This is a genomic window from Luteimonas sp. 9C (genome assembly GCF_902506295.1).
In the GTDB taxonomy this organism is placed as follows: Bacteria; Pseudomonadota; Gammaproteobacteria; order Xanthomonadales; family Xanthomonadaceae; genus Luteimonas.
Genome location: NZ_LR733312.1, coordinates 2,390,759 through 2,503,206, shown reverse-complemented (window position 1 = coordinate 2,503,206; position 112,448 = coordinate 2,390,759). Strand labels below are relative to the sequence as shown.

Genomic DNA, 112,448 nt, shown 5'->3' with positions numbered 1-112,448 from the left:
CATGGGCAAGCAGAAATCGCCCGATGCCGCGTGCGGCGTATTCCGGCGAACGAGCGATCGGCGTGGGTCTCCGGCGGGGCTGTCCGGCGTCGCGTGCATGCACCGACCGTGGTCCGACGGGGCGCACGCGCGCGTGAATCCGGCCGCGGCGCACAGCGCGCGGATTGACGCGTATTGCACGGCGCCGGTGCAAGCCTCCGGCTCTCATGCGGCCGGCCGCCCCGCGCCTGCCCAACGGAGATCGTCATGGCACGTCCCATCTGGTCCGGCTCGTTGTCCTTTGGCTTGCTCAACATTCCGGTGTCGCTGATGTCGGGTGAGCGCCGGACCGACATCAGCTTCCGCATGCTCGATTCGCGCGACAAGAAACCCATCCGCTTCGAACGCGTCAACGCCGACACCGGCGAAGAAGTGCCGTGGAAGGACATCGTCAAGGCCTTCGAGTACGACAAGGGCAGCTACGTCGTCATCGAGAAGGAAGACATCGCCTCGGCCGCGCCGGAATCGCACGAGTCCGTCGACGTGGAAGCCTTCGTCGACGCCGGCACCATCGGCACGCGCTTCTATGAAAAACCCTACATCCTCGTGCCGGGCAAGAAGGCCGAGAAGGGCTATGTGCTGCTGCGCGAGACGCTGAAGAAGACCGGCAAGATCGGCATCGCACGCGTGGTGATCCGCACCCGCGAGTATCTGTGCGCGGTGATGCCCGAAGACGATGCGCTGGTGCTGATGCTGCTGCGCTATCCACAGGAACTGGTGGACCCGGCCGATTACAAGCTGCCGACCGGCAAGACATCGAGCTACCGCATCGCCGACAAGGAACTGCAGATGGCGACCCAGCTGATCGAGTCGATGTCGGCGGACTGGGCGCCGGACGCGTATCACGACGAGTTCCGCGAACGCCTGTCGGACATCATCAAGAAGCGCATCAAGGCCAAGGGTGCGAAGACGAAGGTCGTCGACGAGATTCCGCACCGCGAGGACGCTTCGACCAATGTGGTCGACTTCGTCGCGCTGCTGCAGAAGAGCCTCAAGGACAACACCCGCACGCCCGCGGGCGGCGGCGAGAAGGTGCCGGCGAAGAAAACCGCGCCGCGGAAAACCGCGAAGAAGGCGACGAAGAAGACCGCCAAGTCGAGCAAGGCGACGAAGAAGACCACGCGCAAGGCCTCGTGACGTGTCGCTGACCGAGTACCGGCGCAAGCGCAAGTTCGATGCGACCCGCGAACCGGAACCGGGCAAGCCGGCGCCGCGCGGCCGCCGTGCGATTTTCGTCGTGCAGTTGCATCACGCGAGTCGTCGGCACTACGACTTCCGCCTGCAGGTCGGCGATGCGCTCAAGAGCTGGGCGGTGCCGAAAGGTCCGAGCTACGACCCCGATGTGAAGCGCATGGCGGTCGAGGTCGAGGATCATCCGCTGGACTACGCCGACTTCGAGGGCGACATCCCCAAGGGCCAGTACGGCGGTGGCCATGTCGCGCAGTTCGATACCGGCGCCTGGGCCGCGGATGGCGACCCTGAAGCCGCGCTGGCCAAGGGCCATCTGCGGTTCGAGTTGTTCGGTCGCAAGCTCAAGGGGCGCTGGCATCTGGTGCGCTCCGGCAAGCCCGCGAAGCAGCCGCAGTGGCTGCTGTTCAAGGACCGCGACGATTACGCCGGCACGCTGGAAGCCGACGACCTGCTCGCCGACGTGCCTGCGCCACCGGCCGAGGATGCGAAGCGCGCAGGTACCGGCAAGCTACGCAAACGCAAGAAGACCGAGGTCGAAGCGCCGACACAGCGCGCCCACGACTGGGCGGCCGCGGCGCGCAAGCTGCCGGGGGCCCAGCGCGGACCGGCGCCGACGGACGCGTTCACGCCGCAGCTCGCGAAGCTCGGCGACGCCGCACCGGGCGGCGAGGCCTGGCTGCACGAACTCAAGTGGGACGGCTACCGGCTGCTGGCCACGGTCGCGCGCGGCCAGGTGCAGCTGTGGTCGCGCAATGCGCTGGAATGGACCGGCAAGGTGCCGGAGATCACCGAGGCGGTCTCGCGGCTCGGCTTGAAGTCGGCGGCGCTCGACGGCGAACTGATCGCGGGCCGCGGCAGCCGCGAGGACTTCAACCTGCTGCAGGGCACGCTGTCGGGCGAGCGCCAGGGCGCACTCGCGCTGGTGCTGTTCGATCTGCTGCACGTCGATGGCGTCGACGTCAGCGCGGCGCCGCTGCTCGCGCGCAAGGCGCTGCTGCAGCGCATCCTCGGCGACGCGCCACCGGCGCATCTGGCCTTCAGCACCCACATCGAAGGCCACGCCGACGCCGCGATCGAACTGGCATCGGAGTCCGGCTTCGAAGGCATCATTTCCAAGCGCAGCGATCGCGGCTATCGGCCCGGACGTGGCGATGACTGGCGCAAGACCAAGGAACTGGCCAGCGACGAATACGCGGTCGTCGGCTACACCCCGCCCAAGGGCAGCCGCAGCGGCTTCGGCGCGCTGCTGCTCGCGCGGCCCGATGCCGAACACGGCTGGCGCTATGCCGGCCGAGTGGGCTCGGGGTTCAGCGATGCGCTGCTCGATGAACTGACGACGCACATCGGCCGCGCCGGACGGAGCGAGCCCACCGTGTACGTGCCGCCGAACGACACCGACCTGCGCGCGGCGAAGTGGTTCGCGCCGCGTTTCGTCGTCGAGGTGTTCTCGCGCGGCACTGGCGGGCATGGTCTGCTGCGGCAGCCCTCGCTCAAGGCTGTGCGGCCCGACAAGGCGGTGGACGACCTGCACGACAGCGATCGCGACGGAGCGGACGACATAGCCAAGCGAAGCGGACGTTCGGCGAGCGCCGGGGCGCCGGTGAAGAAGAAGGCCGCCAGGCAGGCCAAACAGGCCGCTTCCAAGGTCGCCGCAAACGCGCGTTCGAAGACGCGTCAGAAGCGCGGCGCCGACAGCGAACGCGTACCGCCCGCGTTGTCGAGCCCGGACAAGGTGCTGTTTCCCGGCGACGCGCTGACCAAGCGCGACGTCGCCGACTACTACACTGCCGCCATGCCGTGGCTGCTGCCCGAAATTGCCCGGCGACCGCTGTCGGTGATCCGATGCCCGGGCGGTATCGACGGCCCCTGTTTCTTCCAGAAGCACCACACCGCCGGCATGTCGCTGGTCGAGACGGTGCGGCTCGAGGACGAAGCAGGCGCCAGCGATTATCTGGTCGCGAGCGACGCGGCGGCGGTCATGGAGCTGGTGCAGTTCAATGCACTGGAATTCCATCCCTGGGGCGCGCACGCCGACGACCCGGAGACCGCGGACCGGATCGTGTTCGATCTCGACCCGGGCGACGGCGTGCGCTGGCCGGAGGTCGTCGCCGCCGCGCGCCAGGTGCGCGATCTGCTCAAGCAGGTGGGCCTCGAATCCTTCGTCCGCACGACCGGCGGCAAGGGCCTGCACGTCGTGGTACCGCTGGAGCCGGGCACCGGCTGGGACGTGGTGAAGCCATTCGCGCACGCGTTCGCGCAGGGCATGACGGAACTCGATCCGCTCAAGTACGTGGCGACCGCGACCAAGAAATTCCGCAAGCAGAAGATCTTCGTGGATTACCTGCGCAACGGACGCGGCGCGACCGCGGTCGCGTCGTTCTCGCTGCGCGCGCGCGCCGGCGCACCGGTCTCGATGCCGCTGCGCTGGGAGGACCTGGGCAAGCTGAAATCCGGCGATGCCTGGACGCTGCGCAACGCACCGGCCCGGCTCAAGCGGCTCAAGGCGCATCCCTGGGGCGACTTCATGGCGTTGCGGCAGTCGCTGGCGGACATCGTCGACTGAACCTGCGGGCCGCCCGTACCATGGCCCACGCGACACAGCGAGGACCGCGCACCGATGGACACACGATGAGCACCCCGCACGATCCGTACGCGCCGCCCACGACCCGCGTGCGTGACACGCCGTCCGGGGCCGACCGCGACGCGCCGTTCCACGTGGTCGCGCCGGTGAAGTTCGTCGTGCTCTACATCGCGACGCTTGGCCTCTACCAGCTGTTCTGGTTCTACATGCACTGGTCGCGCTGGCGGATGGGCCGGGGTGAGACGATCTGGCCGATCCCGCGCGCGCTGTTCGGCCTGTTCTATGCGCATGCGCTAGTGCGACGCATCGACGGCTCGCTGCGCGCACGCGGCATCGCACGCCGCTGGTGGCCGATGACCCTCGCCACCGTGTTCGTCGTCATGGAAGTGCTCAACTACGGCAGTGCGATCGCGTGGCCCTGGCTGGTCTTCCATGTCACGGATGCGTGGCTCTGGCTCGAATGGCTGGGCGTGATCGTGATGCCGGTCAATTGCGTGTGCCTGCTGCGCATGCAGCAGGCGGCGAACGCGGCGTGCGGCGATCCGGATGGGCGTGGCAATCGCCGCTTCACGATCTACAACGCGGCCTGGATCCTGGTGGGTGTCAGCGCGACTGCATGGACGGTCTGGGACGGACTGCGTACCGGCACGTTGTGAGCAGGCTCAACGCCGCGCCGCGAGGCGCAATCCGCGCGGCGTGAGGACCCGCTCGGCGAGTTCGAACACGCCCTGCACCGCCAGCGCGAGCACCGCCGCCGGCACCGCCCCTTCGAGGATCAGGCCGATGTCGTCGAGGCGGATGCCGGTCAGGATCGGCTGGCCGTAACCGCCGGCGCCAATCAGCGCGCCCAGCGTCGCGGTGCCGACGTTGATCACCGCCGCGGTCTTGATGCCGGCGAGGATCGTGCGCAGCGCCAGCGGCAGTTCGATGCGCCATAACCGCGTGGCAGCCGGCAGGCCGATCGCCGCGGCGGTCTCGCGCAGTTCGCGCGGTATGCCGGTCAGACCCGCATACGTATTGCGGACGATCGGCAGCAGGCTGTAGAGGAACAGCGCCGCGATCGCCGGGCCGGCGCCGATGCCGAACAGCGGAATCATGAAGACGAAGACCGCCAGCGACGGCAGCGTCTGCAGCACTCCCGTGAGCGCGAGCACGGCCTGTCCGAGGCGCGGCCGACGCGCAGCGAGGATGCCCAGCGGCAACGCGACCAGCAGCGCGGCGCCGAGCGAGATGCCGACCAGCGCAAGGTGTTCGCGGGTGCGCTGCCAGATGCGCGCGGTGCGGCTGTCGCTGTCGGGTGCCTCCAGTCCCAGCCAGTCGGCCGCAACCGCGGATTCCGCTTCGCGGTCGAGCTTCACGCGTGCGTTGAGGCGCTGCATCGTCGCCGCATCGATGCGCCCTTCGAGACCGTGCAGTGCGTCGCGCAACACCGGCGCGCGCTGCGCCAGGTCGCGGCGGTAGAGATAGACCGCGGCGTAGGACGGGAAGTACGCGCGGTCGTCGCGCAGCACGACGAGGTCGTAATACGGAATCTCGGCATCGGTGCCGTAGAGATCGGTCGCGTCGATCGCGCCGTTGGCGAGTGCGCGGTAGGCCAGGTCGTGGTCGAGGCCCGTGGCCGTCTGCGGCAGCCCATAGGCGTTCCGCAGACCGGGCCAGCCGTCGGCACGCGACATGAACTCGTTGCTCAGGCCCAGCCGCAGCGCCGGGTGCGCGCGCAGGTCCGACAGCGTGCGGATGCCGAGTTCCGCCGCGTGTGCGCGGCGCATGCCCAGCGCGTAACTGTTGTCGAAACCGAGCGGCGCGGTCATCGCCAGGCCGTCGCGCGCGAGCGCCGCCTGCATCGCCGCGACATCGGCGCCCGGCATCTGCAGCAGCTCGTCGGCCAGCGTGCCGGTGTACTCGGCGTAGGCATCGATGCTGCCGTCCTGCAGCGCGCGCCACAGGATGCGGGTGCCGCCGAGCTGGCGCTGGTGGCGCACGTCGGCGCCGGCGTCGCGGCCGGCCTGTGTCGCGATCTCACCGAGCAGCACGCCTTCGGTGAAGTTCTTCGAGCCGACGACGACCGGCGCGGCGAAGATGCTCCCGCACGCGAGCATCAGCCAGCACGCGAGCGCGCCGCACAGGCCACGCCTCATGCCGCGTCCTCGACGCTGCGCTGCGCGGTCATGAAAGCGCGCACGAAGGGTTCGACGGGCGCATCGAGCAGGCTGCGCGGCGCGCCCTGCTGGACGATGTGCCCATCGCGCAGCAGCACGATGGTGTCGGCGAACCACGCGGCCTCGGCGACGTCGTGGGTCACCAGCACGACGGTCTTGCCGAGCCGTTCGAACAGGGCGCGCATCTCGGCCTGCAGCTCGAAGCGCACGATCGGATCCAGCGCGCCCAGCGGCTCGTCGAGCAGCAGCACGTCCGGGTCCAGCATCAACGCACGGATCAGGCCCACGCGCTGGCGCTGGCCACCCGACAGCTCGGCCGGATACCGTCGCAGCGCATCGGCGGGCAGCCGGCACAGGCCCGCGAGTTCGGACGCGCGCGCTTCGATGCGTGCCGTCGACCAGCCCAGCGTACGCGCCAGCAGCCCCACGTTGCCGATCGCATCGAGATGCGGAAACAGTCCGCCTTCCTGGATCACGTAGCCAATGCGCCGCCGGTGCGCGAGCAGCGCATCGCGGCGCAGCGGCACGTTCTCGAAGCACACCTTGCCGGCATCCGGCCATTCGAGACCGATCAGCAGCCGCAGCAGCGTCGACTTGCCGGCCCCGCTCGGCCCGATCAGCGCGGTCGTCGCGCCGGGCGCGATGCGCAGATCGATGCCGTCGAGACCGACGGTTGCGCCGAAGCGGCGATGCACCTGGTGGAGTTCGAACATGGGGCGACAGTAGCGCAGCCTCTGTCGACGCGATCGCGCGCCGAGCTGCATGCTACCGTCGCGATCCCGCACCGGAGCCGCCCATGTCACGTCCCGTCCTGACCGTTGCCTGCGCGGTGTTGCTGGTCGCCTGCGGTGGGCGCGACAGCGACGCCGCGGTGCAGGCGCAGACCGCGCCGGGGGCGCCGATGCCGCCTGCGGCCGAGGTGGTCAACGAGACGCCGGCCGGACAACGGATCGAGGCCGATGTGCGCGTACTGGCGGACGATGCGATGGCCGGACGCGAGACCGGTACGCCGGGATTCGACAGCGCCGCCGAACACGTCGCGCGCCGCTTCGCCGAGAGCGGGCTGGCGCCCGCGGGCGACGACGGCGGCTGGTTCCAGCGCGTACCGCTGGTCCGCGCCGTGGCCGACCCGGCCGCGGCGATGCTGTCGGTCACGCGCAACGGACGCACGATCGCGCTGCGGGCGGGCGACCAGTTCCTGCCGATGCCGGATTTCAATGCGACCGAAGGCGAGATCACCGCGCCGGCGGTGTTCGTCGGCCAGGCGATCCACGCGCCGGAACTGCGTCATGACGATTTCGCCGGTGTCGAGCTGCAGGGCCGCATCGCGATCGTGTTCGGCGGCGCGCCGCGCAGCTTCGCGCCGAATCCGCAGGCGTATTACGCCAGCCTGCGCACCAAGATCGAGGCCGTGGTCGCGCGCGGCGCGGTGGGCCTGGTGCTGGTCAATACCGTCGACGACGAGGCCGGCATGCCGTGGGCACGCAGCGTGGCGCAGGCGGGCAGGCCGGCCATGCGTCTGCGCGATGCCGACGACCGTCCCGTCGATGCCCCCGCGCAGCTGCGTGCGAGCGCACGTGTCGCCGCGACCGCGGCCGACCTCGTCTTCGCCGATGGGCCGCAGACGGCCTCGCAGCTTTTCGACGCCGCGCGCGCCGGCACACTGAAACCGTTCCCGCTACCGGGCACACTGACGCTGCAGACGCGCACCCGTATCGACACGCTGGAATCGCGCAACGTGCTCGGCGTGCTGCCGGGTCGCGACGCGGCGCGCGCGGGGCAGGCGCTCGTGCACACCGCGCATCTCGACCACATCGGCACCGGCACGCCGGTCGACGGTGACGCGATCTACAACGGCGCGCTCGACAACGCGCTGGGCGTCGCGATCCTGACCGAAACCGCGCGCACCCTGGCCGACGGCGATGCTGCGCCGGCGCGCAGCACGCTGTTCGCCGCGCTCACCGCCGAGGAACAGGGCCTGCTCGGCGCCGAATGGCTGGCGCGGCATCCGCCGGTCGTGGCCGGCAGGCTCGTCGCCAACTTCAACATCGACATGCCGATCCTGACCGCGCCCACGCGCGACATCGTCGCGATCGGCAGCGAGCACTCCACGCTCTCGGCCGCGATCACGCAGGCGGCCGGCGAAGTCGGCGTCGAGGTGTCGCCGGATCCGTTCCCCGAAGAAGTCGCGTTCGTGCGCAGCGACCAGTACGCCTTCGTGCGCGCCGGCATTCCCGCGCTGTATCTCGATGCCGGCGTCGCGCCTGCCAACGACAGCCAGAAGCCGAAGATCGCGGCGACCTGGTTCCTGCGCAACTGCTACCACCAGCCCTGCGACCAGGCGGATCTGCCGATCCAGTACGGCGACGCCGCGCGGATGGCGGAGGTCGCGGCGGCGCTCACGCGGATCGTCGGCGACGCCGAAGCGCCGCCCCGCTGGAACGACGGTGATTTCTTCGGCACGCGCTTCGGCACACGCGCCGCGCGCTGAGCCGTCGCGACGCTTCAGCCGCCGACAGGCGAGGCGCGGGTATCCTCGGCGCCAGTCCAGAACCGGCGTCCTCCGCATGCGTCTCCGCACCCCGTTCCGCCAGGCGCGTATCGCGCTGCTCGCCTGCGGCCTGCTCGTGCTCGCGGCGTGTGGTCGCGACGACGTGCGGCCGGCGCCGCCGGCCGCCGTGCAGCCGACGTCCCCTGCAGCCGTCGCGCCACGTCCGCAGCCGGTGCGCATCGGTCTCGCGCTCGGCGGGGGCGCGGCGAAAGGCTTCGCCCACATCGGCGTGATCAAGATGCTCGAAGCCAACGGCATCAAGGCCGACGTCGTCGCAGGCACCAGCGCCGGCAGCGTGGTCGGCGCGCTGTACGCCAGCGGCATGGATCCTTTCCAAATGCAGGAACGCGCCGTCGCGCTCGACGAGTCGAGCATCCGCGACGTGCGCCTGTTCTCCGGTGGTCTGGTGCAGGGCGTCGCGCTGCAGAACTACGTCAACCAGGAAGTCGGCAACCGCACGCTCGACCACATGCGCATTCCGTTCGCCGCGGTCGCGACGCGCCTGGAAACCGGCGATCGCATCGTCTTCGTGCGTGGCAACACCGGACAGGCGGTGCGCGCCTCGAGCAGCGTGCCGGGTGTGTTCGAGCCTGTGAAGATCGGTGACCGGCATTACGTCGATGGCGGCGTGGTGAGTCCGGTGCCGGTGGACGCGGCCAGGCAGCTCGGCGCCGATCTCGTGATCGCGGTCGACATCTCCAGCAAGGCCAGCGGCACGATGCCCGGCAGCATGCTCGGCATCGTCAACCAGTCGATCGCGATCATGGGCCAGAACCTCGGCCGCCAGGAACTCGCACGCGCGGAGGTGGTGATCCGGCCGCAGGTCAACGACATCGGCCCGGCGAGCTTCGAACAGCGCAATGCGGCGATCCTGCAGGGCGAACGTGCGGCGCTCGCGGCGATGCCGCAGATCCGCGCGAAGATCGCCGAGCTCGAGCGGGCACGCGCCGCAGCGCGCACGCCGGTCAAGCCGGTGGAACCCGCGCCGGTCGACATCGACTGCGGCGACAACTGGGTGCGACGTCTCAATCCGTTCGCCAAGGAACGTGCCTGTTGAGCGACCCGCGACGGCACTGACGAATGCGCGCGCGATCGCAGGCCATGTCGCATCGATGCGCATGAATGCGCAGATCGATCGTTCGGATTCACCGTAAGCGCACACCCGCAGCGGCCACACTGTGCGCGGCACGGACTCCTGCATCCGCCGCACGCCGGCGATGCCTCGCACCAGACGGACCACTTCCACGCAGTGTGTGGTGACCCGACGCTCGTTCCGTGCCGATCCGCCATCGGCCGCGCGTTACGCGTCGTCGTCCAACCATCGACTCGGTGCGGCCCGGCCGCATCCCTGCGAGGAACGACTCCATGCATCCAAACTCCCTTGCCCGGCAACTCGAAATGAGCCTGGGTACCTATCTGCCATCCGTCCTCGGCGCAGTGCTCGTCCTGATCGTCGGCCTGATCGTCGCGCTGTTCGTGCGCGGGCTGATCCGCAGCGGTCTCGGTCGCCTGCGCGTCAACGAGCGCGTCAATACGCAGACCGCGTCCCACCTCGACATCGTCAAGGTCGCGGCGTCCATCGGCTTCTGGTTCATCATCATCGTGACCCTGGTCGGCGTGTTCAGCGTGCTGCGTTTCGACGGGCTCTACGGGCCGTTCTCCGCGCTGGTGACCGAGGTGATGTTGTATCTGCCGCGGATCATCCTGGCCGGTGCGCTGGCGCTGGTGGCATGGGTGCTGGCCACGGTGCTGCGCGCCGGTATCAACCGGGTGATGGCGGCCGGGCGCTGGGACGAGAAGCTGTCCGAATCGGCGGGCGTGAAGCCGATCTCGGCCGTGCTTGGCGATGTCGTCTACTGGCTGGTGCTGCTGCTGTTCCTGCCGGCGATCGTCGGTGCGCTGCGCATCGAGGGCCTGATGGAACCGCTGACCGGCATGACCGCGCAGGTCACGCTGATGCTGCCGAACATCTTCGCCGCCGTCGTCATCGGCCTGGTCGGCTGGCTGGTCGCCAAGGTGCTGCGCGGTCTGGTGACGAACCTGCTCGCCGCGTCGGGTGTCGACCGCTTCAGCCAGCGCGAACATCTGACCGAAGGCGTGAAGCTGTCGCAGCTGGGCGGCACGCTGGCCTTCATCCTGGTCATCGTGCCGACGCTGATCGCTGCGCTCGATGCCCTGGCGATCCGGGCGATCTCCGAGCCGGCGAGCGACATGCTCGGCCTGTTCCTGGTCGCGATTCCGAACATCCTCGCCGCTGCGGTGATCCTGATCGCCGCCTGGTATCTGGGTCGCTTCGTGGCCGGGCTGCTGACCCGACTGCTGGAGAACCTGGGCTTCGATGGCCTGCCGGCACGTCTGGGTCTGGGCCATCTCTTTGCGCCTGCGCCGGTGACGTCCACGACGCAGGCGCCGGTCGATGCCGCGCTGGCGACGGCCGATCCAGTGGCTGCCGCCGGCACGCCCGAGCCGGGTCTGCCGATCGGCACGACGCATACGCCGCCGATCGACGACACGCGCCGTCCCGCCGGTCTGTCTGCCTTCGTCGGCCGCGTGGCGCTGTTCTTCATCATGCTGTTCGCCACCGTCGAAGCGGCGCACCGACTCGGCTTCACCGGTGTGCGCGATCTGCTGGCCACCTTCATCGCGTTCGGCGGCGACATCCTGCTGGGTGCGGTGATCCTGGTCGTCGGCTACTGGCTGGCGGATCTGGCGGCGCGTGCGATCGAACGCGCGAATCCGGATCGCAGCGCCGGCCTGTCGCGGATCGCGCGCGTCGCGATCCTCGGCCTGGTGATCGCGATGGGTCTGCGTGCGATGGGTATTGCCGACGACATCGTCAACCTGGCCTTCGGTCTGGTGCTGGGGGCGGTGGCTGTGGCCACGGCGCTGGCTTTCGGCCTCGGTGGCCGCGAAGCGGCCGGTCGGGTCGCGGATCGCTGGGCGAAGGGGTATCTCGAGCGTCGTCGCGACGACGAACGCCTGCCCTGACGGGGCGTCTGGTCTGATGCAATCGGAAGGCCCGCCTTGATGGCGGGCCTTTTTTTTCCACGTGGGGATGCCTGCGCCGCGTCTGCGCGCGTAACGGGATCGCCGGCGCACGCTGTGTCGCGACTGCACCGACGCGGCGGATGAGGATGTCTCAAGGGGGCATGTCGTCGCGGATGCGCAGGAACCGGGCGAAGCGCGGCAATCCCGTCGACGTCAGGCCGTTGTAGCGATAGGTGACCCAGCTGCCGAGCGGCGGCGGATCGGCGCGTTGCGCATCGGTGAAGCCGGTCCCGATGCGGAACCGGCGACCGTCGTGATGTTCGACCACCAGGGCGCCGAGCATGCCGGTGTATTTGCCCTTGCCGGGCGCGTGCGCGAGCACGCGTGCTTCGGCATCGTCGTGCGGTTTCAGCTTGAGCAGGGCGTTGCTGCGGCCGATGCCGTAGCGCGCGTCGGCGTGATGCAGCATCAGCCCTTCGCCGCCAGCCGCGACCACCTGCGCGAGGCGCGCATCGAGCGCGGCGCGTGACGCGAGGCGTGTCTGCTCGACCATGCGCAGCCGCGGATGCGCGGCCCGGTCCACCAGCGTCCGCATCGCGGCGACGCGCGCGGCGAACGTGCCCGTGTGCGCGGGGAGGTCGAAGACCATGAAACGCACGGCCCGCCAGTCCGCCGGATCGGGCCGGCTGCTCCGTGCGATACCGCTGACGACATCGAAGCGGCCGCGCGCGATCCACAGTTCGCCGTCCATCGGTGTCGACGGCCAACCCTGCACGAACGCGGGCGGCGTCGCGATGCGATGGCCGCCGCGCGTCCACAGCGCGCGTCCATCCCAGCGTGCGCGCACGCCATCGAGTTTTTCGCTGACGAAGTACGCCGGCACGTCGATCGGCGCGGTGCCGAGATCGCGGGCGAGCATCAGCGCCGGCGGCGCCGGCGTGGTGGCCTGCAGCGCGCCGGACACTGCGCACAGCAGCAGGAACAGCAGCGCGGTGACCGGGCTGCGGGGTGTGGCGTGGATGGGCATCGCCGGACTCCGGCCAGGGAGGGCGACCAGCGTGCGATGCAGCCGGCATCAGCAGGATTGCGGAAGCACGCGACGGGCCGTCGGCGGGGCGGCCAATGGGCTGTCGGAAGCGGGGAGGTCGCTGCTGGGACGGCGCCTGCGCGACTCATCGCGACCCAGCACGTCTCCCGTTGCGAGCGCGCCTACCCCGGGGACCGGATCCGGGCGCGTTGTGCGAAGCGCGTCGGGCGAGGGTGTGCGCTTGAGCGACGGACGCCGTTGTCTACACGTGCTCGAACGCAGTGGTTCCGCGAGGGGCCCACCCGCACCCCACCATCGGCGTCCGCCGATGGTCCCCCCCTCTCCCGCTGGGGGAGAGGGGCATTGGAATCTTCCGCCGTGGGCGGAAGACGACTTTTAGAAGGGCAGCGCCAGATCGGGATCGATCACCAGCAACTGCGCGCGGAAGGTCTGCTGGATGCGCACCAGTGCGTCGCGGGTGTCGGCGTCGAAGCGCAGCACCAGCACCGGCGTGGTGTTCGACGCGCGCACCAGCCCCCAGCCGTCCGGCCAGTCGGCGCGCACGCCATCGATCGTCGACAGGCGCGCGCCGTCGAATGCGGACTCGGCCTGCACACGGGCGACGAAGCTGTGCGGATCGTCGCTGGGCGCCGGCACCTTGATCTCGGGCGTGGAGATGCCGTTGGGCAGCGCGGTGAGCACCGCCGACGGGTCGTCGTCGAGCGCCAGGATCTCGAGCAGGCGCGCGGCGGCATAGATGCCGTCGTCGAAGCCGTACCAGCGCTCGGCGAAGAAGAAGTGGCCGCTCATCTCGCCGGCCAGTTCGGCGCCGGTCTCGCGCATCTTGGCCTTGATCAGCGAATGCCCGGTCTTCCACATCAGCGGACTGCCGCCGTGGCGCAGCACGTGGCCGGGCAGGCGACCGGTGCACTTCACGTCGAAGACGATCATCGCGCCCGGGTTGCGTTCCAGCACGTCGGCGGCGAACAGCATCAGCAGGCGGTCGGCGAAGATATGCTCGCCGTCCTTGGTGACCAAGCCGAGGCGGTCGCCGTCGCCGTCGAACGCGATGCCCAGGTCCGCGTCGAAGCGCTGCACCGTGCGCACCAGATCCTGCAGATTCTCCGGCTCGCTCGGGTCGGGATGGTGGTTGGGGAACGTGCCGTCGATGTCGCAGTACAGCGGCACCACTTCCGCGCCGATCGCTTCCAGCACGCGCGGACCGAGCTCACCGGCCGCACCGTTGCCTGCGTCGACGACGATCTTCAGCGGCCGCGCGATCTGGATGTCGTCGGCGATGCGCCGCACGTAGTCCTCGCTGATGTCGCGCTCCGACACCGCGCCCGGCTGCGGCGCCGTGTGCAGGCGATCGTCGGCGACGCGCGTGTGCAGGTCGGTGATCGCCTCGCCCGACAGCGTCTCGCCGCCGACGACGATCTTGAAACCGTTGTAGTCGGGCGGGTTGTGGCTGCCGGTCACCGAGATGCAGCAGCCGGTGCGCAGGTGATACGCGCCGAAGTAGATCAGCGGTGTCGGCGCCAGGCCGATGTCGATGACGTTGCGGCCGGCCTTGCGCAGACCGGCGATCAGGCCGGCGACGAGGTCCGGACCCGACAGGCGGCCGTCACGGCCGACGACGATGTCGGCCAGATCCTGCTCGCGCATCAGTGAGCCGACCGCCTGGCCGATCAGTTCGGCGACGCCCGCATCGAGCGTCGTGCCGACCACGCCGCGGATGTCGTAGGCGCGGAAGATCGACGGATTCAGCACCACCGAAGACGGCGTGGCCTTCTTCTTCGGCGCGTCGCTGCGCACCGGCACCGGTGGCGGCGCGGCGCCGTCTTCGCCTTCGGCGGCCTCTGCCGGCGCGCGCAGCGCCTCGGCGAACGTCGGCGTGGTGTCCTCGGCCCGGATCACAGACCCGGCGCCGCGCGGCAGGCGGAATACGACCACCGCCAGCAGCAGGCACAGGCCCGCACCGGCGAGCAGCGGGATCGCGGCCAGGCCGAACAGCGGCGCGTCGACGCGCGGTACCGCGGCGGCGATGCGCAGCGGCGTGCCGGCAATCGGCTGGGCCATCCGCGCGGCCACGTTGGACAGGCTTTCGTCGCCGCGTGCCAGCAACGTGTGGTTGCCCTGGCGCAGCGCGAGATAGGTCGCGCCGTCCAGCGGCGCGGCCTCGAGGCCGGCGGTCGCCAGCGCCAGCGGCAGCTGGGCGAGCGCCACACCCGCCAGGCGCGTACCGGCACGCGCGGGCGCGGCGATCAGCACGCGCGGCGCGCCGTCGATCTGGGCGATGGTGAGCACCGCCCGGTCTTCGACCACCGCCGCTTCGAGCGCGGACAGGCGGCCGAAGCCGCCGGTCTCGACGCCCGCGTAGGCGTCCTTGAGGTCGGCCGGCACGATCACGGCGGCCTCGAGCTGCGGCCAGTCGGCGGCGAGCGCCCGGCCGGCGGCATCGAGATCGCCTGCGCCCAGCGCGCGCTGCACGGCGGCGTCGGCGAGACGCGTGTCCATGCGCGCGAGTTCGGCGCCGAGCGATTGCCGCGTCGCCGCGACCGCGGCATCGCGCCCCTGTTCGGCGGCCGTCGTGCGTTGTCCGCCGCGCAGCTGTTGCCAGCCGCTCCAGGCGAACCACAGCGCCAGCACCACCAGCAGCACGGCCAGCAATGGCGCGGCCTGGCGCAGCTGCGCCAGCACTGCACCCGCCTGTCGCGGTTCCTTCTCGCTCATCTGCACTCCCCGTCAGCGCACGCCGGAATGGCCGAACCCCCCGGCCCCGCGCGTGCTCTCGACGAAAGTATCCACCACATTCAGGGTCGCCCGCACGACCGGAAGCATGACCAGCTGCGCAATCCGGTCGCCCGGTTCGATCGTGAAGGCGTCCTTGCCCCGGTGCCAGACGCTGATCATCAACGGCCCCTGGTAGTCGGCATCGATCAGACCGGTGCCGTTGCCGAGCACGATGCCGTGCTTGTGGCCCAGGCCCGAGCGCGGCAACACCATGGCGCACAGGCCGGGATCGCCGATGTGGATCGACAGCCCCGACGGCACCAGCGACACATCGCCGGGCAGCAAGGTCAGCGGTTCGTCTAGCGCGGCGCGCAGATCGAGGCCCGCGCTGCCGTCGGTGGCGTAGGCCGGCAGCGGCCATTGCTGGCCGAAGCGCGCGTCGAGGATGCGGATGTCGAGGATGTGGTGGGACATGGCGTGACTCATCTTGGATCCGGGTGGAGGCGGGCGGCGACCAGCGCGACCAGACGGTCGGCGACGTCGGTCTTGGGCGCGGGTCCCAGCTGGACGTGGCCGGCAGCGTCGTGGACCAGCAGCGTGTTCGCGTCGCTCTCGAAACCGCTGCCGGGGATGCCGACGCGGTTGGCGGCGATCAGGTCGACGCGCTTGGCGGCGAGCTTGGCGCGGGCGTGGGTCTCGACGTCGTCGGTCTCCGCCGCGAAGCCGACGACCAGCCGGGGGCGCGGGTGGGCTCGGGCGACGTCGGCCAGGATGTCGCGCGTGCGCACCAGATGCAGGTCCAGGCCGTCTTCGCCGGGCCGCTTCTTGATCTTCGAAGGCGCGACCTGCGCCGGGGTGAAGTCCGCGACCGCGGCGGCGCCGATGTAGACATCGGCCGGCAGGGCCTCGAACACCGCGGCATGCAGCTGCGCGGCCGAGCGCACGTCGATGCGCTGCACGCCGTCGGGGGTTGGCAGATGCACCGGCCCGGCGATCAGCACCACCTCCGCGCCGGCGCGCTGCGCGGCCGCGGCGATCGCGAAGCCCATCTTGCCGCTGCTGCGGTTGCCGAGAAACCGCACCGGATCGAGATCCTCGAACGTCGGACCGGCGGTGACCAGCACCCGGCAGCCGGCGAGCGCGTCGCTCATGCCGGCAACGCGGCGACGATCGCCTGCGGCTCGGCGAGACGGCCGGGACCGGATTCGCCTTCGGCCAGTGGTCCGTCCACGGGCCCGATCACCTGTACGCCGCGCGCGCCCAGCAGCGCCATGTTCGCCTGCGTCGCCGGATGCAGCCACATGCGGTGGTTCATCGCGGGGCACACGGTCAGCGGCGCGGTCGTCGCCAGGCACAACGTGGTCACGAGGTTGTCGGCAAAGCCATTCGCGAGTTTGGCCAGCGTGTTCGCCGTCGCCGGTGCCACGACCACGCGGGTCGCCCAGCGCGCGAGTTCGATGTGCCCCATCGCCGCTTCCGCGCCCGGGTCCCACAAGGTGGTCCGCACGGCGTTGTGCGAGACGGCCTGGAACGTCGTGGCGGAGACGAACTGCTGCGCGCTGTCGGTCATCGCCACGCGGACTTCCGCGCCGGCGTCGCGCAGGCGGCGGACGAGGTCGGCGGCCTTGTAGGCGGCGATGCCGCCGCAGACGCACAGCAGGATGCGCTGCCCGTGCAGCGGGGTCGATACGGCGCCCATCGTCGGCGAAGTCCTACCGGAAAACCGGCCGACAGCTTACCCGATGCCATGTGCGCAGCCGCTGCCGGCGCGGCCCTGGACGCGCTGCAATGGCCGCCTCGCCGATGCGGACGCGGCGCGCATCCTTCCCCTGGGACGCGACGCGCCCCATCGGCGTTCTGCCCGGAGCGCACATGCACATCCGCGAATGGCCGGCCGGCGAACGGCCGCGCGAGAAACTGCTGGGCCAGGGCGCCACGGCGCTGTCGGATGCCGAACTGCTGGCGATCTTCCTCGGGTCGGGGCTGCGCGGGCAGGATGCGGTGGCGACCGCGCGGCACTTGCTCACCACGCATGGTCCGCTGCGCACACTGATCGAACGCGGCGCGGCCGGACTCGCCGCCTTGCCCGGCCTCGGCCCCGCACGCGCCTGCGCGCTGACGGCCGCGCTCGAACTCGGCAACCGCGTGCTCGCCGCCGATCTCGCCCGCGGCGAGGCCATGACCGACCCGGCGGCCGCGGGTCGCTATTTCTCGCAGCGTCTGCGCGGTTTCGCCCACGAGGTGTTCGCGGTGCTGTTCCTCGACACGCGCCACCGCGCACTCGCGTTCGAGGAGCTGTTCCGCGGCACCATCGACGGCGCCGAAGTGCATCCGCGCGAAGTCGTGCGGCGCGCGCTGGCGCACAACGCGGCGGCGGTGATCGTGGGCCACAACCACCCCAGCGGCAGCCGCGAATCCAGCGCCGCCGACCGCGCCGTCACCGCGCAGCTCAAGCAGGCGCTGTCGCTGGTGGACGTGCGACTGCTCGATCATTTCGTCGTCGGCGACGGCGCCGCGGTGTCGCTCGCGGCCCGCGGCTGGGTCTGACCGGGAACGGCGCAACGCGGCCCGCACGCGCGCTGCCGCGCTTCCGACCACGCGCTGCTGCACGGCCGTTCCAGCTTGGCGGCATCCGGTCGCCGCCGCACACTGGCGCCATGTCGACCCTCCCGATCGAATCCACCGCGCCCTGTCCCTGCGGCCGCGCCCGCCCCTACGCCGACTGCTGCAAGCCGCTGCACGACGGCGCGGCCGCGCCGGACGCCGAAGCGCTGATGCGTTCGCGTTACGTCGCCTATGTGCAGCGCGACGCGGATTACCTGCGCGCGAGCTGGCACGCGTCAACACGTCCGGACAATCTCGGCTTCGACGATCCGCAACCGGTGTGGCTCGGCCTCGATATCAAGGCGCACGACGTCCTCGATGCCGACCACGCGGAAGTCGCGTTCGTCGCGAAGTACCGCATGGGCGGCGGCAGCGTGGTGCGCATGCGCGAGCGCAGCCGCTTCGTGCGCGAGGCCGGACGCTGGGTCTACGTCGACGGCGACGTCGGCTGAGCGCACCGTGAAACCGGCGCCGCGTCGGAGATGCGCCGGCCACACCGGCTCGTGCACAGTGGGCGCCCCGCACGTGCAGGCCGCCCGTATGTCCCGTCTCCCGACGCACCGTGTTTCCAAGCCCGCGCGTCTCGCGCTGACCGGTCTGCTGCTCTGCGCAGGCACGGCGGCCGCGCAGACCGCCACGACCCCCGCGCCTGCGGCGGCCCCGGCCTACGACGCCGCCGCGTTCGCGCGCTGCATCACCGGCATCCGCAGCGACGCGGCCAAGGCCGGTATTCCGCAGGCGGCGTTCGACGCGCTTGCCGACGTGACGCCGGACATGACCGTGCTGCCGCTGCTCGATTCGCAGCCCGAATTCACCACGCCGCTGTGGGATTACCTCGCCGGCCTGGTCGACGACGAACGCGTGGCAGATGGCCGCGCGCGCCTGGTCGAGCACCGCGCGCTGCTCGATCGCGTCGCCGCGCAGTACGGGGTCGATGCCGAAACCGTGGTCGCGATCTGGGGCGTGGAGAGCGATTACGGCCGCATCGCCGGCAAGCGGCCGCTGCGCGTGTCGCTGGCGACATTGGCCTGCAACGGGCGCCGCCAGCCGTTCTTCCGCAGCGAGTTCGTCGCCCTGCTCAAGCTGATGCACGACGGCGACCTGCGCAACCGCGACACCACCGGCTCCTGGGCCGGCGCGTTCGGGCATACGCAGTTCATGCCCAGCACCTATGCGCGCATCGCGGTCGATTTCGACGGCGACGGCCGCCGCGATCTGGTCGACAGCATTCCCGATGCGCTGGCGTCGACGGCGAACTACCTCAAGCGTTCGCGCGCGGGCTGGAAGTCGGGCCAGCCCTGGGGGTACGAGGTCACACTGCCGGCCGGCTTCGACGCCGCGCAGGCCGGCCGCACCAGTCGCCGGACCGTCGCCGACTGGACCGCGCGCGGCATCACGCGTGTCGACGGCGGCGCACTGCCGGCCGGCAGCACGCCGGCCGCGATCCTCGTGCCGACCGGGGTCAAAGGCCCGGCCTTCATGGTCTTCAGCAACTACGACGCGATCTACAGCTACAACGCCGCCGAGAGCTACGCGCTGGCGATCGCGACGCTGGCCGATCGCCTACGTGGCGGCAGCGGCCTGCAGACGCCATGGCCGACCGACGATCCGGGCCTGTCGCGTGCGCAGCGTCGTGAACTGCAGACGCTGCTGCTCGCGCGTGGCCATGCGATCGGCGAGGTCGACGGCATGATCGGCACGGCGACGCGACGTGCGATCCAGGCCGAGCAGCGGCGCATCGGCCTGACGCCCGACGACGGCCGCGCCGGCGTGCGCATTCTCGATGCGTTGAAGACGGGGCGCTGAGCGCCTGGGAGCGGCCTCGAACCGTGATGCACGTCGCGGTCCCATCTCCTGACCTCGGGTTCCCACCAGCTGGCGCGGCGGCGGTGCACGCCTAGAGTCGGGGTGACTCGAACCGATCGACGGAGCACCCCATGAGCGATGGCAGCGACGGCGCAGGCGGCGTCGGCAATGGTGGACGCAGCAGTGGCGCGGATACAGCCGCTTCGGCCAGCGATGCACTCGGCGCGGCCGCCGATGCACTCGGCAGCGCGGTCGATGTCGCGGTCGATTCGCTGAGTGCCGCAATCGGCACCGCGCTCGGAACTGCGACCGACGCGCTCGGACTCGACAACGCGCTCGACGGCCTGGCGAACGCGCTGGGCATCGATGCGAAAGATCTGCAGGGCATCGTCGGTGCTGCGGTCGTCGGCATGCTCACCGGCGGCCTGCCGGGCGCGGTCATGGGCGTGGTCAACGGTCTCGTCGGCGGCAGCCTGACCGAAGCCGCGCGCGGCGCGATCGCCGCCAACCTGCCGGCCGGCATGCAGCCCTTGGCGAACCTGGCGCTCGACCAGTTCGCGGGTCGCATTCCCGGTGCGAACGTGTCGGTGCAGGACGCGCTCGCCGGGCTCGCCAGCGGCGCACTGACCAACGGTCGCGCGCCGGACGTCGGCGACATCGGCGCGATCGCGCGATCGCTGACCGATGTGCAGTCGGCCGCGCGCGGGCTGTTCGATGGCGTCACGCGCGGGGACTTCTCGAGCGCTGCCGAGGCGGCGTCGACGATCGACCGTGCGCTCGGCGGCCAGCTCGGGCAGGCGCGCGACATCGCCGGCGGCATCGCCGACACGTTGTCGAGCGGTCGCGCCGCCTACGCCGATGGCGGCCATGGCGATTTCGGCAACGCCGTCGAGCAACTCGCCATGGACGTCACCCGCCTCGTCGCCAGCCGCCGCTGAAGCGCGTTTGCGACGCGGTCGGTGATCTGCGACGGTCGACGCTCCATCGGGACGGAGAGACACATGCGTATTCCGCTCATCGCCGGCGCGGCGCTGCTGCTTGGCGGCTGCGGGTCCTACGCATACCGCGACAACACCGCCGCGGTCGACGCCAATCCGCTGTGCATGAGCCGCCCGGACCGACCGGGCGAACCGGTCTCGCGCGATTGCGAGCGCGAGGCCAGCGGCCGCTGGAGCAGCGAACGCGATGGCCAGCCGGTGGATTTCAGGCGCACGCGCGACGATCGCTGATCGACCTCCTTCGCGGATGCATGGCCCGGAACACAGAACGCCCGGCGCGAAGCCGGGCGTTCTGGTGTGCGCAGCGGACGGCGCGGATCAGCCGCAGCGGAAGCCGGTGATCTTGCCGTTTGCGTCGAGATCGATGTTCAACCGGTCGGGACGGAAATCCATCGTCGCCATGTCGTTCGGGCCCAGCGCGCGGTGCGACTTCGCACCGGAATCCTGCACGGCCTTGGCATAGACCGTCTCGCTGCCCTGGGTACCGATCAGGCTCTGCACCGCCTCGGTGTCGCAGGGTGTCTCGCCCGGCATGTCGGCCGGCGGCGCGGCGGCATCGGGCGTGTCGCCGATCTCGGCCTGCGCGGTTTCGGTTTCGATCGCAGTGCCGGCACCGGTATCGGCATCGGCCGCGGTCGCAGCGGGCGCTTCTTCTTCGAAGCCTTCTTCAGGCGCGGGCGAGCAGGCCGCCAGGGCCAGCAGCGGCACGAGCGCGACGCCCAGCAGAGACGGCGGCGCATGGCGGAAACGACGGATCATGGAGTGCTCCTGGAGGGGGGAACCGGCGGTCACTGTAGCCAATCGGCGGCGCCCTCGGCCACTTGCGGCATCATGGCCGACACCTCGTTCACGGATCCGCCGATGTCCCGATCGCCTCGCCTGACTGCCCTCGCCTGCGCCCTGCTGCTCGCCGCGTGCACCTCGGCGCCGCCCGCTGCCGCCGCGTCCGACACGGCGCCCGTGGGCACCGGCATCCCCGGCGGCGGTATCCAGGCCGACCACCTCGCCCGGCACCTGTCGGTGCTGGCCTCGGATGCATTCGAGGGCCGAGCGCCGACCACCGAAGGCGAGCGCAAGACGGTCGACTACATCAGCGCGCAGTTCGTGGAAGCCGGCCTGGAACCGGGCGGCGACGCCGGCGGCTGGACCCAGGCGGTCACGCTGGAGCGCAGCGTCATCGAGGGTCCGGTGACCGCGCAGCTGCACGTCGGCGGTGCCACGCGCGCGCTGGCCAATGGCGACGACATCGCGGTCGAAACCCTGCGTCCGGGCACGGGCGTCGATCTGTCGGGCACGCCGCTGGTGTTCGCCGGCTACGGCATCACCGCGCCGGAACTCGACTGGGACGACTACGCGGGTCTCGACGTCGCCGGCAAGGTGGTCGTGGTGCTGATCAACGATCCGGATTTCGAACGCGACACGCCCGGCAAGTTCGGCGGTCGCGCGCTGACCTGGTACGGCCGCTGGACCTACAAGTACGAGGAAGCGGCGAAGCGCGGCGCCGCCGGCGTGCTGATCGTGCACGAGACCGAACCGGCCTCGTATCCGTGGGCGACGGTGCGCAACGGCCGCGCCGGCCCGCAGTACGACATCGTTCGCGACAACGCCGAGACGCATCACCTGCCGATGCGCGGCTGGATGACGCGTGAGGTCGCGCAGCAGCTGTTCACCGATGCCGGCCTCGACTTCGATGCCGAGAAGCGTCGTGCGCAGATCCAGGGCTTCAAGGGCGGCGCTCTCGGCGATGCCACGCTCGACATCGCGTTCAAGGTCAAGCGCGACCGCGTGACCAGCCACAACGTCGTCGGCGTGCTGCCCGGCGCGTCGCGGCCCGACGAGACGGTGATCCTGTCCGGACACTGGGACAGCTTCGGCGTCGGCGCACCCGACGACAGCGGCGACGCGATCATCAACGGCGCGGTCGACAACGCCACCGCGATCGCCTCGATGATCGAACTCGCCCGCGTCTTCGCCGCCGGTCCGCGCCCCGCGCGCACGCTGCAGTTCATCGCGCTGACTGCGGAGGAGAACGGCCTGCTCGGCGCCACCTATTACGCCGCCAACCCGCTGCGCCCGCTGGAGACCACGGCGGCGGTGCTCAACATGGAAATGTGGAGTCCGGACGGCGAGACGCGCGACATCTCGTCCTGGGGCAAGGGCCGCGTGTCGCTGGAAGGCGATCTCGCCACGGCCGCTGCGGTCGATGGCCGCGGCTGGTCGCCGGATCCGAATCTCGAAGCCGGCCTGTTCTACCGCGCCGACCATTTCGCATTCGCCCAGGCCGGCGTGCCGGCGATCACGATCGGCCCCGGCATGGACCAGCTCGACGGCGGCGTCGCCGGCGGCACCGCCGCACGCGCCGACTATTTCGCCGAGCGCTACCACCAGCCCGGCGACGCGTTCGACGACAGCTGGGACATGGCCGGCCCGACCGCCGACACCCGCACGGTCTATCGCCTCGCGTACACGCTGGCCAATGGCGAGGATTGGCCGGCATGGGATTCGGACAGCGAGTTCAGCGCGCGTCGGGTGACGAGTGATGCGGCGCGGGCGACGCCGGCGAAGTGACGCTTGAAGCCCTCCCCCGTTTACGGGGGAGGGTTGGGTGGGGGCAAGGCGTCAGGTTGCGGCGAGACAGGGCGCGCAGATGCGGCAGGTCGTCCGCGCTCCGTCAATTACCTTGGTACGTCGAGCTTGCCCCCATCCCAACCTTCCCCCGCACGCGGGGGAAGGAGTGGATTGCGGCGTGTCCAGAATCAGCTGAGACACGACACTAATCGCGCCGCATGCGCGGAGGAGCAGAGCTCAGCCTGCGACGAGTCTGACGCGCGCGAAATTGCGCTTGCCGACCTGCAGCACGCCTTCGAAGCCCGGCTTGAATTCCAGAGCGGCGTCCTCGATCACCGCGCCGTCGACCTTGACCGCGCGCTCTTTCAGCTTGCGGCTCGCTTCCGAATTGCTCGGCGTGATTCCGGCGGCCGTCAACAGCGCGCCGATACGCAGGCCCTCGGCCGGCACGGTCACGTCCTGCAGCGGCAGCAGCGACACATCGCCTTCGCCGGAGATCGCAACCTGCCAGCCGCGGATCGCGAGCTCGGCCGCGTCGGCGTCGTGGAAGCGCGTGGCGAGTTCGCGCGCCAGGCGCAGTTTCACATCGCGCGGATTCAGCGTGCCGGCCTCGACCTCGGCCTTCAGCGCTTTCGCCTCGTCGATGCCGATCTCGAAACTCAGCAGCTCGATCCAGTCCCACATCAGCGCATCGCCGATCTTCATGGTCTTGTTGACCATGTCGATCGCCGGCTCGGTCACGCCGATGTAGTTGCCGAGCGACTTGCCCATCTTGTTGACGCCGTCGAGCCCGACCAGCAGCGGCATCGTCAGCACGATCTGCGGCGCCTGGCCATGGCTTTCCTGCAGGCCGCGGCCCATCAGCAGGTTGAACTTCTGGTCGGTGCCGCCGCATTCGACGTCGGCCTGCAGCGCCACCGAGTCGTAACCCTGGACCAGCGGGTAGAGGAACTCGTGGATCGCGATCGGCTGCTGGCCGGCGTAGCGCTTGGCGAAATCGTCGCGCTCGAGCATCCGCGCCACGGTGTGCGAGGACGCCAGACGGATCATGTCGGCCGCGCCCATCGCGCCGAACCACTCGGAATTGAAGCGGACCTCGGTCTTCGCCTCGTCCAGCACCTTGAACACCTGCGCCTTGTAGGTCTCGGCGTTGGCCAGCACGTCCTCGCGCGACAGCGACTTGCGGGTCGCGCTCTTGCCGGAGGGGTCGCCGATCATCCCGGTGAAGTCGCCGATCAGGAAGATCACTTGGTGGCCGAGGTCCTGGAACTGGCGCAGCTTGTTCAGCAGCACCGTGTGGCCCAGGTGCAGGTCCGGCGCCGTGGGATCGAAGCCGGCCTTGATCCGCAGCGGGCGGCCCAGTTTCAGGCGCGCTTCGAGGTCGTCGCGCTTGAGGATCTCGTCCGTGCCGCGGGCGATCAGGTCGAGGGGGGCGGTGGCGGGCTGCAGGGACATCGGCGCGGGAATCTCCTGGAAGCTGGAAAGTGAATGCGGACACGCCCGGTTAAGGCTTCGTTATCCGGGCGGTCAGGCAAAAATCCGAGTCCGGTCAGGCATTTGACGCATGGACCTCACGTCTCTATGTTACCCCGCTGACACGCCGTTCACGCCATCCGGACCCGCCTACGATGACGACTTCCGTCCCGCCGCCCCAGGCCGACGCGCACCACCAGCAGGTGCTCCACGACAACCTGCAGGCTGCGGCCCGGAACCGGCAACAGGAACAGGCCTCGCGCCTGCGGCTGTATCCCGGGCGCTGGACGCGCCGCGACTGGGGCCATGCCAGCCTCTTCGCCACGCTCGGTGTGCTGGTGGTGGCGCTGGTGCCCGGCGTCTCCCAGGCGATGCGCGGCGATGCCGAGCCGCAGCATGACCTGGTGACGATGTCGCTGGCGCTGCCGCCGCTCACCGCCGCCCAGCGCACCGCGCAGCAGACCCACGACAACTGGCAGCTGGTCACCGTCGAACGCGGCCAGACGCTGGGCTCGATCTTCTCCGACCTCGACCTGCCGGCCTCGACGATGCACCGCATCCTCGAACTGCCCGATGCCAAGGCCAAGCTGACGCGCATGCGTCCGGGCACCGAGCTGGGCTTCGACCTCGGCGCCGACGGCACGCTCAACAAGCTGCGCTACGACCGCAGCGATACCGAACGCGTCGAACTGAGCCTGGCCGGCGACACCGTCCGCGAAGAGGTCGTCGAACGCCCGGTCGAGATCCGCAACGTGGTCATCAGCGGCGAAGTGGGCCGCTCGCTGTTCCACTCGGCGCGCAAGCTGGGCCTGTCGGGCGCCAACATCAACACGCTGACCGACGAAGTCTTCAAGTACGACATCGACTTCAACACCGACGTCACCCAGAACGACCGCTTCAGCGTCGTCGTCGAGCAGGTCTGGCGCGAAGGCGAGCTGATCCGCAGCGGCCCGGTGCAGGCGGCCGTCTTCACCGCCAAGGGCAAGCCCTTCAGCGCGTTCCGCTACGAGCAGGACGGCAAGGCCGAGTACTACAACGCCGAAGGCCGTCCGCTGAAGAAGAGCTTCATCCGCATGCCGATCCAGTACGCGCGCCTGAGCTCGCGGTTCGGCAGCCGGCGCCATCCGGTGCTCGGCACCTCGCGTATGCACAAGGGCGTCGACTATGCCGCGCCGACCGGCACGCCGATCATGGCCGCCGGCGATGCGCGCGTGCAGTTCCGCGGCGTGCAGGGCGGTTACGGCAATACCGTGGTGCTCGACCACGGCCGCGGCCACACCACGCTGTACGCGCACATGTCGCGCTTCGGCAACATCCGCCAAGGCCAGCGCGTCGCCCAGGGCACCGTGATCGGCTACGTCGGCACCACCGGCCTGTCGACCGGCCCGCATCTGCATTACGAATTCCGCGTCAACGGTGCGCATCGCAACCCGCTGCAGCACACCATGCCCGAGCCGGATCCGCTGCGCGGCACCGCGCTGGCGCAGTTCCGCCAGCAGACCGGTCCGGCGCTCGCACGCATCCGCGAGGTCGAAGACGTGATCTACGCACAGGTGCCTGCCAAGCCGGATCCCGACCGGCAGGTCGCCAACGCCGCACGGCCCGGTCACGGCCGCGGCTGATCCCCGACAACGCCCGGCTCCGGCCGGGCGTTTCGTTTGGCCTCCCTTTCCCGTCCGACGCTGACGCCATGTCCGACCTGTTCCTCGGCCTGATCTCGGGCACCAGCGCCGACGGCATCGATGCCGCCATCGTCCGCTTCGACGACCGCCCCGACGGCACGCTCGATGCCGCGCTGCGCTTCGGGGCGACCTATCCTTGGGATCCCGCACTGCGCGCGCGGCTCGTCGCGCTCGGCCAGCAGGCGGCGACGCTGACCCTCGACGATGTCGGCGAACTCGATGTGCTGATCGCCGATGCGTTCGCCGATGCCGCGCTGGCGGCGATCGCCGATGCCGGACTCACCGCCGCGGAGATCACCGCGCTCGGGTCGCATGGCCAGACGCTGCGGCATCGCCCCTACGGACGCGATGGCGACGGCCGTGCGCCGTTCACCCTGCAGCTCGGCGACGGCGCGCGCATCGCCGAACGCACCGGCGTGGCCACGGTCGCCGACTTCCGTCGCCGCGACGTCGCCGCCGGCGGACACGGCGCGCCCTTGTTGCCGGCGCTGCACGCGGCGCTGCTGTCGCGGGCCGGCGAGCCTCGCGCGGTGCTCAACCTCGGCGGGATCGCCAACCTGACCCTGCTGCCCGGCGACGGCGGCCCGGTCCGCGGTTTCGACACGGGCCCGGCCAACGGACTGATGGATGCGTGGTGTCTGCGCCACACCGGCGAGGCCTTCGACCGCGATGGCGCGATGGCAGCGCGTGGCCGCGTCGATCGTGCGCTGCTCGCGCGGCTGCGGGCGGACCCGTGGTTCGCCGCGCCGCCGCCCAAATCCACCGGGCGCGACCAGTTCCATCTCGACTGGGTCGAGGCCGCGCTGACTGGCGGCGAGTCGGTCGCCGATATCCAGGCGACGCTGCTCGCGCTCAGCGTGGCGACCATCGTCGACGCCCTGCAGGCGACCCAGCCGGGTACCGCGCGGGTCATCGCCTGCGGCGGGGGTGTGCACAACGGCGCCCTGATGCGCGCGCTGGGCGCGGCGCTGCCGGGTGTAGTCGTGGAATCGAGCGCCGCGCACGGGCTCGATCCGGATCACGTCGAGGCGATGGGCTTCGCGTGGCTGGCGCGGCAGGCCGTGCTCGGGCGCCCCGGCAATCTGCCATCGGTCACCGGCGCGGCGGGACCGCGCGTGCTCGGGGTCGTGCATCCGGCCTGAGCCGTCCGGCGGGACATCGCGCCGATGATTCTGCAGGAGCGCGATTGCGCGCCAGGCGCTTTCCCGCAATGACGGCACCGCGCGCACGCGCGCGCCTGCAGGGCGGCTGGCGCGTCAGCTGGCGCTGGGCTGACCGGCGCCACGCCCGATCAGCGCGAAGGTGTCGTCGGGAATCTGTTCCAGCGCGCCGATCGCCGCGGCCAGCACGCCGTCTTCGGCCGGATCGAAGGTCGAGCGCTCGTCGCCGATGCTCGCGCGCAACCCCTGCTCGAGCAGGAACCGCAGCGTGCGCGCCTGGCCCCAGCCCTGCGTGTCGGCGTAGGCGTTGATGCGCTCGAGCAGCGCGGGGTCGAGATCCCTGAGTACGACTTCGGTCATGACGCGACATTCCCGGCAGCCGCGTCCTGCGGCGAAGCCTCCTTGATAAACCGCCAGAGCCACGCGAGCAAGAGCAGGGTCGGCACCACGGTCAGGGCGCTGAAGATGAAGAACGTGCTGTAGGAGGTGGCCTGCACCACATAACCCGAGACACCGCCGGCGAATTTGCCGGGCAGGTTGGCCAGCGACACCAGCAACGCGAACTGCGTCGCGGTGAAGTTGCGGTCGGTCAGCGACGACATGAACGCGATCAGCACCACGCCGGCGAAGCCCTGGAACAGGTTGTCGGCGCTGATCGCCGCATAGAACGCCCAGATCTGGCCCGGGTGCTGCGCCATCAGCAGGAAGGCCAGATTCGACAGCGCGACGCCGATCGACGCCACCAGCAGCATGCGACGGAACCCGAACGCCGCGACCGCGAAACCGCCGGCGAACGCACCGGCGATGCCCATCCACACACCGAAGAGTTTCGACACCGTGGCGATGTCGGCCTTGGTGTAGCCCGAGTCGAGATAGAACGGCCCCGACATCACCCCGATCACCTGGTCGGGGAACTTGAACAGGCCGACGAACAGCAGCAGTCCCAGGCCCAGCGCCACACCGTTGCCGGTGAAGAAACTCGAGAACGGCTGCCAGAACGCGCCGATGAAATCGATCCGCCGCACGACCGTCGATTCCGGCGCCACAGGCTCCCGGCACAGCAGCGTCGTCGCGATCGGCAGCACCATCAGCGACGCCATCGCCAGATAGGCCCAGATCCAGTCGCGGTATTCGGCGAGGTACAGCGCCCCGGCGCCGGCCAGGATCAGGCCGAAGCGGTAGCCCAGCGTGTAGGTCGCCGCGAGCGCCGCCTGCGCGTTCGCCGGTGCCACTTCGATACGGTAGGCGTCGACGACGGAATCCTGGGTCGCGCCTGCGAACGAGGCCAGCAGCACCCAGCCGACCAGCGGGCCGACGCCGAGATCCGGCCGGGTGAAGGCCAGCGCCACGAGTGCCAGCATCACCACGAGCTGCGACGCCAGCAGCCAGGAGCGGCGGCGGCCGAGGAACGCGGTCAGCGGAAACGCGTAGCGGTCGATCAGCGGCGCCCACAGGAACTTCAGCAGGTAGAAGAAGCTCGCCAGACTGATCAGGCCGATGCTGCCCAGATCCAGCCCCACGTCGCGCAGGCGCGTCGACAGGGTCTGCGAGGCGATCAGCAGGAACGGCAGGCCGCTGCCGAGGCCGAGGAACAGCATCGTCATCGCCGACGGCGTGGCGAATGCGCGCCGGATGCCGCGCCAGCCCTTGTAGGACACCGGCGCCTGGGCGCCGTCGCCTGCCGGCGTGCTCACGCGCGGTAATCCACGACGAGCGGCGCGTGGTCGGAGAAGCGCGGCTCGGGATGCACATCGACCGCGCGCACGCGGTCGCGCAGCGACGGCGTGATGAACTGGTAGTCGATCCGCCACCCGACGTTGTTGGCGCGCGCGGCGCCGCGGTTGCTCCACCAGGTGTATTCGGGCGCGTCGGGCCGCAGCACGCGCAGCGCATCGAGCCAGCCGGTTGCGGGCGGCTCGACCAGGCCGTCGCCGCTGGCGTCGCCGATCATGCCGTTGAGCCAGGCGCGCTCGGGCGGCGTGCAGCCGGAATTCTTCTGGTTGCTGGTCCAGTTCTTGATGTCGTGACGCGCGCGCACGATGTTCCAGTCGCCGCACAGCACGTAGTCGCGGCCGCTGGCCAGCCAGTCGTCGAGGATGGGTTTGAGCCAGTCCATGACCTCGAACTTGAAGCCCTGGCGCAGATCGCCCGAGGAGCCGGACGGGATGTAGAACGACACCACGCTGAGGTTGCCGAAGCGCGCCTCGATGTAGCGGCCTTCCTCGTCGAACGGCGCCCAGCCGAGCGACGTGCGGATCTCGTCGGGCTCGCGCCGCGCGTAGATCGCCACGCCGCTGTAGCCCTTCTTGGTCGTCGCGTCGCGGAACCAGGCCTTGTAGCCCTCGGGCAGGAAGTCCGCGTGCAGACCCGATTCGCCGGCCAGCTGGTGTTCCTGCGCCTTGGTTTCCTGCATGCACAGCACGTCGGCGTCCTGGGCGACGAACCAGTCGAAGAAGCCCTTTTTCGCGGCGGAGCGCACGCCATTGGCGTTGAAGCTGACGATTTTCATGCAGACCCGGAGCACGTGGACCGGCGCCAAGCCTACCGGATTCGTGCCGCGTGTCCGGCCCCCTGCAGGGCGTATGCTCCGCGCATGTCGTCGGGTCTGCTGCCTTGCGTGGTATTGGCGTCGACCGCACAGGCCGAGGCCGCGCGCCGTCTTGTGCTCACCGCGACCCAGGCCGTCTACGCCGGCGACATCGCCTTCAACGTCGACAACGCGATGGCGGCGCCCGACAGCGACGCGATGGTGGTGGTGCTGGGCGACACCGTCATCGGTTTCTACCGTCTCGACTATCCGACTGCGACCTTCGGCAGGCAGAGCGTCGACCGGCGCACCGCCACGCTGCGGGCGTTCGCGCTGGACGTGGCCTGGCAGGGCCGCGGCCTCGGGCTGCCGACGCTCGCGGCGTGCTGCGCGGACCTGGCCTTGCGACATCCCGAACGCGTGCTGCTGGCGCTGAACGTGCATGCGGCCAACACCAGCGCGCTGCAGCTCTACCGGCGCGCCGGCTTCGTCGACAGCGGCGAGATCATGCGCGGCGGTCGCGGCGGCCCGCAGCACCTGATGCTGCGCGCACTCGGCGTGGGACAATGGGCGCCATGACCGACCATCGCACCCGTTTCCTGCAGCTCGCCCTCGAGGCCGACGCGCTGCGCTTCGGCGAGTTCACGCTGAAGTCCGGCCGCGTCAGTCCGTACTTCTTCAACGCCGGGCGCTTCGATTCCGGCGTCGCCATCGCCACGCTGGCCGGCTGTTACGCCGATGCGCTGGACGCGGCCGGGGTCGAGTTCGACCTGCTGTTCGGCCCGGCCTACAAGGGCATTCCGCTGGCGACCGCGCTGGCCTGCGAATACGCGCGCCGCGGCCGCGACCTGCCGGTCGCGTTCAACCGCAAGGAAGCCAAGGCGCACGGCGAAGGCGGCCTGCTGATCGGCGCGCCGCTGGCCGGACGCCGCGTGCTGATCGTCGACGACGTGATCACCGCCGGTACCGCGATCCGTGAAGCCCTGGGCCAGATCGCCGACGGCGGCGGCACCGTGGCGGGCATCGTCATCGCCCTCGACCGCCAGGAACGCGTGGCCGAGGACAATGGGGAGTCGGCCGCGCAGCGCGTCGCGCGCGAGCAGAACGTGCCCGTGGTGGCGATCGCCGGACTGTCCGATCTGCTTGCATTTGTCGGGCAGAGCGCGACACTGGCCGCGGAACGCGACCGCCTGCTCGCCTACCGGGCTCGACATGGCAGCGATACCGCACGTTGATTCAACGCTTGGGGCCGTCAGGGGGACGGACGACATGCACCTTTCCAACCGACTGATGGGCGGCCTGCTGCTGGCCTGCCTGGCAACCGGCGCCCCGGCGCAGAAGCCCACGGACGACCGCAAGGTCTACTGCTGGAACGAAGGCGGCCGCCGCGTCTGCGGCGATGCCCTGCCGGCATCGGCGGTCGATGCCGAGCGCACCGAGATCAGCGCCCGCAGCGGCATGGCCACCGCGCACGTGAGCCGTGCGCTGACCGCCGACGAACGCAGCGCGGCCGCAGCCGCCGCGCAGCAGGCCAAGCGCGACGCCGACGCGGCCGCCCTGCGGCAGCGGCAGGAACTGGCGATGGTCGAGTCCTATGCCACCGAAGCCGACCTGCGCCGCGCCTACGGTGAGCGCATCGTGCTGGTGGACGAAGCGCTCAAGACCTCGCGCATGGGCGTGGACAACCTGCGCAACAGCCTGCTGTCGCTGCTGCGCCAGGCCGGCGAGCGGGAACTGGCGGGGCAGGCCGTCGCCACGCCGCTGGTCGACAGCATCCGCAGCCAGCACACCGACCTGCAGCGGCAGCTGGCGATCCTCGACCAGCAGCTGGTCGAACAGGCCGCGCTGGGCGGCGATCTGCAGGCCGCGCTGGCGCGTTACCGCGAACTCAAGCAGTCGGCGGCCACCGCCCGCGACTGACCGCGGCGGCGGCGCGGGTTCGCGCCGGCATCCCCGACCGGTATCCTCGCGGGCTTGCCCCCGCTTCGTGTATTTGCCGTGTCCGATCCGATCTCCGCCCTGCTTCTCGGCATCATCGAGGGGCTCACCGAATTCCTGCCCGTCTCCAGCACCGGCCACCTGCTGATCGCCCAGCACTGGCTGGGCGCGCGCTCGGACTTCTTCAACATCGTCATCCAGGCCGGCGCCATCGTCGCGACCCTGCTGGTGTTCCGCCAGCGCGTCTGGCAACTGACGACGGGACTGGGCAACCGCGAACACCGCGATTACTCGATGAAGATCGCGGTCGCGTTCCTGGTCACCGCGCTGGTCGGCCTGCCGGTGCGCATGGCCGGCTGGGAGCTGCCCGAGACCGTCACGCCGGTCGCCTGGGCGCTGATCATCGGCGGCATCTGGATGCTGGTGGCCGAATACTTTGCCGAGAAGCGCGGCGACAACGCCCACGTGACCTGGACGGTCGCGGTCGCGGTCGGCCTGGCGCAGGTGGTCGCGGGCGTGTTCCCCGGCACCTCGCGCTCGGCGACGACGATCTTCCTCGCGATGCTGCTGGGCCTGAGCCGACGCTCGGCCGCGGCCGAGTTCGCGTTCCTGGTCGGCATTCCGACGATGTTCGCCGCCAGCGCGTACGCGTTCCTGGAACTGTGGATGGACCAGGGTCTGGGCGAGGAAGCCTGGGGCGATGTCGCGATCGCGTTCGTCGCGGCGATGGTCACCGGCTTCATTGTCGTGAAGTGGCTGCTCGGCTATATCAAGCGCCACCGATTCACGGGCTTCGCGATCTATCGCATCGCGCTGGGTGCAGGACTGCTGCTGTTGATGCCGTCCGGGTTCTGATCCGGCGCTTTACGGCAAACGGAAAAACGCAGCGGCTGTCGCCGTCGTCGCGTCGGCGGTGACCGCGACATCCTCGCCGCGATCACGTGCGAGTTCTTCGGCGATGTGCGGCAGGAACGCCGGCTCGTTGCGACGGTCCCTCGGCAGCGGCTTGAGCGTGCGCGGCAGCAGGTACGGCGCATCCGTTTCGACCATCAGACGGTTGGCCGGGATGTTGGGCACCAGCTCGCGCAGATGCTGGCCGCGGCGCTCGTCGCACAGCCAGCCGGTGATGCCGATGTGCCAGTCATGGTCGAGGCATTCGAACAGCTCGCGCTGGCCGGCGGTGAAGCAGTGCACGACCGCCGGGCCGATCCGGCCCTCGAACTCGCGCATGATCGCGACGAAATCGTCATGCGCATCGCGCTGGTGCAGGAACAGCGGCTTGCCGGTGTCGACGGCGATCTGCAGTTGCCGCTCGAAGGCCTTGCGCTGCGCCGGCCGTGGCGAGAAATCACGGAAGTAGTCCAGTCCGCATTCGCCGACCGCGACGACTTCCGGATGCGCCAGCAGCGCGCGCATCTCCGCATCGCACTCGGCCGTGTATTCCACCGCGTGATGCGGGTGCACGCCTGCCGTCGCGTACAGGAACCCCGGATGCGCCTGCGCGAGTTCGAGCGCCTTCGGCGAATGCTCGCGGCTCGCGCCGGTGATCACCATGCGCGTCACGCCGGCGTCCCGCGCGCGCTGCAGCACCGCCTCGCGATCATGATCGAAGCTGTCGTGGGTGAGATTGGCGCCGATGTCGATCAGCTGCATGGCGGACTGCGGGAAAAAGTGGGGCGTGCATTGTAGACGGCGGGCTTCGAAGCCCGCCGTGCATGCCCCCGATTCGACTGTAGAGCCGAGCCCTCACCCAACGCGCTTCGCGCGTCGACCTCTCCCGAAGGGAGAGATGCCGGTGCCTAGTTCAACAACTGGCAATTCGCCGGCGTCGTGCTCTCGAACAGCGCGCGCGTGGCCCATTGCGGCTGGTCGATGAAGGGATTGCGGTTGCCCTGGAAGCTGAAGACCACTTCGTTGCGTGTGCGTTCGCGGGCGTCCGGCGGGTCGGCCTGGTGCCAGGCGAGCAGCGTCGACAGCAGGCCCATGTAGGCCGGCGATGCAGAGGTGGAGACGATGCGGCTGCGGTCGTCGGTCAGCTCGAGGTCGGGCTCGCCCTGACCGGTCGTCGGATGCGCGCCGCCTTCGTAGCGGATCGCCATGTACAGCACCGCGCGTGCGATATCACCCTTGCGATGGCCCCAGACCTGGAAGCCGCTGGCGTTGGTCCAGTTGGAGTTGCCCGGGAACAGGCCGGTACCGCCGCCGACGCCGTTGTTCGACTCCGTCGTGCGTTCGCTGCAGTTGGCCGACGCCGTGCAGTCGGCGAGCAGCTTGTTGCCGCGCGCCGAGTTGTGGTCGGTATCGCTGAGATAGAGCATGTGCGCGTCGGTATGCGGTGCGTTCGGCAGGCCCCTGTCGCCGCTGGTGGACGGGAAGCCCAGCGACTTGGGCCAGGTGTGTTCCCGGTTGTAGGTCAGCCCGCTGCCGGTGCCTGCGCGGCCGCTGCCCTTGGCGTAGCTGCGGTTGCGGTAGACGTCGAGCACCTTGCCGCTGTCGGTCGGATCCTCGTCGGCGATCTCAAGGATCGTCCAGGTGTTGGTGGTGCCGCCGCTGTAGGGATACGACGTGTGGCCGCGGATCGTGTCGTGCAGCGAGCAGCGCAGCTGGCCGGGGCTGCTGGTGTTCACGCGTGCGTAGTAGTCGCCGCTGTCGCCGCCGCCGCTGCTGGCGACGTTGAACGCAAGCGTGGTGTCGGCGGCCGGCGACAGGCCGGCGGCATCCGTCACACGCGCCGCGCGGATCGTCAGCGTGCAGGCCTCCCCGCCGTACAACGCGGTGCCGGTGCCGATCGCGAATGTGCTGCCGCTGCTCGCGTGATCGAGCGTCACCGCGCCCGAGGTCGCGCACTGCAGTGCGAACGCGCCGTTGGCGAGCGTGACCGCTTCGCTGAAGGACACCGACAGATCGCCGGCTGCCGGGAAATCGGATGCGCCGCCGACGGGCGTGGTCGCGGTGATCGACGGCGGCGTGGTGTCACCGCCGCCGCCACCGCCACCGAAGGTCTGGCCGGTGTTGCAGGTACCGAAGGTCTGCGTCGACGACGGTGCCCAGTCGAAGTCGTCGGCCGTGCGGCCGCTCCCGGTGAGCTGCAGCGACGTACCGACCGGTGCGGTCGCGCTTTCCGACACCGGCAGGTTCTGGCTGGTGCGCCCGGCGGCCGGGCCGTTGCCGGCGACGATCGTGCCTTCGTAGCTGATGAACTGCACGACGTTCCCGGCGGCGTCGACCAGCGCAATGCCGTCGCCCGGTCCGTTCTGCAGGCCGTCGCGCGGCCAGGTGACGGTGGCGATCCCGACGCTCGCCCCGCAGCTGCGCGTCTGCGCGGCCGGCACCGAGGCACTGCCGTAAGTCGTCGCCGCGTTCGGCGCGTTGCTGCCGTTGTAGAGCCACACGCGGTAGCCCGACAGGTTTTCGCCCGCGGTCGCGACGATCTCCAACGCCTCGCCGACATCCGCGCCGCTGTTGTCGTAGTGCAGCTCGTTGATGAAGACCCCGGCGAACGCGGCGGGCGCGCTTGCGGACAGGCCGCAGAGCAGCAGGACGTGCGGAAGACGGCGCAGGCGAGCGTGCATGGGACATCCGATGACGGGGACCCGGCGATTCTGGCGGGCGTTGATGACGGTCGCTACCGGGGCAAACCCTTGCCCGCGCGCATCGACGCCGATGCGTGACGTCGTTAGCCTGTGCGCCGTGACGCACGCCGCCGCTCCCGCCTTTCCCATCACGTCGTTGTTGCCGGAAATCGTCTCCAGCCTCGCCGCGCATCCGCGTCTGGTGCTCGAAGCGCCGCCGGGCGCGGGCAAGACCACGCAGGTGCCGCTGGCGCTGCGCGATGCGCCGTGGCTGGGCGACCGGAAGATCGTGATGCTGGAACCGCGACGCGTCGCCGCGCGTTCGGCGGCGACGTTCATGGCGCGGCAACTCGGCGACGACGTCGGCGGCCTCGTCGGTTATCGCATCCGGTTCGAGCAGCGCATCAGCGCGCGCACGCGGATCGAGGTCGTCACCGAAGGCATCCTGACGCGGATGCTGCAGGACGACCCGGAACTCGGCGATGTCGGCGCGCTGCTGTTCGACGAATTCCACGAGCGCCATCTCGCCGGCGATCTCGGCCTCGCCCTCGCGCGCGATGTGCAGAGCGGCCTGCGCGAAGACCTGCGGCTGGTGGTGATGTCGGCGACGCTCGACGGCGCGCGCATCGCGACCTGGCTCGATGCGCCGCGGCTCTCGAGCGCGGGCCGCAGCTTCCCGGTCGAGGTCTCGCATGCGCCGCCGAAACGCGACGAGGCGCTCGAACACCAGGTGCGCCGCGTGCTCGTCGACGCGCTGGCGACGCAGCACGGCGACGCGCTGGTGTTCCTGCCCGGCCAACGCGAGATCGCACGCTGTCGCGCGCAGCTCGACGCCGCATTGCCGCGCGACGTCGAGTTGCTGGTGCTGCACGGCGAACTGCCGGTCGACGCGCAGACGCATGTGCTGCAGCCGTCGACCGATGGCCGTCGCCGCGTGGTGCTGGCGACCAACGTCGCCGAGAGCAGCGTCACGCTGCCGGGCGTGCGCATCGTCGTCGACAGCGGCCAGGCGCGCGAGCCGCGCTTCGATCCCAACAGCGGCTTCTCGCGGCTGGAGATCGTGTCCATCTCGCAGGCGTCCGCGGACCAGCGCGCGGGTCGCGCCGGGCGCGTCGCGTCGGGCGTGGCGCTGCGCCTGTGGCCGGAATCGCAGCGGCTCGAACCGCAGCGACGCCCTGAGATCGCGCAGGTCGATCTCGCCGCGCTCGCACTCGAACTCGCCGCCTGGGGCGATCCTTCGCTGGCGTTTCCGGACCCGCCACCCGCGGGCGCGATGGGCGCCGCGCACGATCTGCTGCAACGCCTCGATGCGCTGGATGCGCGCGGTGCACTCACGCAGACCGGCCGTCGCATGCTCGCGCTCGGCACGCACCCCCGGCTCGCGGCGATGCTGCTGGCCGGCGCGGATGCCGGCGAACGCGCACTGGCCTGCGATCTGTGTGCGCTGCTGGAAGCGCGCGATCCGCTGCGGCCGTTGCCGGGTGCGCCGCGTTCCGATGGCGTCGCCGCGCGCTGGCAGGCGCTGGCGGCGTTCCGCAGTGGACGCACGCCGGCCGATGCACAACGCGGCGCGCTCGCCGCGATCGATGCGGCTGCGAAACAATGGCGACGGCGCCTGAAGCTCGATGCCGCGCCGCCATCGTCGGCACCGGCGCATGTGCTCGGCGATCTGCTCGCCCATGCATTTCCCGATCGCATCGGCCATCGCCACGCGCGCGACGACGCGCGCTACACGCTCAGCAACGGCCGCATGGCGCGGCTGTTCGACGACAGCACGCTGCGCGGCGAACAGTGGATCGTCGCCAGCGAACTGCGTCACGAGTCCAAGGACGCCCTGCTGCTGCGCGGCGCGCCGGTCGACGAGGCGCGGCTGCGACGGCAATCGCCGGAACGCTTCACCGATGCCGACGAAACGCGCTGGGATGCCGAGCGACGCGCACTGGTCGGCGAGCGGGTGCGCCGCTTCGACGGCATCGTGCTCGACGCGCGCGCGAATGGCCGCGTGGATCCGGCGCAGGCCGCGCAGGCGCTGAGCGATGCGGTCGGTGCGCTCGGCCTCGACGTGCTGCCATGGCGCGACGGTCTGCGGCAATGGCAGGCGCGTGTGCGGGCGGTACGCGCGTGGATGCCCGAACTCGCATTGCCGGATCTCTCGGACGCGGCGCTGCTGGCCACGCGCGATACGTGGTTGCGCCCTGCGTTCGACGGCATCACCCGGCTCGATGCGCTTGGCGCGAACGCACTGGCCGACGCCTTGCAGCACCGGCTGGACTGGTCGCAGCGCCAGCAGCTCGAGCGTCTCGCCCCGATGCGCATCACCGTGCCGTCGGGCATGGCGCGCGCGATCGACTATGCGATCGAGGCCGACGGCACACCCGCGCCACCGGTGCTCGCGGTCAAGCTGCAGGAACTGTTCGGCCTGGCGAAGACGCCGACCGTCGCCGATGGCCGTGTGCCGCTGACGATCCATCTGCTGTCGCCGGCGGGTCGCCCGCTGCAGGTCACGCGTGATCTCGCCGGCTTCTGGGAGCGCACCTATCCCGAAGTGCGCAAGGAAATGAAGGGGCGGTATCCGAAGCACCCCTGGCCGGACGATCCCTGGAACGCACCCGCCACGCATCGCGCCAAGCCGCGCGGGACCTGAGGCGCAACGATCCCGACCCGCGGCGACCGCGAGGCATGGCGAGACCGGGCGATCCACGACCCACGCGGGCGACCCGTCGCGCGACTCCAGGCAGCGCATGCCCCGCGTCGATCGGGCGTCGGCGCCCTGTCCGCGTTCCGCCCGAGACGTGCGGACGGATAGCGTCCCGCAAGCGCACGCAGACCGAACGCCAGCACAACGGCAGGCGCGCTGCACTGCAGCGCTCACGCCGGATCGACAGCCGGTAACGAAGACTCGGCGTCCCACATCGGACATCCGAGGTCATTCCATGAGCAAGTTCGAAGCGTTGTCCGACAAGGCACTGTCGCTGGTCGGCCAGGCAGGCGACAGCCTGCGTCATGCGATTCCCGATTCCGCCGAGAAGTGGCTGCAGACGGGCGTCGCGCTCGGCGCCGCGCGTACCGGCACCAAGCTGGCCGGCGGCTTCCTGCGTCGTAATCCGGCGATCCTCGCGGCGACCGCGATTGGCGCCGGCCTGGTCTGGGTTGCGGCCCGCCAGTACAAGAAGCGCAAGGAGACTGGTGCGGTCGAAGGCAGCTCGCGTCGGATCGAACCGACCCGCGCGCCTGCCCGCAAGCGGACGACCGCGCGCCGTGGCGCCGCGGCATCGCGCAGCAGCGACTGAGTGCCACAGGACACCCGTGCGCTGGCCATGCGGCCGGGCGCAGGTCGACCGGACGCGGGCCCAGGCCCGCGTTTTTTATGGGCGGCGTTTCGACGTGATGCACTGACCGCGCGGCGCGGCCATGTCATGCCAGACCCGCGGTGCTGATCGTGGGCCAGGCGACGTAGGGATGGAACGACGCACTCGCCGCGGCGGCCCGGCGGCTGGCCGGGCGTCTCCGTCCGATCCGGAGGTGGGTCGCCGTGCGTGTCGCGCGCTGCGCGACGACGTCAGGTCGCGGACGTGTCGTCGCGCGGCGCGATCGGCTCGGCATCGGCCGGAATCTCCGGCAGCTCGATGACGAACCGCGCGCCACCGCCTTCGCGGTCCTCGTACCAGAGCTGGCCGCCGAGGTCGACGATGATCTGCTTGGCCAGCGACAGCCCCAGACCACTGGAGCGGCCATCGTCCTTGCCGGCATGCGCGAGCCGCTGGAACGGCCGGAACAGCGCGTGCTGCTGGTCGCGGGGGATTCCGGGGCCGCGGTCTTCGACCAGCAGCTGCCAGAAGCCCACGCCGCCGCCGCGCAGGGAAATGTCGACGTCGCTCTGCGGCGCGTACTTGATCGCGTTGGTGATCAGGTTCTCGGCGACCTGGCGCAGCACGAGGCCGTCGATCGCGACGACCGGCGCCGCGTCGGGCGCACGTGCCTGCAGCTGCACGCCGCGATCCTCGAACTGGATGGCGTAGCGCGCGATGATCCAGTCCAGCACGTCGCGCAGGCCGGTGGTCTGCAGCGCCTCGGCCGCCTTGCGCGAGGTGTCCTGGGTTTCCAGGTAGCGCCGGATGTAGCCGAGCGCGTCTTCGGCGCTCTCGTGGATCATCTTGTGGTAGCGCGGAATGCGCTCGGGCTTGGTCTCGTTCTTGACCAGCATGTCGCTGGCGAACCAGATGCTCGACAGCGGATTCTTCAGATCGTGCGCGACCAGGTTCACCAGTTCCTGGCGCTCGCGCGCGATGCGCTCGAGACGGTCGCGGGTCTGCTTGAGGCCGACGTGCGCGTTGACGCGCGCGAGCAGTTCCTCGGGCATGAAGGGCTTGGTGACGTAATCGACCGCGCCCGCGTCGAACGCGCGCAGCAGCAGCTCGCGGTCCTGGGCGACGGTGAGGAACACCACCGGCAGCCGCAGCAGGTCCGGGTTCTGCTTGATCTCGGCGAGCAGCGCGAAGCCGTCCATGTTCGGCATCAACATGTCGAGCAGCAGCAGGTCGGGCTGGCGCGTTTCGAGCATCGCCAGCGCTTCGGCGCCGTCGGGCGCCGTCTGCACTTCATAGCCGTGACGGCTCAGCAGCGAACTGACGACACGCAGGTTCGCAGGCTGGTCATCGACGACGAGGATGCGACCGCTGGCGTTTGCAGAGTTCGGCATTGGGTCCCGGGGTGGCCCCGAACGGGGAGTGGGCGACACGCGTCAGCCGCGCGCTGTCCGCCCGGCACGTTAACAGAAAGCCGCTCGTCTGCGGGGCCGGTCAAGCCCGTCCGTCCCGCTATAACGCCCGCCAGGCGCCGGGCTGGAGGTCCTCCAGCCGCCAGTCGCCGATCGCCACGCGCACCAGCCGCAGCGTGGGCAGACCCACCGCTGCGGTCATGCGGCGCACCTGGCGGTTGCGGCCCTCGGCAATGGTCAGTTCCAGCCATGCATCGGGCACGGTCTTGCGGAAGCGCACGGGTGGATCGCGTGGCCACAACGCGGGTGGCGATGCGAGCAGTGTGGCGTGCGCAGGTCGGGTCGGGCCATCGTTGAGCGTCACGCCATCGCGCAGCGCCTGCAGCTGGTCCGGCGATGGTGCGCCTTCCACCTGCACCCGGTAGGTCTTGGAGAGTTTGTGGCGCGGGTCCGTGATGCGGTGCGCCAGTGGGCCGTCGTCGGTCAGCAGCAGCAGGCCTTCGCTATCGTGATCGAGGCGGCCAGCGGCGTAGACATCGGCCGGCAGGCCGAAGCCGGCCAGCGTGGGCCGAGGCGGCGTGCTGCGGTCAGTGAACTGGCAGAGCACGCCGTAGGGCTTGTTGAAGGCGATCAGCATGGCACCTGCACTCTGGGCGGATGCGCCGCGGGGCGGGGCAGCGGCGGCGCCGAGTGCCCCATGTCCCGCGGCGCGGGCCGGCACCGGTCCATGTGCGACGACGGCACGAGTCGTCGCAGACGACCCGCGCCGAGGCCTCACCCGGCGCGCATCACCCGTCAACGCGTCTCAGGGCTTCACGAACCGCAGCGTCATCCGGTCGCTTTCGCCGATCGCGGTGTACTTCGCCGCGTCCGCAGCATCGTGGCGGTTCGCCGGCGGCAGCATCCACACGCCATTGGGATGGTCGCGGGTGTCCTTCGGGTTCGCGTTGGCCTCGCTGCTGCCATCGACGCGGAAGCCCGCGGCCTGCGCGAGTGCGATGACCTGCGCGGTGCCCACGTAGCCGCTGCGATCGTCGGCCGGCACGTCGGCCTTGGCGCGATGCTCGACCACGCCCAGCACGCCGCCCGGACGCAGCACGTCGTAGAAGCCCTTGAACATCGCCTCGGCCTGGCCGGACGCACGCCAGTTGTGGACGTTGCGGAACGTCAGCACGACGTCGGCCGAGTTCGACGGGCCGAAGCGCGGCGCGGCGGGATCGAACGCCACCATGCGCGCGCGGTCGAACTGCATGGGCACCGCGTCGAAGCGGGCCTGCAGGCCGGTGCGCTGGCTGGTCTGGTAATCGCGGCCGCGGCCCTCGGGCACCGCGGCCGGGTCGACCATCGCGGCGATGTAGCGACCGTTGTCGCGCAGGTAGGGCGCCAGGATGTCCGCATACCACGCGCCACTGCCGGGGGTGATCTCCACGACGGTGTGCTCCGGGCGCACGCCGAAGAACGTCAGGGTTTCGCGCGGATGACGGTACATGTCGCGTGCGCGGTTCTCCGCGCTGCGCCAGTCACCGGCCAGCGCGGCATCGAGGCGGGCGACGTTGGTGGCATCGAGATCGGCGGCCGAATCGGCAGGCACCTGCGGCGCACTGGCGCAACCGGCGAGGGCGATCAGGGCGACGGCGCAGAACGACAAGCTGCGTTGCATGGGCGGGACTCCGGACGCGGACGTGGCGCAAAGGGTGCCACAAGCCGTGTGGCGAAGGTCGCCGTCCGTCGCGCCGCGCCTGCGACGGCATGCCGGAACACAGCTTTGCGTGCTTCGTGGTGTCGTGCATGCGGCAGGCCTGCCTATGCTGTGGCGATTGGTTTGCACACAGGAGCGGCACATGTCGGAACGCGAACTCGGGCGCTCGGGCCTCAAGGTCTCGCCATTGGCGTTCGGCGGCAACGTGTTCGGCTGGAGCGTCGACGCGGCGACGACGCACGCGCTGCTCGACGAATGCGTCGCGTTGGGTCTCAATCTCGTCGATACCGCGGATGCCTATTCGGCCTGGGTCGACGGGAATGCGGGCGGTGAATCCGAAACCCTGATCGGGCAGTGGCTGAAGAAGAGCGGCAAGCGCCAGCGCGTGGTCATCGCCACCAAGGTCGCGAAGTGGCCGCAGCGCAAGGGCCTGTCGCCGGCCAACATCCAGGCCGCGTGCGAGGACTCGTTGCGTCGACTGCGCACCGACGTCATCGATCTCTACCAGGCGCACGAGGACGATCCGTCGGTGCCGCTGGAAGACACGCTGGGCGCGTTCGCGCGGCTGATCGAGCAGGGCAAGGTGCGCGCGATCGGCGCGTCGAACTACACCGCGCCGCGTCTGGCCGAGGCGCTCGAGGTGGCCGAGCGCCACAACCTGCCGCGCTACGAGACCCTGCAGCCCGAATACAACCTCGTCGACCGCGCCGGTTACGAAGCCGCGCTGGAACCGCTGGTGCGTGCACACGGGCTGGGCGTGATCGGCTACTACTCGCTGGCGAGCGGTTTTCTCAGCGGCAAGTACCGCACCGAGGCCGACGCCGCCAGGAGCAGCGCACGCGGTGCGCAGGTCGTGACGCGGTATCTCAATGCGCGCGGCAAGCGCGTGCTCGCCGCGCTCGACGACGTCGCGTGCCGGCATGCGGCCACCGTGGCCCAGGTGGCGCTGGCCTGGCTGATCGCGCGGCCGGGCGTGACCGCGCCGATCGTCAGCGCCACCAGCATCGGCCAGCTGCGCGAACTGGCCGCCGCGCGCACCCTGCTGCTGTCGAAGGCCGACATCGCGGCGCTCGATGGCGCCAGCGCCAGCTGACGTCCGCACGCGCGTTGACGCCGTTGCAGCGCGGAATGCGTTATCCAGATCACCCCACCGAACAGGCCGCTCCCATGCGCGACGCCACCGCCACCCGTATCGTTCTCGCCGCGCGTCCGACGGGCGCGCCGACGCCCGACGATTTCCGCGTCGAGACCTTCCAGATCCCCACGCCGCGCAACGGCCAGGTGCTGCTGCGCAACCGCTGGCTGTCGCTCGACCCCTACATGCGCGGCCGCATGAACGCCGGGCGCTCGTACGCCGCGCCGGTCGAGATCGGCGAGGTCATGGACGGCGGCACGATTTCGGAAGTCGTCGAGTCGCTGCACCCGGCGTGGTCGCCCGGCGATCTGGTGCTGGCGCATGCCGGCTGGCAGACCCACGCCGTCGTCGACGGCGAGACCCTGCGCCGCAAGCTCGATCCCGCCGGACTGCCGGCGCAGACCGCGCTCGGCGTACACGGCATGCCCGGCTTCACCGCCTACGCCGGTCTGCACGAGATCGGCAAGCCGCAGCATGGCGAGACCGTCGTGGTGGCCGCGGCGAGCGGACCGGTCGGTGCGACAGTCGGCCAGATCGCGAAACTCCACGGCGCGCGCGCCGTCGGCATTGCGGGTGGCCCGGACAAGGTCGCCCATGTCCGCGACGCGCTCGGCTTCGACGTCGCCCTCGACCACCGCGCCGACGATTTCGCCGAGCAGCTCGCGGCCGCGTGCCCGGACGGCATCGACGTCTACTTCGAGAACGTCGGCGGCAAGGTGTTCGACGCCGTGCTGCCCCTGCTCAACGATTTCGCGCGCATCCCGGTGTGCGGCCTCGTCGCCCACTACAACGAGACCGCGCCGCCCGCCGGGCCTGATCGTGTGCCGCAGCTGATGGGCCTGATCCTCAGCCGTCATCTCACCGTGCGCGGTTTCATCCAGCGCGATTTCATCGCGCTCTATCCCGAGTTCGTGCGCGAGATGGGGCAGTGGTTGCGCGATGGGCGCGTGCGGTATCGGGAGGATGTCGTGGAAGGATTGGAGAACGCGCCGGGGGCGTTCATCGGGATGTTGGCGGGGAAGAATTTCGGGAAGTTGCTGGTCAACATGAGCCCGTAACTTTTCGCGCTTCGCGCGCACCGGCAGTTTCGCTGTGCGTTGCTTTTCGCTTCCCGCTCCTGGCTTTTGATCTCCGTAACGCAACCGCACTCGCACTTACCCGGAGGGCGCCGCACAGGACGTGCGGCGTTTTCCGACAGAGGCAGGATGCCGAGTCGGAAAATTCCGGTGCACTACAAGCCGCGGGCTTCGGACGTGTCGGGGAGACGTTTTTCTTTGGTTCCGTTTCTTTTGGCGTCAACCAAAAGAAATGAACTCGGCCGCGTCAGCGGACGAAAGCGTTTGATCTGTGCCTGTACGTTTGCCTTCGGCAAGAAAAGCAATATCAAACGCTTCCACTCATCTTGCGGCGAGCGGGTTCATGTCTTTTGCTGGCCCACGCACGCAGTGCGAACGGCGCAGCCGGCCCCGAGGGGCGAGCATCGAAAGATGCGAGTCAAAGAAACAGAACCAAAGAAAAGGGCCAGCCCCGAGGGAGCAAATCCGGCCAGTCATTTCATTCCGGGATTTTTCGACTCGCCATCCTGGCTCGAAAAAAAAAGCGCCGCACATCCATGTGCGGCGCCCTACGGGTCTGCATGCAGACGCGATGGCGTTCCGGCAATCAACAGCGAAGAGCGAAGAGCAGAGCAGGCACCGCCTACGGCACGTGCCAACCACTTACCTGCCGACCGGCGCCACCTCTTCCTCGACATCCACCACCGGCGTCACCACCCGACGCGTCGCCTTCTCCAGCTGCGCGAGCGCGACCCTGCCGGCGGTCTTCGCCTCCATCGCCTGCTGCTGGACCTGACACAGCGTCTGCATGTGGTCGGCGTCGAAGTTCAGACGCTCGATCAGGAAATCGACGAACGCGCGCACCTTCGGCGAGACAAGTCGGCCGCCGGGAAACACGGCGTTGAAATCGACTTCCGGGCCGGTCCACCCGGCAAGTACGCGCTGCGCCATGCCGGCTTCGACGAAGGCCTTGGCCATCACGTCGCCGGTCAGCATCAGGCCTTCGCCCTTGATCAGCGCCCAGTTGAGCGCGGCGGGATCGTTGGCGACGAGTTGCGGATTGACCGGAAAATCGCGCAGCGCGCGCCCGTCGGTCAATGACCAGACGAAGCGGTTGTTGGCGTTGTGGCTCTTGCGCATCACCAGTGTGCGGTGGTGCTGCAGGTCGTCGGGGTGCAACGGTTCGCCGTGCTGCTCGATGTAGGACTGGCTGGCGAAGACCTGCGTACGCAGGCTGCCGAGCTTGCGCGCGACGAGGTTGGAATCGGGCAGCGTGCCGATGCGCAGGGCGAGGTCGGCTTCGCCGGCAATGAGATCGAGCTTCTCGTTGCCCATGTGCATGTCGAGCTGGATCTCGGGGTATTGCGCCTGGAAGTCGCCGAGCAGCGGCGCGATCCAGGTGATGCCAATCGAGTACGGCACGGTGAAGCGCAACCAGCCGCGCGGCCCGCTCTGCAATTGCGCCACGGCGCTCTCGGCGTCTTCGAGTCCGCGTGCGATGCGCTGGCAATGCTCGTGATAGATGCTGCCGGCTTCGGTCAGGCCGAGCCGGCGCGTGGTGCGGTTGAGCAGGCGCGCGCCCAGTCGCTGTTCCAGTTCCTGCACCTTGCGGCTGACCGTCGTCTTGGGCAGGCCGAGCGCGTGGGCGGCGGCGATGAAGCTGCCCTGTTCGACCACCTTGACGAAGATGAGGGTCTCGTTGAGATCGTGTGCCATGGGAACTCCGGAAAAGCGGGGGCGCGTGCGGTGCGCGGACGATTGGACCGTGACGGGGATAATTATTCCCTCGAAAGGGGACTAATCAAGTCCCCTTTCGAGGCGGATCATCTGCGGCATCCCCCGAGTCGACGCCGCCCATGTCCGCCCATCGCCCCGCCGCGCCCCCCGCGCAACGCCCTGCGACCACGCCCACGCGTCGCCGCGGGCAGCGTATGGAAATCCCGCCGAATCAATCGTCTAGCGCACGGATCGCCCCCCCCAGGCGGCTCCAGGCCGGTCGCGCCGGCTGGGGCTGGTTGTGGTCCTGGCTGCCCGGCACGCGCCCGCTCCGCGACACGCCGGTGTCGATCGAAGACCGGTTTTCGGGAGACAAAATCCCATGAAAGGGACAATCAAGGCGCCGCTGGTGATTGTCGGCGCCACCGGGATGATCGGAACGCGCGTGGTCGCGCAGGCACTGGCCGCCGGGCGTCGCACGATCGCGGTCGCCCATGACGTCGATGCGCTGGCGCGTCTGGAGGCCCAGCACGGCGCCGCGCTGACCACGCTGGTGGCCGACATCCGCAGCGACGGGGACGCCGCCGACCTCGCCGCACGCCTGCGCGCCTTGCCCGGCCCGGCGCCGGGCGCGGTGATCGCGGCGATCCGGGGCACGGCCGGCAGCCGGCGTGTGCTCGATGCGCCCGCGGACTTCCTGAGGCGTCGCCTCGACGAAGACCTGCTGCCGCATCTGTCCATCGCGCGCCATCTGCTGCCGATGCTCGCCACGCAGCCGCGCGCCGGCTATGTGCTGGTCGGCGGCCCCGGCGCGGACCATCCGTGGTCCGGCTACGGCCATCACTCGATCGGCGCATCCGCGCTGCGGATGCTCGCGCGGGTGCTGCACGAGGAAGCCCGCACGCTGCCGGTGCGCGTGCAGATGCTGGCCGTCGACTCGCCGATGCGCTGCGATGCCAACGCCGCCCATGCGCGTGCGCAGTGGCCGGATGTCGAGGCGATCGCAGAGCACGCCCTGCGTCTGGTCGATGGCGCCGCGAATGCCGACGTCGCCCTGGTGCGCTTTCCGATCGGCGCCGCCGTGCGCCCGCCGGGTCTGTCCGACGACCTCGATGTCGGCGCCTGCGCACCCACCCACACCCACCAGGCCGACGCCAGCGCGCTGCTGCGTCGCCTGGCCGCCACCGCTGCCCCCCAGGAATCCCGCTCATGATCCGCTCCCACATTTCGCCGCGCGCGTGGCGCGCCTTCGCTGCCACCGGTCTCGCCGTCGCCGTCGCGCTCGCGGTCGCCGGCTGCGACACCCAGGCCCAGGACCAGACCCAGCCGCCACCGCCGGAGGTCGGCGTCGCGGCTGTCCTGTCGGAACAGGTGCAGGACTGGAACGACGCGACCGGCCGCATCGCCGCGGTCGAAAGCGTCGAATTGCGGCCGCGCGTCAGTGGCTACGTGCAGCGCGTCGCCTATGCCGAAGGCGACGAGGTGGCGAAGGGCGACCTGCTGTTCGTCATCGACCCGCGGCCATACCGCGCCGCGCTGCAGCGCGCGGAAGCCGAGCTGGCCCGCGCCCGCGCCGATGCGCAGCTGGCGACCACGCGTCACACCCGCGCGCAGCAACTGATCGATGCCAGCGCGATCTCGCGCGACGATTTCGAAGCGCGCAGCGCCGGTCGCGCCGAAGCCGAAGCCGCGGTGCGCGGTGCACAGGCCGCGGTCGACACCGCACGACTGGATCTCGCCTTCACCGAGGTGCGTGCGCCGGTCGCCGGCCGCGCCGGACGCGCGATGCTCACCACCGGCAACCTCGCCCAGGCCGACGCGTCGCTGCTGACCACCGTGGTCTCGCAGGATCCGGTGCACGTCTATTTCGAGACCGACGAGCGCACTTATCTGCGTCACCAGGCGATGTCGCGCGAAGGGACCCGCAAAAACGCCGACAACGCGGTGCGCGTGGGTCTGGCCGACGAGACCGGCTATCCGCATGCCGGCACCGTCGATTTCCTCGACAACCAGATCGACCCCGCGACCGGCACCGTACGCGCCCGGGCCGTGCTGCCGAATCCGGACCGTCGCTTCACCCCGGGCCTGTTCGCCCGCGTGCAACTGGAAGGCGCGGCCGCGCGGCCGGCGATCCTGATCGACGACAAGGCCGTGATCACCGACCAGGACCGCAAGTTCGTCTACGTCGTCGGCGAGGACAACACCGCGCAGCGCCGCGACATCGTGCCCGGCCGCATCGTCGAAGGCCTGCGCGTCGTCGAGTCGGGCCTCGCGGCCGGTGACCACGTGATCGTCAACGGCGTGCAGAAGGTCTTCATGCCGGGCATGCCGGTCGCGCCGAAGGCGGTCGCGATGCGTGGTGGTGCGCCGGTCGAGGCGATCGCGAAGCGCTGACGCGCGCTGCTTGAGCCGCTCTCCCCTCGGTAGAGGGGTTGGGGTGAGGGCTGCCGGTCGCGCCGGGAGTGCCCCGCCCTCATCCGGCCCTCCGGGCCACCTTCTCCCCAAGGGAGAAGGGCTCGCTGTTTCGATTTTTCTCCAAACGGCCCCCGCGCCGCCCACAAGGATTTCCCCGTGGACTTCTCCCGCTTCTTCATCGACCGGCCGATCTTCGCCGCGGTGCTGTCGATCCTGATCTTCGCCGGTGGCCTGATCGCCATCCCGCTGCTGCCGATCGGCGAATACCCGGAGGTCGTGCCGCCGTCGGTGGTCGTCCGCACCGTGTATCCCGGTGCCAATCCGAAAGTGATCGCCGAAACCGTGGCGACGCCGCTCGAGGAAGCCATCAACGGCGTCGAGGACATGATGTACATCAAGTCCGTCGCCGGCTCCGACGGCGTGCTGCAGCTCACTGCAACCTTCAAGCCGGGCACCGATGCCGACGAGGCGGCGGTGCGCGTGCAGAACCGCGTGGCCCAGGCGCTGGCGCGACTGCCCGAGGACGTGCGACGGCAGGGCGTGACCACGCAGAAGCAGTCGCCGGTGTTCCTGATGGTCGTGCATCTGACGTCGGAAGATGGCCGCTACGACTCGCTGTACCTGCGCAACTACATGCGCCTGCACGTCAAGGACGAGCTGGCCAAGATCACCGGCGTCGGCGATGCGCAGCTCTTCGGCGGCGGCGACTACGCGATGCGGCTGTGGCTCGATCCCGACAAGGTCGCCGCCCGCGGTATGACCGCCAGCGACGTGGTGCGCGCGGTGCGCGAGCAGAACGTCCAGGTCTCCGCCGGCCAGCTCGGCGCCGAGCCGATGCCCAATGGCAGCGATTTCCTGTTGCCGATCAATGCCAAGGGCAGGCTCGAGACCGTCGAGGAATTCGGCGACATCGTGTTGAAGTCCGGCACCGACGGGGAGCTCGTGCGCCTGGCCGATGTCGCGCGCATCGAACTCGCCGCCGGCGACTACACGCTACGCGCGCGACTCGACGGCAAGAACGCAGCGGCGATCGGCATTTTCCAGGCGCCGGGCGCGAACGCGCTCGACATCCGCGACGGCGTCGTCGCGAAGATGGACGAGCTGCGCCCGCAGCTGCCGCCGGGCGTTGAGATCCAGTCGATCTACGACACCACGATCTTCGTCCGCGATTCGATCAAGTCGGTCGTCGTCACCCTGCTCGAAGCGACGCTGCTGGTGGTGCTGGTGGTGATCCTGTTCCTGCAGACCTGGCGTGCGTCGATCATTCCGCTGATCGCGGTGCCGGTGTCCATCGTCGGCACGTTCGCCGTGCTGTACCTGCTGGGCTACTCGATCAATACCCTGACCCTGTTCGGCCTGGTGCTGGCGATCGGCATCGTGGTCGACGATGCGATCGTCGTGGTCGAGAACGTCGAGCGCCACATCGAGCTCGGCGCGGCGCCGCTCGAGGCCGCGCATCGGGCCATGCGCGAAGTGTCGGGGCCGATCATCGCGATCACCCTGGTGCTGTGCGCGGTGTTCGTGCCGATGGCGTTCCTGACCGGCGTGACCGGGCAGTTCTACAAGCAGTTCGCGGTCACCATCGCGATCGCCACGGCCATCTCCGGCCTCAACTCGCTGACCCTGTCCCCGGCGCTCGCGGCGATCCTGCTCCGCGCGCACGACGCGCCGAAGGACCGCGCGTCGCGGTTGATCGACCGGGCGTTCGGCTGGGCGTTCCGGCCGTTCAACCGCTTCTTCAACCGCAGCTCGCAGCGCTATGAAGCTGGGGTGTCGCGTGTGCTCGGTCGCCGCGGCGCGGTGTTCCTGGTCTACGCGGTGCTGCTGGTCGGCGCGGGCGTGATGTTCAAGGTGGTGCCGGCCGGCTTCATTCCGGTGCAGGACAAGCTGTACGTGATCGCCGGCGTGAAGATGCCGGAGGGCGCATCGATCGAGCGCACCGATGCGGTGCTGAAGCAGATGGCGGCGCTCGCCAGTGAAGTGGACGGCGTCGCCAGCGAGATCGCGTTCCCCGGCCTCAACCCGCTGCAGTTCACCAACACGCCCAACAACGGTGTGATCTTCTTCACCCTCGATCCCTTCAGCGCGCGCGCGCGCAGCGCCGAAGAGATCACTGCCGAGCTCAACCAGAAGTTCGCGACGATCCAGGAAGGCTTCACCTTCGCCTTCATGCCGCCGCCGATCCAGGGGCTGGGCAACGGATCGGGCTGGTCGCTGTTCGTCGAGGACCGCACGCGTCTGGGCTACGGCGAATTGCAGGCCGCGGTGCAGGCGTTCCAGGGCGCGGCGATGCAGACGCCGGGCCTCGGCTATCCGATCAGCAGCTACCAGGCCAACGTGCCGCAGCTCGATGCCGACGTCGATCGTGAGAAGGCCAAGGCGCAGGGCGTGCCGCTGACCGAACTGTTCGACACGCTGCAGACCTATCTCGGGTCGGCCTACGTCAACGACTTCAACATGTTCGGCCGCACCTGGCAGGTCATCGCCCAGGCCGACGGCCAGTTCCGCGACGAGGTCACCGACATCGCCAACCTGCGCACGCGCAATGCGGCGGGCGAGATGGTGCCGGTGGGCTCGATGGTGAACGTGCGTCAGACCTACGGACCGGACCCGGTGATCCGCTTCAACGGCTATCCCGCGGCCGATCTGCTGGGCGATGCCGACCCGCGCGTGCTGTCGTCCGGTGAGGCCATGGCGAAGGTCACCGAACTCGCCGGTCAGGTGCTGCCGGCCGGCATGGGCATCGGCTGGAGCGACCTGAGCTACCAGCAGTCGAACCAGAGCGGTGCGGCGATGGTGGTGTTCCCGCTCGCGGTGCTGCTGGCGTTCCTGGTGCTCGCGGCGTTGTACGAAAGCTGGTCGCTGCCGCTGGCGGTGATCCTGATCGTGCCGATGACGCTGCTGTCCGCGCTGTTCGGTGTGTGGCTCGCCGGCGGCGACAACAACGTGTTCGTGCAGGTAGGGCTGGTCGTCCTGATGGGCCTGGCGTGCAAGAACGCGATCCTGATCGTCGAGTTCGCCCGCGAACTGGAGCTGCAGGGCAAGGGCATCGTCGAATCCGCGCTGGAAGCCAGCCGTCTGCGTCTGCGTCCGATCGTCATGACCTCGGTCGCCTTCATCGCCGGCACCGTGCCGCTGGTGCTGTCGACGGGCGCGGGTGCGGAAGTCCGCTCGATTACCGGCGTCACCGTGTTCGCCGGCATGCTGGGCGTGACCCTCTTCGGCCTGTTCCTCACCCCGGTGTTCTACGTCGCGCTGCGCAAGCTCGCGAACACGCCACTGGTCTCGCACAAGCCGGTTGCGCCCGCGCACGACGCTGCAGACACGGGTCTGCACGCATGACCGGCGCCGCTGCAGTGCGTCCCGGGCACGTTCGCCGCTTCGAACCCGGCCGCGCCCACGCGCGCGGCCGCATCCAACTTTCCCAGTCCAGGAGTCACCCATGAACACCTCGTCCCGTATCGCCCTCGTCACCGGCGCCACCCGCGGCATCGGTCTGGAAACCGTGCGCCAGCTCGCCGAAGCCGGCGTGCACACGCTGCTGGCCGGCCGCAACCGCGACAAAGCCGTCGACGCCGCATTGAAGCTGCAGGCCGCCGGCCTGCCGGTCGAGGCCATCGCGCTCGACGTCACCGACGCCGCGAGCATCGCCGCGGCGGCGAAGACCATCGAGGACCGCCACGGCCGGCTCGACATCCTGGTCAACAACGCCGGCATCCTCGCCGACGATCCGCAGCTCGGCGCCGCCGGCCAGTCGATCGACACCTGGCGCACGACGTTCGAGACCAACCTGTTCGGCCTGATCGCCACCACGCAGGCGCTGCTGCCGCTGCTGCACAAGTCCAAGTCCGGCCGCATCGTCAACGTGTCCAGCCTGCTCGGCTCGATCAGCGAGCACCAGAACCCCGAGTCCTTCATCTACGACTTCAAGGGCGTGCCGGCCTACAACGTGTCCAAGAGCGCGGTGAACGCGTGGACCGTGCATCTGGCGCACGTGCTCAAGGACGCCGGCATCAAGGTCAACACGATCCATCCGGGCTACGTGCGCACGGACATGAACAAGGCCGGCGACGAGCAGAACGGCGAACTCGAAGTCGCCGACGGTGCGCGCACCAGCGTGCGCCTGGCGCTGATCGACGATGCCGGCCCCACCGGCGGCTACTTCTATCTCGACGAGGTGCTGCCGTGGTGATGCGACCCCTGATCTCGGTGCTGGCGGCTGCCCTGCTCGCCGCCTGCGCCGTCGGCCCCGACCACGTGCGGCCGTCGATGGCCGTGCCGCAGAGTTTCGAAGGCACGGCCGCACCGGATGCGACCACGGCGACCGCGAGCGCGGCGAACGCGACCGTCGCGCCCGCCGTCGCCGACACCGCGTTCTGGCAGGCCTTCGCCGATCCGCAGTTGAACGCACTGGTCGACGACACGCTGGTCGCGAACCACGACCTGCGCATCGCGCTCGCCCGCTATGACCGCGCGAATGCGTTGCTGCGCGGTACGCGCTTCGACCAGTTGCCGACGCTCGATGCCAGCGGGACGGCCGCAAACAATCGCGCGAGTGCCGACCAGGCGCCCGGCGTGCCGCGCGATGCACGTGACACCGACAGCTTCGACATCGGCATCGGCGCCAGCTGGGAACTCGACCTGTTCGGCCGTGTGCGCCGCAGCGTCGAGGCCGGCCGCGCCGAGGTCGCCGCGAGCGCGGACGATCTGCGTGCGGTGCAGGTGGCGATCGTCGGTGACGTGGCGACGGCCTACCTCGACCTGCGTGGCCTGCAGGAACGCCTGCGCGTGGCGACCGAGAATGCCGGCAACCAGCAGCACACGCTGGCGCTGGTCGACGCGCGCCGCGAGGCCGGCCAGGACAGCGATTTCGACAGTGCACGCGCCTCGGCGCAGGCCGCGTCGACCGCGTCGCGCATTCCGGTGCTGGAGGCCGAGATCGCCGTCGCCACCCACCGGATCGCCGTGCTGACCGGACGCACGCCCGATGCACTGCGCGCGCAGCTGACGCTCGCGCGGGCATTGCCGGCCGTGCCGCGTTCGATCGATCCCGGTACGCCGGCCGACGTGCTGCGTGCGCGTCCCGACGTGTCGGCGGCCGAGCATCGCCTGCATGCGGCCACCGCGCGTGTCGGCGTCGCCACGGCGGATCTCTTTCCGCGGCTCACGCTCGGCGGCCTGATCGGCGGCCAGGCCGGCGACATCGACGCGCTGTTCGGCCGCGACAGCGAAACGCGCTTCGTCGCACTGGGCATCGACTGGTCCTTCCTCGACATCGGCCGCGTACGCGCACGCATCGCCGCGGCGGACGCCGACGCCTCGATGGAACTCGCGCGCTACCAGCAGACGGTGCTGCGCGCCCTGGAAGACACCGGCAACGCGCTGGTGCGCTTCGATCGCGCCTTTGATGCCGACGTCGAACTCGATCGCGCCGCCCGCGACAGCGCCCGCGCCGCCCAGCTCGCCCGCCTGCGTTTCGACGCCGGCGGCACCAGCCTGCTGGAAGTCCTCGACGCCGAACGCAGCCAGCTGCAGGCAGAGGACGCCTTCGCGGCCGGACGCACGCGGACCGCGACCGAGGCAGTGGCGCTGTACCGCGCACTCGCCGGCGGCTGGCCGCAGATCCTGCCGGCGCGGGAGACGGCGGGGATGCGCTGAAGCCGACGCACTCGGACGTCGATCGTTGCCCTCGACCAGGCGCGGATCAGGTCATTCCGGCGCAGGCTGGGCTGACGCGCGCTGACGCCAGTTTCCGCCGATGTGACCAGGTCCGCTTCGCGGACGACGGACGTTCCTTTCCGTAAACGCGGATCGCTTAGAGCGCCGGCCCATCCACCTGATGCGCCGGCGCCGCGCCATGTGCACCACCACGCGACGCGAGCTCGCGCGACTGCGGTTCCAGCGCTCCGAATCCCTGCTGCAGCCACGCCTGTCCTGCTTCACTCACCAGCTGCGCGCGCAAACGTTCCGAAATCGCAAACCCATCCTCGCGCGCGGCCGCCGACAGCAGATCACTCGCGAACGCCGCGTTTCCGAGACCCGCATCGCGCACCGGCACGCTGCCCTGCACCGGCCCGATGCCGACACGCTGCCATTCGAGCGCCGCGGCCATCTCTTCATTCCGCGGCATCGCGTCGCGGCAGTCGAGCTGGCATAGCGTTGGCGGCGCCAGCAGATCCTGCATGCCGCGCATACCCTCGCGATCGAATACGGATGTGCCGTAGAAGAACTGATGGTCCTCGGAGCGGTGGATCACATAACGCTCGGGGTCTTCCGGCAGTGCGCGCTTCTCGAGCGGTGGCGGCTGGATCATGCTGTTGATGAAGTCGATACTGAGATTTCCCGCGAGGATGCCGAGCCCGTCACGCCGATAACCTCCGCCAATGTCGCTGTGCGCACCGGCGACGCTGACGTTGAGGAAGCGACCATCCGGCGTCATACCGAAGTCGTTGATCAATGTGCCTTGGAACAGATTGCGTCGCTCGTGCATCGCGGTGATCTGGAAGGCCGACACGACGGACTCGGCAAGACGTCGATCATTCTGGCGCGGTGCGCCGGTGCCGACGGGATCAAACAGCGCTGCAGCCTGGATGACACTGCCCGGCTCCCGCAGCGGAGGATTCGGATAGATCACTTCCCCGACGATCAGGCCGTCGGCATTGCGCTTGAAGATGGCGTCCGTCGGATCCTGGATGCCGCGTTCTTCGACGAGCCTGGTGAATCCGGCTGCCTGCTCGGCCCCACGACTGAAGCCTGTTGCGAGGATGCGTATGTCGGCGCCGGGATTCTCGACCAGCCACTTTTGCGCTTGCGTGGTGAACTGCAGATACATGTCCTCGATGCGCGCCTGATAGCTCCCGCCATGCATCGCATCGATCAGCCCGCTGACGCCACGCTGCGTGCCCGGCCCCTCGACATAGCCTCTTCCGATAGGAATGTATCCGAGCCGTTCTCTAGCTTGCGCTGCGTGATCTCTAAATTGCTCGTCGAGACGCGCGACGTTGGTCAGCTTTTCAGGGTCACGCTTGCTGTTTCCGGTGCCATCAAAGGACGCGACGAACAGGCGCTGCTCGCGTCTCCCCTCATCCAGAAGTACCGGCGCGGTGAATTTCTCGAGCGACCGGTTCGCATCCTCGAAGCTCTCAAGATGCGTCGCTGTTGCGGCATCGGCGCGTACGCCGTCCGGTTGACGATTCCCGCCCATGCTCCACCTCCATGTGGATGCAGATCAGTACGTCTTGCTCCATGCCTGAACAAGATCTGCTCGAAAGTTGCTGTATCGGTTGCCCGGAATCCGCGGCGCCTTCAACGAAAGGTGCGCGCGCATGTACACGTTGATCGTCCGGTCGTTGATCTCCATCACGATGTCCGGATTAATCGCCGGCGTGCGATCGGAAATCTCTCCTCGCGGGGCGTCATAAAGCACCAGCTCGTCTTTGAAGATCTCGCCAATGTCGACTTCGGTCTCCAATGGCGTGCCATCGCGGGCTTTCCAACGCACGATCGCAGGCGCAGGAAAGTTCCGAATCGAGATGTGGCCAGCATCGACGGCGTTGAACGAGTTGGGATGCACGTCTTCGCGGGCGGGACGCGGCCCGCCCGAGTAGGGGCGGTTGGCGTAGATCACCGTGTATTCCTGCACCGCATACGTCGCGATGCCGAAGTTGTGCCGCAGGAACCGGAGCGGGAACTCCGTCAGCGGGCCTTGCTGCGGAGCGGCGCTGGTGGGTTGCGGCTGATCGTGTGTCATCGCCATGCCCTGGCATCCTGTCGTGGTGAGTGCGGTGGCGACGAGTGCGGCCGCGAGTCCGCGCGGCGACATGTGGTGTCGATCCGGACGCCCGATCCGTTGGGCCATGGGTGTGCTCCCTGCGCTGGAACGGTTCCGCCCTGCGTCCCGGCACTATGCCGTTGGAGGGTGGCAGGTTCGGGCGGACGCGGGACAGATGCAGACAGGGTGCCGCATCCGATCGCCGTAGGGAATCGGGAGTTGCCGGTATCGGATGTGGGGATGCGCGGGTCGATGAACTGAGTGCTCAAGCGACGGCTGTCGGAATGCTCGCTTTCAGAAACCTGCGAGCGACGTTCCGTCTGCCGCATGCAGCTTCATCGATGCACTCAGGTGCAGGCAGTTCGCACGAATCAATACCGCTGCGAGCGTGAGGTTCGCCCCCACCCAACCCTCCCCCGCGTGCGGGGGAGGGCTTGAAGCGCGTGCGGTCGCGGGGGCGCCGCGACCTTCGAGCAGGATCAGCCGCCCAGCAGCACCCGGTTCATCCGCTGCACGAATGCGGCCGGATCCGGCAGCGGCGCGCCGGCGGCGATCTCGGCCTGTTCGAGCAGCAGCGTCGCCAGGTCGGTCGCCTTCGCATCATCCGCTTCGCTTTCGATCCGCTGCAGCAGCGCGTGCTGCGGGTTGATCTCGAGCGTCGGCTTGCTCTCGGGCACGTCCTGGCCGGCTTCACGCAGCAGGCGGGCAAGATGCGGGGCCATTTCGTAATCCGCGAGCGCGAGGCACGACGGCGAATCGGTCAGGCGCGCGGACACGCGCACGTCGCCGACACGGTCGCCGAGCAGACCCTTGATGCGTTCGACCAGCGGCGCGGCGGCCGTCGCGGCTTCGGCCTGCTTGGCCTTGTCCGCTTCGTCGAGCGGCAGTTCGCCCTTGGCGACGTTCTTCATCGACTTGCCGGCGTACTCGTGCAGGCTGCCGAGCATCCATTCGTCGATGCGGTCGAACATCAACAGCACTTCGATGTCCTTCGCACGGAAGGCTTCAAGTTGCGGGCTGCCCGCGGCGGCCTTGTGGCCGTCGGCGGTGATGTACCAGATGGTGTCCTGGCCGACCGGCATGCGGCCGACATAGTCGTCGAGCGACACGGTCTGCGATGCGCCCTCGCCCTTCGTCGACGCGAAGCGCAGCAGCTTGGCGATGCGCTCGCGGTTGCCGGCGTCCTCGACGATGCCTTCCTTCAGCGTGTTGCCGAAGGCCTTGTAGAACGCGGTGAACTTTTCGGGCTCGTCGCGCGCCAGCTTCTCGATCAGGTCGAGCACGCGCTTCACGCAGGCGCCCTTGATGCGGTCGAGCTGGCGGTTGTGCTGCAGCAGTTCGCGGCTGACGTTGAGCGGCAGGTCGTCGGCATCGACCACGCCGCGCACGAAGCGCAGGTAGTTCGGCAGCAGTTCTTCCGCGGCGTCCATGACGAACACTCGCTTGATGTAGAGCTTCAGGCCCTTGCGCTCGTCACGCCCGCCCATCATCAGGTCGAACGGCGGCTGCGACGGCAGATACAGCAGCGTGGTGAAGCTCTGGCTGCCCTCGACGCGGTTGTGGGTCCACGCGGCGGCATCGTTGAAGTCGTGGCCGAGCGCCTTGTAGAAGTTCTGGTAGTCCGCGTCGCTGATCTCGGACTTCGGCTTCGTCCACAGCGCGGACGCATCGTTGGCGGTTTCCCATTCGGGCGCGGCGTCGGCCTTCGTCTCGTCCTCGCCTTCGGCCGGCATCGGCGCGTCCTTGGGCATGCGGATCGGGAACGCGACGTGGTCGGAATACTTGGTCACCAGCGACCGCAGCTTCCAGCCGTCGAGGAACTCGTCCTCGTCCGCCTTGAGATGCAGGATCACCGTGGTGCCGCGCTCGGGCAGGGTGACTGCTTCCAGCGAGTACTCGCCGCGGCCGTCGCTGTCCCACTTCACGCCATCCTCGGGCGCCGCGCCCGCATGGCGGGTCAGCACGGTCACGCGGTCGGCGACGACGAAGGCCGAGTAGAAGCCCACGCCGAACTGGCCGATCAGGCGCGCATCGGCCTTCTGCTCGCCGCTCATCGCTTCGAGGAAGCGGCGCGTGCCGGAGCTGGCGATGGTGCCGATGTTGGCGACCACGTCGTCGCGCGACATGCCGATGCCGGTATCGCGGATGGTCACCGTGCGCGCGGCCTTGTCCCAGCTGACGTCGATGTGCAGCTCGCTCTCACCCGCCAGCAGCTCGGGATTGGCGATCGATTCGAAACGCAGCTTGTCGCAGGCGTCGGAGGCGTTGGAGATCAGTTCGCGCAGGAAGATCTCCTTGTGCGAATACAGCGAATGCGTGACCAGGTGCAGCACCTGGGCGACTTCGGCTTCGAACTTGCGGGTTTCGGCGGGTGCGGTCATGCGTGTGGCGTCCGTGTGGATGTGGTGCGAGCGGTCGATATTGGTGTGGATGGTGCGGAATCAAGGCGCCACCGCCCTCTGCCGCGGGCCGTCCGCAGGCCGGTCGACCGCTCAGACGTGGGCGATCCACTGGCGCAGCAGTGCCTGCACCCCCTGCGCGCGGGCCTCGAGCGCAGCGCGGTCGGCGAACGCCAGCAGTGCACGATCCGGCGATAGCCAGGTCAGCAGGGCCTGGGGGTCGTCGATCGCGAGTCCGCCGTCCGGCAGTGCACGCGCCTTCGCGCCGCGGTGCAGGACCAGGCCGATGCCGGACGTCGCCCGCAGGTGCGTGGTCGCGAAGTACACGGTGGTGCGCCAGCTCGGCGCGTTCCATTTCACGCCTTCCGCAATGATCGGGTCGACGCCCAGCACCAGCGCGCGCAGACGCTGCACGGCGTCGGCATGCGGGTGGTCGAGCCGGGCCATGAAGGCATCGACGGCGGCCGACGTGTCGGCCGGCGTGCCGTGCCGGGGGCGGGCGGTCTTCGCCATGGCTGGACGCCTGTCGGTCGGCGCCGGCCTAGCGGCCCGGGTGTCGCAGCCGGCTCAAGGCGCGCCGGATTCGGTGCGTGTGGACTCGTGCGCGTCGTGCGGACGCGGTCCCAGCGGCACCGGCGCCATCGTGCGGTACACGCCATCGCGACGGACCCACGCGTGGTACAGCGCGGCCGCGACGTGCAGCAGGAACACCGCGAGCAGCGCGCGCGCCAGCCACGTGTGCGCGGCGCGCAACACGCTGTAGATCGCAGGATCGTGCGGCGCGATGGGGGGCAGATGCAGATCACCCCAGATCACGACCGGATTGCCGGCCGCCGACACCATCGCCCAGCCGATCAGCGGCATCGCACACATCAGCGCATAGAGTGCGATGTGCGAGCCGTGCGCGGCGGCGCGTTGCCAGCCCGGCAGATCGGCCGGCAATGGCGGCGTGCGACGCCGCAGCCGATGGACCAGGCGCACGATCACCAGCACCAGCAGCGCGATGCCGATGGGCCGGTGCAGCATCAGCAACGACGGCCGCAGCGTCATCGACGACACCATCGCCACGCCGACGAACAGCATCGCCAGGATCAGCACCGCCATGCTCCAGTGCAGCGCGCGGGCGAACGCGTCGTGGCGGTCGGTCGGGGCGCTCATCGGGCAGTCTCCGGCGGCGGCGTGCCATCGACATCGGCGCCGCGGGCGACCTCGCGCTCGCGTCGATCGAAGGACTGCGCATACACCGCGGCGCGCGCGGCGAGGATCGGATCGTCCGACAGCGCGACGCCGGTCGGCACGATGGTCGGATCGAAGTTCAGGTCACGGCACGCACCGGTCGCCTGGTCCTGCGCCTCCGTCAGGACGACGGTGCCGACGACGACCTGCTCGCGCTCGTCCGGCCAGGGCGTGCTCGGATCGCTGACGTCGTCGCCTGCGCCGGCGATCGTGGCGACCATGTCCCAGCGCAGCGGCCCCGCCGCGAGCCGCGCGCGCAGCTCGTTTTGCAGATAGTCGCCTTCCGCCGCGTCGCGCTGCGCGGGCGTCATCTCGACGAACGGCGCCTGCGGGCGCATCGACCAGCGCACCAGCTGCGCGCCGCGCTCGCCGGTGAAGCGGTAGGCGTGGATGCCGTTGTACTGCGTGTTGGCGAAGCTGTCGGACCACGGCGCGGACTTCGCCCACGCGGCGAAGCGCTGCGCTTCGGGATGCTGCGCGGCGAACGCGGCCATGCGCGCGGGATCGGGCTTGCCGGTCGCCGGATCCGGCGCCGAGGCGCGCGTCTGCTCGAGGAAGGTCTCGATGGACGCGGCGCCGAAGAACGGAAAGCTGTTCATCGCCATGCGCCACTCGCTGCCGTCGGCGCCGCGCAGTACCAGCGCCATGCTGCGCACGCGTGCCTGCGCGTCCAGACCGTAGGGCGAGCCGCCGCCGATCGACAGCCGGCCGAGCAGCGGCGTTCCGGTGGCCGCGAACACGTGGGCCCGGCTCAATGCGGCGCCGTCCGGGGTGCCGTCGAAATGCCCGACCACGCAGATGCCCTTGGCATGCGCGCGACGGAAGCCGGGATAGGGCGTGGTCGATGTCGCTTCGATGGCGTCGGTCATGCGCGCGGCCGTGAGCCGGTCCGGCGTGAGCCAGCCGGCGGTCCAAGCGAAGGCACCGCCGGCGGCGGCCACGATCGCCGCGATCGCGACATAGGCACCGGTGCGACGGCGGGGTGCGGGAGATTGCGACATGGACGCGGCTCGTGGCGGAACGCGCCGAGCGTACGCCAGCGCGCGGTCAGGCGGGTGAAGGACGTCTGCGGCGTGCGCCGCGTGGAGGGAAAGATCCCATTTCGCGCGGCCGCGCGGCGTGTGTCCGCGCGCAGGACATCGACATACGCGTCGCGGCGGACGGCTCTACAGCGGCCACACCAGCAGCAGCATCGGAATCGCCACCGCGATCACCACCAGTTGCACCGGCAGGCCCAGACGCCAGTAATCGCCGAAGCGGAAACCGCCGGGTCCGAGGATCAGGGTGTTGTTCTGGTGACCGATGGGGGTCAGGAAAGCGCAGGACGCCCCGACCGCCACCGCCATCAGATAAGGGTCGGCGCTGACGCCCAGCGTGCCCGCCGCGCCCACGGCGATGGGGCACATCACCGCGGCGGTCGCGGCGTTGTTCATCAGGTCCGACAGGGTCATCGTGACCAGCAGGATCAACGCCAGCCCGATCACCGGATGCCCCTGCGCCACGGTTTCGAACAGCACGCGCGCGATCAGGTCGGCGGTGCCGGTGGATTCCATCGCGCCCGCCACCGGCATCAACGCGGCCAGCAGCACGATCACCGGCCAGTCGATCGCCGTGTAGACCTCGCGCGGCGGCACGGTGCGCAGCGCCATCGAGGCGACCACGCCGATCGCGAACGCCACCGCGGCCGGCACCAGGCCCACCGCGGTCGCGACGATCGCGCCCACCAGGATCAGGCTGGCGATGATCGCCTTGCGCCGGTCGGGCATGCGCAGCGCGCGTTCGGCCAGCGGCACGCCGCCCGACTCGGCTGCGAATCCGCTGATCGCGGCCTGCGTGCCCTGGACCAGCAGCAGGTCGCCTTCCTGGAACGCCTGCGAACGCAGCCGCCGGCGCGACCGGTGACCCGCGCGCGAGATCGCCAGCACGTTGATGCTGTAGCGCGTGCGCAGGTCCAGATCGCTGGCCGACCGCCCGGCCAGCGCGGAGCCCGGGAGCACCGCGATCTCCTGCAGCATGATCTCGGCATGCGGCGTGCGCGCGTCCTCCCGCGCCTCGTCCTGCGTGTCGTCCTGCTGCGGATCGGCCCCGTCGTCGGCAGCGTCCGCCTTGGCCGATGCGCGCGGCGCATCGGCATCGTCGGCATCGGTGTCTTCGGCGGTGTCCGTGTCCTCGGCGCTGACGTCTTCCTCCAGCTTCGCGCCCAGGCTCGACAGCACCTCGCTGAGCACATCGGCATCGGCTTCGATGACGAGGATATCGCCGGCGCGCACCACGCGCGAAGGATTGGGCGCATGCACGCGCAGTTCGGCCTGCACCATGCCGATCACCTGCGCATCGTGCGTCTCGAGCAGCGCTTCGATTTCGCGCACCGTCTGGCCCACCGCCTTGGCGCCGTCGGGCACGCGGATCTCGGTGAGATACGCGCCGGGATCGAAGCCCTCGGCCGCCGCCTCGCGCCGGACCGGCACCAGCTTCCAGCCACCCAGCACGATCAGCAGCACGCCGGCGACCGCCACTGCCGCGCCCACCGGCGTGAAGTCGAACATCGCGAACGGCGCGTCGCCCGTCTGCTGACGGAAGCCGGACACGATGAGGTTGGGCGGCGTACCGATCAGCGTGGTCATGCCGCCGAGAATCGAACCGAAGGCCAGCGGCATCAGCACCTGGCCCGGCGCGAGCGACTGCTTGCGGGCGATCTGGATCGCCACCGGCATCAGCAGCGCCAGTGCGCCGACATTGTTCATGAAGGCCGACAGCAGTGCGGCCAGGCCGGTCAGCGCCGCGATCGACACCATCGCGCCCGCATTGGCGGGCAGCACCACGCGGGTCAACGCGTCCACGGCGCCGGAGTTCTGCAGGCCGCGGCTGAGCACCAGCACGCAGGCGACGGTGATCACCGCCGGATGGCCGAAGCCCGCGAACGCCTGATCCGCGCTCACCAGACCCACCCCCACGCAGGACAGCAGCGCGGCGCCGGCCACCACGTCGTGTCGCCAGCGGCCCCACAGGAACAGCGCGACCGTGGCGGCGAGAATGACGAGGATCAGGATCTGGTCGGTCTGCATGCGGGTCTGCGAAAGAAGGGCCGCGCGCAGGGTACGCAGCGCGCGGTGGCGACGCTGTCACATTGCCGCGGTGCACCGATGCGCGGCAACGGACATGGCGCGTGCCGGGAGCGCGGCGACTGACGCCGGGCGACGGCCCCTGCGCGGAGGCCGTCGCCCGCAGTGCTTACGGCTGGTAACAGGCGCCCGACGGATCCGCCTCGATCTGGATCAGCTCGCTGCCGCCGCCGCCCCAGACATTGCCGCCGGTGAAGATCAGACAGCCTTCCTCGCGGAACAGCGCCTGCAGGCGCGTGGCGTCATTGCCGAAGTAGAACGGAATCCAGCGCTTGCCCGACTCGTAGGTGTGGAAGCGGTCCGGCGCGCGGTCCATCAGCTCCTGCACGTCCTGCATGCTCATGCCGATCTCGAGCTGCGCGAACTTGCTGCCTTCGGCAGGCGTGCCGACGATCTCGCCGGTGAACGTACCGTCCTTCGACTGCACTTCCCGCGTCTGTCCGTCCTGTGCGGCGACCGATCCCGAGGCCACCACGGCCAGCGCCAGCGCGGCGCCGATTCCCCAATTGCGCATTGCAATCCCCTTGCGTGCTGCGTCGCCGGAATGGCGACGGCGCGGGAATGCTAGCAGGCGATGCCGAGCCGCGATGCAGCCCGCAGCGCCGAACCGATCCCGTGCGCCGCCACCGTTGCTCGCGTGTCCCTGCGCCGCTGCGGTGCAGGCGTGCCATCCGACGCGGCGCATCGCTGCCCTCAGCGCACCAGTAGACTCTGCGCCGCCCCGTTGCTGCTGCCGATCTCGCCGACGGCCGTGAGGTCGACGCCTTCGATGCACGCCAGGTTGAATCCGTACTCGTCCGGCGCGCTGCGGCGCTGGTGGTGCGTGTAGATGCCGCAGACGCTGCAGAACCAGTGTTTCGCGATCTTCGTGTTCCACTGGTACAGGCCGAGCACATCGGCGCCGCGGGTCACGCGCAGGCGGTCGAGCGTCACGCCCGCCATCACCGCGCCCTTGCGGCTGCACAGCGAGCAGTTGCAGCGGCGGATGTGCTCGAAGCCATCGACCAGATCGACCTCGAATTCCACGGCCTTGCAGTGGCAGGTGCCGATGACCGTCCGCATCGCAGGCCGTGCGTGCGCAGCGGCCGCCGTCATTTCTGCAGACCCGCCACGACTTCCGACACGTTGAGGCCCAGTTCAAGCTGCAGGCGCACGTACTCGCGCTCCTTGCGCGAGAGGGCGCGACCCATTTCGATGCGCACGTCCTCCGCCTGCATGATGCGGATGATTCGCGGCATCGCCGAGCCGATCGCGTCCGGGCCGTAGCCGGCTTCGCGCAACGCAGCGGTGAGAAGGGCTTCAAGTTCCATGACGCGTCCGGATCGATGGCGAGGCGGGCATTGTGCGCCAGCCCGCAGGCGGCGCGCCGTGGCATGCGGTGCTGCGTGCATCGCGACGCACGCACGTCGACCTGGCCCGCCGCAGAACCGGGCTGCCGACCGTCGCAGTCAACGCACCGCGGATGCCCTGACCGCGCGCGTGACATCGGGCGTGTCGATGGTGGCCGCGGCGTCGCGCGCGGCGTCCCACTGCAGCAACGCATCCAGCGCCGGGCACAGCGCCTGGCCCCAGTCGGTGAGGCGGTATTCCACTTTCGGCGGGACTTCCGGATAGACCTGGCGCGCCACGATGCCATCGTGTTCGAGCTGGCGCAGTTGCTGGGCCAGCATCTTCGGCGAGATACCGGGCATCAGGCGTTCCAGATCGGAATAGCGCTGCACCTGGCCGCCGAACAGGTGGAACAGGATCAGCAGCTTCCAGCGGCCGCCGAGGCGCTTGAACACCGTTTCCACGTCGGCGGCCGCGGTCGCGGGCGTATAGGACTTACCCATGGGGAAGTGACTTCCTTTTGCGTGCGTTCTTGCGGGCGCGTGGCGCCGCACCGACATTCCGGGAATCTCCACTGCATCGAGGCAAAGACCCATGCAACTCCCCGACACCATCGCGTCTTTCTTCGCCATCGGCAACGGCGCCGATCCTGCCGGCCTGCGCGACTGCTTCACCGCCAATGCGGTCGTGCAGGACGAGCGCCAGACCCATACCGGCATCGCCGCCATCGAATCCTGGCTCGCCGATGCCCGCGCGGCCTCCGAGTGGCGCGCCGAACCGTTCGGGATCGCCGGTGATGCCGACCATCCGGTCGTGCAGGTGCATCTGAGCGGCAGCTTCCCGGGCAGCCCGGTCACGCTGGCGTATCGCTTCGCGATGGTCGATGGCCGGATCGCCGCACTGGAGATCCGCTGATGGCACTGGATCTCGACCTCGCCGGCAAGCGCGTGCTCGTTACCGGCGGCACACGCGGCATCGGCGCGGCGACCGTCGCGGTGTTCCGCGCACAGGGCGCGCGCGTGTTGACCACCGCGCGCAACGCGCCGGCCGACGTACCCGATGCCGATGTCATCGTCGCCGATCTGCGTACCGGGGCCGGATGCGCGCACGTGGCCGATGTCGTGCGCGAGCGCCTGGGCGGTGTGGACATCCTGGTGCATGTCGTGGGCGGCTCGAGTGCGCCCGGCGGCGGCTACGCCGCGCTGACCGAAGCGGTCTGGCAGGACGAACTGCAGCGCAACCTGATGCCTGCCGTGCGTCTGGACCGTCTGCTGGTGCCCGGCATGCTGGCGCAGGGCGCCGGCGTGGTGATCCACGTGACGTCGATCCAGCACCGCCTGCCGCTGCCCGAATCCACCACCGCCTACGCCGCCGCCAAGGCCGCGCTGTCGACATACAGCAAGAGTCTGTCCAAGGAACTCGCGCCCGGCGGCGTGCGCGTGGTGCGCATCGCGCCGGGCTGGGTGGAGACCGAGGCATCGGTCGCACTGGCCGAACGACTGGCCGCCGACGCCGGCACCGATTACGCAGGCGGCAAGGCGATCATCATGCAATCGCTGGGCGGCATTCCGATCGGGCGACCTTCGACACCGGACGAAGTCGCCAACCTCATTGTCTTCGTGGCATCACCGCGCGCGGCCACGGTGACCGGCACCGAGTTCGTGATCGATGGCGGCACCGTGCCGACATCCTGAGCCGGCGAACGTCGCTGCCAAGGTGCCGCCGGCACCGCGCGCGTCGCGCGCCCCTGCACTCGCGACGCGCTGCGTGCACCCGCGCCGTTATCGGCCCGGATCGGCAGGATCATCCGACGCGACGGCCGGCGCCTTGCGCGTGATCGTCTCCTGGAGGCGACCGATCGGGACGCCCAGCAGTCTGACCACGCCCACGTTGTCGATCGTGCGTCCGTCGGCGGACAGCACCAGCTCCTGATGCATGTACACCGGGCCCTTGACCCGATAGCGCAGCGACAGGCGCGATCCCGAAACCGTCGCCTCGACCGGCCCGGCCGCATCGCTAAGCGTGGCGGCGTAACGATGGGGCGCGGTCCGCGTCATGATCCAGAACCGCGACTGCGGCGGTTCGCCTGCGAAGGTGATGGTCTGATCCAGACGGAACGTCCCGTCGCCCTGTTCGGCGCCGTGGCTGGTGACCTGAAACGCGCGCGGCGCGCGGAAGACGAACTTCAGCGTGCCGAGGCCGGTGCTTTCACCGCCGAATCCAGCGCTCGGCGTGAATTCGACGGGTGTCTGCGCGGTGGCCAGTGAGCACGCCACCATCGCTGCAGTGAGCAGCGCAAAGCGCAACCATTTCAGTATGCTCTTCACACGCGAGACCTGTTCGGAACGGACACGCATTGTGGCGGCAAAGCGGTCGCTGATTGCGTTCGGCGTCGGTATTACAGAACGCTTGCTGATGGCGCGATCCATATCGATGCAGCCCGCATCGGGTCCGTCGATGCCTCGCGCGACGCTCCAACTCAGTCTGGGTGAGCCAGACAACGCGATCCTTCGCGACTCACGATGCGGGATCGAAGTGGAAGGCCCGCAGTTCCTGATCGCACCGGCAGGCGGTCGCGAGCCGCGCGGCCCACGCCACCGCTGCGTCGCGTGACGGCAGCTCGAGCACCGCAAACCCACCGTCGAGTTCAGGCCCGGATGGATAGCCGCCTTCAGCAACGCTGCCATCGCCCGACACGCGCACCACCGGAACGCCCGCATCGATGCCCCCGCCGAACACATAGACGCCGGCCGCTTTCGCCGCTTCGATGACCGCATGCGAATCGCGGCTCGCGTGTTCCAGCTCGGCGTCGCGCGCCACCATCGCGGCGGCAGGGAAGGAGATCAGGTACTTCGCCATCAGGATCCACCTTGCAGAAGACCGGCGTCGCCGCGGGACGTGAACCAAGCACCGTTATCCATTCGGGTCGCGAGCATTCGTACCGCTGCATCAGTCACCACGTCAGAACAGCAGTGTGCCGATCAGGAAGACGGCCGGAATCGACAGCACACCGTACGTCACCAGGGTTGCGCGATAGGCCGACGTGTTCGGGACAAGTCGCTTACCCCAGGCGCGCATCGCCAACGCAACCGCCAACAACGCCGGGAGAAAGAGCAGTGCCGACAGGTATCCGGCGCTCCCTTCGAACGTCGATGCGCCCGCGGAATAGGGGATGAAGAACGCAATCGCACCTGCCACTGTCACCGCGGCCAGCACTGACAAACATCGATATAGGGCGCTTGCTTTCATGGGACTCGTGTACATGACGGAGCGCCGCGCCCTTCGCGGCTGATGCCTTGCGGGACGCTTCCACCGGAATCAAGTGAACCTGACACCGTTATGTTTCCGGTTGTCGGGCGGCCAACCCTTCGACCTCGGCCGGTGAGAGCACGACCGAGTGCTTGTAGCCCGGATTGACCGCGATTCCGAACGGGGGACGCGTGATCTTCAGCGCCCAATTGAATTCCGTGACCAGGGCGTGCTGGAACTCCGGCTGCTCCTTGAGCCACGGCGCGGCCTTGTCCGGGCTCGTAAAGACCGCCAGCACCGGAAAGCCTCGAGGGCCATTCAATGTCATGGACTTGAAATCTGCAGGCAGCGCACCGTTCTCCAGCCCCTTATCCAAGGGCACGGCGACGCGCGAGCGCAGCAGCGTCGTGATGAGCTCTGGCCGAAGGGCCGGCTCGGAGGTCGTGCGAATGATCAGCGCTTCCAGCTCGTTTGCGTGCATCCCAATCTCCGCACCACGATGCTCAAAATAAGCCGAGCCGCGAATCGGCGTCGGATTGAATGGATGATTAGGTGCCGAAAGTGAACCTGGCACCGTTACCTGGGTTCGGCTTGAATGAATTGTTAGCGCCCTCAACCATCACGGTTGACCGCCAGTGTGTAAATGTAACTGACAGGCCAGAGGAAGATGACGCTAAAGAACCAAAGCCAGCTGCCCGCGCGGTGAGCACGGCGAGCAGCGATGAAGATGTTTGCAAAGGTAGCAAGGATGGTGGCGTAAAGGACAAGCGCGCCAAGCATCCCGAGGACCTCGCTAGGACTGCCAACGACGGAACCAGAATCACCCACAACGATCCAGCACATCGCGAAGAAGATGATGACCAAGCAAAGGCCAATCGCTGGAATGAGGTTGCGGGAATTTCGCATAGGGCGCCAACGCCGGAATTAAGCCGACCCGCGAAGCGGGGTCGGCTTGAATGAATTGTTAGGGCTCATCGCTTGAAGGTACAGCTGCCAAGCGCTCTGATAGGTCTCTCACCGCGGCAAGCCACTTTAGCTGCACCGTCTGATCCACATCTGCCCACAACTCATACAGTTCAGAGCCTTCTGGAGAGACAACTTTTGAAATTGCCGACTTTGCGGAAGGAATGAGGGCAGTGAGTTCTGATCGAGATTGGAGAGCAATCCACGCGCTCAGATCATCCGGAAGGTCTGGACTTGGACGGCCTGCGGCCGCAGCTACTATTTCTGCTGCAACGAGTGCTGTCATTGCCTCAGGCGCCTCGACGTATGTCGCATTTTGAACTGCGTCTAGGGCGCTCCTAATACCTGAAACCGTTCCAGACTCTGCCCAGTCTGACGATCGATCTAGGGCTTCGTCGTTGTCAAAGTGGCCGACGCCCCAAGTCCCAGCCTGTACAGGTAGCGAAAGAAGAAGGATGAGGATAGCGACGATCAGCTTCATGAGCCCTAACGCTTGAATTAAGCCGACTGGCGAAGACAGTTCGGCTTGAATGAATTGTTAGGTTGCGCCGACCCAGAACCGCTGGGGCTGAACAACCAGTCCTCGTGCCTTGGCTAAATGCCAGTAGAAGGAGTAAGCAGCGATTCTATGATTGCCGTCTACTACCCGATAGCCATCATCATGCTTTAGAAGTGTTGGGGCTCCGGGAAGCGTTCCCTTGGAGGTTAGATGAGAAAGGATGCGATCAAATCGCTCCTTGAGATCAGGAATGCTGGCGCTGTAGAGATTTTCCTCTCCTTTAGCAGCCGCAAGGATCATCTGAGCAATAGACTCTTGGGTCCGCGGGTCAAGCTCATCTAGCGCGATGTGGCCGTGATGCAAGGACCAATTGGTGCTTGTCCAATAATCCTGTGGTTTCTTTTCAAGCAGATATGGCCACCTGCTTCCGCGAGGGGCGCCATCTTCTCCGAAAGGAGGCCATCCCTCGGAGATTGCGTAGGGCAGAAGCCAGTCCTCCAGAATTTCGTCAGGGAAGTTTGGAAGCGTTGCCTTTAAATCAGATAGCTGAGGTGTGTCCACGCAACCTAACGCCTGAATTAAGCCGACCCGCGAAGCGGGTTCGGCTTGAATGAATTGTTAGGCATTGACGACCGCCTTGTACGTGATTCTGCGGAACGATGGCAGCCTAAGCCGCGACCAAGTTGCAATTGTTTGCCAGCCATCGTCGGTTGGGCGCTGTAGCTGTGCTTTGAAGCACCGAGTGCCGCGATAGTGCTCCAAGCTACGATATGTGCCGGCCAAGAACCCACTCACAGCGTCAATGAAATCTCTGACATTGTCCGGATCTGTGCAAGGAAACCACTCGCACCAGAAGTGCCCAACGGACATGTGTAACTCGTCATCGTTTTGAAGCCCGAGTGAGACCTCATGCTTGAGGCCGTCCTGCACGGCAAGACGCAGGCTGATCTCAACAGGGATGTCAAACTCCTCCGTTACCTTTAGATGCGGGAAGCGCGCCCCGATCTCCGCGAAGGCGGCTCTGGCAATTTCTTCAGTCTGCGAGAGTGCTCGGTTCAATGCCTAACGCCTGAATTAAGCCGACCCGCGAAGCGGGTTCGGCTTGAATGAATTGTTAGACCGCGGTGGCATTGCTAGTAACAAATCTGACCGTCCTCAAAGTGCCCGGTGGTGCCCAACGGCAGACCGCATCTGAGTTCAATTGTGTCCCGGGTGCCGTCGTCAACGATAAACATGTTGCTGTAGATCCGTCCGTCTACTTTGAAGCATGGGCGGATCGGGAAACCTTGAGCTAGCACCTTGAACTCACCAGCTCGGTTCGTGACAGCGGCCAAGGGCGCTTTGCCGCAGGTGGAGAAATCGGTGAGATCAGTGGGCAGACGGACCTCTACTCCAGCTTTTGGCTTGCCGCTCAGTACGAAGGTGCCTTCAATTGACCGGCCCGCTGGAGAGCAGCCTGTGAGAGCAAAGCAGAGAAGGAGAGCCATGAACTTCATACGCGGTCTAACGCCTGAGTTAAGCCGTGCCGCGAAGCGGCATCGGCTTGAATGAATTGTTAGGCGGCAACACTACCAACTGCACTTGCGCGCTTGGTCTGGAATGCATGAGCTGCCCTGTAGAAGTGCAGGTGACGGGGTAGCTGAAAAGACCAATCTGTACTCCAACGTGGCTATACCGCCGTGCTCGTATTCGATGATCCATTCGCGGCCTTGCCTCTCTGTACGCGTAAGACGCCTTTTGGGCAAACGCTCGTCCATGACCACATCGGTGGCGCTCCAAGCTGCGTTTGAGTCTGCGAAAGAGCAGCCGTTGCACAACGACACAAGGACAGCTTGAACTTCTATGGGCAAATAGCGCATGGACGCGACCGGCGGAGCAGTAGGCTCTTGGAGCGCCGGTAGCGGATCCGGACGGGAGCTGTAACCCCGTAGGCGGAGCCCACCAAGCACAGCGAGCACTACGACGAGCGCCAACGCAATAATCGTGATCCGCGGCCAATTCAGTGCGGTTACAAATTTGCCTCGGACGCCGCGCTGTTCCATTTGCCGCCTAACGCTTGAATTAAGCCGTGCCGCGAAGCGGCATCGGCTTGAATGAATTGTTAGGTGCCGCTACCCGCATTGGATGATTCGGATGCTCGGCCACGAATGCTGCAACCTCCGATAGCTTCGCAGGCAGCGGTGCGCAAGGATGGCTGCGGTAGCTAGTGAAGCGAAAGCCCGCGTTGTACAGCGCCTGGACCTTGGCCCACTGCTCAGTGTTTCTGGCTGCAGGTGCCTTGAAGGACCGGCCCATTTCATGGAGCTCACCGCCGCAGTTAGCACAGATGACCGGGGTGTCACGAGGCGGCACCTTGAAGCTCTTGCGGCAATCGAAGCAAGCATGCGCCACAAGATATGAGGCGCCATGTTGAGCCACCTTGGGCGTAGTAGGCGCACGGTTATCTGCGTCCCGACGGAGCGCCATGCGTCTGCTCTTCTCGGAAACTGTCATAGGCACCTAACGCCTGAATTAAGCCGCGCCGCGAAGCGGCGTCGGCTTGAATGAATTGTTAGGGCCCAACCAGCGACAGAGCAAGTGAGTTATGAGTGCCACTGGCAAGCCACAGATGATTGGCCAAATACCCAAGGAGAACTCGAAGATGAGGATAGCAAGGCCGGGGCCGATGCCCAGTGCTACCACGTAGGGCCAACGAGCCAATTTCTTGTGCAAGAGCCAAACATAGGCAGGCGCCCCAAAAACCACGACCGGAAGAAAGCCGAAGGCGACCGTGTAGATGAAGAGTAACCGGGCCGAAGTTGCTGGCTCCAGAAGTGAGTTTGTATGTCTGGCCGACTCAATTGCTCCATATGCGGCCATAGTGCCCGCAACGATGAGTAGAGACAAAAGCGCAAAAGCCTCGACTTTCAATAGCTCACGAAGCTCTCTCATTGGGCCCTAACGCGTAAATTAAGCCGCGCCGCGAAGCGGCGTCGGGTTGAATTAATTGTTAGGTGGTGGCCACTTGACAGAACAACCCTCGACCCACCCGCTGTCCCGGCGGATGTATGTGGATGTGCTACCCGTTTTGTCGCTATAGAGAAAAAGTTTGTCGCGTTCCGGAGATATTGTCATATTGATTGGGATGGCGTAGCCGTCAGCATTGGCCAGCATTTCGACACGGTCGCCAGCTTTGCGGTGCAAAAACTCGGTCTGCTTGTCCTCACGGATGACGATGCCAGTACCGTCCGCGTTGAATTGAAGGGCGTCCCTGGGGCTGTCGTCTGGATCCTCACACAGCACCCACTCTCCGAATAGCCAGTCACTCTGTTCTTGAGAGTACGCCGCAGGTGAAGCGAGCGCTAACAGAACGACGAGTATCTTGAGTTGCAATCTGCGAGTCATCTCTTCCACCACCTAACTAGTATTAGACCCCGGATGCGGGGTGTTGCACCCAGTATGCCTCGTCGACTTGTCTCCTGCCACGCAGAAAAATTTCATGCGCATCAGTCGTTTGCGCCGCTCCTACCCGTAGCCCTGCGAAAGCGAATGCCGCGTTATGCGGCATCCCGATCACCAACGCGTTATCAAGCATTTTCGTCGCATAACGCAGGGGCCCGATTCGCGCGTACAGAAAAAAAAGCGGCCCAAGGGCCGCCTTTTCTTGAGGCTTCAACTTAGTGCACGCGGACACGCTTCGCGTTTCACTTCAACCCACGATGCTCCAGCAACGGCTCGACACTCGGGTCCTTGCCGCGGAACTCGCGGTACGCCACCGCCAGATCGCGCGAATGTCCGATCGACAGGATCTTGTCGCGGAAGATCTGGCCGTTCTCGCGGGTCAGGCCGCCGTTTTCGCGGAACCACTGGAAGGCGTCGTGGTCGAGGACTTCGGCGCCGAAGTAGGCGTAGTAGCCGGCTGCGTAGCCGCCTCCCCAGATGTGGCTGAAGTAACTCGTGCGGTAACGCGGCGGCACGGCGGCGAGGTCGACCTTGTACTTCTCGAGCGCCTGCTTCTCGAATGCATCGACGTCCTGCTTGGCCTCTCCCGCGGGCAGCGTGTGCCAGGCGAGATCGAGCAGGGCGGCCGAGAGATATTCGGTGGTGGCGTAGCCCTGGTTGAAGGTGCGCGCGGTGACGATCTTGTCGACCAGCTCCTGCGGCATCGCTTCGCCAGTCTGGTAGTGCTTGGCGTAGTTGGCGAAGACCTTGGGGTCGAGCGCCCAGTGCTCGTTGAACTGCGAGGGAAACTCGACGAAGTCGCGCGGGGTGTTGGTGCCGGCGACGGACGGGTACTTCGTGTTCGAGAAGAAGCCGTGCAGGGCATGGCCGAACTCGTGGAACAGGGTGGTCACGTCGTCGAAGCTCAGCAGCGCAGGCTGGCCGGCCGCAGGTTTCGTGAAGTTCTCGACGTTGTAGACGACGGGAATGGTGCCGGTCAGACCGTTCTGCTCGACGAAGTTGCCCATCCACGCGCCGCCCTGCTTGCTGTCGCGCTTGAAGGGGTCGAGATAGAACAGGGCGAGCTGCTTGCCGTCGGCGTCGAAGATGTCGAACACGCGCACGTCGGGGTGATAGACGGGGATGTCCTTCCGCTCCTTGGCCGTGATGCCGTAGAGCTGGTTGGCGGCGAAGAAGACGCCGTCGTTGAGCACGCGGTCGAGCTCGAAGTAGGGCTTGATCTGCGATTCGTCGAGATCGAACTCGGCCTTGCGGACCTGCTCGGCGTAGAAGTCCCAGTCGGCGGCGCCGGCGGTGAAGCCGCCGTTCTGCGCATCCACCACGCCCTGGATCTTGGCCAGCTCGGCGCGTGCACGCGCGGTGGCGGCCGGGACGGTGTCGGTCAGCAGCTTGAGCGCGGCTTCCGGCGTCTTCGCCATCTGGTCGGCGATGCTGTAGGCGGCGTAGTTCGGGAAGCCGAGCAGCTGCGCCTGGCGCGCGCGGATCTCGGCCAGGCGCTGGATGGTGGCGCGGGTGTCGTTGGCGTCGCCCTTCTCGGTGCGGCCGGTGGACGCGGCGAGCACGCGCTCGCGCAGGCCGCGGTTCTTCAGCGAGGCGAGCACCGGCTGCTGCGTGGTGTTCTGCAGGCTCAGCAGCCACTGGCCGTCCTTGCCGGCGGCCTTGGCGGCATCGGCGGCGGCGGCGATCGCGCCGTCATCCAGGCCGTCGAGTTCGGCCACGTCGGTGACGAACACGCCGCCAGCGTTGTTGGCTGCCAGCAGCTTGTTGCCGAACGCGGTGGACAGCGTGGAGGACTCGGAATTGAGCGTGCGCAGCTCGGCCTTGTCGGCATCGCTCAGCAGCGCGCCGGCGCGGACGAAGCCGTCGTGGGTGTGTTCGACGACGGTGGTCTGCTCGGGCGTGAGGCCGAGCGTGGCGCGCTGGTCGTAGATCGTCTTGACGCGTGCGAACAGCGCGGGATCGAGATAGATCGCATCGGTGTGCTCGGCGAGCTTCGGCGCCAGCGCTTCCTCGGCGGCCTGCAGCGTCTCGTTGGTATTGGCGCCGGTGAGCATGAAGAACACGTTGATCGAGCGGGTCAGCAGTTCGCCGCTGCGCTCCATGGCCTCGATGGTGTTCTCGAAGGTCGGTGCGTCGGGGTTGTCGGCGATCGTGCGGATCTCGGCCAGGTGCTGCTTCATGCCCTCTTCGATGGCCGGCTGGTAGTCGGCGTCTTTCAGCTTGTCGAAGGGCGGGGCCTGGAACGGCAGCGTGCTCGCGGTGAACAGGGCGTTCTCGGCGGGCGCGGCGGTGGCGGCGGTATCGGTGGCGGGCATCGTGGACTCGGGGGCGGTGCGGTCGCCGCAGGCGGACAGCGCCAGCGCGATCGCGGAAGACAGGAGCAACGTACGCAACATGGGAAGACACTCCGGAAAAACAACGCAGGGATAGCGTCGGTCGCGCAGCACGCGGCCCGCCAGCCGCGCAGCGTGCGCCTGTCGCGGGCGGTTCGGTATGTGCCGTTCGTTGGGCGGTTCAGCGTGGGGTGCGGAACGCCGGGGCTCAGCGCGTGGCGGCGAGGGGTTCCGCATCGCAGGCATCGGGGCGGACGTCGCGCACTGAGCCATTGTCGACCAGCATCAAAGCGTCGCGCGGCTCGGTGGCCCGTACCTGCACGGTCGCGGCCAGCCGGTTGGCTTGCGCGACCTCGTCGGGCGTCGCGGCCGCCTGCAGCTCGGCCAGGTGACGCGCGACGTTCAGCGCGACCGGGTGCCGATCCGGCAACGCCGCGATCGCAGGCTGCTGCGCCAGCGCGGTAAACCAGCCGAGCGCCCGTGGCAGGTCCGGCGTGACCGACTGCGCCAGGAACGAACGCCGGCGTCCATCGTCGAAACTGGCGTAGGCCAATGCCAGCGCGTACATGCTGGCGACGTCGCCGTGGCTGGCCGCGCGCAATGCGATCGGTTCGGCTTCGCGGCGGTAGACCTGCAGCGCAGGCAGGGTGTCCATCAGTTCGTGCAGGCGGAATGCGCTGCCGCTGGCGTAATGGCGCATCGCCGGCAGATGGCCGGCCAGGGCCGCCTGCCGCCAGTAGCGCGTGCGCTCGGTGGGCGACAGCGGCGGCACGGCCTCGCAGTTCGCCAGCACCGGCGCCAGAGAATCGCGCCTGCCGCGCAGGCGGTTGCGCGCCTGGGTCGCGCGCTGTTGCATCAGTTCGGTGACCGTCGACTGCCGTTCCAGCGAACGCGTCATCTGCGCCTTCTGCGCGTCGACCGCGCGCAGTTGCTGACGACTGCTTTCGCACCGCTCGTGTTCGGCCGCAAGCCGGCACGCCGCGCGTGCATCGCCGGTCGCGGCGCGTCGCACAAGCGTGTCGTGGATCTGCAGCAGCGGCGTCTCCGGATCGGGCAGCGGCGCGTCAGCTTGCGGCGCTGCCGCCTGACGGCCGGCGGCACGCCCGGGCGGCATGCCCTCGACCGGTGCTACGAACGGGACACCGGCAGATGCCGTCGTGGGTGACGGCGTCTCCGGGGCTGCGTGCCCGCCGCGCCCAGCCAGATACCCGACGCCGCCTGCGAACAGCACGGCTGCGGCGGCGATGACCAGGGTGCGATGTCGCATGGCGCGCGGCCTCCGGGCCTGTCCGTCACACCGTGCCGCGGTTCTTGCCCATGAAGGGCGCATACCAGGTGCGGATCATCGCCATGTCGGCGTCGGGATCGTCGCTGGGATGGATGATCGGGCCGAAGCCGATGACCTTGTCCGGGTAATGGAAGTACATGGTCAGGATCGGCACGTTGGCGGCCTTGGCGATCTTCCAGAAACCGGACTTCCAGCGCTCGACGCGCTTGCGCGTGCCCTCCGGCGCGAGGCCGTACCAGAAGGCCTCGTTGCCATGGATCGCGGCGGCGGCCTGTTCGATCACGCGCGAGGCGCGGCTGCGGTCGACGGGAATGACCCCCAGCCCGCGCAGCGCCCAGCCGAGCACCGGGATGCGGAACAGCGAATCCTTGCCGAGCACGCGGATGTCGAGGCCCAGCGCCGCCTTGGCGGCGAAACCCCAGATGCCATCCCAGTTGGACGAATGCGGGGCGCCGATCAGCACCAGGCGCGAGACGTCGGGCAGCTCGCCGACGACGCGCCAGCCGCCGAGCCGCAGGATGCTGCGGCCGATCCAGCGCGCAAGGCGACTGGGTTTGACGCGCGGTGCGCGCGGCGGGACCGGAATCAGGAACGGATAATTCGAAGTACTCATGCGTCCTCGGCGCAAGGGCCAACAATGCGGGTCAATCCCAGTCGCGCGTGGCGCGACCGCGCTTGATGGTACTGCGTTCGCGTTTCGCCCCGAGCCGGCGTTCCTTCGAGCCGCGTGTGGGCTTCGTCGCCAGACGGGCCTTGGGCACTTCGTAGCCGAAGGCAACGAAGGCCGCCAGGCGCTCGCGGGCGTCCTCGCGGTTGCGGTCCTGGGTGCGGAAGCGCTGCGCGTTGATGACCAGCACGCCGGCCTCGGTGATGCGCCGGTCGCGCCGGGCCAGCAGCCGCGTGCGTACGTGCTCGGGCAGCGACGGCGAGCCGGCGATGTCGAAGCGCAGCTCAACCGCGGTCGACACCTTGTTGACGTTCTGGCCACCCGGACCGCTCGCACGCACGAAACGTTCGACGAGTTCGTCTTCGGGAATGGCGGGCGGCGTGGACATCGGCGGCGATTGTAGACGCTGGCCGCGACGGCGACCGTGCGTCGACGCGCGCGGCGCACGGCCGGTCCGGTTTACAGTGACGCCCCACTCACGGACAAATGGAGTTCTCCGATGGCACGTCGTTTTCCGCTCGTCGCCCTGCTCGCCCTCGCGTTCTGCGCACCGGTCGCCCTGGCCGCGCCGCCGAGCGAAGCCCAGATCGACCGTCTGCTCGAGGTGATGCGGGCCGAACAGACCGCGACCGCGATGGTCCCGCAGGTCATGGCCTCGCAGCAGCAGATGATCGCCCAGCTCGCCCAGAACGCCGACCCCGAGCAGCGCGAAGCCGCGCAGCGGGCCGCCGCGTCGTCGATGCGTGCGGTGGAATCGGCGCTGTCGTGGGAGTCGCTGCAGCCGCTCTATCGCAAGATCTACATGGAGACCTTCACCGCCGAGGACACCGAGGCGATGGTGACGTTCTACAGCAGCCCGGCCGGGCAGAACCTGCTCGACAAGATGCCGCTGCTGATGCAGAACACCATGTCGGCGGTGCAGCAGCTGGTGATCCCGATGCTGCAGCAGATGGAGCGCGACCTGCGCTCGGAGCTCGAGACCGCTCCGGCCACGCCGGCGGAGTGAGTCAAGCCTGCACTGCGGCGCTCATACCGTCGCGGTGCCCGGAAACAGCAGCAGGGCCTTCGCGAACGCGTCGCCCGGTGGCGTGTCGACCACCAGCCGCGCGCCGGTCTGCGGATGGTCGAACCCCACGCGCTCGGCGTGCAGCAGCATGCGGTGGATACCGAGCATGCGGAAGTTGCGGTTGTGGCGGCCGTCGCCGTGGCTGGTGTCGCCGATCAGGTGATGCGACAGGTGCTTCAGGTGCCGGCGGATCTGGCGGAAGCGGCCGGTCATCGGCTCGGCGCGCAAGAGCGCATAGCGCGAGGTCGGAAAGCCCGCCGAGGGCAACGCGAGTTCGGTCGTCGCCAGACGCGTGAAGCGCGTGACCGCGGGTTTCTTCACCGGCTTGCCCGGGCCGCCGTCGAGCGGATGATCGACGACGATGTCGTCCGGCCAGCCGCGGCAGATCGCGAGGTAGTGCTTGTCGACGCTGCGCGCCATCCACTGCGTGCCGAGCGCGGACGCGGTGTCGCGATCGAAGGCCACGAGCAGGCCACCACTGGTCGCGCGGTCGAGGCGGTGGATCAGGAACAGCGGACGGCCGAACTGTTCGCGCAGGCGATCGGCGAGGAAGTCGTGTTCGTCGCGCGCGAGTGCGCTGTCGTGGACCATCAGGCCCGCCGGCTTGTTGACGACGGCCAGCCAGTCGTCTGCGTAGCGCACCTCGATCATCGTGAATCCACTGCTGTGTCGCAGCCGGTCGGCCGCCACTGATCTGCTATTTTCGTCGATCGTCTTCGTCAACGGGGAATCCGCATGCAGCGTCGTCTACGGGCCTGCGTCGTGGTGTGGCTGCTCGGTGCCGCAGGGACGCTGTGGGCCGCGCCGCCGCAGCTCGACGCGCCGGTGCATGAGGCCGAGGGCATCCGCGAGTACCGCTTCGACAACGGCCTGGCACTGGTGCTGTTTCCCGATGCCAGCAAGCCGGTGACCACGGTCAACGTGACCTACCGCGTGGGATCGCGCCACGAGGGCTACGGCGAAACCGGCATGGCGCACTTGCTCGAACACCTGGTGTTCAAGGGCACGCCGACGCACGCCGACATTCCCGGCGAGATGCGCCGCCGCGGCGTGCGCTTCAACGGCACCACGTGGCTGGACCGCACCAACTACTTCGCCAGCTTCTCCACCGATGCCGACACGCTGGACTGGGTGCTGCGCATGGAAGCCGACCGCATGGTCAATTCGCACATCGCGCGCGCGGATCTCGACAGCGAGATGACCGTCGTCCGCAACGAGATGGAGGCCGGCGAAAACAACCCGGTGCGCGCGCTGGTGCAGCGGGTGATGGGCGCGGCTTATCAATGGCACAACTACGGCAACTCGACGATCGGCGCGCGCAGCGATGTGGAGAATGTGCCGATCGACCGGCTGCAGGCGTTCTACCGGACCTGGTACCAGCCCGACAACGCGGTGCTGGTGATCGCCGGCGATTTCGATCCGGCGCAGGCACTGGCCGCGGTCGGCGCAAGCTTCGGCGCATTGCCAAAACCGGAACGGGCATTGCCGGCGACCTATACGCGCGAACCGGCGCAGGACGGCGAACGTCACGTGGTGGTGCGACGCGTGGGACGCACGCCGTATCTGGTCGCCGGTTATCACATTCCTGCAGGCCGCCACGACGACAGCGCCGCGGTGGCCGTGCTGTCGCAGGTGCTGGGCAGCACGCCGGGCGGACGCCTGCATCGCGCGCTGGTCGAAAGCGGCCGCGCGACCGGTGCATCGGCGTCGGCGCTGGCGATGAACGAGCCGAGTTACCTGACGTTCGTCGCCGAGGCGCCGGAAGGCAGCGATCTCGATGCGCTGCAGACGGACCTGCTGGCGCTGGTGGAGGACGCCGCGGCGACACCGTTCACCGATGCGGAAGTCGACGACGCGAAGCAGCGCATGCTCGCGGGCTACGCGCGCGCGCTGCGCGATCCGAATGCGGTGGGCGTGGCCCTGTCGGAAGCCATCGCACAGGGCGACTGGCGTCTGCTGCTGCGCACGCGCGACCGGATCGAAGCGGTGACCGTGGCCGATGTGGCGCGCGTGGCGCAGGCCTATCTGCGACGCGACAACCGCACCACGGGCCAGTTCCTGCCGACCGATGCGGTCGAGCGCGTGACGGTTCCGGAAGCGCCGACGGCCGACGCCGCGCTGGCCGATTTCGTGCCGCGCGCCGCGCTCGACGCCGGCGAAGCCTTCGATCCCTCGTACGCGAACATCGACGCCCGTACCAGGATCTCGACGCTGTCGAACGGCGCGAAACTCGCGGTGCTCGACAAGACCACGCGCGGCAATTCGGTGCAGGTGCGCATGCACCTGCGCCTGGGCGATGCACAGCGCCTGCACGACCGCGCCATCGCCGGGCAGACCGCCGGCGCGCTGCTGATGCGCGGCAGCGCGGGCTACGACCGGGCGGCGCTGTCGCGGCAGCTCACGTCGCTGCGCTCGACGCTGAGCGTCGGCGGAACCGCGACCACGGTGACGGTGGCCGCGACGACCGATCGCGCACACGTCGCCGCACTGCTCGATCTGGTTGCCGACGTGCTGCGCAGGCCGACGTTCCCGGACAGCGAGTTCGCCCAGCTGCGCAGCCAGCAGCTGACCGGCATCCGCGGCAGCATGAGCGAGCCGGGCGCGGTGGCGAACGAAGCGCTGTCGCAGCACTTCAATGCGTTTCCCGCGGGTCACCCCTATGCCGCGACGACGTTCGACGAACGCATCGCCCGCATCGAAGCGCTGCGCCTGGACGAGGTGCGCGCGTTCCACCGCGACTTCTACGGCATGGGCGAAGGCGCGACGATCGCGGTGGTCGGCGATGTCGATCCCGATGCCGTGCGCACACAGCTCGAAGCGCTGTTCGGCGACTGGGCGCTGCCCACGCCGTTCACGCGTATCGAAACGCCGTACCTCGCGCGCGCCGCCGTGCACGAGACGCTGCGGACCCCGGACAAGGCCAACGCGACCCTGATCGCGCGGCACGCGCTGCGCATGCGGCAGGATCACCCGGACTTCCCCGCGCTGCTGGTCGGCAACTACATCTTCGGCGGTTCGGGCATGAAGTCGCGTCTCGGCGACCGCATCCGCCAGCGCGAAGGCCTGAGCTACGGGGTGGGTTCCAACTTCTCCGCCAGCGTGTTCGACGAGGCGGGCGCATTCGGGGTCTCGGCGATCGCCGCGCCCGAGAACATGGCGCAGGTGGAAACCGCGATGCGCGAGGAACTGCAGCGCATCCGCAGCGAAGGCATCCGCCAGTCCGAACTCGACGACGCGCTCGACGGCATGCTTCGCGCGCGCCGCACCTCGCGCGCGAACGACCCCGAACTCGTCGGCATGCTCGACAGCAACCTCTACACCGGGCGTGACATGGCGTATTCGTCGGCGTTCGAGGACAAGCTGCGTGCGCTGACCCCTGAAGCCGTGCGCGCGGCGATGGCGCGGCATCTGCAGCCGGAGGCGTTGTCGGTGTTCATCGGCGGGGATTTCAAGGATTGATCGCGTAGGCGTGATCGATCGGAAAGACGACGCAGCCTCGTAGGATGGGTAGCGCGAAGCGAAACCCATCGCTGCACACAATCAATGCGGTCTGTCCGATGTCGACATGGCCGCTGCCAACGTCGATGTCATGTGTGACGTCGAGGTTTGATGGGTTTCGCTGACGCTCTACCCATCCTACGAAGGCATTGACCTCGCTACCTGCCCTCACCCGACGCGCCGTGCGCGTCAACCCCGGACCAGGTCCGGGGCAGGCGCTCTCCCAAAGGGAGAGGTGCTTTGCTCAACCCGCCGGCGTCGGCGGCGCCGGCGAGGCCATCGCTTCGAGTTCGGCGCACATCTGCGTGCGCTGCGGCGGCGTGGCCTGGGTGAACTGCGCGTTGGTCTTCTCGTGCGCGGACGCGAATTCGCCATCGAAGGTGCCGGCGTCGCCGCCCATCTTCGTGAACTCCTGGCGCAGCTGGTTTCTGGCCTGATCGAGCTGCGCATCCGAGACGTTGGGGTCGCACAGCCTCGCGGCGGCGTGCATGGCGCCCGCGATTCCGGCGATCTGGGTCAGCATCGTGCTGGCGGCGTCGCTGGTCAGCGGCGCGTCGACCGGCGGCGTGCCCGATTCAATCTGCGCCTGCGCAGCATCCGACGGTTGCGTCTGCATGTCCTCCACCGGCTGGGTCTGCGTCGCATCATCGGGTGCCGGCTGCGGCGCGGGATTGCACGCGGCGAGGCCGAACACCGCGGGCACCAGCAGGCAGGCGAAACGTCGGGTACGGGAAAGCGTCATGCGGCCATCTCCATCAGGGGAGCGGCGAGCCTAGCAAACGCGTTGCGAAGGCCCGGCGTGCCGCGTCAGGGCGTCTGCGGCGTCGCGCGGCGCGACCGGTAGGCCTGCAGATGCACCCAGGCCGCGTCGAGATGCGGCACCGCGTGACCCGCTGCGTGCGCACGTGCGCGCAGGTCGCCGATGATCTGCATCGCCTCGACCTCCTGCCCGGATTCCAGATCGCGCAGCATCGAGGCGGTGACCGTCGAGCCGGCCTTCGTCAGCAGCGTGCGCGCCTGCTGTGCGGCCTCGGCGGGAATCGCATGGCCGTCCGCGGCGGCAACCGCCAGGCACTCGTCGTGCAGCGCCGTCAGGAATGCGGTGCCGCCATCGGTCTCGACAATGCGGCCGATGCTGGCGCGCATCAGGCAGGTCGCCGCGGCCAGGGCGGCGAGGAAGGTGAACTTGTTCCAGGCGGCCTGCATGAAATGGTCGCTGCGCACTGTGTCGAAGCCGGTGGCGTCTGCACATACTGCTTCCAGCGCGCGTGTCCGTGCACTGCCGTTGTCTGCTTCGTCGCGCTCGCCGAACGTCATCGACGGTGGCGACGGCAGATGCACGACTTCGCCGTCCTCACCCTTCATCGCGCTGATGAAACACAGGCCGCCGAGTACGCGCTCAGCGCCGAAGCGCGCGTCGAGCGCGGGGTAGTGCAGCAGGCCGTTGAGGATCGGCAGCACCGCGGTGTCCGCACCGACCGCAGGCGCGATCGCCTCGATCGAACTGTCGAGGTCGTAGGCCTTGCAGCTCAGCAGCACCAGGTCGAAGGGCCGGTCCGCGGCGAGCGCGGGCAGCGCATCGGCGGTGACGTGCGCGACCGGAAACTGCGCGTCGCCGAGACCGCTGCGGATGCGCAGCCCGTCGCGTTCGAGCTGCGCCGCGCGCGCGGGCCGCACCAGAAACGTGACATCGACACCGGCCTGCGCGAGGCGACCACCGAAGTAACCACCGGTGCCGCCGGCGCCGAGAACGAGAATGCGCATGACCAGTCCTTGTACGTGTGGCGCGCGGCGTTCGCCGCGCAGGAAACCCTCAGCTGCGCAGACCGATGCCGCGCTTGAGCAGCCACAACGCCAGCGCGCCCAGTGCGATGACGAAGCTGATCATCAGCGCGAACGACACGCCCAGCGACACGTCGCTGACGCCGAGCAGGCCGTAGCGGAACGCGTTGACCATGTAGAAGATCGGGTTGGCGTGCGTCGCCGTTTCGGCCCAGCCGGGCAGCAGCGAAACCGAATAGAACACGCCGCCCAGATACGTCAGCGGGGTCAGGATGAAGATCGGGACGATGGCGACGTCGTCGAACTTCTTCGCGTAGACCGCGTTGACGAAACCGGCCAGGGCGAAGATCGTCGCGCCCAGCAGCACGGTGGCGAAGGTCACCAGCGGATGCGGAATGCGCACGGTGGTGAACAGCATCGCGATGCACAGCACGATGACGCCGACCGCGAGACCGCGCGTCACCGCGCCGATCACGTAGCCGCCGAGGATCACCCAGCTCGGCATCGGGCTGACCAGCAGTTCCTCGACGTGGCGGCCGAACTTCGCGCCGAAGAAACTCGACGAGATGTTGCCGTAGCTGTTCTGGATGACGCTCATCATCACCAGGCCCGGCACGATGAAATCCATGTAGCGGATGCCGTCCATCTCGCCGACGCGTGCGCCGATCAGGCCGCCGAAGATCAGGAAGTACAGCGTCATCGTGATCGCCGGCGGCACGAGGGTCTGGCCCCAGATGCGCAGGATGCGGACGATCTCGCGGCGCGCGATCGTGTACAGCGCGATCCAGTGGCGCTGCGTGGTGCCTTCGAGCGCGGCGACGTCGGTGGCCTTGGTGCTCATGCCGGTGTCTCCTGCTGCGCGGCGGCGTTGGGGCCGGTCATGCGCACGAACAGCTCCTCGAGGCGGTTGGACTTGGTGCGCATCGAACGCACGCGGATGCCGGCGCCGTCGAGCGTGGCGAACACGCGGTTGAGGTCCATCGCACGCGGCATGTCGAGATCCAGGGTGTGGTCGTCGGTCGCGACCAGGGTGGTGCCTTCGATCGGCGGCAGCGTCGCCGGCAGCGTGCCGTCGATGTCGAAGATGAAGCCCTCGACGTCGAGCTTCGACAGCAAGGTGCGCATCGGACCCTGCTCGACGATGATCCCGCGATCGATGATCGCCAGGTTCCGGCACAGGCTCTCGGCTTCTTCCAGGTAGTGCGTGGTCAGGATGATCGTCGTGCCGGCGGCATTGATCTCCTTGAGCGTCTGCCACATGCCGCGGCGGATTTCGATGTCGACGCCGGCCGTGGGCTCGTCGAGGATCAGCAGGCGCGGGCGCGTCATCATCGCGCGGGCGATCATCAGCCGCCGCTTCATGCCACCGGAGAGGGTGCGCGACATCGTCGTCGCCTTGTCCCACAGCTGCGCGCGCTTGAGCTCCTCTTCGGCGCGCACCATCGCCTCGGCGCGCGGGATGCCGTAGAAGCCGGCGTAGTTGACCAGGATGTCGAAGGGCTTTTCGAAGAAGTTGAAGTTGATCTCCTGAGGCACCAGGCCGATCAGCCGCATGGCGGCGTCGCGCTGGGTGTGCAGGTCGGTGCCGAACAGGCGCACCTCGCCCGAGGTCTTGTTGACCAGCGACGAGATGATGCCGATCAGCGTCGACTTGCCGGCGCCATTGGGGCCGAGCAGGGCGAAGAAGTCGCCGGGTGCGACGTCGAGCGAGATGCCCTTGAGCGCCTCGACGCCGCCGGCGTAGGTCTTGCGCAGATCGCGCACCGAAAGGGCGGCGTCGGCGTGGGAATTCGGGGACATGTCCATCGCTCATGCCGCGGATGGCGCGGCGGGGCCCGTAGTATAGGGACGGCCCACCGGCCCCGGTCGCAACGCCGCGTTGCATGCGTGGCGCCGTGCGCGGCGCGACACCGTCTGCCGGCCCGTGCACCGGGCGCCACGCGCCGACCCGCTACCATAGGCGCATCGAGTGCCCACCGGCCGCAGCCAGCGCCGGATGCTCGCCGAATCACGGACCCATTCCCGCTGTGGCCATCACGCAATTCCCCATCAAGCTCGTCTCGCGGCGCATGATCGCGCCGACCGTCGCCCACCTGTCCTTCGTCCGTGACGACGGCCAGCCGCTGGACTTCATCCCCGGCCAGTTCATCCAGATCCACTTCGAGTACGCGGACGGCACGGCGACCAAGCGCTCGTACTCGCTGGCGACGATCCACGACCACGCCATCGGTCCGGGCGAGGCGATCGACGTTGCGGTGAGCTACGTGCCCGGTGGCGCGGCGACCGCCCTGTTCGAAGGCATGGCGCTCGGCGACACCGTGCAGGCCAGCGGGCCGTTCGGACGCTTCTGCCTGATGCCCCAGGACACCAACCGCCGCTATCTGCTGGTGGGCACCGGCACCGGCGTCACCCCGTACCGGGCGATGCTGCCGCTGCTGGAGACCGCGATCGCCGAGCGCGGCGTTGAGGTCGTGCTGCTGATGGGCGCGCGGACCCCCGACGAACTGCTGTACGGCGACGACTTCCGTGCGTTCGCCGATGCACATCCGAACTTCCGCTTCGTGCCGTGCTTCTCGCGCGAACTGCCGGACGCGCCGCACGCCGACGTGCGCCACGGCTACGTGCAGCAGTTCCTCGAGGAATTCGCGCCGGGCGAGGGCGACATCGCCTACCTGTGCGGCAACCCGAACATGGTCGACGCGACGTTCGACGCGCTGAAGGGCTTCGGCCTGCCGGTGCCGCTGATCCGCCGCGAAAAATACGTCAGCAGCAAATAACGCGCGGGGCATCCGACGCAGCGCACGGCGCCGGTCGACGCAGGCCACCGCCGGTCCGGGACGGGGAAACGGGGATGGACACCGCGGTGCACACGACACAGGCCCCCGAGATCGCGGCGCTGATGCCACCGGCGCCCGCCGTCGCGCCGGCGCCACCGCCCGGGTGGCGGCGCGCGCTGCCGGCGGTCCGCGGCTTCCTCGGCGGGGGCGTGATCGGCGCCGTCGCGGCGTGGCTCGGCCTGCCGCTGCTGCAGTCACTGCCGCCCTCAGCGGGGTTCGCGGTGCTGGCCGGCTTCTTCCTGTCGCTGTGGCCGCACATCGTCGTGCACGAGGCCGGGCACGCGGTGGCCGGGCTGTCGCGCGGCATGCAGGCGATCGCCTTCGGCGTGGGGCCGGTACGCTGCGAGCGCGGTGGCGACGACCGTTGGCGCTGGCGCAACGGCGGCAGCATCCGCGGGATCGGGGGATTCGCGGCACTGCTGCCGCGGGGCACGCGCGGCCTGGGCCGGGTCGACCAGATGGTGTTCCTGATCGGCGGACCGCTGGCGAACCTGCTGACCGCGGCGCTGCTGGCCGGCCTGGTGGCGTGGCTGCCGATGCCGGGCTGGCTGACCGGCACCCTGATCGGTGCGGCGCTGGGCGCGGCGACGCTGGGCCTCGGCAATCTCGTCCCGTTGCATCTGCAGGGGTGGCGCTCGGACGGTCGCGGTCTGCTCGACCTGCTGCGCCGGACACCCGATGCGGCCCTACAGCTGCAGATCAACCAGCTGATCGCGCTGAGCCTGGCCGGGGTACGCCCGCGCGACTGGCCGTCCACCGCCCTGCCGCCCGACGACGGCGCGGTCGCCATCACCGGCCTGCGGCAGTCGGCACGGATGCTGCGCCTGGCGCGCGCGGTCGATGCACGGGATGCCGACGGCGCGCGCCCCGACGCGCAGGCGCTGACCGCGACGTTCGCCACCGCGCCACCGGTCTTCCAGAGCGCCATGGCCGTCGCGCTCGCCAGCCATGCCGCCCTGCTGGTCGGAGATCGCGCGCTGGTCGCCGCCTGGCGGCTGCGCTGCGAGGGCGGGCTGATGGATCTCTCGCCGTACCGCGCGTGGCTGGATGCGGAAATCGCCCGGCTGGACGGCGACGACGCGGCGGTCGGCGTGCACGTCGGGCAGGCACGTGCGCTGGCACCGCGCATTCCTGACGCGGCCAGCCGACTGGTGTTCGAGGAGCGCCTGGACGCGCTGGCGTAGGGCGCGGAAGGGCGCGCGCCACGCGCGTCAGCCGTTCGGCACGAGGCACAGCGGCGCGGGGTCGATCCGGTGTCAAGGGTGCTTGACAGGCTTGGGATGATCCCGGATGCTCGCTGTCAAGCTCACTTGACACCTGGACACGCCATGCCGCGCTCCCGACTCTTCTCCGGTCTGGCCCTGGGCCTGATCGGCGCCACCATCGGCGTGCGGTTCGGCCTGTCCCATCTGCCGGCCTGGGTGCCTCTGCTGATGCTGCTCGGCGGCCTGGGCCTCGTGGCCGCGGCAGCGCTGTCCGCGGAGCAGCGTTGCGCGACCGCCTCTGGACCGGTGCAGCGCCGCTACACGCGGGAGCTGCTGCTCGGCATGGGCGCCTACGCAGGGTTGCTGATCGTCTCGCTGCTGCTGCTGCGGCAGGTCGAGACGCCGCCCCTGCGCGCGGTCATCGCCCTGCTGCCGATCCTGCCGATCGCGCTCGTGCTGCGCGCGATGGTGCGCTTCATCCGCGGCGTCGACGAACTGCAGCAACGCATCGAGCTCGAGGCGGTCTGCATCGCGGCGGCGCTGGTGTCCTTCGGCTACATGACCGCCGGCTTCCTGCAGGCCGCGCGGGTCATCGACGTGCCGGCGAGCGCGGCGATGCTGTGGGTGTTCCCGCTGGTGTGCGGGACCTACGGATTCGCGAAATCCGTCGTCGCGCGGCGCTACGGATGAGGCCGCGGTCGTGAGGAGCCGGGTGCGCGAACTGCGCGAGGCCTGCGGTTGGTCACAAGCACAGCTGGGCGAACGTCTGGATGTATCGAGACAGACGATCAACGCGATCGAAACCGGGAAGTACGATCCCAGCCTGCCGCTGGCGTTCCGGATCGCACGCGAGTTCGCCGAGCCCATCGAATCCATTTTCCTGTTCGAGGACGTTCCATGAGAGCAACGAGGCTTTCCCTGCTGGCGCTGGCTGCGGGCGCGGCGCTCGCCGGCTGCAGCGGCGGCGCACCGGCGCCCGCCGGCGGCGACGACGCACGCCCGACGCGCATGTTCGGCCAGATCCCGTTCCATGCCTGCACGCTCGACGGCGGCAACGCCGCCACGCGCGTCGAGGCGCAGTGCGCGACCTTCGAGGTGCCGGAGAATCCGGACGCCCCGCAGGGTCGCCAGATCGGCCTCGACATCGCCTGGCTGCCGGCCGACGCCAGCGACGGCGGCACCGCCGATCCGGTGTTCTTCCTCGCCGGCGGGCCCGGCCAGGCGGCGACCGAACTGGCCGCACAGATCAACGCCGGCCTGCGCGAGGTGCGCCGCCAGCGCGACATCGTGCTGGTCGACCAGCGCGGCACCGGCGATTCGAACCCGCTCACCTGTACCGGCGCCGATGGCGAACCGCTCGACCTGGACGCCGTCGCCCTGCCCAGCGACGACGTGCTCGACGACTACGTATCGCGTTGCCTCGCCGGACTGGACGGGCGCGCCGATCCACGCTTCTACACGACCGGCAATGCGATCCGCGATCTCGACACCGTGCGCGCAGCGCTGGGCGCCGAGCAGATCAACCTGGTCGGCGGCTCCTACGGCACGCGCGTCGCGCAGCAGTATGCGATGGCGTATCCGCAGCACACGCGCAGCATCGTGCTCGACGGCGTCGCGCCCAACGACCTGGTGATCGGGGGCGAGTTCGCGCACACCTTCGAAGACGCGCTGGCGCTGCAGTCGAAGCAGTGTGCGCAGGACGCCAGGTGCCGCGAGCGCTTCCCGACTGATCTGCAGGCGCAGTTGCGCGGTGTGCTGGACACGCTGCGGGTCGCGCCCGCCACGGTGACCTACCGCGATCCGACCACCGGCGCCGAAGCGCAGGGCACGATCACGCCCGACACCGTCACCGGCCTGGCGTTCCTGTTCTCCTACCAGCCGCAGACCGCATCGCTGCTGCCACTGATGCTCGACGAGGCCGCGCAGGGCCGCTACGGCCCGCTGATGTCGCTGTACCAGCTGATGAACAGCAGCTTCGGCGGCTCGATGACCCGCGGCATGCAGTGGTCGGTGATCTGCGCCGAGGACGCGGACCGCTATCGCGAGGATGGGCGCGCGACCGGCACGATTCTCGGGCCGGACGTCGCCCGCATGTTCTTCGGCGCCTGTCGCACCTGGCCGACCGGCACGCCGCCGGCGAATCACACCGCGGCGCTGCAGACCGACGTGCCGGCCCTGCTGATGTCGGGCGAACTGGACCCGGTCACGCCGCCCGCGTATGCCGAGCGCGTGCTGGCCGGCCTGCCGAACGGCCGGCACCTCGTGTTCAAGGGTCAGAGCCACGGCACGTTCGCGCTGGGCTGCGCGCCCAAGCTGCTCGCGCAGTTCATCGAGACCACCGATGCCAAGGCGCTCGATGCCACGTGTCTCGATGCGATGCGTGCGGTGCCGCCGTTCACCAGCTTCAACGGGTGGTCGCCGTGACCGCGCCGCGCCAGTCGACTTCTTTCTTTCTTCCGGAGCTCCGCCGATGATCACGGCCCAGCAACTGCACAAGGCGTTCAAGACGAAGACCGGGACGGTCAAAGCGGTCGATGGCGTCGACTTCGTCGCCGAGGACGGCCGCATCACCGGCCTGCTCGGCCCCAACGGCGCCGGCAAGACGACGACGCTGCGCATGCTCTACACGCTGATGAAGCCCGACAGCGGCCAGGTCCTGGTCGACGGCATCGACGCGGCGCAGGATCCGGCCGCGGTGCGCCGCGTGCTCGGCGTGCTGCCCGATGCGCGCGGCGTCTACAAGCGCCTGACCGCACGCGAGAACATCCGCTACTTCGGCGAGCTGCATGGTCTGACGAAGGCCGAAATCAGCGAGCGCACGCGGGTGCTCAGCGAACAGCTCGACATGGGCGAGATCCTGGACCGCCAGACCGAAGGCTTCAGCCAGGGTCAGCGCACCAAGACCGCGATCGCCCGCGCGCTGGTGCACGACCCGCGCAACGTCATCCTCGACGAGCCGACCAACGGCCTGGACGTGATGACGACGCGCGCGATGCGCGAGTTCCTGTTCAAGCTGCGCGACGACGGCCGCTGCGTGATCTTCTCCAGCCACATCATGCAGGAGGTCGCCGCGCTGTGTGACCGCATCGTCATCATCGCCAAGGGCCGCGTGGTGGCCGACGGCACCGCCGACGAACTGCGCGCGCGTTTCGGCAAGGAGAACCTGGAGGACGCGTTCGTCAGTGCGATCGGTTCCGAGGAGGGTCTGCTGGCATGACCTCGAACCTGGGATGGATGTGGTGCGTGGTGCGCAAGGAGCTGCTCGACATCGCGCGCGACCGGCGCACGTTGTTCATGGCGCTGCTGCTCGGCCCGCTGATGTATCCGCTGCTGATGCTGGGCATGAACTTCATGGCCGAGAAGCGCATGAAGACCGAGATGGACCGCGTGCTGGAGGTGCCCGTGATCGGCGCCGAACACGCGCCGAACCTCGTCGCGCATCTGGCGACGCTCGGCATCCAGGCGGTCGATGCACCGGCGGACCTGGAGGCGTCGATCGCCGGGCAGGAGATCGACGTGGCGATCGAGATCCCGGCGAGCTTCGCCGAGGACTGGCACGCCGGCCGGCCGGCGACCGTCGAGATCATCAGCGACAGTACGCGCCGCAACGCCGAGACGCCGACGCGCCGCGTGCGCACCGCGATCGCGGCCTACGGCCAGCAGGTCGGCGCGCTGCGCCTGCTTGCCCGCGGCATCGACCCGTCGGTGGTGCAGCCGGTCGCGGTGGGCACGCGCGACACGGCGAGCGAAGAAGCCAAGCGCGGCATCATGCTGGCGATCCTGCTGCCGTACCTGCTGATCCTGTCGAGCTTCATCGGCGGCTCGTACCTGATCCTCGATGCCACCGCGGGTGAGCGCGAACGCCAGTCGCTGGAACCATTGCTGGCCACGCCGGCCTCGCGCGGGGCGATCGTCAGCGGCAAGATCGCGGCGGCCTGCATCATCGGCATGTGTTCACTGCTGCTCACCCTGCTCGCGTTCAAGGTCAGCGCGCAGATGGGCGGCGGCTCGGCGCGGATGCTCGACGTGAGCTTCATGGCGATCGGCAAGATGCTGCTGGTGCTGCTGCCGATGCTGTTCGTCGGCACCTCGCTGCTGACGTTCCTCGCCGCGACGGCCAAGAGCATGAAGGAAGCCCAGAGCCACATCGTCTGGCTGATGCTGCTGCCGATGGTCCCGAGCTTCGTGTTGATGATCAACCCGATCAAGACCGAGCTGTGGCAGTTCGCGGTGCCGTTCCTCGCCCAGAACCAGCTGCTGCTGAAGATCATCCGCGCCGAGCCGATCGCACCCGACGTGTGGGGCGTCTATCTGGGTGCGAGTCTCGCGCTGGCGGCCGCACTCTGGCTGCTGGCGGTGTGGCGCTACGGACAGGAAAAACTGGCGGTCGCGAGCTGACGCGCGTCGCCCCGCCTTCGCGCAGAAAGCCCGGCTTCGGCCGGGTTTTTTGCGTTGGTGGCGGTGGGTTGCGGCGCCACCGTGAACATGCGCGTCGCAGCGCGGCGGTCACCGCTCCGAGTGCCCGGCATCCTGGTGATCGCGCCGTACGAACAGGTCGGGCTGGATCAGTTCGATGAACGCCCGCGCCTGGGGTGACAGCACCTTGCCCTTGCGCACCACCACGCCGTAACTGCGGGCGGGAAACCACGCCGACACCGGCCGGGTCGCCAGTCGCGCGCTGTCGGTGTCGTCGAGACAGATCGAGCTGACGATCGAAATGCCCATGCCCATCGCGACGTACTGCTTGATGACCTCCCACCCGCCGACCTCCAGCGCCACGGTGTAGGGCACGCGGGCCTGCTGGAACACCTGGTCGACGAGGCGGTAGGTGATCTGGCGCTTGGGCGGGAGGATCAGGCCGTAGCGGCCGATCTCCTCCAGCGAGAGCCGCTTCGCGCGGGCGAGCGCATGGTCGGGCGGGGTCAGCAGGATCGGGTCGAAGCGGTAGACCGGCGCATAGCTCAGGTCGCCCGGTACATCGACCATCGAGCCGACCACCAGATCCACGGCGTCGCTGCGCAGCAGGTCGGTGCCGTCGGCGGTGATCGCGTCCTGCAAGGTCAGGCGCACGTCCGGATGCTGGCGGCGGAACAGGTCCACGATCCGCGGCAGCAGGTAGAGGATGGTCGAGCTGTTGGCCGCGACCGTCAGTTCGCCGGCATCGAGTCCGCCCACTTCGCGCCGGAACGCCGCCGGCAGGCCGTCGAGCCCTTCGACCAGGGGCACCGCCAGTGCGTAGAGCGCCTCGCCTGCGCGCGTGGGTACCAGACGCCGGCCGCTGCGCTCCAGCAGCTTGACTCCCAGCTCGCGTTCCAGCGCCTGCAGTTGCAGCGAAATCGCAGGCTGGCTGACGTACAGCGCCTCCGCCGCGCGTGAGACCGAGCCCAGCCGCGTGGTCTGGCAGAACGCCCGCAGCGGTTTGAGTCGATCGCTCTTGTACGGAAACCTGAGGTCTGGCGGGGACTTGGCAGGCATTCGGACGCTCGTATAAGTCCAGCTGATGATAGGCATTGACAGAACTCGGTTGTCAAATACCCGCCTTGGGAGGACGGTCTGCTGCACCGCAATAACGCCGCTGCACGCGAAAGGACCGCTCCTGTGAATGCCGTCATCAAGCCAGTCCCGCCTCTCGACGATCCGCGCATCGTCACCCCTGCCGGCGCCCCGGCCGACCTGCTGGACGCCACCGCGCTGACGTTCCTGGCGGATCTGCACGACCGCTTCGACGCCCGCAGGCTGGACCTGCTGGCCGCGCGCCGGACCCGGCAGGCCGCGTTCGACGCCGGCGACCTGCCCGACTTCCGCGCCGGGACGCGGTCGATCCGGGAATCGGACTGGCACGTGGCGCCACTGCCGGCCGCGCTGCGCGACCGGCGGGTCGAGATCACCGGCCCGGTCGATCCGAAGATGGTCATCAATGCGCTGAACTCGGGCGCGAACTGCTACATGGCCGATTTCGAGGACTCGACGTCGCCGACCTGGGACACCTTGCTGCGCGGCCAGCGCGCGTTGCGCGAGGCCATCGACGGCACGCTGGCGTTCACCTCGCCGGCCGGCAAGCGCTACACGCTCAGGCCCGAGGACCAGCGCGCGGTGCTGATCGTGCGCCCGCGCGGCTGGCATCTCGACGAGAAGCACGTGTGCATCGACGGCGCGCCGATGGCGGGCGCACTGTTCGACGCCGGCCTGTTCGCCTTCCACAACGCGCATGCGCTGGCAGCGAAGGACCGCGGCCCGTATTTCTACATTCCCAAGCTGCAGTCCATGGAGGAGGCGCAGCTCTGGGACGACGTGCTGGGCCACGTCGAGCGCACGCTGGGACTGGCGGCCGGGCAGATCCGGGTGACGGTGCTCATCGAAACCCTGCCCGCGGCGTTCGAGATGGACGAGATCCTGCACACGCTCAGAGGCCGGATCGCCGGCCTCAACTGCGGGCGCTGGGATTACATCTTTTCCTATCTCAAGACCTTCCGCCGGCATCGCGACCGCGTGCTGCCCGAGCGCGCGCAGGTCACGATGACCCAGCCGTTCCTGAAGGCGTATTCGGAACTGCTGGTGCAGACCTGCCACCGCCGGGGCGCACATGCGATGGGCGGCATGGCCGCGCAGATCCCGATCGCCGGCGACGCCGCCGCCAACGACGCCGCGATGGCGCGCGTGCGTGCCGACAAGCTGCGCGAAGTCACGGCCGGCCATGACGGCACCTGGGTCGCGCACCCCGCACTGATCCCGCTGGCGAAGCAGATCTTCGACGAGCGCATGCGCGGCCCGCACCAGCACGCGATGACGCGCGACGACGTGCTGGTCGACCGCGACGATCTGATCGCACCGTCGATCGGCACGATCAGCCGCGCCGGGTTCGACGGCAATGTCGAGGTCTGCGTGCGTTACATCGCCGCCTGGCTCGACGGCAACGGCTGCGTGCCGATCCACCACATGATGGAAGACGCCGCGACCGCCGAGATCGCACGCGCGCAGCTCTGGCAATGGCTCCATTACGCAGACGACGGCCATGCGCCGCTGCATCTCGACGACGGCACCGCGATCGACGACGCGCTGCTCGATCGTGTGCTGCTGTCGCTGCCCTCCAGGCTCGCCGGACAGGACCTTCCCGGCGCGGCGCGTGTCGCCGAGGCCATCGCCCTGCTCGAAAACCTCACCCAGCGCCAGACCCTCGAAGACTTCCTGACGGTGCCGGCTTACGCGCACCTCGACTGACGCGTCCGCCGCCGCCCCATCGCCCGACATCACATCGCAAAGGAGTTCGACCATGAGCACCCGCCAGCAACAGATCGACGCCCTGCACCAGGACTGGAGCACCCATCCGCGCTGGAACGGCATCCAGCGGCCGTATGCCGCTGCCGACGTCGTGCGCCTGCGCGGCAGCGTGCAGCCCGAACACACGCTCGCCAAGCGCGGCGCCGAGAAGCTGTGGGACCTCGTCAACGGCGACGCGAAGAAGGGCTACGTCAACGCATTCGGCGCGATCAGCGCAGGGCAGGCGATGCAGCAGGCCAAGGCCGGTCTGGAAGCGGTGTACCTGTCCGGCTGGCAGGTCGCTGCCGACGGCAACAGTTCCGAGACCATGTACCCGGACCAGTCGCTCTACGCCTACGACTCGGTGCCGACGATGGTCCGCCGCATCAACAACACCTTCCAGCGCGCCGATGAGATCCAGTGGAAGAACATCGCCGACGGCAAGCTCGACGAGCGTGATGCGATCGATTTCTTCCTGCCGATCGTCGCCGACGGCGAAGCCGGGTTCGGCGGCGTGCTCAATGCGTACGAGCTGATGAAGAACATGCTCGTCGCCGGCGCCGCGGGCGTGCATTTCGAGGACCAGCTGGCCGCGGTCAAGAAATGCGGCCACATGGGCGGCAAGGTGCTGGTGCCCACCCAGGAAGCCGTGCAGAAGCTCGTCGCCGCGCGTCTGGCCGCGGACGTGCTCGGCGTGCCGGCGATCGTGCTCGCGCGCACCGATGCCGAAGCCGCGAACCTGCTGACCTCCGACTTCGACGCCAACGACGCGCCCTTCGTCACCGGCGAGCGCACCGCGGAAGGGTTCTACAAGGTGCGCAACGGCCTGGAGCAGGCGATCAGCCGCGGCGTTGCCTACGCGCCCTACGCGGATCTGGTGTGGTGCGAGACCGGCACGCCCGACATCGGCTTCGCCCGCGAATTCGCCCAGGCCGTGCACGCCAAGAGCCCCGGCAAGCTGCTGAGCTACAACTGCTCGCCGAGCTTCAACTGGAAGAAGAACCTCGACGACCGCCAGATCGCGAGCTTCCAGGACGACCTCGCCGCGCTGGGTTACAGGTTCCAGTTCATCACCCTGGCGGGCATCCACATCAACTGGTTCAACAGCTTCCAGTTCGCCCACGACTACGCGCGCGGCGAAGGCATGAAGCACTACGTCGAGCAGGTGCAGGAACGCGAATTCGCCGCGCGCGACAAGGGCTACACCTTCGTCTCGCACCAGCAGGAAGTCGGTGCGGGCTACTTCGACGACGTGACCACGGTGATCCAGGGCGGCAGCTCGAGCGTCACCGCGCTGACGGGATCGACGGAAGAAGAACAGTTCTATGACACCAAGGCGGCCTGATACGCGCTGAGCGGCGCCGTTGCGGCGGTTCCCGGATGCAGGCGGGAGCCGCGCGCAGCGGCGCGCGAATTGGCATACGCTGCGGTCACCGACCCATCGAGGTGCGTGCCATGTGGACGAAGACCGCATTACCGCTGCTTCTTGTGCTGCTGGCGTCCAGCGTGGGCGCGACCGATCACATCGACGCGCAACGTGACGCGAGCGCGATCCGGAGCCAGCAGGCCGACATCCGGCGCGATGTCGTCGCGGCCACGCCGCGCTACGCGCACCTGGACGTTGCGTCGCGCACCGAGCTGCTGGGTCTCCAGGACCGTGTCGACGGCTTGCTCAAAAACGTCGACAGCACCGCGAACCTGTCCGAACGGCGCCAGATCGAACTGTTCAACGCGCTGGAGTCGATCTCCGCCCTCGTCAACAACGATCCCGGCGGCCGGCTCGAATGCTGGCGCGAACGCCCGGTCGGGACGTCGCAGGCCGAGACCCGGTGCAGCACCGCGCGTGGACTGCAGGCGCAGAACCGGACGTACCAGCGGGTGTGGAAGCGCGCGGGGCAGCGATAAGCGGTTCCGGACACGGCTGGCGTTCCCCACGTAGCCACTGCAACTGAATACGGAAGCGGGCCGCCCAGGCGGGTTGGAGGGGGAAAGCGCACGGAAATTCTCCGTAGAACGCCACACTCCGACTATCGAAATCGTGTCCGGATCTCTTAGCCTGCATGCTTGGACGACCCTTTCATGCAGGAGCAGACCCATGCGTATGTCACACACGATTCTTCTTTCGATGGCTTTCAGCGGCTTGGCCGCCGGCCTGCCGGCCTTGGCTTCCGACACACCTCCGAATGCTCCGGTCGAAACGCTCGCAACCGAAGCGGCATCGCACCAGGCAAGCGCAGCCGCTCAGCCCGCGGAAGACCGCATGGTCTGCACGCGCGAAAAGCCCATCGGGAGCAATTACACGAAGCGCGTCTGTCGCAAGGCTTCGGAGATGCAGACGTTGCGTGGCGACACGCAGGACGCGTTCCGCAACAACACCCGCGCGACGGGACAGTTCTTCGAGCCCTGAGGCTGCACGCGGCGACACGCGCGTCGAGCGCCAGAGCAGACGTGTCGGCGCCCGGCTGAAGATCCACCGCGGCGCTCACGCCGCGGTGGCACTGGTTACTTCCGTACGTCCTGCGTATGCGACTTCAACGCATTCGCCAGCCCCGGTACGCCATCGGCGCCGGTCGGCACAGTGATGCTCGAACCCGCGAACTCGTCGCCGATCGGCTGCGCGCGGTGACGGCGCAGGGTCGATGTCCCCCAGCTTGCGCGCTGCAGGCGGCGCGATGGGGTGCAAGGCCGCCGCAAGTGGGGTAGGGTCAGGCGCAAACTTACGTTCTAGGAGCAACCAGATGCGCAGTGTTGGTCTCGCCGCGGCTTGTTTTGCCCTCAGCCTGATGGTTGTTCCAGTGTCCTTTGCCCAGGACGTCGCCGCGCCCGCCGTGGTCGCGCCGGCTGAACCGGTCCCAGTGGTCGCTGCGGCCGAGCCCGCCCGGCCCGCCCAGGCCGCAGCCGATGAGCAGACGATCTGCCGGTATGAGAAGCCCATCGGAAGCAAGCGGGCAACGCGTATCTGCAGGACGGCTGCGTCCAAGGAAGAGGCGCGCGAAGATACGCTCGATGCGCTTCGATATCGGCGCGGCACACCGCGCGGCCAATAGCTGGGAATCTGACGGACGTTTCGATCTTCCAGCTGCGGCCGTCCGCAGCGGCGGCCAATTCACAGTTCACCTTTGCCGCGGGCAGGCATCGCGGCATGCGTGTTCCACCCGCCTGTGAGACGTGCAGGAAGGGCGGGGTCGCGCGCCGTTGGAAGCGGGTCTAACGTGACTTCACCGGAGGCCTGTCTGCGGTGGCGTGAACCGCGCCCCGCGGGGCGGCCGAGGCGTCAGCGCTGGCGTGGTGCCTCGAACCTGACGGCACCTCCATCCCGCGGCGTGAACGCCGCGGGATGGCTCGCTTACTTCCGTACGTCCTGCGTATGCGATTTCAGCGCATCCGCCAGCCCCGGTACGCCATTGGCGCCGGTCGGCACGGTGATGCTCGAACCCGCGAACTCGTCGCCGATCGGCTGCGACCGGCCGCCGAGGCAGGTCTCGAGGAAGCCCTCGGCCACCGCGTTGAACGCCTTGTTGTTCTCCGGCCGCGCGAAGCCATGGCCTTCGTCCGGAAACAGCACATAGGTGACCGGGATATTCTTCGCGGTCATGGCCTCGACGATCTGGTCGCTTTCGGCCTGCTTGACGCGCGGGTCGTTGGCGCCCTGGCCGATCAGCAATGGTTTGGTGATCGCGTCGGCACGGCTCAGCGGTGAGCGCTCGGTCAACCAGGCCTTGCCTGCTTCGGTGCGCGGATCGCCCATGCGCCGGGTCAGCTGCTCAAAGAAGCTCGCCCAGTACGGCGGCACCGTCGACAGCAGCGTGTTGAGGTTGGCCGGACCGACGATGTCGACGCCGCAGGCGAAGGTCTCCGGCGTGAACGTCAGGCCGACCAGCGTCGCGTAACCGCCGTAGCTGCCGCCCATGATCGCGACCTTGTCGGACGTGGTGACGCCGCTGTCGACCGCCCACTGCACGGCGTCGATCAGATCGTCGTGCATCTTCGCCGCCCACTCGCCGTTTCCGGCGTTGGTGAAGTCCTTGCCGAAGCCGGTCGAGCCGCGGAAGTTGACGCTCAGCACCGCGTAGCCGCGATTCGCCAGCCACTGGTCCATCGCGCTGTAGCCGTAGCCGTCGCGCGCCCACGGGCCGCCGTGCACCAGCAGCACCATCGGCACCGGCGCATCGGCCTTGCCGTCGTTGTCGGCATCGGCGTGTTTGGGCAGGCTGAGATAGCTGACCAGGGTCAGGCCGTCGCGGGATTTGAGTTCCAGCGGCCACATCGGCACCAGCGGCTTGTCGTCGAGCGCGGGGCGGCCGGAGAACAGCTCGGTCAGCGTGCCTTCGGCGCCTGCCTCGCCGCGATCGTAGCGGTAGTACTTCACCGGCGATTCGGCGGCGGAGTAGGCAACCAGCCAGTGCTTGTCATCCAGCGTGCGGCTGTTGATCGAGACTTCGCCCGGGCCGATCGCTTCGAGCTTGGCGAGATCGGCCTTGATCGAATCGTCGAGCGTCGTCCATTCCTCGCGCAGGTAGTTCACCGATACCGCCTGGAGCACGCCGGTGCGCGGATCGGTCAGGCTGCCGCCGACATCGGCGCGCGGATCCTGATGCACCAGCGTCTTCTCGCCGCCGGCGGTGTCGATCGCGTACAGCGCGGCCGTGTTGCGCTCGCGCGAGTCGGACATGTACAGCGTCCTGCCGTCCTCGGTCAGTCCGGCCGGCGCCGTGGTCAGCACGTCCTCGAACGGGATGTCGTCCTGCACCTCCCACGCGTCACCATTGCGACGCAGGACGTCCATGCCGCCATCGGGCCGGCTGCGCGACGCGAACCGCAGCGCGTAATCGGCATCGGCGATGTAGCCGGCGATCTGGTCGGTGTTCTGTTCGACCAGCGTGCGTTCGCCGCTCGCGAGATCGACCTTGTAGAGATCGTGCCACTGCGCGTCGCGATCATTCATGCCGACCAGCAGCGTGTCGGGCTGACGATGGCTCACGCCGACGACTTGCGCGGTGGTCTTGGGGAACGGGGTCAGGTCGCGGCTCTGTGCGTTCTCGACATCGACCGCGAAGAGGTGGAAATCCTCGTCACCGCCGGTGTCGCGCAGATACAGCAGCGTGCCGGGCTTGTAGGTCCAGAAATAGCTGCGGATGCCGCGCGCGGTGTCCTGGGTGACCGCTTTCGCCGCACCCGGATTGTCGGCCGGTGCGACCCAGACATTCATCGTGCCGTCGACCGGGGCGATCCAGCTGAGGTACTGGCCGTCCGGGCTCAGCTGCACGCCGGCGCGCTCGGGATTGCCGAACAGCGCCTCGCGTGGAATGAGTTCGACATCGGCGAGCGTCGTTGGCGCCGAAGCAGCAGGTGCCTGCACGGCCGGATCGGCAGGTTCGTTGCGACCGCCACAGGCGGCCAGCGCGACGGCAATGCCGGTCGCGAGCAGGAGTTGGCGCATGGTGATTCCCCGGATGAATGGTGCGGGGTGACGCTAGCGCGACTGGGCAAGCACGGTGTTGCAAACCCGTTAAAAGGAGGTCGCAGGCGATCGTTCGACGCGCGTCTCAGGTGCCGGACTGCAAGACGCCTGCGCCGCGATAGCCCAGCGCTTCGGTGAGGTGCGCCGTGGCGATGGCCTCGCTGCCGTCGAGGTCGGCGATCGTGCGCGCGACTCGCAGGATGCGATGCATCGCCCGCGCGGACAGATGCAGGGTCTCGATCGCGCGCTCGAGCAGGGCCTGGTCCCGTGCGGCGAGCCGGCAGTCCCGCGCGGTCGCGCTCTGGTCGAGTCGGGCATTGAGGGTGCCGCCGCGCGCGTGCTGCCGTTCGCGTGCCAAGGCGACGCGTGCGGCGACGTCGGCGCTGGCTTCGCCGCCGGGCGCATCCGGTCGTAGTGCGGCGGGGGGCAAGCGCGGCACGTCGACATGCAGGTCGATGCGGTCCAGCAACGGCCCCGAGATGCGTGCGCGATAGCGGGTGATGACGTCGCTGCTGCAGCGGCAGCGGCTGGAGACGTCGCCGGCCCAGCCGCACGGACACGGGTTCATCGCGGCGACCAGCTGGAAGCGCGCCGGAAATTCACTCTGGCGCGCGGCGCGCGAGATCGTGACGATGCCGGACTCCAGCGGCTCACGCAGCACTTCGAGTGCATGACGTTGCCACTCGGGGAGTTCGTCCAGAAACAGCACGCCGTTGTGCGCGAGCGAGATCTCGCCGGGTCGCGGTTCGGCGCCGCCCCCGACCAGCGCCACGGCGCTGGCGGTGTGGTGCGGATTGCGGAATGGACGCGTCCGCCAGGCGGTCGGGTCCAGGCCGCGTCCACTGACCGACAGCACCGCTGCCGTCTCCAGGGCCTCGGCTTCGCTTGCCGGCGGCAGCAGGCCGGGCAATCGCGACGCCAGCAGGGTCTTGCCGCACCCCGGCGGTCCCACCAGCAACAGGTGATGGCCGCCCGCGGCCGCGATCTCCAGCGCGCGTCGTGCCTGGGCCTGGCCGCGTACATCGCGCAGGTCGATCGTGGGGATGTCGCGCTGCGGCGGCGGCACGGCCTGGGGTAACGGTTTTTGCCCGCCGAGCATCGCGCAGACTTCGAGCAGCGTGCGCGCCGTGTGGACGGCGACGTCGGACGCGAGTGCGGCTTCGGGTCCGTTTGCCGCGGGTACCAGCAGCGCGCGTCCGGTGCCGGCGACCGCGAGTGCGGCCGGCAGGGCGCCATCGATCGCACGCAGTTCGCCGGTCAGGCCGAGCTCGCCGACGAACTCCCAGTCGCGCAGCGACTCGAGTGGAATCTGGCCGCTCGCGGCGAGGATGCCGAGCGCGATCGGCAGGTCGAACCGGCCGCCGCCTTTCGGCAGATCGGCCGGTGCGAGATTGACGGTGATGCGGCGCGCGGGAAATTCGTACTGCGCGCACTGGATCGCGGCGCGGACCCGGTCCTTGGCTTCGCGTACCGCGGCTTCCGGCAACCCGACGATCGACATCGACGGCAGGCCGCCGCCGAGATGCACTTCGACCTTGACCTCGGGGGCGCGGATGCCTGCGCGCGCACGTCCGTGCACGAGCGCAAGTCCCATGGTGTGTCCTCTAGTGGGCGGTGCTGCTCGCGTTGCCGGTCGACGCGGCGCTCGCCGGCGACGACTGGGCCTCGATCTGGCGCACCTGCGCTTCCAGCGCTTCGAGCTTCTCGCGCGTGCGCAGCAGCACCGCGCGCTGGACTTCGAATTCCTCGCGGGTCACCAGGTCCAGCTTGGTCAGGCCCGACTGCAGCACGGCCTTGAAGTTTTCCTGGATCTCTTCGCGGCTCTCGCGCAGGCCCGGTGGCACCAGGCTGCTGAGACGGCGGGCGAGTTCGTCGACGGAATTGAGATCGATCATCACGGTGTCCTTGATTGCATGGCCAGACTCGCCCGGCGGGTGGGTGCATGCCGTCGGTTGCGGCCCTGGGGCGCGGTAGGGGAATCCCGGCGCCTGGCGGGGCGGCACTACAGCATGGGGATGGGGCCGCGACAAGCCGCGGTTGGAGGGGATCGTGTGGGGGGGCGCGTGAGCGTGGCGTATCCTGTTCCCGAATCCATCCGGGGAGGTCCATGCGATGAAAATGGTCATGGCCATCATCAAGCCGTTCAAGCTCGACGACGTGCGCGAAGCGCTCGCCGATGTCGGCGTCAACGGCATCACCGTCACCGAAGTGAAAGGCTTCGGCCGCCAGAAGGGCCACACCGAGCTGTATCGCGGCGCCGAGTACGTGGTCGACTTCCTGCCGAAGGTGAAGCTCGAGATCGTGATCACCGACGACATCGTCGACAACGTGGTCGAGGCGATCCTCAAGTCGGCGGGCATGGGCAAGATCGGCGACGGGAAGATCTTCGTCTACGACCTGGAGCGCGCGGTACGGATCCGGACCGGCGAACTCGACGGGGATGCGATCTAGCGCGCCCGGGTGCATCGGACTGCTCGCGTTGCTGCTGAGCGGCGCGGGCAGCGCGAACGACGGCCCTTTACGGGTGGATCCGCAGCCGGTCTCACACGCCGAATGCGGTTGTGCGCTCACACATGGCGATGCGCCTTGGACCTGGACCTTTGTGCCGCCACTGCTGATGCAGCGCCTCGACGACGGTTCTCCGGCGGTCATCCGCATCGATGGCACGGACCGGGTGCTGCGCGAGGTGACCGGCACGCTGAACGTCTGGGGCGCGCGTTGCGGCATGCCGGTCAATGCCCGCTTCGAGGGCGGGCGCTACGCGGCCTGGTTCGCAGGCTTCGTCACGCGCACCTGTTACGAGAACGAGGGGTGCGAGCACTTCAAGTTCCGCGGACGCCTGTCGGTCGTCCGCGATGATGGCGCGCGCATCGCGCGCCCGGTCACCGGCAGCTGCGGCTGCTGAAGCCTCAGCCCTCGCCCAGCGCCTTCGCCACGAACGGCGGCAGCGACTGCGCGCCCTTGTGGATGTCGGCGGTGTAGTAGAGCGTCTCGAAGGATTTGGCGCGGGCGTCGGCCTCGCGAAAATCGAAGCCCTGGCCCTTGCGCGCCAGCGTGCAGCTCCACCAGCCGGTCGGGTAGCACGGCTGCGGGAACGGCAGGGTCTGGAACGTGGTGAAGCCGGCCTTGCCCATCTCGGCGCGCATGGCCTTGATGAGGTCGAGCAGCACCAGCGGCGATTCGGACTGCTGCACCAGGATGCCGTCGTCCTTCAGCGCGCGATGGCAGCTTTCGAAGAACGCCTTGTTGAACAGGCCTTCGGCGGGGCCGACGGGATCGGTCGAATCGACGATCACGATGTCGACACTGCCGGGCGCGCAGTTCGCCATGTAGGCGATGCCGTCGTCGAACAGGATCTCGGCGCGCGGGTCGCCATTGGATTCACACAGCTCGGGGAAGTACTTCTCCGCCATGCGCGTGACCTGCTCGTCGATGTCGCACTGCACGGCCTTCTCGACGCCCGGGTGGCGCAGCACTTCGCGCAGCGTGCCGCAGTCGCCGCCGCCGATGATGACGACGGTCTTCGGCGCGGCGTGGGTGAACAGCGCGGGGTGCGACATCATCTCGTGGTACAGGAAGTTGTCGCGCGTGGTGACCATCATCGCGCCGTCGATCAGCATGACGTTGCCCCAGTCGGTCGATTCGTAGATCTCGATCTTCTGGAACGGCGACTGCACCTCGTCGAGCTTCGCGTTGACGCGGAAGCCGATCGCCGAGCCGGCGGTGTCGAAGTTTTCGTAGAGCCAGTTCGGGGCGGCCATGCGGGGATTCCGGGCGATTGCGGGGCGCGCATTGTAGCCGAGGCCCCGTGGCAGGCATGGCGCGGCCCCGCTGCGCGCGGGATGCCGCGGCTTCCCCGCGGTGGCCGGTCCCCATAGGATTGGCGGCGGGGATGCGCCGGGGGGCGCGACAGGGGATGACAGGGATGATGTCGGAATCGGATCGCCGTGCGCGCGTCGCGCGGCTGGAAGCGTTCGCGCAGCGCGCGCCCACTGCGTACCGGGTGCGGCTGGCGCTGCTGGCCGGGCTGGGGTTCGGTGTGCTCGGCGGCGCAGTGCTGCTCGCGCTCGGCCTGTCGGTCGGGCTGGTCGTCGTGTTGCTCGCGATCAGTCCGGTGCTGCTGGCGAAGCTGGCGAAGATCGTGTGGATCCCGATCGCCTTCGGCTGGGTGGTGCTGCGCGCGCTGTGGGTCCGCTTCGAGCCGCCGGCCGGACGTCTGCTGGCACCGGGTGAGGCGCCGGCGCTGGTCGCCGAGATCGAGCGTCTGCGGCGCGCGGCGAAGGCGCCCCGGCTGTCGGGTATCCTGATCGACGACGAACTCAATGCAGCGGCCGCCAGCGTGCCGCGCGCGCTCGGACTGCTCGGCCATCGCCATTACCTGGTGCTGGGCCTGCCGCTGATGCAACTGCTCGACCGGCGCCAGTTCGCCTCGGTGGTGGCGCACGAGTTCGGCCATTTCGGCGGTGGGCATGGGCGCTTTTCGGGTTGGATCCACCGCGTGCGGGTGAGCTGGTATCGCGTCCTCGACGGCCTGGACGGGCGCGGTGCCTGGGCCAGCGGCGCGTTCGAACGCTTCTTCCGCTGGTACGCACCGTACTTCGATGCCTACAGCTTCGTGCTGGCCCGCCAGAACGAATACCAGGCCGATGCGATGGCGGCGCGGCTGACCGGTGCCGATGTCGCCGGCAGTGCGCTGGTCCGGGTCAACATCGGTGCCGCCCGGCTCGAGCACGAGTTCTGGCCGTCGGTGATCGAGGCCAACCGGCGCGATGCGCAACCGCCGCGCGGCCTGCAGCATGACATGGCGGCAGCGCTGCGCAGTCGCCATGCGGACGACGAGGCGCGCGTCGCCGCTCGCCTGGCCGCACGCGCCGACGTGCACGACACGCATCCATCGCTCGCCCAACGCCTGCAGGCACTCGGCGTCGTCGCAGGCGATGCGCCGCCGCCGGCGCAGAGTGCCGCGGAGGTGCTGCTCGGCGATCTGTTGCCGGCGCTGGAAGCGGACTTCAGCGACGACTGGCGGCTGCGGGTCGAAGACGGATGGCGCGAACGGCATCGCGCGCATGCTGCCGACAGCGATCGCCTCGGCGAACTGGAAGGCCAGCTGGAACGCACGCCGACCGAGGCCGTCGAACATGCCGCCCTGGTGGAGCGCCTGCATCCGCATGTGGATGCGGTGCCGCTGTACCGCGACGCGGTGCGCAGGGCGCCGGACGATGCATTCGCACACTACCGCCTCGGCGTGCTGCTGCTCGCGCGCGACAACCGCGCCGGCATCGACCTGTTGCACCGCGCCCGCATGCTCGACCCCGACGCTGGCGACGCGGTCAACGAGGTGCTGGCGGAGTTCCATCACCGGCACGACGAACTCGATGCTCTCGACAGCGTGGTCGGCGACCAGCAGGCGCGCGATCGCCTGCGCCGCGATGCAGCGCAGGCGCGCAATGCGCTGTCCGTGCACGACACGCTGTTGCCGCATGGCCTGGATGACGCCGCGATGGACGCGGTCCGTGTCTCGCTGGCGAGCACCGGCAAGGTGGGCCGTGCGTGGATCGTGCGCAAGCACATCGACGGCGACCCGGCCGGGCCGCCGCACTTCCTGGTGCTGGTGAGGTGGCGTGGCCTGGTGTTCGGTGAGGACGCGGCGCTGCAGCGCGTGGTCGACGCCCTCGAGCTGCCGGGGAGCTGGGTGGCCTTCACCGCACCCAACCAGCGGCGTGTGGCGCGGCGCGTCCGCAAGTCCGCGGGTGCGCCCAGCTATCGCCACGGCCAAGCCTGACGCCGGCGGTGTCACCACAGGTTCGGCTGCCAGCCCCTAGACTATGCGGCCTTCACGCCCGCCCGGAATGCTGCCGATGACCGCCTGGTCCACCGACCTCGCCCGCAAGACCTACTCGATCCCGCACTGGAGCGAGGGGTATTTCGACGTCGATGACGCCGGCCGCATCGTCGTGTCGCCGCGCGGCACGCATGGCCCGTCGATCGCGCTGCCCGAGGCGGTGGACGCCGCGCGCGCGAACGGCGCGCAGCTGCCGATGCTGGTGCGTTTCCCCGACATCCTCGGCGACCGCCTCGCGCGGTTGCAGGACGCCTTCGCGCAGGCCCAGGCCGAGTGGGAGTACCCGGGCGGCTACACGGCCGTCTATCCGATCAAGGTCAACCAGCACCAGGGCGTCGCCGGCACGCTGGCCTCGCACCATGGCGACGGCTTCGGCCTGGAGGCGGGCAGCAAGCCGGAGCTGATGGCGGTACTGGCGCTGTCGCGGCCGGGCGGGCTGATCGTCTGCAACGGCTACAAGGATCGCGAGTACATCCGTCTCGCGCTGATCGGCCGCAAGCTCGGCCTGCAGACCTTCATCGTCGTCGAGAAGCCGTCCGAGCTCGCGCTGGTGATGGAAGAAGCCGCGGCGCTCGGCGTGAAGCCGGGCCTCGGCGTGCGCATGCGCCTGGCATCGCTCGGCGCCGGCAAGTGGCAGAACAGCGGCGGCGACAAGGCCAAGTTCGGCCTCAATCCGCGCCAGCTGCTGGATCTGTGGAAGAAGTTGCGCGACGCCGGCATGGCCGACTGCCTGCAGCTGCTGCATTTCCACATGGGCTCGCAGATCTCCAACGTCCGCGACATTTCCAACGGCATGCGCGAGGCGGTGCGTTACTTCGTCGAGCTGACCAAGCTCGGTGCGACGATCACCCACGTCGATGTCGGCGGCGGCCTCGGCGTCGACTACGAAGGCACGCGCTCGCGCAGCTACAACTCGGTCAACTACGGCATTCGCCAGTACGCGGGTTCCATCGTGCAGCCGCTGGCCCAGGCCTGCGCCGAGCACGGCCTCACCCCGCCGCGCATCGTCACCGAATGCGGACGCGCGATGACCGCGCACCATGCGGTGCTGGTCGCCAACGTGTCCGAAGTCGAACGCGCGCCGGAAGGCCGCGTGCCCGACGTGCACGACGACGAGCCGGCCGTGGTCTCGAACCTCCGCGAGCTGCACGCCGAACTGACCTCGCGTCCGGCGGTCGAGCTGTTCCACGAGGCACAGCACCAGCATGCCGAAGGTCTGGCGCTGTACGCGCTCGGCCAGATGGACCTTGTCCATCGCGCGCGCATCGACGATCTGTTCTATGCGATCGCGCACGCCGTGCGCGCGCGGCTGAGCTACGACGAGAAGAGCCACCGGCCGCTGCTCGACGAACTCAACGAGCGTCTGGTCGACAAGTACTTCGTCAATTTCAGCGTGTTCGAATCGATGCCCGACGTCTGGGCGATCGACCAGGTGTTCCCGATCGTGCCGATCGAGCGCCTGGACGAGATGCCCGAGCGTCGCGGCGTGATCGCCGATCTGACCTGCGACTCCGACGGCAAGATCGACATCTACGTCGAGAACGAGGATCTGGACACCTCGCTGCCGCTGCATCCGCTGCGCAAGGGAGAGCAGTATCGACTTGGCTTCTTCATGGTCGGCGCCTACCAGGAAATCCTCGGCGACATCCACAATCTGTTCGGCGACACCGACGCGGTGGAAGTGAAGATCCAGGGCGACGGCATCACGGTCGTGCAGCAGCGTCGCGGCGACACCACCGACGTGATGCTCGATTACGTGGGCTACAAGCTGGCCGACCTGCGCGCGCGCTACACCGCCCTGGTGGACGATGCGGCGCTCGCCGCTGACGAAGCGCAGGCGCTCAAGGACGCGCTGGAAGCCGGGCTCACCGGCTACACGTATCTGGACGACACGCCGCTGGAATGACCGTTGGGGACGCCGCGCGGTTCAGCGCGGCGTCTGGCGGTGGAAGCGGTGCAGCTCCTCGCGCGTGGTCACGCCATCGCGGTTGAAATCGGCTTCCAGCAATTGGCTGATGCCTCGCTGGATGTAGTCTTCGCGGGTGACCCGGCCATCCTGATCGAAGTCGAAGTACACGAACGCATTGGCGGTCACCTGTTCGAGGATCGCGGGCGTCAACGTGGCGCTGCCAGCACTCGCCTGCGCGTGGAGAAGCTGTTGCTTGCGGACTTCATCGCGACTCAGCAGACCGTTGCCGTCGAGATCGTACCTGTCGAAATCCGCACCCGAGTCCGGCCTGATCTCGGCAGGTGTGATGCGTCCGTCTCGATCGGTGTCGACGCGCGCGAACAGGCCGGGCACGTCGAACGTCGTCTGGGCGGTCGAGATCGACGGCGCGATCACGGCAGCCATTGTGGCCGCGACAAACCAGGTCTTCATGGGTCCAGCATCCTGCCGAAGGTCGGAGCGCCACGTTAGCAACGCGCCGCGCCGGAGAGGGCGCGACCACGCATCGGATTAACCCGCTTCGTTTCCGGCATGCAGCAGCCTGCCGCTGCGCGCAATGGGGGCGCCGCCACGAATTATGCTCACCGGGCATCGCGTGGCCGACCGGTCACCGCGTCCCTGTCACGGAGCCCACCCATGAAACGGTCCCATCTTGCCCGCGCCGTCCTCGCCATCGCACTGACCGCCATCCTCGCGGCCTGTGCCGACCCTGCGCCGCTACCGGCCACCGTCGACGCGCCGCCACCGCCGATGGCGACCGCCGACACCGCGCCTGCCAGCGACAGTGCCGACGTGCATCGCTTCACGATCGGCAGCCTCGACGCCGCGGTGCTGCGCGATGGCGACATCCGCGTGCCCAACGACGGCAAGACGCTCGCCGTCGGCATCCCGAAGCCCGAGGTCGATGCGGTGCTGGCACAGGCCGGCGAGCCGACGGACACGGTGCATCTGGCCGTGCAGGCACTGCTGGTGCGCAGCGGCGACCGGGTGCTGCTGTTCGACACCGGCGCCGGCAATGCCGACTTCGCCGATGCCGGCCGCCTGCCCGCATCGTTGCGCGCAGCGGGTGTCGAGCCGGCGCAGGTCACCGACATCTTCATCAGCCACGCGCACCCCGACCACGTCGGCGGTCTGACCGATGGCGCCGGCCAGGCCCTGTTCGCCAATGCGACCGTGCACCTGTCGGCGCCGGAATGGCAGGCGGTGCAGGCCGGGCCTGCGAACGCCGCGCTGGTCGCCGCGATCTCGCCGCGCGTCGATGCGTTCGCGCCGGGCGCCGAGGTCGTGCCCGGGGTCACCGCGATTCCGGTCGAGGGCCACACGCCGGGCCACAGTGCCTACGAGATCGTCGACGGCGATGCCCGCCTGCTCTACATCGGCGACGCCGCGCATCACTTTGCGGTGTCGGTGCAGCGCCCGCAGTGGACGATCGCGTTCGATGGCGACGCGCCGGTCGCTGAGGCCAGCCGCGAGGCCCTGCTGGCGCGCGTGGCCGACAACGCGGAGACCATCGCCTCGCCGCATTTCCCGTATCCGGGCCTGGGTCGGATCGTGCGCCGCGATGGCGGCTTCGCCTGGGCGCCGTTGCAGTGAACCCGGCGGGCGCATCGCCGCGCGGGCGATGCGCCTCCGGTGTCTTCAGCGCGCTGGCGCGACGACACCCTGGTGCATGCGGACCAGTTCCGCCCGCGTGACCGTGCCGTCGCCGTCGCCGTCGTGGTCCGCTTTCAGCAGGCTGTCCACGAACGCCTGTCGCGTTTCCGCGCGCGTGATCCGGCCGTTGCCGTCGGCATCCCAGAGCTGCATCGTGGTCTGTCGCAGCATGACGTGGATCTCGGGCGGAAACCCGGCGCCGCCCGGGCTGCCCTTCGCGATCTGCGGATCCAGCTCGGCGAGCACGAGCACGTCGTCCCGGTTCACGTCGAGTGTGCGGAACACCCGCCCCGCTTCCGCGCGGGCTTCGGCCTGATCGATCACGCCATCGCGATTGGCATCCTGCGCGGCGAACATGCGGTCGACTTCTGGACTGGCGGATGCGGTCGTGGAGACGACCAGCAGCGGGACGAGCAGGGCGGCGGTGCAGAGGTTCCGGAACATGACGACTCCTTGTCGGCGGGACGCGCGTGCGTGCGCGCCTCGAGTGTAGCGAGGCCAGGTGTACGTACGGCCTGGCGCTTCGTCAGCCCTCGCGATGGATCTGGAACCCCGCGAACGACTGGCTCACCGGCATCACTTCGAGCCGGTTGATGTTGAGGTGCGGCGGCAGGTTGGCGACCCACCACAGCGTCTCGGCGATGTCGTCGGCGACGATCGGCCGGGTGCCGGCATAGAGCGTGTCGGAGGCACCCTGGTCACCACTGGTGCGCACCAGGGTGAACTCGGTTTCGGCCAGGCCCGGTTCGATCGAGGTCACGCGCACGCCGGTGCCGTGCAGATCGGCGCGCAGGCCCAGCGAGAACTGGGTGACGAAGGCCTTCGTGCCGCCGTAGGTGTTGCCGCCGGGATACGGATAGCTGCCGGCGATGGAGCTGACGTTGAGGATCGCGCCGCGGCGTTCGATCAGCGTCGGCAGCAGCGCGTGCGTCAGCGTGACCAGCGCAGTGACATTGGTGTCGATCATCTGCCGCCACTGCGCGAGGTCCGCGCGCTGCGCCGGCGCGGTGCCGAGTGCGAGACCGGCGTTGTTGACCAGCGCGTCGACGTCGCGGAAGTCCGCCGGCAGCGCATCGAGCGCGGCGTGCATCGCGGCTTCGTCGCGGATGTCGAACGCGGCCGTGTGCAGGCGTTCGCTGCCGTGCGCATCGACCAGTGCCTGCAACCGATCGGCGCGACGACCGGTTGCGATCACGCGCCAGCCGCCATCGAGGAAGCGGGCGACGGTGGCGGCGCCGAAACCGGAGGTGCCGCCGGTGATGAGAATGGTGCGGGTCATGGCGGACTCTCCTGGACGCAGTGCGCGCCGACGTGCGGCGCGGGATCGAAGCGGGATGGGGTGATCGCGACGCGCGCGCTGCGCGCCGGACTGCGGCTCAGTCGGACGCCTGGTCCGCGCAGCACTTCTTGTACTTCTTGCCGCTGCCGCAGCTGCAGGGATCGTTGCGGCCGGGCACGTCGGCGCGCTTCGCCGGTGCCGGACGACGGTCGTGCAGACGTTGCAGGTACATGTCGTAGAGCATGTCCGGCAGGTCATAGGTCAGGTCGAAACGCTCGTCGAGGGTGAGCATCTCCTCCGCCGTCATCTCCGCGTCCGCCAGCTGCGACGGATCGACGATCGCCAGACGCGTGATCACGCCCAGATCGTTGTCGATCGCCTCGTGGTCTTCCATCCACTTCGCCCACGCGTCTTCGAACTGCGCGGCGCCGCGCAGGAAGCCGGCGGCCCAGGCCGCGGCGAACGGAAAGTCTTCGGGAATGCCGTCGAGCGCATCGGCGCCGTCGGCCTTCTCGTCGCCTTCGGATTCGGGCGGCAGGCCGAGCAGCGGCATCAGCGCCTCGCGATCGTTCGCTTCCGAAGGATCGTGGCGGATGCGCTGTTCGACCTCGGCGGCCAGTCGCGTGATCAGCGCTTCGGCTTCGCGGGTCTGGCGCTCGTCGCGACGCGGCACCTCGCCCGTGCCCCAGACGGCCGGGAACACCGTCGGCAGTTCGACGTCGACCGGCCCGACCGCGAGCGCGGACAGGAAGCCGTCGAGCATTTCCAGATTGCCGAGGCCGGTCTCGGGGTCGGTGCAGCGGTCGAGCAGCACATCGAGCCGGTCGAGGTCGGTGTCGCTGAGGGCGGTCGTGGGCTGGGTGGTCATGCGGGTCGGCAACGTGCGGGGTGGTACAGCTTACCCGCTGGCGTCAGCACGCCGGCCGCTCACCAGATCCCGGGCAGCAGGCGGCGCGTCGTGCGTGCGTAGGCGGGGTAGTCGACCGGGAACGCCGCCGACAGCGCGGCTTCCTCGACGCGGATGCGCCCGCGCAGCGCGAGCCACAACGGCGCCGCGACGACCAGCGGCGCCAGCCAGCTGCCGAGAACGCACAGAAACCCCGCGAACGTCATCAGCAGTCCCGTGTACGAGGGATGGCGCAGCTGCCGGTAGGGACCGCTGCGGATCAGCCTGTGGTCGGCGGCGATCGCGACATCGACGGTGAAGTGCTCGGCGAGCACGCGGATCGCCCACCAGCGGAACAGCATGCCGGCGAGCATGAGTGCACAGCCGCCCCACAGCAGCGTGGGCTGCCAGGCCGGCGGAAACCGGCCCGGTGGCCAGATCGACACGAGCATCGCCACGGTCACGCAGCCGCCGATCACCAGCACCAGCCGCGCGAGCGTGCCGGCATCGCGCCGGCGATCCGACGCGCGATGACGCAGTCCGATCCACAGCTCGCTCAGGCACCACAACACACTCATCGCCGCGAACACGAGGACGCCGGCCATGGGCAGGCTCCGGAAGAGGGAGAGACGAGCCTTGCAGGCTCAGTGTGATGTCGGAGTGCCGGGCCCGGCTTTGGCAGGCGGTTTGCGGGCCGGTGTATCCGCCTCCACCGGCTCGCTCGGCACGCGGCGCCGGCCGGTCGTGGACTTGCCACGCGTGCGGGCCCGGGTCGCCCGGTGTTTCTGCAGCATGTCCTCGGCCAGCACCACGTCCTCGGACAGGATGCCGGCCGCACGCGCGATGGCGATGCGCGCCGCCGCCCGGTTCTCGTCCGGATTGGCCTGCAGCAGCTCGCGGATCGCCTCGCGCACCGACGCCTGCGCGGTGTGCTTCAGCTTCAGGTCGCTGCCCTGCTGGAACAGCGCCAGCAGCACGTCGACGACGGGTTTGATCAGTGCCGCTTCGATGGTCATGGCGCCCTTCCTCCCTTGAGCCTCCATTGTCCGCAGGCCGATCGCGCGGGCTGCGATCCGGATGGGACGGGGGGCACGGAATGGGGC

Annotated in this window: 101 protein-coding genes and 3 pseudogenes; 48 read left to right on the top strand and 56 right to left on the bottom strand. The window is 68.9% G+C overall.

Annotated elements, in window-relative coordinates:
• Positions 1-246 precede the first annotated feature (246 nt).
• The 3 genes from CURTO8I2_RS11435 to CURTO8I2_RS11425 all read left to right on the top strand — a co-directional run bounded on the left by CURTO8I2_RS11435 (position 247) and on the right by CURTO8I2_RS11425 (position 4,467).
• Complete coding sequence (locus CURTO8I2_RS11435) at positions 247-1,176, top strand: Ku protein (RefSeq protein ID WP_159681195.1); 930 nt, start codon at positions 247-249, stop codon at positions 1,174-1,176.
• 1 nt (position 1,177) lies between these two features.
• Entirely contained in the window at positions 1,178-3,793 is a 2,616-nt protein-coding gene (ligD, locus tag CURTO8I2_RS11430) for a DNA ligase D (protein WP_159681194.1), read from the top strand.
• A 65-nt stretch (positions 3,794-3,858) separates the two neighbouring features.
• Entirely contained in the window at positions 3,859-4,467 is a 609-nt protein-coding gene (locus tag CURTO8I2_RS11425) for a hypothetical protein (protein ID WP_159681193.1), read from the top strand.
• 6 nt (positions 4,468-4,473) lie between these two features.
• Here the strand turns inward: CURTO8I2_RS11425 and CURTO8I2_RS11420 are convergent, their stop codons facing one another.
• On the bottom strand, positions 4,474-5,910 hold the full coding sequence (locus tag CURTO8I2_RS11420; protein WP_236551141.1) for a glycine betaine ABC transporter substrate-binding protein: 1,437 nt from the start codon (positions 5,908-5,910) through the stop codon (positions 4,474-4,476).
• Positions 5,911-5,945: 35 nt separating this feature from the next.
• Positions 5,946-6,683, bottom strand: a complete 738-nt coding sequence (locus tag CURTO8I2_RS11415) for an ATP-binding cassette domain-containing protein (protein ID WP_159681191.1) — start codon at positions 6,681-6,683, stop codon at positions 5,946-5,948.
• Between the two features lie 83 nt (positions 6,684-6,766).
• Here CURTO8I2_RS11415 and CURTO8I2_RS11410 point away from each other — a divergent pair, with 83 nt between their 5' ends.
• The 3 genes from CURTO8I2_RS11410 (at position 6,767) to CURTO8I2_RS11400 (ending at position 11,509) form a co-directional block, all read left to right on the top strand.
• On the top strand, positions 6,767-8,461 hold the full coding sequence (locus CURTO8I2_RS11410) for a M28 family peptidase (protein WP_159681190.1): 1,695 nt from the start codon (positions 6,767-6,769) through the stop codon (positions 8,459-8,461).
• 76 nt (positions 8,462-8,537) lie between these two features.
• A complete protein-coding gene (locus CURTO8I2_RS11405; RefSeq protein WP_159681189.1) occupies positions 8,538-9,578 on the top strand; it encodes a patatin-like phospholipase family protein in 1,041 nt (346 codons plus the stop codon).
• Positions 9,579-9,886: 308 nt separating this feature from the next.
• Positions 9,887-11,509, top strand: a complete 1,623-nt coding sequence (locus CURTO8I2_RS11400; RefSeq protein WP_159681188.1) for a mechanosensitive ion channel — start codon at positions 9,887-9,889, stop codon at positions 11,507-11,509.
• A 151-nt stretch (positions 11,510-11,660) separates the two neighbouring features.
• On the opposite strand, the gene CURTO8I2_RS11395 is transcribed toward CURTO8I2_RS11400, so the two are convergent.
• From CURTO8I2_RS11395 to coaBC, 4 genes and pseudogenes are all read right to left on the bottom strand, one after another.
• Positions 11,661-12,536, bottom strand: a complete 876-nt coding sequence (locus CURTO8I2_RS11395) for a DNA ligase (RefSeq protein WP_159681187.1) — start codon at positions 12,534-12,536, stop codon at positions 11,661-11,663.
• 396 nt (positions 12,537-12,932) lie between these two features.
• On the bottom strand, positions 12,933-15,269 hold the full coding sequence (locus tag CURTO8I2_RS11390) for a phosphomannomutase/phosphoglucomutase (RefSeq protein WP_159681186.1): 2,337 nt from the start codon (positions 15,267-15,269) through the stop codon (positions 12,933-12,935).
• 12 nt (positions 15,270-15,281) lie between these two features.
• Positions 15,282-15,743: a dUTP diphosphatase gene (gene dut / locus CURTO8I2_RS11385; protein WP_159681185.1), complete on the bottom strand. Its 462-nt coding sequence runs from the start codon at positions 15,741-15,743 to the stop codon at positions 15,282-15,284.
• Between the two features lie 8 nt (positions 15,744-15,751).
• Positions 15,752-16,968, bottom strand: a pseudogene (coaBC, locus tag CURTO8I2_RS11380) (bifunctional phosphopantothenoylcysteine decarboxylase/phosphopantothenate--cysteine ligase CoaBC).
• Between the two features lie 173 nt (positions 16,969-17,141).
• On the opposite strand from coaBC, the gene radC reads away from it, so the two are divergent.
• The 5 genes from radC (at position 17,142) to CURTO8I2_RS11355 (ending at position 20,908) form a co-directional block, all read left to right on the top strand.
• Positions 17,142-17,816 carry a DNA repair protein RadC gene (gene radC / locus CURTO8I2_RS11375; RefSeq protein WP_159681184.1) on the top strand — a complete coding sequence of 225 codons (675 nt, stop codon included), beginning with the start codon at positions 17,142-17,144 and terminating at the stop codon, positions 17,814-17,816.
• 110 nt (positions 17,817-17,926) lie between these two features.
• Complete coding sequence (locus CURTO8I2_RS11370; RefSeq protein ID WP_159681183.1) at positions 17,927-18,325, top strand: YchJ family metal-binding protein; 399 nt, start codon at positions 17,927-17,929, stop codon at positions 18,323-18,325.
• Positions 18,326-18,413: 88 nt separating this feature from the next.
• Positions 18,414-19,679, top strand: coding sequence for a lytic murein transglycosylase (locus tag CURTO8I2_RS11365; protein ID WP_159681182.1), 1,266 nt, complete (start codon positions 18,414-18,416; stop codon positions 19,677-19,679).
• Between the two features lie 131 nt (positions 19,680-19,810).
• A complete protein-coding gene (locus tag CURTO8I2_RS11360) occupies positions 19,811-20,617 on the top strand; it encodes a hypothetical protein (protein ID WP_159681181.1) in 807 nt (268 codons plus the stop codon).
• A gap of 63 nt (positions 20,618-20,680) precedes the next feature.
• Positions 20,681-20,908 carry a hypothetical protein gene (locus CURTO8I2_RS11355; RefSeq protein WP_159681180.1) on the top strand — a complete coding sequence of 76 codons (228 nt, stop codon included), beginning with the start codon at positions 20,681-20,683 and terminating at the stop codon, positions 20,906-20,908.
• 87 nt (positions 20,909-20,995) lie between these two features.
• Here CURTO8I2_RS11355 and CURTO8I2_RS11350 read toward each other — a convergent pair whose 3' ends face one another.
• Positions 20,996-21,436 (bottom strand): I78 family peptidase inhibitor, encoded by a 441-nt coding sequence (locus CURTO8I2_RS11350; RefSeq protein ID WP_159681179.1) that lies wholly within the window; start codon positions 21,434-21,436, stop codon positions 20,996-20,998.
• Between the two features lie 102 nt (positions 21,437-21,538).
• On the opposite strand from CURTO8I2_RS11350, the gene CURTO8I2_RS11345 reads away from it, so the two are divergent.
• The gene (locus CURTO8I2_RS11345) at positions 21,539-23,245 is read left to right on the top strand and encodes a M28 family metallopeptidase (RefSeq protein ID WP_159681178.1); all 1,707 of its coding nucleotides are present in this window, start codon (positions 21,539-21,541) and stop codon (positions 23,243-23,245) included.
• Between the two features lie 237 nt (positions 23,246-23,482).
• Here the strand turns inward: CURTO8I2_RS11345 and tyrS are convergent, their stop codons facing one another.
• Complete coding sequence (tyrS, locus tag CURTO8I2_RS11340) at positions 23,483-24,700, bottom strand: tyrosine--tRNA ligase (RefSeq protein ID WP_159681177.1); 1,218 nt, start codon at positions 24,698-24,700, stop codon at positions 23,483-23,485.
• A gap of 173 nt (positions 24,701-24,873) precedes the next feature.
• On the opposite strand from tyrS, the gene CURTO8I2_RS11335 reads away from it, so the two are divergent.
• Complete coding sequence (locus CURTO8I2_RS11335) at positions 24,874-26,340, top strand: peptidoglycan DD-metalloendopeptidase family protein (RefSeq protein WP_159681176.1); 1,467 nt, start codon at positions 24,874-24,876, stop codon at positions 26,338-26,340.
• A gap of 68 nt (positions 26,341-26,408) precedes the next feature.
• Positions 26,409-27,542, top strand: a complete 1,134-nt coding sequence (locus CURTO8I2_RS11330; RefSeq protein ID WP_159681175.1) for an anhydro-N-acetylmuramic acid kinase — start codon at positions 26,409-26,411, stop codon at positions 27,540-27,542.
• 114 nt (positions 27,543-27,656) lie between these two features.
• On the opposite strand, the gene CURTO8I2_RS11325 is transcribed toward CURTO8I2_RS11330, so the two are convergent.
• Genes CURTO8I2_RS11325 through CURTO8I2_RS11315 form a run of 3 tightly spaced genes read right to left on the bottom strand, consistent with a single transcriptional unit; the run spans position 27,657 to position 30,069 of the window.
• Positions 27,657-27,920, bottom strand: a complete 264-nt coding sequence (locus CURTO8I2_RS11325) for a hypothetical protein (protein ID WP_159681174.1) — start codon at positions 27,918-27,920, stop codon at positions 27,657-27,659.
• On the bottom strand, positions 27,917-29,218 hold the full coding sequence (locus CURTO8I2_RS11320) for an MFS transporter (RefSeq protein WP_236551140.1): 1,302 nt from the start codon (positions 29,216-29,218) through the stop codon (positions 27,917-27,919). Before CURTO8I2_RS11320 ends, CURTO8I2_RS11325 begins: the two co-directional genes overlap by 4 nt.
• A 32-nt stretch (positions 29,219-29,250) precedes the next feature.
• Entirely contained in the window at positions 29,251-30,069 is an 819-nt protein-coding gene (locus tag CURTO8I2_RS11315) for an exodeoxyribonuclease III (RefSeq protein ID WP_159681173.1), read from the bottom strand.
• A gap of 84 nt (positions 30,070-30,153) precedes the next feature.
• On the opposite strand from CURTO8I2_RS11315, the gene CURTO8I2_RS11310 reads away from it, so the two are divergent.
• From CURTO8I2_RS11310 to CURTO8I2_RS11295, 4 genes are all read left to right on the top strand, one after another.
• Positions 30,154-30,666, top strand: a complete 513-nt coding sequence (locus CURTO8I2_RS11310) for a GNAT family N-acetyltransferase (protein ID WP_159681172.1) — start codon at positions 30,154-30,156, stop codon at positions 30,664-30,666.
• Positions 30,663-31,322, top strand: coding sequence for an orotate phosphoribosyltransferase (pyrE, locus tag CURTO8I2_RS11305; protein WP_159681171.1), 660 nt, complete (start codon positions 30,663-30,665; stop codon positions 31,320-31,322). The genes CURTO8I2_RS11310 and pyrE overlap by 4 nt, the downstream gene beginning before the upstream one ends.
• A 34-nt stretch (positions 31,323-31,356) precedes the next feature.
• Positions 31,357-32,007: a hypothetical protein gene (locus CURTO8I2_RS11300; protein WP_159681170.1), complete on the top strand. Its 651-nt coding sequence runs from the start codon at positions 31,357-31,359 to the stop codon at positions 32,005-32,007.
• Positions 32,008-32,085: 78 nt separating this feature from the next.
• Positions 32,086-32,880: an undecaprenyl-diphosphate phosphatase gene (locus CURTO8I2_RS11295; RefSeq protein WP_159681169.1), complete on the top strand. Its 795-nt coding sequence runs from the start codon at positions 32,086-32,088 to the stop codon at positions 32,878-32,880.
• A gap of 9 nt (positions 32,881-32,889) precedes the next feature.
• Here the strand turns inward: CURTO8I2_RS11295 and CURTO8I2_RS11290 are convergent, their stop codons facing one another.
• Together CURTO8I2_RS11290 and CURTO8I2_RS11285 are read right to left on the bottom strand one after the other, a co-directional pair.
• A complete protein-coding gene (locus CURTO8I2_RS11290; protein WP_159681168.1) occupies positions 32,890-33,678 on the bottom strand; it encodes a TatD family hydrolase in 789 nt (262 codons plus the stop codon).
• Between the two features lie 146 nt (positions 33,679-33,824).
• Positions 33,825-35,597, bottom strand: coding sequence for an endonuclease (locus CURTO8I2_RS11285; RefSeq protein ID WP_159681167.1), 1,773 nt, complete (start codon positions 35,595-35,597; stop codon positions 33,825-33,827).
• Positions 35,598-35,688: 91 nt separating this feature from the next.
• On the opposite strand from CURTO8I2_RS11285, the gene hrpB reads away from it, so the two are divergent.
• Together hrpB and CURTO8I2_RS11275 are read left to right on the top strand one after the other, a co-directional pair.
• Positions 35,689-38,241: an ATP-dependent helicase HrpB gene (hrpB, locus tag CURTO8I2_RS11280; RefSeq protein WP_159681166.1), complete on the top strand. Its 2,553-nt coding sequence runs from the start codon at positions 35,689-35,691 to the stop codon at positions 38,239-38,241.
• A gap of 289 nt (positions 38,242-38,530) precedes the next feature.
• The gene (locus CURTO8I2_RS11275) at positions 38,531-38,887 is read left to right on the top strand and encodes a hypothetical protein (protein ID WP_159681165.1); all 357 of its coding nucleotides are present in this window, start codon (positions 38,531-38,533) and stop codon (positions 38,885-38,887) included.
• A 269-nt stretch (positions 38,888-39,156) separates the two neighbouring features.
• On the opposite strand, the gene CURTO8I2_RS11270 is transcribed toward CURTO8I2_RS11275, so the two are convergent.
• From CURTO8I2_RS11270 to CURTO8I2_RS11260, 3 genes are all read right to left on the bottom strand, one after another.
• Complete coding sequence (locus CURTO8I2_RS11270) at positions 39,157-40,296, bottom strand: HAMP domain-containing sensor histidine kinase (protein WP_159681164.1); 1,140 nt, start codon at positions 40,294-40,296, stop codon at positions 39,157-39,159.
• Between the two features lie 118 nt (positions 40,297-40,414).
• Entirely contained in the window at positions 40,415-40,951 is a 537-nt protein-coding gene (locus CURTO8I2_RS11265; RefSeq protein WP_159681163.1) for a pseudouridine synthase, read from the bottom strand.
• A gap of 168 nt (positions 40,952-41,119) precedes the next feature.
• Entirely contained in the window at positions 41,120-41,974 is an 855-nt protein-coding gene (locus tag CURTO8I2_RS11260; RefSeq protein WP_236551085.1) for a methyltransferase, read from the bottom strand.
• A 181-nt stretch (positions 41,975-42,155) separates the two neighbouring features.
• Here CURTO8I2_RS11260 and CURTO8I2_RS11255 point away from each other — a divergent pair, with 181 nt between their 5' ends.
• Both CURTO8I2_RS11255 and CURTO8I2_RS11250 read left to right on the top strand, forming a co-directional pair.
• The gene (locus CURTO8I2_RS11255) at positions 42,156-43,106 is read left to right on the top strand and encodes an aldo/keto reductase (protein WP_159681162.1); all 951 of its coding nucleotides are present in this window, start codon (positions 42,156-42,158) and stop codon (positions 43,104-43,106) included.
• A gap of 74 nt (positions 43,107-43,180) precedes the next feature.
• Complete coding sequence (locus CURTO8I2_RS11250; protein ID WP_159681161.1) at positions 43,181-44,206, top strand: NADP-dependent oxidoreductase; 1,026 nt, start codon at positions 43,181-43,183, stop codon at positions 44,204-44,206.
• 804 nt (positions 44,207-45,010) lie between these two features.
• Here CURTO8I2_RS11250 and CURTO8I2_RS11245 read toward each other — a convergent pair.
• Positions 45,011-45,919 (bottom strand): annotated as a pseudogene (locus CURTO8I2_RS11245) (LysR family transcriptional regulator); the annotation flags it as partial.
• A 382-nt stretch (positions 45,920-46,301) separates the two neighbouring features.
• Here CURTO8I2_RS11245 and CURTO8I2_RS11240 point away from each other — a divergent pair.
• The 5 genes from CURTO8I2_RS11240 (at position 46,302) to CURTO8I2_RS11220 (ending at position 53,992) form a co-directional block, all read left to right on the top strand.
• Positions 46,302-47,132 (top strand): SDR family NAD(P)-dependent oxidoreductase, encoded by an 831-nt coding sequence (locus CURTO8I2_RS11240; RefSeq protein WP_159681159.1) that lies wholly within the window; start codon positions 46,302-46,304, stop codon positions 47,130-47,132.
• Positions 47,129-48,313, top strand: a complete 1,185-nt coding sequence (locus CURTO8I2_RS11235) for an efflux RND transporter periplasmic adaptor subunit (RefSeq protein ID WP_159681158.1) — start codon at positions 47,129-47,131, stop codon at positions 48,311-48,313. Before CURTO8I2_RS11240 ends, CURTO8I2_RS11235 begins: the two co-directional genes overlap by 4 nt.
• Positions 48,314-48,490: 177 nt before the next feature.
• Entirely contained in the window at positions 48,491-51,676 is a 3,186-nt protein-coding gene (locus CURTO8I2_RS11230) for a multidrug efflux RND transporter permease subunit (protein ID WP_159681157.1), read from the top strand.
• A gap of 100 nt (positions 51,677-51,776) precedes the next feature.
• The gene (locus CURTO8I2_RS11225; RefSeq protein WP_159681156.1) at positions 51,777-52,526 is read left to right on the top strand and encodes an SDR family oxidoreductase; all 750 of its coding nucleotides are present in this window, start codon (positions 51,777-51,779) and stop codon (positions 52,524-52,526) included.
• Entirely contained in the window at positions 52,526-53,992 is a 1,467-nt protein-coding gene (locus CURTO8I2_RS11220; RefSeq protein WP_159681666.1) for an efflux transporter outer membrane subunit, read from the top strand. Before CURTO8I2_RS11225 ends, CURTO8I2_RS11220 begins: the two co-directional genes overlap by 1 nt.
• 157 nt (positions 53,993-54,149) lie before the next feature.
• On the opposite strand, the gene CURTO8I2_RS11215 is transcribed toward CURTO8I2_RS11220, so the two are convergent.
• The 11 genes from CURTO8I2_RS11215 to CURTO8I2_RS11165 all read right to left on the bottom strand — a co-directional run bounded on the left by CURTO8I2_RS11215 (position 54,150) and on the right by CURTO8I2_RS11165 (position 64,694).
• Positions 54,150-55,538, bottom strand: coding sequence for a DUF2235 domain-containing protein (locus CURTO8I2_RS11215; RefSeq protein WP_159681155.1), 1,389 nt, complete (start codon positions 55,536-55,538; stop codon positions 54,150-54,152).
• A gap of 24 nt (positions 55,539-55,562) precedes the next feature.
• The gene (locus tag CURTO8I2_RS11210) at positions 55,563-56,192 is read right to left on the bottom strand and encodes a hypothetical protein (RefSeq protein WP_159681154.1); all 630 of its coding nucleotides are present in this window, start codon (positions 56,190-56,192) and stop codon (positions 55,563-55,565) included.
• A gap of 392 nt (positions 56,193-56,584) precedes the next feature.
• Entirely contained in the window at positions 56,585-58,486 is a 1,902-nt protein-coding gene (htpG, locus tag CURTO8I2_RS11205; RefSeq protein ID WP_159681153.1) for a molecular chaperone HtpG, read from the bottom strand.
• Between the two features lie 111 nt (positions 58,487-58,597).
• Entirely contained in the window at positions 58,598-59,017 is a 420-nt protein-coding gene (locus tag CURTO8I2_RS11200; protein ID WP_159681152.1) for a DUF1801 domain-containing protein, read from the bottom strand.
• A gap of 54 nt (positions 59,018-59,071) precedes the next feature.
• Positions 59,072-59,662: a cytochrome b gene (locus CURTO8I2_RS11195; protein ID WP_159681151.1), complete on the bottom strand. Its 591-nt coding sequence runs from the start codon at positions 59,660-59,662 to the stop codon at positions 59,072-59,074.
• Positions 59,659-60,741, bottom strand: a complete 1,083-nt coding sequence (locus CURTO8I2_RS11190; RefSeq protein WP_159681150.1) for a catalase family peroxidase — start codon at positions 60,739-60,741, stop codon at positions 59,659-59,661. Before CURTO8I2_RS11190 ends, CURTO8I2_RS11195 begins: the two co-directional genes overlap by 4 nt.
• A gap of 165 nt (positions 60,742-60,906) precedes the next feature.
• On the bottom strand, positions 60,907-62,805 hold the full coding sequence (locus CURTO8I2_RS11185) for an SLC13 family permease (protein ID WP_159681149.1): 1,899 nt from the start codon (positions 62,803-62,805) through the stop codon (positions 60,907-60,909).
• A gap of 166 nt (positions 62,806-62,971) precedes the next feature.
• Positions 62,972-63,376: a hypothetical protein gene (locus CURTO8I2_RS11180; RefSeq protein ID WP_159681148.1), complete on the bottom strand. Its 405-nt coding sequence runs from the start codon at positions 63,374-63,376 to the stop codon at positions 62,972-62,974.
• 179 nt (positions 63,377-63,555) lie between these two features.
• Positions 63,556-63,924, bottom strand: coding sequence for a GFA family protein (locus CURTO8I2_RS11175; protein WP_159681147.1), 369 nt, complete (start codon positions 63,922-63,924; stop codon positions 63,556-63,558).
• A gap of 29 nt (positions 63,925-63,953) precedes the next feature.
• Positions 63,954-64,172 (bottom strand): polyprenyl synthetase, encoded by a 219-nt coding sequence (locus CURTO8I2_RS11170; protein WP_159681146.1) that lies wholly within the window; start codon positions 64,170-64,172, stop codon positions 63,954-63,956.
• Between the two features lie 138 nt (positions 64,173-64,310).
• Positions 64,311-64,694, bottom strand: coding sequence for a helix-turn-helix domain-containing protein (locus CURTO8I2_RS11165; protein ID WP_159681145.1), 384 nt, complete (start codon positions 64,692-64,694; stop codon positions 64,311-64,313).
• A 91-nt stretch (positions 64,695-64,785) separates the two neighbouring features.
• On the opposite strand from CURTO8I2_RS11165, the gene CURTO8I2_RS11160 reads away from it, so the two are divergent.
• Complete coding sequence (locus tag CURTO8I2_RS11160; RefSeq protein ID WP_159681144.1) at positions 64,786-65,106, top strand: nuclear transport factor 2 family protein; 321 nt, start codon at positions 64,786-64,788, stop codon at positions 65,104-65,106.
• Positions 65,106-65,885 carry an SDR family oxidoreductase gene (locus CURTO8I2_RS11155; RefSeq protein WP_159681143.1) on the top strand — a complete coding sequence of 260 codons (780 nt, stop codon included), beginning with the start codon at positions 65,106-65,108 and terminating at the stop codon, positions 65,883-65,885. Before CURTO8I2_RS11160 ends, CURTO8I2_RS11155 begins: the two co-directional genes overlap by 1 nt.
• Before the next feature lie 87 nt (positions 65,886-65,972).
• Here the strand turns inward: CURTO8I2_RS11155 and CURTO8I2_RS11150 are convergent, their stop codons facing one another.
• From CURTO8I2_RS11150 to arfB, 12 genes are all read right to left on the bottom strand, one after another.
• Positions 65,973-66,620, bottom strand: a complete 648-nt coding sequence (locus CURTO8I2_RS11150) for a DUF3833 family protein (protein WP_159681142.1) — start codon at positions 66,618-66,620, stop codon at positions 65,973-65,975.
• 88 nt (positions 66,621-66,708) lie between these two features.
• Complete coding sequence (locus CURTO8I2_RS11145; protein ID WP_159681141.1) at positions 66,709-67,050, bottom strand: YciI family protein; 342 nt, start codon at positions 67,048-67,050, stop codon at positions 66,709-66,711.
• Positions 67,051-67,152: 102 nt separating this feature from the next.
• Positions 67,153-67,440, bottom strand: coding sequence for a hypothetical protein (locus tag CURTO8I2_RS11140; protein WP_159681140.1), 288 nt, complete (start codon positions 67,438-67,440; stop codon positions 67,153-67,155).
• An 88-nt stretch (positions 67,441-67,528) separates the two neighbouring features.
• A complete protein-coding gene (locus CURTO8I2_RS11135; RefSeq protein ID WP_159681139.1) occupies positions 67,529-67,921 on the bottom strand; it encodes an SseB family protein in 393 nt (130 codons plus the stop codon).
• Positions 67,922-68,052: 131 nt separating this feature from the next.
• The gene (locus CURTO8I2_RS11130; protein ID WP_159681138.1) at positions 68,053-68,346 is read right to left on the bottom strand and encodes a hypothetical protein; all 294 of its coding nucleotides are present in this window, start codon (positions 68,344-68,346) and stop codon (positions 68,053-68,055) included.
• Positions 68,347-68,404: 58 nt separating this feature from the next.
• Entirely contained in the window at positions 68,405-68,884 is a 480-nt protein-coding gene (locus tag CURTO8I2_RS11125; RefSeq protein WP_159681137.1) for a DUF4259 domain-containing protein, read from the bottom strand.
• A gap of 57 nt (positions 68,885-68,941) precedes the next feature.
• The gene (locus CURTO8I2_RS11120; protein ID WP_159681136.1) at positions 68,942-69,463 is read right to left on the bottom strand and encodes a hypothetical protein; all 522 of its coding nucleotides are present in this window, start codon (positions 69,461-69,463) and stop codon (positions 68,942-68,944) included.
• 2,421 nt (positions 69,464-71,884) lie between these two features.
• Positions 71,885-72,274: a hypothetical protein gene (locus CURTO8I2_RS11115; protein WP_236551084.1), complete on the bottom strand. Its 390-nt coding sequence runs from the start codon at positions 72,272-72,274 to the stop codon at positions 71,885-71,887.
• A gap of 311 nt (positions 72,275-72,585) precedes the next feature.
• Positions 72,586-74,739, bottom strand: coding sequence for a peptidyl-dipeptidase Dcp (dcp, locus tag CURTO8I2_RS11110; RefSeq protein WP_159681134.1), 2,154 nt, complete (start codon positions 74,737-74,739; stop codon positions 72,586-72,588).
• A gap of 145 nt (positions 74,740-74,884) precedes the next feature.
• Positions 74,885-75,943 carry a hypothetical protein gene (locus CURTO8I2_RS11105; RefSeq protein ID WP_159681133.1) on the bottom strand — a complete coding sequence of 353 codons (1,059 nt, stop codon included), beginning with the start codon at positions 75,941-75,943 and terminating at the stop codon, positions 74,885-74,887.
• A gap of 25 nt (positions 75,944-75,968) precedes the next feature.
• Entirely contained in the window at positions 75,969-76,577 is a 609-nt protein-coding gene (locus tag CURTO8I2_RS11100; protein WP_159681132.1) for a lysophospholipid acyltransferase family protein, read from the bottom strand.
• Between the two features lie 31 nt (positions 76,578-76,608).
• Positions 76,609-77,019: an alternative ribosome rescue aminoacyl-tRNA hydrolase ArfB gene (gene arfB / locus CURTO8I2_RS11095; RefSeq protein WP_159681131.1), complete on the bottom strand. Its 411-nt coding sequence runs from the start codon at positions 77,017-77,019 to the stop codon at positions 76,609-76,611.
• A gap of 111 nt (positions 77,020-77,130) precedes the next feature.
• On the opposite strand from arfB, the gene CURTO8I2_RS11090 reads away from it, so the two are divergent.
• A complete protein-coding gene (locus CURTO8I2_RS11090; protein WP_159681130.1) occupies positions 77,131-77,637 on the top strand; it encodes a DUF2059 domain-containing protein in 507 nt (168 codons plus the stop codon).
• Positions 77,638-77,748: 111 nt separating this feature from the next.
• Here CURTO8I2_RS11090 and CURTO8I2_RS11085 read toward each other — a convergent pair.
• Positions 77,749-78,348 (bottom strand): annotated as a pseudogene (locus tag CURTO8I2_RS11085) (pseudouridine synthase); the annotation flags it as partial.
• 84 nt (positions 78,349-78,432) lie between these two features.
• On the opposite strand from CURTO8I2_RS11085, the gene CURTO8I2_RS11080 reads away from it, so the two are divergent.
• Positions 78,433-81,156, top strand: a complete 2,724-nt coding sequence (locus CURTO8I2_RS11080) for a pitrilysin family protein (RefSeq protein ID WP_159681129.1) — start codon at positions 78,433-78,435, stop codon at positions 81,154-81,156.
• A gap of 283 nt (positions 81,157-81,439) precedes the next feature.
• On the opposite strand, the gene CURTO8I2_RS11075 is transcribed toward CURTO8I2_RS11080, so the two are convergent.
• The 4 genes from CURTO8I2_RS11075 to CURTO8I2_RS11060 all read right to left on the bottom strand — a co-directional run bounded on the left by CURTO8I2_RS11075 (position 81,440) and on the right by CURTO8I2_RS11060 (position 84,777).
• The gene (locus CURTO8I2_RS11075; RefSeq protein ID WP_159681128.1) at positions 81,440-81,937 is read right to left on the bottom strand and encodes a hypothetical protein; all 498 of its coding nucleotides are present in this window, start codon (positions 81,935-81,937) and stop codon (positions 81,440-81,442) included.
• 65 nt (positions 81,938-82,002) lie between these two features.
• The gene (gene panE / locus CURTO8I2_RS11070; protein ID WP_159681127.1) at positions 82,003-82,959 is read right to left on the bottom strand and encodes a 2-dehydropantoate 2-reductase; all 957 of its coding nucleotides are present in this window, start codon (positions 82,957-82,959) and stop codon (positions 82,003-82,005) included.
• A gap of 49 nt (positions 82,960-83,008) precedes the next feature.
• Positions 83,009-83,818 (bottom strand): ABC transporter permease, encoded by an 810-nt coding sequence (locus tag CURTO8I2_RS11065; protein WP_159681126.1) that lies wholly within the window; start codon positions 83,816-83,818, stop codon positions 83,009-83,011.
• Positions 83,815-84,777 carry an ABC transporter ATP-binding protein gene (locus tag CURTO8I2_RS11060; protein ID WP_159681125.1) on the bottom strand — a complete coding sequence of 321 codons (963 nt, stop codon included), beginning with the start codon at positions 84,775-84,777 and terminating at the stop codon, positions 83,815-83,817. The genes CURTO8I2_RS11065 and CURTO8I2_RS11060 overlap by 4 nt, the downstream gene beginning before the upstream one ends.
• A 227-nt stretch (positions 84,778-85,004) precedes the next feature.
• On the opposite strand from CURTO8I2_RS11060, the gene CURTO8I2_RS11055 reads away from it, so the two are divergent.
• The 7 genes from CURTO8I2_RS11055 to CURTO8I2_RS11025 all read left to right on the top strand — a co-directional run bounded on the left by CURTO8I2_RS11055 (position 85,005) and on the right by CURTO8I2_RS11025 (position 91,417).
• Entirely contained in the window at positions 85,005-85,754 is a 750-nt protein-coding gene (locus tag CURTO8I2_RS11055; protein WP_255475788.1) for a ferredoxin--NADP reductase, read from the top strand.
• An 86-nt stretch (positions 85,755-85,840) separates the two neighbouring features.
• The gene (locus CURTO8I2_RS11050) at positions 85,841-86,998 is read left to right on the top strand and encodes a site-2 protease family protein (protein WP_159681123.1); all 1,158 of its coding nucleotides are present in this window, start codon (positions 85,841-85,843) and stop codon (positions 86,996-86,998) included.
• A gap of 144 nt (positions 86,999-87,142) precedes the next feature.
• Positions 87,143-87,709: a hypothetical protein gene (locus CURTO8I2_RS11045; protein WP_159681122.1), complete on the top strand. Its 567-nt coding sequence runs from the start codon at positions 87,143-87,145 to the stop codon at positions 87,707-87,709.
• Positions 87,710-87,719: 10 nt separating this feature from the next.
• On the top strand, positions 87,720-87,920 hold the full coding sequence (locus CURTO8I2_RS11040) for a helix-turn-helix transcriptional regulator (RefSeq protein WP_159681121.1): 201 nt from the start codon (positions 87,720-87,722) through the stop codon (positions 87,918-87,920).
• Complete coding sequence (locus CURTO8I2_RS11035; protein ID WP_159681120.1) at positions 87,917-89,443, top strand: alpha/beta hydrolase; 1,527 nt, start codon at positions 87,917-87,919, stop codon at positions 89,441-89,443. The genes CURTO8I2_RS11040 and CURTO8I2_RS11035 overlap by 4 nt, the downstream gene beginning before the upstream one ends.
• A 46-nt stretch (positions 89,444-89,489) precedes the next feature.
• Entirely contained in the window at positions 89,490-90,236 is a 747-nt protein-coding gene (locus tag CURTO8I2_RS11030; protein ID WP_159681119.1) for an ATP-binding cassette domain-containing protein, read from the top strand.
• Positions 90,233-91,417, top strand: coding sequence for an ABC transporter permease (locus tag CURTO8I2_RS11025; RefSeq protein WP_159681118.1), 1,185 nt, complete (start codon positions 90,233-90,235; stop codon positions 91,415-91,417). The genes CURTO8I2_RS11030 and CURTO8I2_RS11025 overlap by 4 nt, the downstream gene beginning before the upstream one ends.
• Positions 91,418-91,525: 108 nt before the next feature.
• Here CURTO8I2_RS11025 and CURTO8I2_RS11020 read toward each other — a convergent pair whose 3' ends face one another.
• Complete coding sequence (locus CURTO8I2_RS11020) at positions 91,526-92,494, bottom strand: LysR family transcriptional regulator (protein ID WP_159681117.1); 969 nt, start codon at positions 92,492-92,494, stop codon at positions 91,526-91,528.
• Between the two features lie 123 nt (positions 92,495-92,617).
• Between CURTO8I2_RS11020 and aceB the strand changes: the two genes are divergently transcribed.
• From aceB to CURTO8I2_RS10995, 5 genes are all read left to right on the top strand, one after another.
• On the top strand, positions 92,618-94,237 hold the full coding sequence (aceB, locus tag CURTO8I2_RS11015) for a malate synthase A (protein WP_159681116.1): 1,620 nt from the start codon (positions 92,618-92,620) through the stop codon (positions 94,235-94,237).
• A 52-nt stretch (positions 94,238-94,289) separates the two neighbouring features.
• Positions 94,290-95,621 carry an isocitrate lyase gene (aceA, locus tag CURTO8I2_RS11010; RefSeq protein ID WP_159681115.1) on the top strand — a complete coding sequence of 444 codons (1,332 nt, stop codon included), beginning with the start codon at positions 94,290-94,292 and terminating at the stop codon, positions 95,619-95,621.
• A 35-nt stretch (positions 95,622-95,656) separates the two neighbouring features.
• Positions 95,657-96,181: a hypothetical protein gene (locus CURTO8I2_RS11005; RefSeq protein WP_236551083.1), complete on the top strand. Its 525-nt coding sequence runs from the start codon at positions 95,657-95,659 to the stop codon at positions 96,179-96,181.
• Positions 96,182-96,371: 190 nt separating this feature from the next.
• Positions 96,372-96,683, top strand: coding sequence for a hypothetical protein (locus CURTO8I2_RS11000; protein WP_159681113.1), 312 nt, complete (start codon positions 96,372-96,374; stop codon positions 96,681-96,683).
• Between the two features lie 331 nt (positions 96,684-97,014).
• Positions 97,015-97,323, top strand: coding sequence for a hypothetical protein (locus CURTO8I2_RS10995; RefSeq protein WP_159681112.1), 309 nt, complete (start codon positions 97,015-97,017; stop codon positions 97,321-97,323).
• Between the two features lie 299 nt (positions 97,324-97,622).
• Here CURTO8I2_RS10995 and CURTO8I2_RS10990 read toward each other — a convergent pair whose 3' ends face one another.
• The 3 genes from CURTO8I2_RS10990 to CURTO8I2_RS10980 all read right to left on the bottom strand — a co-directional run bounded on the left by CURTO8I2_RS10990 (position 97,623) and on the right by CURTO8I2_RS10980 (position 101,632).
• Positions 97,623-99,716 (bottom strand): S9 family peptidase, encoded by a 2,094-nt coding sequence (locus CURTO8I2_RS10990; protein WP_159681111.1) that lies wholly within the window; start codon positions 99,714-99,716, stop codon positions 97,623-97,625.
• A 106-nt stretch (positions 99,717-99,822) separates the two neighbouring features.
• The gene (locus CURTO8I2_RS10985; RefSeq protein ID WP_159681110.1) at positions 99,823-101,331 is read right to left on the bottom strand and encodes a YifB family Mg chelatase-like AAA ATPase; all 1,509 of its coding nucleotides are present in this window, start codon (positions 101,329-101,331) and stop codon (positions 99,823-99,825) included.
• 10 nt (positions 101,332-101,341) lie between these two features.
• Positions 101,342-101,632, bottom strand: coding sequence for an accessory factor UbiK family protein (locus tag CURTO8I2_RS10980; protein ID WP_159681109.1), 291 nt, complete (start codon positions 101,630-101,632; stop codon positions 101,342-101,344).
• Between the two features lie 217 nt (positions 101,633-101,849).
• Between CURTO8I2_RS10980 and CURTO8I2_RS10975 the strand changes: the two genes are divergently transcribed.
• On the top strand, positions 101,850-102,188 hold the full coding sequence (locus tag CURTO8I2_RS10975) for a P-II family nitrogen regulator (protein ID WP_159681108.1): 339 nt from the start codon (positions 101,850-101,852) through the stop codon (positions 102,186-102,188).
• Between the two features lie 151 nt (positions 102,189-102,339).
• Positions 102,340-102,642: a hypothetical protein gene (locus CURTO8I2_RS10970; RefSeq protein WP_159681107.1), complete on the top strand. Its 303-nt coding sequence runs from the start codon at positions 102,340-102,342 to the stop codon at positions 102,640-102,642.
• Positions 102,643-102,646: 4 nt separating this feature from the next.
• On the opposite strand, the gene speE is transcribed toward CURTO8I2_RS10970, so the two are convergent.
• Positions 102,647-103,498 carry a polyamine aminopropyltransferase gene (speE, locus tag CURTO8I2_RS10965; RefSeq protein WP_159681106.1) on the bottom strand — a complete coding sequence of 284 codons (852 nt, stop codon included), beginning with the start codon at positions 103,496-103,498 and terminating at the stop codon, positions 102,647-102,649.
• A gap of 167 nt (positions 103,499-103,665) precedes the next feature.
• On the opposite strand from speE, the gene CURTO8I2_RS10960 reads away from it, so the two are divergent.
• Both CURTO8I2_RS10960 and speA read left to right on the top strand, forming a co-directional pair.
• The gene (locus CURTO8I2_RS10960; protein ID WP_159681105.1) at positions 103,666-105,519 is read left to right on the top strand and encodes a M48 family metallopeptidase; all 1,854 of its coding nucleotides are present in this window, start codon (positions 103,666-103,668) and stop codon (positions 105,517-105,519) included.
• Between the two features lie 76 nt (positions 105,520-105,595).
• On the top strand, positions 105,596-107,485 hold the full coding sequence (gene speA, locus CURTO8I2_RS10955; RefSeq protein WP_159681104.1) for an arginine decarboxylase: 1,890 nt from the start codon (positions 105,596-105,598) through the stop codon (positions 107,483-107,485).
• A gap of 21 nt (positions 107,486-107,506) precedes the next feature.
• Here speA and CURTO8I2_RS10950 read toward each other — a convergent pair whose 3' ends face one another.
• Entirely contained in the window at positions 107,507-107,959 is a 453-nt protein-coding gene (locus CURTO8I2_RS10950; protein ID WP_159681103.1) for an EF-hand domain-containing protein, read from the bottom strand.
• 204 nt (positions 107,960-108,163) lie between these two features.
• Here CURTO8I2_RS10950 and CURTO8I2_RS10945 point away from each other — a divergent pair, with 204 nt between their 5' ends.
• Positions 108,164-109,120 (top strand): MBL fold metallo-hydrolase, encoded by a 957-nt coding sequence (locus tag CURTO8I2_RS10945; protein WP_159681102.1) that lies wholly within the window; start codon positions 108,164-108,166, stop codon positions 109,118-109,120.
• A gap of 45 nt (positions 109,121-109,165) precedes the next feature.
• On the opposite strand, the gene CURTO8I2_RS10940 is transcribed toward CURTO8I2_RS10945, so the two are convergent.
• The 5 genes from CURTO8I2_RS10940 to CURTO8I2_RS10920 form a co-directional block, all read right to left on the bottom strand.
• Complete coding sequence (locus tag CURTO8I2_RS10940) at positions 109,166-109,624, bottom strand: hypothetical protein (protein WP_159681101.1); 459 nt, start codon at positions 109,622-109,624, stop codon at positions 109,166-109,168.
• Positions 109,625-109,706: 82 nt separating this feature from the next.
• Positions 109,707-110,459, bottom strand: coding sequence for an SDR family NAD(P)-dependent oxidoreductase (locus CURTO8I2_RS10935; protein ID WP_159681100.1), 753 nt, complete (start codon positions 110,457-110,459; stop codon positions 109,707-109,709).
• Positions 110,460-110,556: 97 nt separating this feature from the next.
• Positions 110,557-111,327, bottom strand: coding sequence for a UPF0149 family protein (locus tag CURTO8I2_RS10930; RefSeq protein WP_159681664.1), 771 nt, complete (start codon positions 111,325-111,327; stop codon positions 110,557-110,559).
• Positions 111,328-111,386: 59 nt separating this feature from the next.
• Positions 111,387-111,950: an isoprenylcysteine carboxylmethyltransferase family protein gene (locus CURTO8I2_RS10925; RefSeq protein WP_159681099.1), complete on the bottom strand. Its 564-nt coding sequence runs from the start codon at positions 111,948-111,950 to the stop codon at positions 111,387-111,389.
• A 39-nt stretch (positions 111,951-111,989) separates the two neighbouring features.
• Positions 111,990-112,361: a hypothetical protein gene (locus CURTO8I2_RS10920; protein WP_159681098.1), complete on the bottom strand. Its 372-nt coding sequence runs from the start codon at positions 112,359-112,361 to the stop codon at positions 111,990-111,992.
• Between the last annotated feature and the right edge of the window lie 87 nt (positions 112,362-112,448).

Excerpts from the sequence above, each read along its gene's own strand:
- CURTO8I2_RS11435 (WP_159681195.1), top strand. The coding sequence starts at position 247 with ATGGCACGTCCCATCTGGTCCGGCTCGTTGTCCTTTGGCTTGCTCAAC.
- CURTO8I2_RS11425 (WP_159681193.1), top strand. The coding sequence starts at position 3,859 with ATGAGCACCCCGCACGATCCGTACGCGCCGCCCACGACCCGCGTGCGT.
- CURTO8I2_RS11420 (WP_236551141.1), bottom strand. The coding sequence starts at position 5,910 with ATGCTCGCGTGCGGGAGCATCTTCGCCGCGCCGGTCGTCGTCGGCTCG.
- CURTO8I2_RS11415 (WP_159681191.1), bottom strand. The coding sequence starts at position 6,683 with ATGTTCGAACTCCACCAGGTGCATCGCCGCTTCGGCGCAACCGTCGGT.
- CURTO8I2_RS11410 (WP_159681190.1), top strand. The coding sequence starts at position 6,767 with ATGTCACGTCCCGTCCTGACCGTTGCCTGCGCGGTGTTGCTGGTCGCC.
- CURTO8I2_RS11405 (WP_159681189.1), top strand. The coding sequence starts at position 8,538 with ATGCGTCTCCGCACCCCGTTCCGCCAGGCGCGTATCGCGCTGCTCGCC.
- CURTO8I2_RS11400 (WP_159681188.1), top strand. The coding sequence starts at position 9,887 with ATGCATCCAAACTCCCTTGCCCGGCAACTCGAAATGAGCCTGGGTACC.
- CURTO8I2_RS11395 (WP_159681187.1), bottom strand. The coding sequence starts at position 12,536 with ATGCCCATCCACGCCACACCCCGCAGCCCGGTCACCGCGCTGCTGTTC.
- CURTO8I2_RS11390 (WP_159681186.1), bottom strand. The coding sequence starts at position 15,269 with ATGAGCGAGAAGGAACCGCGACAGGCGGGTGCAGTGCTGGCGCAGCTG.
- dut (WP_159681185.1), bottom strand. The coding sequence starts at position 15,743 with ATGTCCCACCACATCCTCGACATCCGCATCCTCGACGCGCGCTTCGGC.
- radC (WP_159681184.1), top strand. The coding sequence starts at position 17,142 with ATGCACATCCGCGAATGGCCGGCCGGCGAACGGCCGCGCGAGAAACTG.
- CURTO8I2_RS11370 (WP_159681183.1), top strand. The coding sequence starts at position 17,927 with ATGTCGACCCTCCCGATCGAATCCACCGCGCCCTGTCCCTGCGGCCGC.
- CURTO8I2_RS11365 (WP_159681182.1), top strand. The coding sequence starts at position 18,414 with ATGTCCCGTCTCCCGACGCACCGTGTTTCCAAGCCCGCGCGTCTCGCG.
- CURTO8I2_RS11360 (WP_159681181.1), top strand. The coding sequence starts at position 19,811 with ATGAGCGATGGCAGCGACGGCGCAGGCGGCGTCGGCAATGGTGGACGC.
- CURTO8I2_RS11355 (WP_159681180.1), top strand. The coding sequence starts at position 20,681 with ATGCGTATTCCGCTCATCGCCGGCGCGGCGCTGCTGCTTGGCGGCTGC.
- CURTO8I2_RS11350 (WP_159681179.1), bottom strand. The coding sequence starts at position 21,436 with ATGATCCGTCGTTTCCGCCATGCGCCGCCGTCTCTGCTGGGCGTCGCG.
- CURTO8I2_RS11345 (WP_159681178.1), top strand. The coding sequence starts at position 21,539 with ATGTCCCGATCGCCTCGCCTGACTGCCCTCGCCTGCGCCCTGCTGCTC.
- tyrS (WP_159681177.1), bottom strand. The coding sequence starts at position 24,700 with ATGTCCCTGCAGCCCGCCACCGCCCCCCTCGACCTGATCGCCCGCGGC.
- CURTO8I2_RS11335 (WP_159681176.1), top strand. The coding sequence starts at position 24,874 with ATGACGACTTCCGTCCCGCCGCCCCAGGCCGACGCGCACCACCAGCAG.
- CURTO8I2_RS11330 (WP_159681175.1), top strand. The coding sequence starts at position 26,409 with ATGTCCGACCTGTTCCTCGGCCTGATCTCGGGCACCAGCGCCGACGGC.
- CURTO8I2_RS11325 (WP_159681174.1), bottom strand. The coding sequence starts at position 27,920 with ATGACCGAAGTCGTACTCAGGGATCTCGACCCCGCGCTGCTCGAGCGC.
- CURTO8I2_RS11315 (WP_159681173.1), bottom strand. The coding sequence starts at position 30,069 with ATGAAAATCGTCAGCTTCAACGCCAATGGCGTGCGCTCCGCCGCGAAA.
- CURTO8I2_RS11310 (WP_159681172.1), top strand. The coding sequence starts at position 30,154 with ATGTCGTCGGGTCTGCTGCCTTGCGTGGTATTGGCGTCGACCGCACAG.
- pyrE (WP_159681171.1), top strand. The coding sequence starts at position 30,663 with ATGACCGACCATCGCACCCGTTTCCTGCAGCTCGCCCTCGAGGCCGAC.
- CURTO8I2_RS11300 (WP_159681170.1), top strand. The coding sequence starts at position 31,357 with ATGCACCTTTCCAACCGACTGATGGGCGGCCTGCTGCTGGCCTGCCTG.
- CURTO8I2_RS11290 (WP_159681168.1), bottom strand. The coding sequence starts at position 33,678 with ATGCAGCTGATCGACATCGGCGCCAATCTCACCCACGACAGCTTCGAT.
- CURTO8I2_RS11285 (WP_159681167.1), bottom strand. The coding sequence starts at position 35,597 with ATGCACGCTCGCCTGCGCCGTCTTCCGCACGTCCTGCTGCTCTGCGGC.
- hrpB (WP_159681166.1), top strand. The coding sequence starts at position 35,689 with ATGCGTGACGTCGTTAGCCTGTGCGCCGTGACGCACGCCGCCGCTCCC.
- CURTO8I2_RS11275 (WP_159681165.1), top strand. The coding sequence starts at position 38,531 with ATGAGCAAGTTCGAAGCGTTGTCCGACAAGGCACTGTCGCTGGTCGGC.
- CURTO8I2_RS11270 (WP_159681164.1), bottom strand. The coding sequence starts at position 40,296 with ATGCCGAACTCTGCAAACGCCAGCGGTCGCATCCTCGTCGTCGATGAC.
- CURTO8I2_RS11265 (WP_159681163.1), bottom strand. The coding sequence starts at position 40,951 with ATGCTGATCGCCTTCAACAAGCCCTACGGCGTGCTCTGCCAGTTCACT.
- CURTO8I2_RS11260 (WP_236551085.1), bottom strand. The coding sequence starts at position 41,974 with ATGCAACGCAGCTTGTCGTTCTGCGCCGTCGCCCTGATCGCCCTCGCC.
- CURTO8I2_RS11255 (WP_159681162.1), top strand. The coding sequence starts at position 42,156 with ATGTCGGAACGCGAACTCGGGCGCTCGGGCCTCAAGGTCTCGCCATTG.
- CURTO8I2_RS11250 (WP_159681161.1), top strand. The coding sequence starts at position 43,181 with ATGCGCGACGCCACCGCCACCCGTATCGTTCTCGCCGCGCGTCCGACG.
- CURTO8I2_RS11240 (WP_159681159.1), top strand. The coding sequence starts at position 46,302 with ATGAAAGGGACAATCAAGGCGCCGCTGGTGATTGTCGGCGCCACCGGG.
- CURTO8I2_RS11235 (WP_159681158.1), top strand. The coding sequence starts at position 47,129 with ATGATCCGCTCCCACATTTCGCCGCGCGCGTGGCGCGCCTTCGCTGCC.
- CURTO8I2_RS11225 (WP_159681156.1), top strand. The coding sequence starts at position 51,777 with ATGAACACCTCGTCCCGTATCGCCCTCGTCACCGGCGCCACCCGCGGC.
- CURTO8I2_RS11220 (WP_159681666.1), top strand. The coding sequence starts at position 52,526 with ATGCGACCCCTGATCTCGGTGCTGGCGGCTGCCCTGCTCGCCGCCTGC.
- CURTO8I2_RS11215 (WP_159681155.1), bottom strand. The coding sequence starts at position 55,538 with ATGGGCGGGAATCGTCAACCGGACGGCGTACGCGCCGATGCCGCAACA.
- CURTO8I2_RS11210 (WP_159681154.1), bottom strand. The coding sequence starts at position 56,192 with ATGGCCCAACGGATCGGGCGTCCGGATCGACACCACATGTCGCCGCGC.
- htpG (WP_159681153.1), bottom strand. The coding sequence starts at position 58,486 with ATGACCGCACCCGCCGAAACCCGCAAGTTCGAAGCCGAAGTCGCCCAG.
- CURTO8I2_RS11200 (WP_159681152.1), bottom strand. The coding sequence starts at position 59,017 with ATGGCGAAGACCGCCCGCCCCCGGCACGGCACGCCGGCCGACACGTCG.
- CURTO8I2_RS11195 (WP_159681151.1), bottom strand. The coding sequence starts at position 59,662 with ATGAGCGCCCCGACCGACCGCCACGACGCGTTCGCCCGCGCGCTGCAC.
- CURTO8I2_RS11190 (WP_159681150.1), bottom strand. The coding sequence starts at position 60,741 with ATGTCGCAATCTCCCGCACCCCGCCGTCGCACCGGTGCCTATGTCGCG.
- CURTO8I2_RS11185 (WP_159681149.1), bottom strand. The coding sequence starts at position 62,805 with ATGCAGACCGACCAGATCCTGATCCTCGTCATTCTCGCCGCCACGGTC.
- CURTO8I2_RS11180 (WP_159681148.1), bottom strand. The coding sequence starts at position 63,376 with ATGCGCAATTGGGGAATCGGCGCCGCGCTGGCGCTGGCCGTGGTGGCC.
- CURTO8I2_RS11175 (WP_159681147.1), bottom strand. The coding sequence starts at position 63,924 with ATGCGGACGGTCATCGGCACCTGCCACTGCAAGGCCGTGGAATTCGAG.
- CURTO8I2_RS11170 (WP_159681146.1), bottom strand. The coding sequence starts at position 64,172 with ATGGAACTTGAAGCCCTTCTCACCGCTGCGTTGCGCGAAGCCGGCTAC.
- CURTO8I2_RS11165 (WP_159681145.1), bottom strand. The coding sequence starts at position 64,694 with ATGGGTAAGTCCTATACGCCCGCGACCGCGGCCGCCGACGTGGAAACG.
- CURTO8I2_RS11160 (WP_159681144.1), top strand. The coding sequence starts at position 64,786 with ATGCAACTCCCCGACACCATCGCGTCTTTCTTCGCCATCGGCAACGGC.
- CURTO8I2_RS11155 (WP_159681143.1), top strand. The coding sequence starts at position 65,106 with ATGGCACTGGATCTCGACCTCGCCGGCAAGCGCGTGCTCGTTACCGGC.
- CURTO8I2_RS11150 (WP_159681142.1), bottom strand. The coding sequence starts at position 66,620 with ATGGATCGCGCCATCAGCAAGCGTTCTGTAATACCGACGCCGAACGCA.
- CURTO8I2_RS11145 (WP_159681141.1), bottom strand. The coding sequence starts at position 67,050 with ATGGCGAAGTACCTGATCTCCTTCCCTGCCGCCGCGATGGTGGCGCGC.
- CURTO8I2_RS11140 (WP_159681140.1), bottom strand. The coding sequence starts at position 67,440 with ATGAAAGCAAGCGCCCTATATCGATGTTTGTCAGTGCTGGCCGCGGTG.
- CURTO8I2_RS11135 (WP_159681139.1), bottom strand. The coding sequence starts at position 67,921 with ATGCACGCAAACGAGCTGGAAGCGCTGATCATTCGCACGACCTCCGAG.
- CURTO8I2_RS11130 (WP_159681138.1), bottom strand. The coding sequence starts at position 68,346 with ATGCGAAATTCCCGCAACCTCATTCCAGCGATTGGCCTTTGCTTGGTC.
- CURTO8I2_RS11125 (WP_159681137.1), bottom strand. The coding sequence starts at position 68,884 with ATGAAGCTGATCGTCGCTATCCTCATCCTTCTTCTTTCGCTACCTGTA.
- dcp (WP_159681134.1), bottom strand. The coding sequence starts at position 74,739 with ATGTTGCGTACGTTGCTCCTGTCTTCCGCGATCGCGCTGGCGCTGTCC.
- CURTO8I2_RS11105 (WP_159681133.1), bottom strand. The coding sequence starts at position 75,943 with ATGCGACATCGCACCCTGGTCATCGCCGCCGCAGCCGTGCTGTTCGCA.
- CURTO8I2_RS11100 (WP_159681132.1), bottom strand. The coding sequence starts at position 76,577 with ATGAGTACTTCGAATTATCCGTTCCTGATTCCGGTCCCGCCGCGCGCA.
- arfB (WP_159681131.1), bottom strand. The coding sequence starts at position 77,019 with ATGTCCACGCCGCCCGCCATTCCCGAAGACGAACTCGTCGAACGTTTC.
- CURTO8I2_RS11090 (WP_159681130.1), top strand. The coding sequence starts at position 77,131 with ATGGCACGTCGTTTTCCGCTCGTCGCCCTGCTCGCCCTCGCGTTCTGC.
- CURTO8I2_RS11080 (WP_159681129.1), top strand. The coding sequence starts at position 78,433 with ATGCAGCGTCGTCTACGGGCCTGCGTCGTGGTGTGGCTGCTCGGTGCC.
- CURTO8I2_RS11075 (WP_159681128.1), bottom strand. The coding sequence starts at position 81,937 with ATGACGCTTTCCCGTACCCGACGTTTCGCCTGCCTGCTGGTGCCCGCG.
- panE (WP_159681127.1), bottom strand. The coding sequence starts at position 82,959 with ATGCGCATTCTCGTTCTCGGCGCCGGCGGCACCGGTGGTTACTTCGGT.
- CURTO8I2_RS11065 (WP_159681126.1), bottom strand. The coding sequence starts at position 83,818 with ATGAGCACCAAGGCCACCGACGTCGCCGCGCTCGAAGGCACCACGCAG.
- CURTO8I2_RS11060 (WP_159681125.1), bottom strand. The coding sequence starts at position 84,777 with ATGTCCCCGAATTCCCACGCCGACGCCGCCCTTTCGGTGCGCGATCTG.
- CURTO8I2_RS11045 (WP_159681122.1), top strand. The coding sequence starts at position 87,143 with ATGCCGCGCTCCCGACTCTTCTCCGGTCTGGCCCTGGGCCTGATCGGC.
- CURTO8I2_RS11035 (WP_159681120.1), top strand. The coding sequence starts at position 87,917 with ATGAGAGCAACGAGGCTTTCCCTGCTGGCGCTGGCTGCGGGCGCGGCG.
- CURTO8I2_RS11030 (WP_159681119.1), top strand. The coding sequence starts at position 89,490 with ATGATCACGGCCCAGCAACTGCACAAGGCGTTCAAGACGAAGACCGGG.
- CURTO8I2_RS11025 (WP_159681118.1), top strand. The coding sequence starts at position 90,233 with ATGACCTCGAACCTGGGATGGATGTGGTGCGTGGTGCGCAAGGAGCTG.
- CURTO8I2_RS11020 (WP_159681117.1), bottom strand. The coding sequence starts at position 92,494 with ATGCCTGCCAAGTCCCCGCCAGACCTCAGGTTTCCGTACAAGAGCGAT.
- aceA (WP_159681115.1), top strand. The coding sequence starts at position 94,290 with ATGAGCACCCGCCAGCAACAGATCGACGCCCTGCACCAGGACTGGAGC.
- CURTO8I2_RS11005 (WP_236551083.1), top strand. The coding sequence starts at position 95,657 with ATGCAGGCGGGAGCCGCGCGCAGCGGCGCGCGAATTGGCATACGCTGC.
- CURTO8I2_RS11000 (WP_159681113.1), top strand. The coding sequence starts at position 96,372 with ATGCGTATGTCACACACGATTCTTCTTTCGATGGCTTTCAGCGGCTTG.
- CURTO8I2_RS10995 (WP_159681112.1), top strand. The coding sequence starts at position 97,015 with ATGCGCAGTGTTGGTCTCGCCGCGGCTTGTTTTGCCCTCAGCCTGATG.
- CURTO8I2_RS10990 (WP_159681111.1), bottom strand. The coding sequence starts at position 99,716 with ATGCGCCAACTCCTGCTCGCGACCGGCATTGCCGTCGCGCTGGCCGCC.
- CURTO8I2_RS10985 (WP_159681110.1), bottom strand. The coding sequence starts at position 101,331 with ATGGGACTTGCGCTCGTGCACGGACGTGCGCGCGCAGGCATCCGCGCC.
- CURTO8I2_RS10980 (WP_159681109.1), bottom strand. The coding sequence starts at position 101,632 with ATGATCGATCTCAATTCCGTCGACGAACTCGCCCGCCGTCTCAGCAGC.
- CURTO8I2_RS10975 (WP_159681108.1), top strand. The coding sequence starts at position 101,850 with ATGAAAATGGTCATGGCCATCATCAAGCCGTTCAAGCTCGACGACGTG.
- speE (WP_159681106.1), bottom strand. The coding sequence starts at position 103,498 with ATGGCCGCCCCGAACTGGCTCTACGAAAACTTCGACACCGCCGGCTCG.
- CURTO8I2_RS10960 (WP_159681105.1), top strand. The coding sequence starts at position 103,666 with ATGTCGGAATCGGATCGCCGTGCGCGCGTCGCGCGGCTGGAAGCGTTC.
- speA (WP_159681104.1), top strand. The coding sequence starts at position 105,596 with ATGACCGCCTGGTCCACCGACCTCGCCCGCAAGACCTACTCGATCCCG.
- CURTO8I2_RS10950 (WP_159681103.1), bottom strand. The coding sequence starts at position 107,959 with ATGAAGACCTGGTTTGTCGCGGCCACAATGGCTGCCGTGATCGCGCCG.
- CURTO8I2_RS10945 (WP_159681102.1), top strand. The coding sequence starts at position 108,164 with ATGAAACGGTCCCATCTTGCCCGCGCCGTCCTCGCCATCGCACTGACC.
- CURTO8I2_RS10940 (WP_159681101.1), bottom strand. The coding sequence starts at position 109,624 with ATGTTCCGGAACCTCTGCACCGCCGCCCTGCTCGTCCCGCTGCTGGTC.
- CURTO8I2_RS10935 (WP_159681100.1), bottom strand. The coding sequence starts at position 110,459 with ATGACCCGCACCATTCTCATCACCGGCGGCACCTCCGGTTTCGGCGCC.
- CURTO8I2_RS10930 (WP_159681664.1), bottom strand. The coding sequence starts at position 111,327 with ATGACCACCCAGCCCACGACCGCCCTCAGCGACACCGACCTCGACCGG.
- CURTO8I2_RS10925 (WP_159681099.1), bottom strand. The coding sequence starts at position 111,950 with ATGGCCGGCGTCCTCGTGTTCGCGGCGATGAGTGTGTTGTGGTGCCTG.
- CURTO8I2_RS10920 (WP_159681098.1), bottom strand. The coding sequence starts at position 112,361 with ATGACCATCGAAGCGGCACTGATCAAACCCGTCGTCGACGTGCTGCTG.